This window comes from Mesorhizobium carmichaelinearum (genome assembly GCF_900199455.1).
GTDB classification, from domain to species: Bacteria; Pseudomonadota; Alphaproteobacteria; order Rhizobiales; family Rhizobiaceae; genus Mesorhizobium; species Mesorhizobium carmichaelinearum.
Window position 1 is genome coordinate 1 of the sequence record NZ_FZQR01000018.1, and the last position, 111,358, is coordinate 111,358.

At 61.8% G+C, this 111,358-nt stretch carries 95 protein-coding genes, 1 tRNA gene and 4 pseudogenes; 36 read left to right on the forward strand and 64 right to left on the reverse strand.

The genetic code is table 11. The annotated features are described in order from the left end of the window. Positions 1-378: 378 nt before the first annotated feature. From CKW40_RS30445 to CKW40_RS30475, 7 genes are all read left to right on the forward strand, one after another. On the forward strand, positions 379-2,034 hold the full coding sequence (locus tag CKW40_RS30445) for a N,N-dimethylformamidase beta subunit family domain-containing protein (RefSeq protein WP_244571349.1): 1,656 nt from the start codon (positions 379-381) through the stop codon (positions 2,032-2,034). A 33-nt stretch (positions 2,035-2,067) separates the two neighbouring features. Beyond that, a complete protein-coding gene (locus CKW40_RS30450) occupies positions 2,068-3,402 on the forward strand; it encodes an aspartate aminotransferase family protein (protein ID WP_095203474.1) in 1,335 nt (444 codons plus the stop codon). 314 nt (positions 3,403-3,716) lie between these two features. Next, positions 3,717-6,206: a CoA transferase gene (locus CKW40_RS30455; protein ID WP_198421170.1), complete on the forward strand. Its 2,490-nt coding sequence runs from the start codon at positions 3,717-3,719 to the stop codon at positions 6,204-6,206. A 255-nt stretch (positions 6,207-6,461) separates the two neighbouring features. Continuing rightward, complete coding sequence (locus CKW40_RS43225) at positions 6,462-6,803, forward strand: MDR/zinc-dependent alcohol dehydrogenase-like family protein (RefSeq protein ID WP_143748395.1); 342 nt, start codon at positions 6,462-6,464, stop codon at positions 6,801-6,803. 5 nt (positions 6,804-6,808) lie between these two features. Then, complete coding sequence (locus CKW40_RS30465) at positions 6,809-7,522, forward strand: LuxR family transcriptional regulator (RefSeq protein ID WP_179298173.1); 714 nt, start codon at positions 6,809-6,811, stop codon at positions 7,520-7,522. Between the two features lie 233 nt (positions 7,523-7,755). Further along, positions 7,756-8,394: an acyl-homoserine-lactone synthase gene (locus CKW40_RS30470; protein ID WP_095203478.1), complete on the forward strand. Its 639-nt coding sequence runs from the start codon at positions 7,756-7,758 to the stop codon at positions 8,392-8,394. A gap of 22 nt (positions 8,395-8,416) precedes the next feature. After that, positions 8,417-9,364, forward strand: coding sequence for a LysR family transcriptional regulator (locus tag CKW40_RS30475; RefSeq protein WP_095203479.1), 948 nt, complete (start codon positions 8,417-8,419; stop codon positions 9,362-9,364). Here CKW40_RS30475 and CKW40_RS30480 read toward each other — a convergent pair. The 18 genes from CKW40_RS30480 to CKW40_RS30565 all read right to left on the reverse strand — a co-directional run bounded on the left by CKW40_RS30480 (position 9,318) and on the right by CKW40_RS30565 (position 27,601). Next, positions 9,318-9,542 (reverse strand): DUF2274 domain-containing protein, encoded by a 225-nt coding sequence (locus CKW40_RS30480; RefSeq protein ID WP_095203480.1) that lies wholly within the window; start codon positions 9,540-9,542, stop codon positions 9,318-9,320. The two genes, CKW40_RS30475 and CKW40_RS30480, sit on opposite strands and share 47 nt — an antisense overlap. 3 nt (positions 9,543-9,545) lie before the next feature. Further along, positions 9,546-10,748 carry a TraB/TrbI/VirB10 family type IV secretion system protein gene (locus CKW40_RS30485; protein ID WP_095203481.1) on the reverse strand — a complete coding sequence of 401 codons (1,203 nt, stop codon included), beginning with the start codon at positions 10,746-10,748 and terminating at the stop codon, positions 9,546-9,548. After that, positions 10,745-11,791 carry a P-type conjugative transfer protein TrbG gene (gene trbG, locus CKW40_RS30490; protein WP_095203482.1) on the reverse strand — a complete coding sequence of 349 codons (1,047 nt, stop codon included), beginning with the start codon at positions 11,789-11,791 and terminating at the stop codon, positions 10,745-10,747. The genes CKW40_RS30485 and trbG overlap by 4 nt, the downstream gene beginning before the upstream one ends. Continuing rightward, positions 11,788-12,471 carry a conjugal transfer protein TrbF gene (trbF, locus tag CKW40_RS30495; protein WP_095203483.1) on the reverse strand — a complete coding sequence of 228 codons (684 nt, stop codon included), beginning with the start codon at positions 12,469-12,471 and terminating at the stop codon, positions 11,788-11,790. Before trbF ends, trbG begins: the two co-directional genes overlap by 4 nt. Then, positions 12,471-13,832, reverse strand: a complete 1,362-nt coding sequence (gene trbL, locus CKW40_RS30500) for a P-type conjugative transfer protein TrbL (protein ID WP_095203484.1) — start codon at positions 13,830-13,832, stop codon at positions 12,471-12,473. The genes trbF and trbL overlap by 1 nt, the downstream gene beginning before the upstream one ends. 4 nt (positions 13,833-13,836) lie before the next feature. Further along, on the reverse strand, positions 13,837-14,253 hold the full coding sequence (gene trbK-alt / locus CKW40_RS30505) for a putative entry exclusion protein TrbK-alt (RefSeq protein WP_095203485.1): 417 nt from the start codon (positions 14,251-14,253) through the stop codon (positions 13,837-13,839). Between the two features lie 10 nt (positions 14,254-14,263). Next, positions 14,264-15,025, reverse strand: coding sequence for a P-type conjugative transfer protein TrbJ (trbJ, locus tag CKW40_RS30510; RefSeq protein ID WP_095203486.1), 762 nt, complete (start codon positions 15,023-15,025; stop codon positions 14,264-14,266). Beyond that, positions 15,022-17,478, reverse strand: a complete 2,457-nt coding sequence (gene trbE, locus CKW40_RS30515; protein ID WP_095203487.1) for a conjugal transfer protein TrbE — start codon at positions 17,476-17,478, stop codon at positions 15,022-15,024. The genes trbJ and trbE overlap by 4 nt, the downstream gene beginning before the upstream one ends. A 23-nt stretch (positions 17,479-17,501) precedes the next feature. After that, positions 17,502-17,783: a VirB3 family type IV secretion system protein gene (locus CKW40_RS30520; RefSeq protein ID WP_095203488.1), complete on the reverse strand. Its 282-nt coding sequence runs from the start codon at positions 17,781-17,783 to the stop codon at positions 17,502-17,504. Then, on the reverse strand, positions 17,783-18,115 hold the full coding sequence (locus CKW40_RS30525; protein ID WP_095203489.1) for a TrbC/VirB2 family type IV secretion system protein: 333 nt from the start codon (positions 18,113-18,115) through the stop codon (positions 17,783-17,785). The genes CKW40_RS30520 and CKW40_RS30525 overlap by 1 nt, the downstream gene beginning before the upstream one ends. Then, positions 18,112-19,095, reverse strand: coding sequence for a P-type conjugative transfer ATPase TrbB (trbB, locus tag CKW40_RS30530; protein ID WP_095203490.1), 984 nt, complete (start codon positions 19,093-19,095; stop codon positions 18,112-18,114). Before trbB ends, CKW40_RS30525 begins: the two co-directional genes overlap by 4 nt. Before the next feature lie 167 nt (positions 19,096-19,262). Then, complete coding sequence (locus CKW40_RS30535) at positions 19,263-19,709, reverse strand: CopG family transcriptional regulator (RefSeq protein ID WP_095203491.1); 447 nt, start codon at positions 19,707-19,709, stop codon at positions 19,263-19,265. Positions 19,710-19,718: 9 nt separating this feature from the next. Next, positions 19,719-21,710: a conjugal transfer protein TraG gene (locus CKW40_RS30540; RefSeq protein ID WP_095203492.1), complete on the reverse strand. Its 1,992-nt coding sequence runs from the start codon at positions 21,708-21,710 to the stop codon at positions 19,719-19,721. A gap of 365 nt (positions 21,711-22,075) precedes the next feature. After that, positions 22,076-22,849 (reverse strand): HAD-IIA family hydrolase, encoded by a 774-nt coding sequence (locus tag CKW40_RS30545; RefSeq protein WP_095203493.1) that lies wholly within the window; start codon positions 22,847-22,849, stop codon positions 22,076-22,078. 342 nt (positions 22,850-23,191) lie between these two features. Then, entirely contained in the window at positions 23,192-24,058 is an 867-nt protein-coding gene (gene nadC, locus CKW40_RS30550) for a carboxylating nicotinate-nucleotide diphosphorylase (RefSeq protein ID WP_095203494.1), read from the reverse strand. Beyond that, on the reverse strand, positions 24,058-25,599 hold the full coding sequence (locus CKW40_RS30555) for an L-aspartate oxidase (protein WP_095203495.1): 1,542 nt from the start codon (positions 25,597-25,599) through the stop codon (positions 24,058-24,060). The genes nadC and CKW40_RS30555 overlap by 1 nt, the downstream gene beginning before the upstream one ends. Continuing rightward, positions 25,596-26,570 (reverse strand): quinolinate synthase NadA, encoded by a 975-nt coding sequence (nadA, locus tag CKW40_RS30560; protein ID WP_095203496.1) that lies wholly within the window; start codon positions 26,568-26,570, stop codon positions 25,596-25,598. The genes CKW40_RS30555 and nadA overlap by 4 nt, the downstream gene beginning before the upstream one ends. A gap of 59 nt (positions 26,571-26,629) precedes the next feature. Beyond that, positions 26,630-27,601: an NUDIX hydrolase gene (locus CKW40_RS30565; RefSeq protein WP_095203497.1), complete on the reverse strand. Its 972-nt coding sequence runs from the start codon at positions 27,599-27,601 to the stop codon at positions 26,630-26,632. A 194-nt stretch (positions 27,602-27,795) separates the two neighbouring features. On the opposite strand from CKW40_RS30565, the pseudogene CKW40_RS30570 reads away from it, so the two are divergent. Further along, a pseudogene (locus tag CKW40_RS30570) lies at positions 27,796-27,929 on the forward strand (3-methyl-2-oxobutanoate hydroxymethyltransferase); the annotation flags it as partial. 190 nt (positions 27,930-28,119) lie between these two features. On the opposite strand, the gene CKW40_RS30575 reads toward CKW40_RS30570, so the two are convergent. Further along, positions 28,120-29,892 (reverse strand): relaxase/mobilization nuclease domain-containing protein, encoded by a 1,773-nt coding sequence (locus CKW40_RS30575; RefSeq protein ID WP_095203498.1) that lies wholly within the window; start codon positions 29,890-29,892, stop codon positions 28,120-28,122. 260 nt (positions 29,893-30,152) lie between these two features. Between CKW40_RS30575 and tnpA (CKW40_RS30580) the strand changes: the two genes are divergently transcribed. From tnpA (CKW40_RS30580) to tnpC (CKW40_RS30590), 3 genes are all read left to right on the forward strand, one after another. Next, entirely contained in the window at positions 30,153-31,049 is an 897-nt protein-coding gene (gene tnpA, locus CKW40_RS30580) for an IS66 family insertion sequence element accessory protein TnpA (RefSeq protein ID WP_244571350.1), read from the forward strand. Continuing rightward, positions 31,046-31,399, forward strand: a complete 354-nt coding sequence (tnpB, locus tag CKW40_RS30585; RefSeq protein WP_095203499.1) for an IS66 family insertion sequence element accessory protein TnpB — start codon at positions 31,046-31,048, stop codon at positions 31,397-31,399. The genes tnpA (CKW40_RS30580) and tnpB (CKW40_RS30585) overlap by 4 nt, the downstream gene beginning before the upstream one ends. Before the next feature lie 72 nt (positions 31,400-31,471). After that, the gene (gene tnpC / locus CKW40_RS30590; RefSeq protein ID WP_095203500.1) at positions 31,472-33,001 is read left to right on the forward strand and encodes an IS66 family transposase; all 1,530 of its coding nucleotides are present in this window, start codon (positions 31,472-31,474) and stop codon (positions 32,999-33,001) included. A gap of 127 nt (positions 33,002-33,128) precedes the next feature. Here tnpC (CKW40_RS30590) and CKW40_RS30595 read toward each other — a convergent pair whose 3' ends face one another. The 15 genes and pseudogenes from CKW40_RS30595 to CKW40_RS44020 all read right to left on the reverse strand — a co-directional run bounded on the left by CKW40_RS30595 (position 33,129) and on the right by CKW40_RS44020 (position 41,499). Continuing rightward, the gene (locus CKW40_RS30595; RefSeq protein WP_095203501.1) at positions 33,129-33,896 is read right to left on the reverse strand and encodes a lytic transglycosylase domain-containing protein; all 768 of its coding nucleotides are present in this window, start codon (positions 33,894-33,896) and stop codon (positions 33,129-33,131) included. A 4-nt stretch (positions 33,897-33,900) separates the two neighbouring features. Next, the gene (locus CKW40_RS30600; RefSeq protein ID WP_095203502.1) at positions 33,901-34,239 is read right to left on the reverse strand and encodes a DUF736 domain-containing protein; all 339 of its coding nucleotides are present in this window, start codon (positions 34,237-34,239) and stop codon (positions 33,901-33,903) included. Between the two features lie 45 nt (positions 34,240-34,284). After that, positions 34,285-34,830, reverse strand: coding sequence for a S26 family signal peptidase (locus CKW40_RS30605; protein WP_095203503.1), 546 nt, complete (start codon positions 34,828-34,830; stop codon positions 34,285-34,287). Next, positions 34,827-35,345 carry a DUF2840 domain-containing protein gene (locus CKW40_RS30610; RefSeq protein WP_095203504.1) on the reverse strand — a complete coding sequence of 173 codons (519 nt, stop codon included), beginning with the start codon at positions 35,343-35,345 and terminating at the stop codon, positions 34,827-34,829. The genes CKW40_RS30605 and CKW40_RS30610 overlap by 4 nt, the downstream gene beginning before the upstream one ends. Further along, complete coding sequence (locus CKW40_RS30615; protein WP_095203505.1) at positions 35,342-35,596, reverse strand: hypothetical protein; 255 nt, start codon at positions 35,594-35,596, stop codon at positions 35,342-35,344. The genes CKW40_RS30610 and CKW40_RS30615 overlap by 4 nt, the downstream gene beginning before the upstream one ends. Beyond that, positions 35,593-36,231, reverse strand: a complete 639-nt coding sequence (gene parA / locus CKW40_RS30620) for a ParA family partition ATPase (RefSeq protein ID WP_095203506.1) — start codon at positions 36,229-36,231, stop codon at positions 35,593-35,595. Before parA ends, CKW40_RS30615 begins: the two co-directional genes overlap by 4 nt. A 448-nt stretch (positions 36,232-36,679) precedes the next feature. After that, positions 36,680-37,571 (reverse strand): annotated as a pseudogene (locus CKW40_RS30625) (replication initiator protein A); the annotation flags it as partial. A gap of 116 nt (positions 37,572-37,687) precedes the next feature. Further along, positions 37,688-37,969, reverse strand: a complete 282-nt coding sequence (locus CKW40_RS30630) for a helix-turn-helix transcriptional regulator (protein ID WP_095203507.1) — start codon at positions 37,967-37,969, stop codon at positions 37,688-37,690. 135 nt (positions 37,970-38,104) lie between these two features. Then, entirely contained in the window at positions 38,105-38,608 is a 504-nt protein-coding gene (locus CKW40_RS30635; RefSeq protein WP_095203508.1) for a DUF2285 domain-containing protein, read from the reverse strand. Beyond that, positions 38,556-38,876 (reverse strand): transcriptional regulator domain-containing protein, encoded by a 321-nt coding sequence (locus CKW40_RS44775; RefSeq protein ID WP_244571351.1) that lies wholly within the window; start codon positions 38,874-38,876, stop codon positions 38,556-38,558. Before CKW40_RS44775 ends, CKW40_RS30635 begins: the two co-directional genes overlap by 53 nt. Before the next feature lie 120 nt (positions 38,877-38,996). Further along, positions 38,997-39,260 (reverse strand): DNA -binding domain-containing protein, encoded by a 264-nt coding sequence (locus CKW40_RS30645; RefSeq protein WP_095203509.1) that lies wholly within the window; start codon positions 39,258-39,260, stop codon positions 38,997-38,999. A gap of 131 nt (positions 39,261-39,391) precedes the next feature. Then, positions 39,392-39,646 carry a helix-turn-helix domain-containing protein gene (locus CKW40_RS30650; RefSeq protein ID WP_095203510.1) on the reverse strand — a complete coding sequence of 85 codons (255 nt, stop codon included), beginning with the start codon at positions 39,644-39,646 and terminating at the stop codon, positions 39,392-39,394. A gap of 190 nt (positions 39,647-39,836) precedes the next feature. Next, positions 39,837-40,160, reverse strand: coding sequence for a DUF736 domain-containing protein (locus CKW40_RS30655; RefSeq protein ID WP_023760184.1), 324 nt, complete (start codon positions 40,158-40,160; stop codon positions 39,837-39,839). 589 nt (positions 40,161-40,749) lie between these two features. Further along, positions 40,750-41,190, reverse strand: coding sequence for a hypothetical protein (locus CKW40_RS30665; RefSeq protein ID WP_095203511.1), 441 nt, complete (start codon positions 41,188-41,190; stop codon positions 40,750-40,752). A gap of 141 nt (positions 41,191-41,331) precedes the next feature. After that, positions 41,332-41,499, reverse strand: a complete 168-nt coding sequence (locus tag CKW40_RS44020) for a hypothetical protein (RefSeq protein WP_179298175.1) — start codon at positions 41,497-41,499, stop codon at positions 41,332-41,334. A gap of 300 nt (positions 41,500-41,799) precedes the next feature. Between CKW40_RS44020 and CKW40_RS30670 the strand changes: the two genes are divergently transcribed. Further along, positions 41,800-42,009, forward strand: a complete 210-nt coding sequence (locus tag CKW40_RS30670) for a hypothetical protein (RefSeq protein WP_095203512.1) — start codon at positions 41,800-41,802, stop codon at positions 42,007-42,009. A gap of 148 nt (positions 42,010-42,157) precedes the next feature. Here the strand turns inward: CKW40_RS30670 and CKW40_RS44025 are convergent. The 15 genes and pseudogenes from CKW40_RS44025 to CKW40_RS30740 all read right to left on the reverse strand — a co-directional run bounded on the left by CKW40_RS44025 (position 42,158) and on the right by CKW40_RS30740 (position 58,991). Continuing rightward, positions 42,158-42,237, reverse strand: a tRNA-Val gene (locus CKW40_RS44025). Between the two features lie 12 nt (positions 42,238-42,249). Then, positions 42,250-43,134 (reverse strand): IS1 family transposase, encoded by an 885-nt coding sequence (locus tag CKW40_RS30675; protein WP_095203513.1) that lies wholly within the window; start codon positions 43,132-43,134, stop codon positions 42,250-42,252. 50 nt (positions 43,135-43,184) lie between these two features. Beyond that, entirely contained in the window at positions 43,185-44,282 is a 1,098-nt protein-coding gene (locus tag CKW40_RS30680) for an ImmA/IrrE family metallo-endopeptidase (RefSeq protein ID WP_095203514.1), read from the reverse strand. A gap of 6 nt (positions 44,283-44,288) precedes the next feature. Then, entirely contained in the window at positions 44,289-44,840 is a 552-nt protein-coding gene (locus tag CKW40_RS30685; protein ID WP_143748396.1) for a hypothetical protein, read from the reverse strand. An 88-nt stretch (positions 44,841-44,928) separates the two neighbouring features. Then, on the reverse strand, positions 44,929-45,165 hold the full coding sequence (locus tag CKW40_RS30690; RefSeq protein ID WP_095203556.1) for an RNA-binding protein: 237 nt from the start codon (positions 45,163-45,165) through the stop codon (positions 44,929-44,931). Between the two features lie 248 nt (positions 45,166-45,413). After that, positions 45,414-46,349, reverse strand: a complete 936-nt coding sequence (locus CKW40_RS30695; protein WP_095203557.1) for a DUF2493 domain-containing protein — start codon at positions 46,347-46,349, stop codon at positions 45,414-45,416. Between the two features lie 312 nt (positions 46,350-46,661). Then, positions 46,662-47,720 (reverse strand): DUF7146 domain-containing protein, encoded by a 1,059-nt coding sequence (locus tag CKW40_RS30700; RefSeq protein ID WP_439331014.1) that lies wholly within the window; start codon positions 47,718-47,720, stop codon positions 46,662-46,664. Further along, entirely contained in the window at positions 47,720-52,060 is a 4,341-nt protein-coding gene (locus CKW40_RS30705; protein ID WP_095203517.1) for a bifunctional class I SAM-dependent methyltransferase/DEAD/DEAH box helicase, read from the reverse strand. Before CKW40_RS30705 ends, CKW40_RS30700 begins: the two co-directional genes overlap by 1 nt. A gap of 92 nt (positions 52,061-52,152) precedes the next feature. Then, positions 52,153-52,461, reverse strand: a complete 309-nt coding sequence (locus CKW40_RS30710; protein ID WP_095203518.1) for a DUF4326 domain-containing protein — start codon at positions 52,459-52,461, stop codon at positions 52,153-52,155. A 149-nt stretch (positions 52,462-52,610) separates the two neighbouring features. Beyond that, positions 52,611-52,852 (reverse strand): annotated as a pseudogene (locus tag CKW40_RS30715) (DUF6117 family protein). Next, positions 52,849-53,304 (reverse strand): hypothetical protein, encoded by a 456-nt coding sequence (locus CKW40_RS30720; protein WP_095203519.1) that lies wholly within the window; start codon positions 53,302-53,304, stop codon positions 52,849-52,851. The pseudogene CKW40_RS30715 and the gene CKW40_RS30720 overlap by 4 nt, the downstream one beginning before the upstream one ends. A 120-nt stretch (positions 53,305-53,424) precedes the next feature. Continuing rightward, entirely contained in the window at positions 53,425-55,554 is a 2,130-nt protein-coding gene (locus CKW40_RS30725; protein ID WP_095203520.1) for a ParB/RepB/Spo0J family partition protein, read from the reverse strand. Positions 55,555-55,701: 147 nt separating this feature from the next. Next, positions 55,702-56,664: an ArdC family protein gene (locus tag CKW40_RS30730; RefSeq protein WP_095203521.1), complete on the reverse strand. Its 963-nt coding sequence runs from the start codon at positions 56,662-56,664 to the stop codon at positions 55,702-55,704. A 317-nt stretch (positions 56,665-56,981) separates the two neighbouring features. Then, the gene (locus tag CKW40_RS30735) at positions 56,982-57,824 is read right to left on the reverse strand and encodes a sulfite exporter TauE/SafE family protein (protein ID WP_095203522.1); all 843 of its coding nucleotides are present in this window, start codon (positions 57,822-57,824) and stop codon (positions 56,982-56,984) included. Positions 57,825-58,085: 261 nt separating this feature from the next. Beyond that, complete coding sequence (locus tag CKW40_RS30740; RefSeq protein ID WP_095203523.1) at positions 58,086-58,991, reverse strand: transposase; 906 nt, start codon at positions 58,989-58,991, stop codon at positions 58,086-58,088. Between the two features lie 112 nt (positions 58,992-59,103). Here CKW40_RS30740 and CKW40_RS30745 point away from each other — a divergent pair, with 112 nt between their 5' ends. The 3 genes from CKW40_RS30745 to CKW40_RS30755 all read left to right on the forward strand — a co-directional run bounded on the left by CKW40_RS30745 (position 59,104) and on the right by CKW40_RS30755 (position 61,028). Then, positions 59,104-59,643, forward strand: coding sequence for an SOS response-associated peptidase family protein (locus CKW40_RS30745; RefSeq protein WP_095203524.1), 540 nt, complete (start codon positions 59,104-59,106; stop codon positions 59,641-59,643). Between the two features lie 133 nt (positions 59,644-59,776). Then, positions 59,777-60,238: a hypothetical protein gene (locus tag CKW40_RS30750; protein WP_095203525.1), complete on the forward strand. Its 462-nt coding sequence runs from the start codon at positions 59,777-59,779 to the stop codon at positions 60,236-60,238. Between the two features lie 4 nt (positions 60,239-60,242). Then, complete coding sequence (locus CKW40_RS30755) at positions 60,243-61,028, forward strand: AbiJ-NTD4 domain-containing protein (protein WP_095203526.1); 786 nt, start codon at positions 60,243-60,245, stop codon at positions 61,026-61,028. A 22-nt stretch (positions 61,029-61,050) separates the two neighbouring features. On the opposite strand, the gene CKW40_RS30760 is transcribed toward CKW40_RS30755, so the two are convergent. The 3 genes from CKW40_RS30760 to CKW40_RS30770 are packed head-to-tail and all read right to left on the reverse strand — an operon-like array spanning position 61,051 to position 66,516. Next, positions 61,051-64,320, reverse strand: a complete 3,270-nt coding sequence (locus CKW40_RS30760; protein WP_095203527.1) for an error-prone DNA polymerase — start codon at positions 64,318-64,320, stop codon at positions 61,051-61,053. Then, positions 64,317-65,840 (reverse strand): Y-family DNA polymerase, encoded by a 1,524-nt coding sequence (locus tag CKW40_RS30765; RefSeq protein WP_095203528.1) that lies wholly within the window; start codon positions 65,838-65,840, stop codon positions 64,317-64,319. The genes CKW40_RS30760 and CKW40_RS30765 overlap by 4 nt, the downstream gene beginning before the upstream one ends. Beyond that, positions 65,755-66,516: an ImuA family protein gene (locus CKW40_RS30770; RefSeq protein WP_095203529.1), complete on the reverse strand. Its 762-nt coding sequence runs from the start codon at positions 66,514-66,516 to the stop codon at positions 65,755-65,757. The genes CKW40_RS30765 and CKW40_RS30770 overlap by 86 nt, the downstream gene beginning before the upstream one ends. Positions 66,517-66,655: 139 nt before the next feature. On the opposite strand from CKW40_RS30770, the gene CKW40_RS30775 reads away from it, so the two are divergent. Continuing rightward, the gene (locus CKW40_RS30775; protein ID WP_143748397.1) at positions 66,656-67,270 is read left to right on the forward strand and encodes a hypothetical protein; all 615 of its coding nucleotides are present in this window, start codon (positions 66,656-66,658) and stop codon (positions 67,268-67,270) included. A gap of 106 nt (positions 67,271-67,376) precedes the next feature. Beyond that, positions 67,377-68,495, forward strand: a complete 1,119-nt coding sequence (gene dinB, locus CKW40_RS30780; protein ID WP_095203558.1) for a DNA polymerase IV — start codon at positions 67,377-67,379, stop codon at positions 68,493-68,495. A gap of 13 nt (positions 68,496-68,508) precedes the next feature. On the opposite strand, the gene ligD is transcribed toward dinB, so the two are convergent. From ligD to CKW40_RS30810, 5 genes are all read right to left on the reverse strand, one after another. Next, positions 68,509-70,446 (reverse strand): DNA ligase D, encoded by a 1,938-nt coding sequence (ligD, locus tag CKW40_RS30785; protein ID WP_095203531.1) that lies wholly within the window; start codon positions 70,444-70,446, stop codon positions 68,509-68,511. 669 nt (positions 70,447-71,115) lie between these two features. After that, entirely contained in the window at positions 71,116-72,639 is a 1,524-nt protein-coding gene (locus CKW40_RS30795) for an SAVED domain-containing protein (protein WP_095203532.1), read from the reverse strand. Positions 72,640-72,664: 25 nt separating this feature from the next. Beyond that, positions 72,665-73,603: an AAA family ATPase gene (locus tag CKW40_RS30800; RefSeq protein ID WP_095203533.1), complete on the reverse strand. Its 939-nt coding sequence runs from the start codon at positions 73,601-73,603 to the stop codon at positions 72,665-72,667. Then, positions 73,600-74,115, reverse strand: coding sequence for an HORMA-1 domain-containing protein (locus tag CKW40_RS30805; RefSeq protein WP_095203534.1), 516 nt, complete (start codon positions 74,113-74,115; stop codon positions 73,600-73,602). Before CKW40_RS30805 ends, CKW40_RS30800 begins: the two co-directional genes overlap by 4 nt. 6 nt (positions 74,116-74,121) lie before the next feature. Then, positions 74,122-75,087 carry a CBASS oligonucleotide cyclase gene (locus CKW40_RS30810; protein ID WP_095203535.1) on the reverse strand — a complete coding sequence of 322 codons (966 nt, stop codon included), beginning with the start codon at positions 75,085-75,087 and terminating at the stop codon, positions 74,122-74,124. Positions 75,088-75,188: 101 nt separating this feature from the next. Here CKW40_RS30810 and CKW40_RS30815 point away from each other — a divergent pair, with 101 nt between their 5' ends. The 7 genes from CKW40_RS30815 to CKW40_RS30845 all read left to right on the forward strand — a co-directional run bounded on the left by CKW40_RS30815 (position 75,189) and on the right by CKW40_RS30845 (position 86,577). Further along, positions 75,189-76,109, forward strand: a complete 921-nt coding sequence (locus CKW40_RS30815; RefSeq protein ID WP_095203536.1) for a BrxR family helix-turn-helix transcriptional regulator — start codon at positions 75,189-75,191, stop codon at positions 76,107-76,109. Between the two features lie 333 nt (positions 76,110-76,442). Then, positions 76,443-76,640, forward strand: coding sequence for a type II toxin-antitoxin system Phd/YefM family antitoxin (locus tag CKW40_RS30820; RefSeq protein WP_095203537.1), 198 nt, complete (start codon positions 76,443-76,445; stop codon positions 76,638-76,640). A gap of 9 nt (positions 76,641-76,649) precedes the next feature. Beyond that, positions 76,650-79,730 (forward strand): BPTD_3080 family restriction endonuclease, encoded by a 3,081-nt coding sequence (locus tag CKW40_RS30825; RefSeq protein WP_095203538.1) that lies wholly within the window; start codon positions 76,650-76,652, stop codon positions 79,728-79,730. Beyond that, positions 79,727-82,729, forward strand: coding sequence for a site-specific DNA-methyltransferase (locus tag CKW40_RS30830; protein ID WP_095203539.1), 3,003 nt, complete (start codon positions 79,727-79,729; stop codon positions 82,727-82,729). The genes CKW40_RS30825 and CKW40_RS30830 overlap by 4 nt, the downstream gene beginning before the upstream one ends. A gap of 8 nt (positions 82,730-82,737) precedes the next feature. Beyond that, positions 82,738-83,865 carry a hypothetical protein gene (locus tag CKW40_RS30835; protein ID WP_198421171.1) on the forward strand — a complete coding sequence of 376 codons (1,128 nt, stop codon included), beginning with the start codon at positions 82,738-82,740 and terminating at the stop codon, positions 83,863-83,865. Beyond that, entirely contained in the window at positions 83,862-85,973 is a 2,112-nt protein-coding gene (locus CKW40_RS30840) for a 3'-5' exonuclease (protein WP_095203540.1), read from the forward strand. Before CKW40_RS30835 ends, CKW40_RS30840 begins: the two co-directional genes overlap by 4 nt. Positions 85,974-85,980: 7 nt before the next feature. After that, complete coding sequence (locus CKW40_RS30845) at positions 85,981-86,577, forward strand: hypothetical protein (RefSeq protein WP_095203541.1); 597 nt, start codon at positions 85,981-85,983, stop codon at positions 86,575-86,577. Between the two features lie 105 nt (positions 86,578-86,682). On the opposite strand, the gene CKW40_RS30850 is transcribed toward CKW40_RS30845, so the two are convergent. Next, positions 86,683-86,868, reverse strand: a complete 186-nt coding sequence (locus CKW40_RS30850; RefSeq protein WP_095203542.1) for a hypothetical protein — start codon at positions 86,866-86,868, stop codon at positions 86,683-86,685. A 9-nt stretch (positions 86,869-86,877) separates the two neighbouring features. After that, the gene (locus tag CKW40_RS30855) at positions 86,878-88,152 is read right to left on the reverse strand and encodes an integrase arm-type DNA-binding domain-containing protein (protein WP_095203543.1); all 1,275 of its coding nucleotides are present in this window, start codon (positions 88,150-88,152) and stop codon (positions 86,878-86,880) included. 633 nt (positions 88,153-88,785) lie between these two features. Between CKW40_RS30855 and CKW40_RS30860 the strand changes: the two genes are divergently transcribed. Further along, positions 88,786-89,022, forward strand: a complete 237-nt coding sequence (locus CKW40_RS30860; protein ID WP_244571353.1) for a hypothetical protein — start codon at positions 88,786-88,788, stop codon at positions 89,020-89,022. A gap of 42 nt (positions 89,023-89,064) precedes the next feature. On the opposite strand, the gene CKW40_RS30865 is transcribed toward CKW40_RS30860, so the two are convergent. Next, positions 89,065-89,589, reverse strand: coding sequence for a helix-turn-helix domain-containing protein (locus CKW40_RS30865; RefSeq protein WP_095203544.1), 525 nt, complete (start codon positions 89,587-89,589; stop codon positions 89,065-89,067). Positions 89,590-89,878: 289 nt separating this feature from the next. Between CKW40_RS30865 and CKW40_RS30870 the strand changes: the two genes are divergently transcribed. From CKW40_RS30870 to tnpC (CKW40_RS30925), 11 genes are all read left to right on the forward strand, one after another. Further along, the gene (locus CKW40_RS30870; protein ID WP_095203545.1) at positions 89,879-90,100 is read left to right on the forward strand and encodes a helix-turn-helix domain-containing protein; all 222 of its coding nucleotides are present in this window, start codon (positions 89,879-89,881) and stop codon (positions 90,098-90,100) included. An 817-nt stretch (positions 90,101-90,917) separates the two neighbouring features. Further along, entirely contained in the window at positions 90,918-92,084 is a 1,167-nt protein-coding gene (locus tag CKW40_RS30875; RefSeq protein ID WP_095203546.1) for an acetyl-CoA acetyltransferase, read from the forward strand. Between the two features lie 7 nt (positions 92,085-92,091). Next, positions 92,092-93,663, forward strand: coding sequence for an AMP-binding protein (locus CKW40_RS30880; RefSeq protein WP_095203547.1), 1,572 nt, complete (start codon positions 92,092-92,094; stop codon positions 93,661-93,663). A 20-nt stretch (positions 93,664-93,683) separates the two neighbouring features. After that, the gene (locus CKW40_RS30885) at positions 93,684-94,067 is read left to right on the forward strand and encodes a VOC family protein (RefSeq protein WP_095203560.1); all 384 of its coding nucleotides are present in this window, start codon (positions 93,684-93,686) and stop codon (positions 94,065-94,067) included. Positions 94,068-94,092: 25 nt separating this feature from the next. After that, the gene (locus CKW40_RS30890; protein WP_095203548.1) at positions 94,093-94,833 is read left to right on the forward strand and encodes a GntR family transcriptional regulator; all 741 of its coding nucleotides are present in this window, start codon (positions 94,093-94,095) and stop codon (positions 94,831-94,833) included. Between the two features lie 83 nt (positions 94,834-94,916). Further along, a complete protein-coding gene (locus tag CKW40_RS30895) occupies positions 94,917-95,756 on the forward strand; it encodes a substrate-binding periplasmic protein (protein WP_179298176.1) in 840 nt (279 codons plus the stop codon). 19 nt (positions 95,757-95,775) lie between these two features. Then, positions 95,776-96,426 (forward strand): ectoine/hydroxyectoine ABC transporter permease subunit EhuD, encoded by a 651-nt coding sequence (ehuD, locus tag CKW40_RS30900; RefSeq protein ID WP_095203550.1) that lies wholly within the window; start codon positions 95,776-95,778, stop codon positions 96,424-96,426. 107 nt (positions 96,427-96,533) lie between these two features. Continuing rightward, on the forward strand, positions 96,534-97,442 hold the full coding sequence (locus CKW40_RS30905) for an aminotransferase class IV (RefSeq protein WP_179298177.1): 909 nt from the start codon (positions 96,534-96,536) through the stop codon (positions 97,440-97,442). Positions 97,443-98,892: 1,450 nt separating this feature from the next. After that, complete coding sequence (tnpA, locus tag CKW40_RS30915; RefSeq protein ID WP_244571350.1) at positions 98,893-99,789, forward strand: IS66 family insertion sequence element accessory protein TnpA; 897 nt, start codon at positions 98,893-98,895, stop codon at positions 99,787-99,789. Further along, on the forward strand, positions 99,786-100,139 hold the full coding sequence (gene tnpB / locus CKW40_RS30920) for an IS66 family insertion sequence element accessory protein TnpB (RefSeq protein WP_095203499.1): 354 nt from the start codon (positions 99,786-99,788) through the stop codon (positions 100,137-100,139). Before tnpA (CKW40_RS30915) ends, tnpB (CKW40_RS30920) begins: the two co-directional genes overlap by 4 nt. 72 nt (positions 100,140-100,211) lie before the next feature. Further along, positions 100,212-101,741 carry an IS66 family transposase gene (tnpC, locus tag CKW40_RS30925; protein WP_095203500.1) on the forward strand — a complete coding sequence of 510 codons (1,530 nt, stop codon included), beginning with the start codon at positions 100,212-100,214 and terminating at the stop codon, positions 101,739-101,741. A gap of 559 nt (positions 101,742-102,300) precedes the next feature. Here tnpC (CKW40_RS30925) and CKW40_RS30930 read toward each other — a convergent pair. The 4 genes and pseudogenes from CKW40_RS30930 to CKW40_RS30945 all read right to left on the reverse strand — a co-directional run. Beyond that, positions 102,301-102,798, reverse strand: a pseudogene (locus CKW40_RS30930) (IS110 family transposase); the annotation flags it as partial. A 518-nt stretch (positions 102,799-103,316) separates the two neighbouring features. Next, positions 103,317-104,654 (reverse strand): HlyD family type I secretion periplasmic adaptor subunit, encoded by a 1,338-nt coding sequence (locus tag CKW40_RS30935; RefSeq protein WP_095203552.1) that lies wholly within the window; start codon positions 104,652-104,654, stop codon positions 103,317-103,319. Between the two features lie 19 nt (positions 104,655-104,673). After that, positions 104,674-106,374 (reverse strand): type I secretion system permease/ATPase, encoded by a 1,701-nt coding sequence (locus tag CKW40_RS30940; protein WP_095203553.1) that lies wholly within the window; start codon positions 106,372-106,374, stop codon positions 104,674-104,676. A 182-nt stretch (positions 106,375-106,556) separates the two neighbouring features. Beyond that, entirely contained in the window at positions 106,557-111,293 is a 4,737-nt protein-coding gene (locus CKW40_RS30945; RefSeq protein ID WP_210200202.1) for a beta strand repeat-containing protein, read from the reverse strand. Positions 111,294-111,358: the final 65 nt, after the last annotated feature.

Sequence of the window (111,358 nt, forward strand, 5' to 3'; positions counted from 1 at the left end):
CTTACCTCGCCGAAACCCTCGACGCCATCATCAACGGCCATCCGCAGAGCCAGATCGGGGAACTCATGCCCTGGCGATTCCGGAAAACGTCAAGCCCAAATCCATAGGCGATCGGCGAGGCGCTTACGCCCGTTCGCGTAGCCCGGAATCAGCATCGAGCGATTTCCGGCCTGCGGGCGACGCCGCGCCGAGCGTGGCTGTCATGGACTCAGTGTGGATGTCGATGGGGATGGCGAACCATCCCGGCTTGCCACAGCTCTTCAGCCGGCGTCAGTCTTATTGGATTTCCGGTTCGGGAAAAATCTGCTCCGAAAACGTTAAACGGCCATGTGCAAAACGAGCACAATGGCTCAGATCACAGCGCACCTTCGAGGTATTATGAACCCCCTGCATCCAGGCCGTAATGCACCCAACCGCGGCGTAACCATCCATACACAATGGACGAATGCGGTATTTGAAAATTTCCACGAGCTCCCTTTGCACGACAAATCGCATCTTGGCGCGTGGTGCTATACGGACAAGCTTTCGTATCAGCCGGGAGACACGCTCAGGATTCATACCTGCACCACCGGGGTCCGATATGACATTCGCATATACCGCGATGGGGCTGTAGAGACCGAAGTGTTTGCCAAGCTCGCTATGCCGGGCGTTTTTCACCCGACTCCCAAGGATTGCTCGGTAAATGGATGCGGCTGGCCAGTGGCGCTGGAATTCACTGTACCTCCCTGGCGAAGCGGTGGATACATCATCCACATTTGCGGCTATGATGACAACGGGAACCATATCGATCATCATTTCCCTGTTGCGCTGAGGGCTGTCTCTCCGTCAGCGCCCGACGCCGTCCTGCTAGTCACATGCACCGGCACGTGGATGGCCTACAACGATTGGGGCGGATCAAACCACTACGAAGGTATCGAAGGAGAACACGAAGACGAGGCGGCGCCTGTGGTCAGCACCCTTCGCCCCTTCAGTCGCGGCATTGCGTGGCTTCCAGAAGGCGCTCCCCGGATCACCCTTTCAGAACCTCCCAAGATGGGTGCTGCAATCCGCTACCCCCACATGGAATGGGCTTATGCAAACGGCTTCAGCAAAAAGTATGCATCTGCCGGCTGGGCCACGTACGAGCGGCATTTCGCTCGATGGGCGGAGTCGCAAGGCTTCACGGTAGATGTCGCGACCCAATATGACCTCCAGCTGATGCCCAGGCTCCTGGATCGATACCCTTGCATCGTCCTGGTTGGTCACGACGAGTATTGGAGCGCGGAGATGCGCGATACTGTCGAGAATTTTGTCGAAGGCGGCGGGCACGTGGCACGGTTTGCTGGAAACTTCGGCTGGCAAATCAGGGTCGAAGACGGTGGCACCAAGCAGATCTGCTACAAAACAGACGCCCCTGCCAAAGACCCTGTAAGAGATACCGATCGCAAGCACCTTCTCACCAGCTCCTGGGAAGACGCGGATATAGCTAGGCCAGGTACACTTACCTTTGGTCTCAATGGTTCGAGCGGCATCTATGCTGGCTGGGGCGGTTGCGTGCCAAGAGGATCAGGCGGCTTTACCGTCTATCGGCCCGAACATTGGGCCTTCGAGGGAACTGATCTCTACTACGGCGATCAACTCGGCGCGGCTTCAAAGGTGTTCGGATATGAGGTCGACGGATGTGACTACACGTTCAGAAACGGCCTGCCATATCCCACTGGCGATGACGGCGCGCCAATGGACATGGAGATCATCGCAATGAACGTGGCCACGACGTTTGAAGCCGATCACGGCAATGCGGGGTCAACGTTGTTTATCGGGGACGCGGACAGCAAGGCGGTTGCTTTTCAAAAGCTGCGACGTACCGACGAGGCTGCCATCGAGTCCGTCAAACGAGGCTCGGGCATGATTGTATCGTTTGAGCGCGGCAGAGGCAGCATTTTCAATGCCGCAACCTGCGAGTGGGTTGCTGGGCTCGTCGCTAGAGATCCGTTCGTGGAAAAAGTTACAGCCAACGTGCTGAACCGATTCATTGGGCGCAGCAGTAAGAGCTGACTGCCCTTGTCGAATTTCCGACCGGAGACCGAGATGAGCCGCATAATACAACGCAGCCTGCATGAAGTTCCTGAAACGGCCGTCTCGGGTGAAGGGATCTGGCTCCGTCTGTCGGATGGGAGTTCGGTAATCGACGGTTCAGGCGGAGCAGCAGTTGCCTGCATCGGCCATGGCAATAAACGCGTTGCTGAAGCGATTGGCGCGCAATCGGCCAAAATGGCGTATGCGCATACGGGTTTTTTTTCGTCAGAGCCCGCCGAAGCTCTTGCGGATCTGCTGCTCGCCGATGAACCAGGCGGATTGACCCACGCCTTCTTTGTCAGCTCCGGGTCGGAAGCCATGGAAGCCGCGATTAAGCTGGCGCGACAATACTTTTTGGAGATCGGCCAGCCGAAGCGATTTCGGGTTATCGCGCGACGTCAGAGTTATCATGGGGTGACTTTGGGGGGACTTTCGACCGGCGGCCACACGGCCCGCCGCGCGCCTTACGAACCGATCCTTAGCGAGGCCTTCAGTCGTGTTTCGCCCTGTTTTGCTTATCGTTACCAGTTGCCGGCGGAGACTGATGCGCAATACGTCCAGCGGCTAGCGGACGACCTGGATGCGGAGTTCCAAAGACTTGGCCCCGACACCGTAACAGCTTTCTGCGCCGAAACTGTCGTGGGAGCAGCCACAGGCTGCGTCACCGCCGTACCAGGCTATTTTAAGTCGATGCGCGAGATCTGCGATAGATATGGTGCGCTCCTGATCTTGGACGAGGTGATGTGCGGGATGGGGCGGACGGGGACAACGCATGCTTGGGAGCAAGAAGAGGTTTCTCCCGACATCCAGGCCGTCGCAAAGGGCCTGGGCGGCGGGTACCAGCCAATAGGCGGCATCCTTGTTGCTGGAAAGGTAATATCGGCGCTGCGCCACGGGTCGGGCGGGTTCGTCCATGGTCAAACCTATCAAGCACATGCAGTGGCGTGTGCTGGCGCGCTTGAAGTTCAGCGCATCATTCAGGAAGAAAACCTGCTGGCTAACGTGGTTGAGGCTGGATCCAAACTCGAAACCCTTCTGATTGAAAGGTTCAGGAACCACCGGCATGTTGGAAATGTCAGAGGTCGCGGGCTCTTCCGCGCCATTGAATTCGTCAAAGACCGATCCACCAAAACCCCTTTCACGCCCGAGTTGAAGTTGAACGAGCGTGTCAAGCACGAAGCCTTTCTGAGAGGTCTCTGCATCTATCCATCAACCGGCACGGCAGATGGGGTGAATGGGGATCATATCATCGTTGCTCCTCCGTACATTGTGACGCCTCCACAACTCGACCACATCGTTGACCGGTTGGGGGAAGCCGTCGACGCGGCTGTTGCGAGCGTAGCGTGACGCATTTGGACGCCGCCCGGCGTGGGCGAACTGCGTCTATTGACGGGCTGACCATTTTCGCGACCGCTCAATCAGTAATCCATACAAAACGCGCTTGGGGCGCGCGTTCCACTTGGTGGATCAAAAAATGAGAGCCGGAGAGCAACGGATGATCGAAAACCAGCAGCTGTCATCATAAGCCGGGCGATGCTCGGGACTCACACGCTCACATCGCAATCGGAAACGGGCCGTGTGGTTTTTAACAAGGCGGCAAAACGAGGCAGGCTGTCGGCTGAACTTGAATTTAGACTTGAAATAGTGCTTCGGAGAGTTTGATGCAGAGCGATATTCGCCCCCTCAAGGGATACCGCGTTGTTGATTTTGGCCATTATGTCGCTGGCCCTGCTGCAGGCATGATGCTGGCCGATTTTGGGGCCGACGTCGTCAGCGTGGTTCCCAAGGGCGGTTCCCGCTGGAAGCACCCGGCGAGCAGGATCCTGGCACGAAACAAGACATGCGTCGAAGTGGACCTTAAGGATCCGGAAGGCCTGCATTGTGCCCGGACCCTTGTAGAGAGCGCTGACGTCCTTATCGAAAACTTTCGACCCGGTGTGATGGATCGCCTGGGTCTTTCCTACGAAAGCTTCGGTTCAAATCCAGGGCTAGTCTACCTGTCGCTGCCCGGGTTCGCTTCAACAGACACCGAGCGCGCACATTTACGAGCCTTTGAGGCGATCATTTCCGCGGCCTCTGGGCAGTTTACGGACATGGGACTCAATCGTGTCCTGATGGGCATCAACCCAAGCTTTTCGCCGTTGACGCTCGCGTCGGCGTATGGGGCGGCACTGGGCACGAACGCTATTCTCTACGCGCTCTTTAACCGTGGCCGGACCGGTCGCGGCGATCGTATCGAAGTTCCGCTGGCGTCGGCCTTGATGGAGGGCTTGGCTTACAACTCTCAGCGGGTTGAACGATATCCCGAGCGCTACAAGTCGCCGAGGGAGAAGGAGATCGAACGTAGGCAGGCCAACGGGATCGCGTTGGATATGGCGTACGGGGAACTCCAGGAATTCCTGGATCCCTTTTACCGGAGCTACAAATGCTCTGACGGTCGTCTCATCTATGTCGTTTGTGCCTCACATACAGCGCACGCCAAAAGAGCCCTGGAGGTTTTGGGCATTTGGGAAGACGTAAAGGCGCTTGGCATTCCAGAGCATGACGACTGGTACAGACCGATCAGTGAATGGGCTGATGACTGTGCGCTGGGACACTACCCGCTTTCGGCAAAATGGGCTCGGATCGTCTCCGATCGGATGGCCAAAGCATTTTCGGCGGACACGGCGTTTTCATGGGAGCAAAAGCTTGGTGACGGTCGTGTGCCGGCCCGCGCCCACAGGACGACAGAGGAATGGCTTCACACTGATCACGCAGTCAAAGCGGGCCTTATCGTAGAATCCCAGCATCCAGAGTTTGGTGCTCTGCGGTCGTTCGGCCCGTTCGCCTGGCTGCGTGACCCCGGCCTCGGTCGTCCAGAAATCGTTCCGGGGCTCAAAGCCGACGTTTCGGATGTCGTCGCGAACTGGGCCGGCAAACGTAACAACGATTGCGAGGGACGCGGTGAAAGCCGATATTGGCTAGGCGGGGTCAAGATTCTCGACATGACCAATGTGATCGCGGGACCGACCATTTCATCCTTTCTGTCCCGGTTTGGGCCCGAAATCATCAAGCTTGACCCAGTAAAGTCGACGTTCGACCCGTGGAACACAATCGTGTTCGGTATGCAGGGCGGACGCGGCAAGCAGAGCATCTTAGCTGATGTAACCACTGAAGACGGGCGGAAGGTCCTAACGCGCCTGATTGAATGGGCTGATTTGATCACCTTCAACGGCTCTGACCGCCAGGTTGAGCATTTGGGGCTCGACGAAGCTTCCCTCAAGAAGATCAATCCTAAAGCCATCCTGTGTCAGGTCGACGCCTTTGGAGGGCCTCTCCGTGGCCCTATGAGCGACCATCCAGGATACGACGACACCGTGCAGGCTATGACAGGGGTGATGATTCGGTTCGGTGGCGGGCGGGATACCCCCGAAGAACACGCTCACTTTGGCACGATCGATGTTCTCGGCGGATATCTCGCAGCATGCGCTGCCGGAGCGGCGCTGGTGATGCAAATGGATCAGAACAAAGGGTCCAGAGCCAGAACCTCACTGGCTGCTGCCGGACAGCTCATTCAAGCGCCATTTATGTACGACTACCCCGGACGAGCACCATTCAATGAGCCCAGTGGCAGAAAGGTCCTGGGCGAATGGGCTGGTTATCGCTTCTATCGGGCGCGGGACGCCTGGATTTTCGTCGCATGTGCCCACCGTGATGAGTTCAGTGGCTTGCTTCAGCAGCTAGGGCTCCCTGACCTACTGCCAGAGGCAGAACAAGAGCGATTGTTCGAGAAGGTCATATACACCAAAAACGCAAACGAGTGGGTGGCAATTCTGTCACGCCTTGATCTTGGAGTTGTCGTTCCTGCTTCCATTGCAGAACTGCGGGAGCGCTACCTCGAGGATGAGGGCGACAGCGGGTCTACCCCTACTGGAACTTACCAATTTGTGCGACACCCACTCCCAGGCGCCAACCGATGGGTCGATTTGTTTGCCCCTTGCGCCATCCGAGCGACCACTGGCGCCATAAAGGCGAATCCGGCCGCCGAAAAATATGGGTTCTCGACCAGAAAAATCCTCGGAGACTTGAACTTTGATGCGCTCGAAATCGAGTCAATGGTTCAACGTCGGATAGCAGCCGACGAGTGGTGCGAGTTCTACCTGCCGGAATAGGATTTCGCTTTAGCCGCCCATCCATCGCGTGTGTAAGCCGAAGCGTCCGGAAGTATGACTAGGAGAGTTCTGGAAGGTTCCTGAACAGCTCCAGCGCCTCGGGGTTGGCGAGCGCCTCCTTGTTCTTGATGGCGCGGCCGTGCACCACGTCGCGCGCCTCGCCTTGCTTCCCAAGTGGCGGACGTCGTGCCCGCCCACGTGAGTTAAGAGGACTTCATTTGGTCAAAGCGCGCCTCGGTATGAAGGAGGGTGTCGATGTGGAACTGGAGATGGGCAGCGCGCGACCGCGCTCGACCAGATGGTCAAGGATCTCGTGATGGGCGGCAAGATCGCCACGCTTGGTATTCTCGCAAACCCGCTCCGGTCGACTGGACCAGAGTTGTGCTCAAGATGCGGACCGTGAAAGGCATCTACGAGCATGAGATATTCGAGACGTGGCATAAGATGCTCGCCATCCTCGAAAGCGGCCTCGAGTTTCGCATAGCCATCACGCATCGGTTGCCGGTCGGTGACTTCAAGGCAGGTTTCGAGATCAGGCAAAGCTCAAGCAGCGGGAAGATCGTCTACGATTGGACGCTTGAGGCCCGATATCGATGACTGCCTTGGATCTCGCGCTCCGAGAATTTGTCGACGCGCTTGAGACGGCTCACGACGAGCTTGGCCTCAAGACTGCCGCTGATCGATTTGCCGTGCGACTAGGTTACAAATGGTTCGCTTACCTTGGGTTTTCCGAACCAGCGCTTAAGGTTCTTTCTTCATATCCAGGTTCATGGGCGCGGCAGTACATCGAGCAACGATACGAGGATATTGACCCAATCGTCGGCCTAGCTCGATCGTCGCGGCGATTGTTTCAATGGGATCGGCGGACGTTGCGACTGCCATCAGCATCTCAGCAGCGCTTTTTTGCCGAGGCCGCCAAATTCGGCATTCATAGTGGTGCGACCGTTCCAATCCTTGGAGGTTTTGGCCGCTTCGCCGCATTCACGGTCGCGGGCAATAGGGACGCAAGCCTCGAGGTTCGTTCACCTGAAGTAATGGACACCGTGCAACTTGCCGGGCTCTACTACCATGCGCACGTCTACGCGAAACTCCAACTAGGCCTGACTCGTCTTGCCGACGCGCCGCTCACCCAACGGGAACTTCAGTGCCTTTCCTGGGCCGCACGCGGCAAGAAGATGCCAGAAACCGCGAAGGTTCTCGGCATCACCACGCGAACAGTAGTTTTCCATCTCGAAAATGCCCGATCGAAGCTGGGCGCGTCCACGGTGGCGCAGGCCGTAGTCGAGGCCGCGCACCGCGGCCTCATCTTGTCCTGACAAGCGCTCGACGCTGCGTCCCATCAGGCCGCCGCGGGCGTTGTAGCGCCCCAATCTGCTCGATATCATCGACATCACCTATCGGTGCAGCGCCCACTACAAAAGTAGTAGTGGCTATCGTTCGCCAATTTTACGCTAGAGCCTCGTTCGCGCTACCGACCTGTAAAACTCTACAGCTACGCGGATCGTCTCACCGTGCTCTTTGTTTACGGCAAACAAAGGAGCCGATTTCTATGCGTGTAATTGCTATTACTCACCCGGACTACTCTGAATTTTCTGATCTGATCGCGGGAATGCACCGTCTGCGTTATCGCGTTTTTCGCGACCGTCTGAACTGGGATGTTTCTGTTTCGGGCGATATGGAGATCGACGCTTACGACGCGCTCAAGCCAACTTACATCATTGCTATCGACAACAGCAGTTCGGTGGTCGGCTGCGCGAGGTTGCTGCCAACAACAGGGCCAATGATGCTGGCGAATACCTTCCCCGCGCTGCTTGGATCGAACCCCTGTCCCCGAAGCGACAAAATCTTCGAAAGTTCGCGCTTCTGTGTGGATACCAGCTCTGCTGATAGCGTAGGCGCAAGCGGCCTTCGCGACGTGACATTCGGCCTGCTTGCGGGGATTCTAGAATGGGGGCTCGCGAACGGCCAAGAGATGGTGATCACGGTAACCGATGTTCGCTTTGAGCGCATTCTACGACGCGCTGGATGGCCGTTAGAGCGCTTTGCTCCGCCCATGCAGATTGACGACACAAAGGCGTTGGCCGGTCAGCTATCGATCTCCGAGGCCGCGCTGATGAACGTCCGTGAGATGGGGGAGATCCGAGGGCCTGTGCTCGCGGCTCGCTTTACCCATAAGGTGGCGGCGTGATCATGGATGTTGCAGGTCGATAATGGCCATCGAACTATGCCATCTCCGGTACGCTGTTGCGGCCGCACACTACGGCAGCTTCCGTCGCGCGGCGGAGGCGCTTGGCGTCAAGCAGTCGTCGCTCAGCCGCCGCATTCGTCAGATGGAGGATCGTCTGGGCGTCGCGGTGTTCGAGCGATCGAGCAGCGGCGTGCGTCTGACCGTGGCCGGCACAGAAATCCTGCGCACCTCCCGGCATCTGGTCGACGGATTGGACCACATGATGGCGTCGGCCAAGGCCGCGGGCCGCGGCGAGGCTGGCCGGCTGGCCGTCGGTCTCTATACCTCGTTGTCAGCTGGCAATTTGCGCGCAAGCTTGATGGAACATGCGCGACGATTTCCGCAAGTGGAAATCCGCGCGGTCGAGATCGCGCGGGCAAGTCTCTTTGTGGGTCTGGAGCATGGCACGCTTGACGTTGCCATCGTCACCGGCGAGCCGGCCAGTCGCGAAGGGGAAGCAATGGCCTTGTGGGGCGAACGCATCATGGTCGCTCTCCCAGAGACCCATCCACTGGCAGCGAACGAGATTGTGTATTGGACCGACCTCAGAGGCGAGACCTTCCTGCTGAGCCAGCGCGACCCCGGACCGGAACTCAGGGACATTTTGCTGGCGAAACTCGCTTCGCCCGGCGTCCAGCCCAAAATAGTCAGCCAGGACGTCAGCCGTGAAAGCATAACGAGCCTGGTGGGCGCCGGCCTTGGGGTCGGCCTGATATGCGAGGCTGATATCGGCACCTACTACGCTGGCGTCGTCTATCGCGATGTACAGGACGGCAACGGTCCGAGCCGGATCAGCTACGCCGCCTATTGGCAGAGCGACAACGACAACCCGGCGCTGGCGCATTTCCTCAAGCTGTTGGAAGAGCGCTATCCCTTGCTGCCAACTAGGGTTGCCGAATCCGACGCGCCTTCGCGAACGCCCGATCCGTAGCCATGAAGCGTTCGATCATCGGGGCGATCAGCCTGACCGCTTCGCCAACGGGCTGGCCAGTCTCCCGGCCGAGAGCCTCGGCGTAGGCGAGGAGATCCCGATGAACAGCGGCCGGAAGTTCGATCGACATCTTGACCGGCTTGTCGTCGGCAATGGCCCCAAGTTTCAGCTTCGCCATTGATCACCCCCCATAAGGTTCGAGGACGAGATCGCGGGTGACGATCACACGGACGGGGAAGCCCGGCCGAATGGTAAGCGTCGGGGCGATATCGAGCTGACGGCCAACGATCTGCTGGCCGATTTGGCTAGTGGCGTTGGACGCGCCCTGGCGAAGCGCGCGAACAATATCACTTTCACCGCTCGTCGATCCGCTCTCCGCGCCGATGCTTAGCAGCGTGGAGAGCGCGGCGGCCTTGAAGAGTTCGCGCCAGTGATAATCGACACCGTCCTCAAGCCCGGCATAACCTTCAGAGTCGGCGCCAGGCTGCCGTTCCAGCACGATGGATCTGCCGTTCGGCATGATAATGCGGTTCCAGACCAGCAGCACGCGGCGCTGACCGAAACCGACACCATTGTCATACTGCCCGATCAGCCGTGCGCCCTGCGGGACGATGAGGATGTGCCCGGTCGGGCTGTCATAGACATTCTCGGTCACCTGGGCGGTGATCTGGCCGGGCAGATCGGAGCGAATACCGGTGATGAGGGCGGCCGAGATGATAGAACCTGCCTGCAGGACGCAAGGCGAGGCCGGTGTCGCAACCCGATCCGGGCTCACCGTGCGGCGGTCAGCGGCGGCGTTGAGGAAGGCGGCCTGTCGTTCCTGCGCGGTGGGGGTCGTAGGCTGTGGCGCGAGGCCAAGGCCCGCGAGTGTCGGCAACTGCATGGCCGGCGTTTCGCTCGGCGCGGGTGGCGGAGTGGCCGGTGCGGACCGCGTTTCGGTCGCGGCGAATAGACGGCTGGTTCGTGCGGCTTCGATTTCCTGGAGCCGCCGTTGTTCCTCGGCGCTCACGCCTGCGACGGGCTGACCACGGTTCTGGGCGTTGAGTATCGGACGCCCCAGATCTCCCGGAAGCGGCGGCCCCAATTGTGGAACGTCAGGCTTTGCTACGCCGGAATAGTCGCGCGGGAGTGCGGCGAGCCCGTCCGCCGTGGTGCGGTTGTCGGTTGAGTACAGTTCGTCACTGCTGGGGCCGCCATGATGTGTTTGAAGCGCGTAAATCAGCGCGCCACCAATGCCAAGGCTGGCGACCAGGCCGAGCCCAGCCAGCACGCGCCGAGAAAGACGGGTGACGCGCGGCGTCTCCCCGCGCAGGCGCATGGGCGCAGGGCCAGGCGCTCCGCCTCCGGCCGGCACCTGTTCTTCCTCCTCCCGGTCCTCGCTCATGACGCGGGCCTCCCGTCGGTGCGGACGATCCGGACGCGCTGTTGCTTGCGGCCGCTGCCGAAGCGCAGCTCGGCGGCGGCGAACATCCGGTCGACGATCATGTGATTGCCTCGGACGCGGTAGTTCACGAGTTCGGAAGTATCGCCCTCGGGGCCAACGATGAACAAAGGCGGCATTTCGCCTTGGCCGATGCCACGCGGGAATTCGATGAACACCTGACGGCCATCGTCAAAGGTGCGCAATGGCCGCCACGGCACGCGGTCGCCTTCGATCGAATAGCGGAAGTTGATCGAGGCGAGGTCGATGCCGGTAGCGACGGGCTGAGCGGCCTCGGCCTGGGCGTTTTGCCGTCGAAGGGCGATGAGCTGGTCCCGCGGATATTGCCAGGAAACCGAGGCCATGTAGGTCTTCTCGGTGGACCGCAGTTCCATGTGGTAGGTGCGGCGGTCGGTGTTGATGACAATGTTCGTCGTCAGGTCCGCACGGGTCGGCTTGACGAGGATGTGGATCTGGCGCGTTGCGTCGGAGCCGCTTTCGGTGTCGCCGATGACCCAGCGCACCGTGTCGCCGGCGGCAACGGGGCCGGAGCCAACAAGTTGCTCGCCGGGCTGGAGGGCGACGTCGGTGATTTGTCCAACTGCGGCATAGACCTGATAGAGCGCGCCCTCTGTGAACGGATAGACCTGCATCGCGTTAATGAAGCCGTCACGAACAGGCTGGATGCGCGCGGCGGCGTTGGCCTGGTTGACCCGGGCGGTGGGCGCCGCGGGCTCGGCGGCCTGGCGGGTTTCTTTGAATGGTTTCAACTGGCCCGGCAAAGGCAGAGGTCGGGGAAGTTCAACGACTTGGACCGGCGCCGGCGGCGCGGGCGCGAACACAGCGGGCTGCGGATCGTCGTAGGAAATCTGCGGCGGCTTTTTGGTGGCGCAGCCGCCAAGCGCAGTTGCTGAGAGCAGCACGAGCGGAAACACGGATTTACGGAAGTGAGGAAATCCGGCTTTCCGGGGTTCCGGTGTAACGGCTCTATGGGGATAAAGAATCATTGGCCCAGCTCCTTCGACCAGTTGATGGCGTTGATGAAGACGCCGAGGGGATTCTTGCGCAGCCGCTCAGCGTCCCGTGGCGGTTGGATGACGACGGTGATGATGGCGGTCCAGCGCTCGGTGGATGCCAGCGAACCGTCCTGATAGCGGCGCTCCATCCAGGCGACGCGGAAGCTATCCGGGGAGGCGCGGATGACGCTCGACACTTCCACGGCGATCTGCTGCTTGCCGACCTTGGAAAAAGGATCGTTGGTGCGGGCGTAGTCGTTGAGAGCGAGCGCGCCGCGATCGGTCGTGAAGTCGTAGGCCCTGAGCCAGTTCTCGCGAACGATAATCGCATCGGCGGGAATCGAGCGGACCTGTTCGATGAAGCGGGCCAGGTGCCAGGCAATCTGTGGATCGGTCGGGCGATAGTCGGCGACGGCCGGCTCGACCGCCTGTGCCTGGCCGAGCCGATCAACCTGCACCACCCAGGGAACAATCGTCCCGCGCCCCGATTGCCAGACTAGCGCCGCCGCGAAGCCGCCGGCGAGCAGCAATGAGCCAAAAGCCATCAAGCGCCAGTTCTTCGCCTGGACGCGCGCCGAGCCGATCCGGTCATCCCAGACCTGGGCGGCCTTTTGGTAAGGGGTCTCGGGTTGGGGTGTCTTGCCGTATTGGGTGGACGGTCGTTTGAACATTAGCGGTCCCCTTCGGAGAGATTGATGGATGAGCCGCCGCCATGGGCGTCGCCCGATCGGACAGCGTGGCTGACGGTCGAGACCCCATGGCTGACCGTCTGAGAGCGCTTCATGCGCCTGGCCCAGGCGGGTGGCGTCGAGGGGCCGGCTGAATACGAAGGATCATTTGCGGCGTCGGCCGTGCCGCCGACCGAGCCCATGGTCGATGAGCCGCCAGTGGCTTCAAATGCGGCCTTTGCACCGCTGGAAAAGTTCTGGCTCATGCCGCCGGCGGCGCGGGACGCGGCGCGCCTGAGCGGCGATGTGGCGGCACTGGCGCCGGCACGCGCGACGCCGCCAAGGCCCGAGGCAACGCCGGCCGCGCCAGTCTGGCCGGCAGACGCGAGGCTGTAGGAGGTCGCTGCACCACCGGCGAGCGCAGCGCCACCGCGCGCAGCGGTCGCAGCATTACCGGCCACAGCGCCGATGCCGCCCGCCGCCGCGCCAAGGGCGGCACCGCCCGCCATCACGACGCCTCCGGCAGCCAGCCCAGTGCCGACAGCGGCGCCGGCGCCGAGTTGGGGGCCGCCGGAGACGAGGCCGTTGGCGATGCCGGGTCCAAAAATGCCAAGGCCGAGCAGCGAGAGTGCCGCCAGCACGATCGCCATGGCGTCGTCGAAGGTGGGCGCAGCACCGCCGAAGCCGGCGGTGAATTCGGAAAAGAGCGTCGAGCCGATGCCGATGATGACGGCGAGCACCAGTACCTTGATGCCAGAGGAGATGACGTTGCCGAGCACGCGCTCGGCCATGAAGGCCGATTTGCCAAAGAGGCCGAACGGGATCAGCACGAAGCCCGCCAGAGTTGTGAGCTTGAACTCGATGAGCGTGACGAAGAGCTGGACGGCGAGGATGAAGAAGGCGAACAGCACCAGCGCCCACGCTAGGAACATGCAGGCGATCTGGATGAAGTTCTCGAAGAACGACCAGTAGCCCATCAGGCCGGAAATGGAGTCGAGCAGCGGGCGGCCGGCGTCCAACCCTGTCTGGGCGACCTTGCCGGGACGCAGAAGGTCCGCCGTCGAAAAGCCGGTGCCTGAGGCCTTCAGGCCGAGGCCGGCGAAGCTCTCGAAGACGATGCGGGCGAGATTGGTCCAGTTGCCGATGATGTAGGCGAACACGCCTATGAAGAGCGTCTTCTTGATCAGGCGCGCGATGATGTCGTCGTCGGCGCCCCAGGACCAGAACAGCGCGGCCAGCGTCACGTCGATGACGATCAGCGTGGTGGCAATGAAGGCGACCTCGCCACCGAGCAGGCCGAAGCCGGAATCGATGTAGCGGGTGAAGACTTCGAGAAAGTGATCGATGACGCCGGTGCCGCCCATGACGCTATTGAGCCTCCGGCAGCTCGGTCGACGGCGATGCAGACATCTCGTCGGTCGGCGCGCCTTCCTTGCGCAGGATCTTGTTTGGCGAACGAACCGCCGCCTCGCTCGCTGGGCCTTCCACGATCGGTGGCGGCGGACTGTCGGGCAGGCGCTCCACCGGACGAGCGCCCGGTTTTAGGAAGCGGCGGCGGTTCTCAACCCAGGCGCTCAGGCATTTCGGATCGCGGGTGCCCGCTTCGCCAAGCTCCTGGCATCGTATCAACTCGCCGCGCAACGGATCGGCGCTGGCGGCCTCCGATCGGCCGATCGAGGTGGTCGCGGAGCCATCTTCTTTCCGGCTCAGTTCGATTGCCGTCGCCGCGATGGCGATCCCGACGAATCCGACCGCGCCGAGCCGGGCAAGCTTTCTTCCGTCCATGCTGCCGCCCTCAGTTGCCGTTCTGGAACATACGGGCGTCGCCTGGCTGATAGCCGGCGCCCGGCGTCAGGAACCGGCGGCGCTGCTCGCGGCCCTGTTCGGCGGCCGCGGCCTGCTCAGCCGATTGAAGCGCCTGTGCCCGGCCATTCGCGGCAACCACGGCAGTCAGATCGGCGAGTTGCTGCGCCTGGAGGCCAAGGAGTTGGTTGCCGGCCTGCGTCGCCTGCAGCGCGCCGGTGGCGCCCTGGCTCTGCCCGATGAGGGCCGACATCAGCGTCCGATTGGTGTCGATGTTGCCGACGACACCGGCCTGCACGCGCATGGCGTCCTGGAGGCCCCCGACGGTGTTCCGCCAACGCTCGCGAGCATCGGCGATCAACTGCTGATCCGAGTCCGAGAGCGAGGCGTTGCCGTAGGTCGTCTGGAACGCCTGATCGATCTGCTGGACGTCGAAGGCGATGTTCTGCGCCTGTGTCAGCAGTTGCTGGGTACGCTGGACCGACTGTTGAAGCTGCTGGAGCGAGGAGTAAGGCAGGCTCGCGAGGTTGCGGGCCTGGTTGATTAGCATCTGCGCCTCGTTCTGGAGCGAGGTAATCTGGTTGGTGATCTGCTCGAGTGCGCGGGCGGCCTGAAGGACATTCTGCCCATAGTTCGTCGGATCGAAGACGATAAAGGCATGGGCCGATGTCGTGATCATCGGCGACAGGGCGATGGGCGCGGCGAAGAGAGCCGCCGCAAGGCGGGCGGCAAGCGAACGGGAACGGATAGTCATGGTTGGGCCTCCTGCTGGGCTTGGGGACTGAGGTTGGCGAGATCGGGGATGAGGTCGGCCGCCCACGCCACGCCGCGTGCTCGCAGCCAGGCCGCCGCGAAGCCATCACGACCGGCCTCAACGAGGACCCGTTCAATCGCGGCCTGGTCGGTCTTGGAGGAGACGGCGGTGAAGGCCAGGGCCACCTCGCCGAGCCCCAGCTCGAACAGCCGGTTGCCACGGCGGCTCTGGCAATAGTAATCCCGCTTCGGGGTCGCCCGGGCGAGGATCTCGATCTGACGGTCGTTGAGGCCGAAGCGCCGATAGATAGCAGTGATCTGTGGCTCGATCGCGCGCTCGTTCGGCAGCAGCAGCCGCGTCTGGCAGCTCTCGATGATCGCAGGCGCAATCGCACTGCCGTCGATGTCGGAGAGCGACTGGGTGGCGAAGACGACGCTGGCGTTCTTCTTGCGCAGCATTTTCAGCCATTCGCGGAGCTGGCCGGCAAATCCCTCATCATCGAGGGCGAGCCAACCTTCATCGACGATGAGCAGCGTCGGCCGCCCGTCGAGGCGGTCCTCGATGCGGTGGAACAGATAGGAGAGCACGGCCGCCGCCGCGCCCGTGCCGATCAGCCCTTCGGTCTCGAAGGCCTGTACCGAAGCCGCGCCGAGCCGCTCCGTCTCGGCGTCGAGCAGCCGGCCGTATGGCCCGCCGACACAATAGGGTCGAAGGGCCTGCTTCAGGGACGATGACTGCAACAGGACGGAGAAGCCAGTCAGCGTGCGTTCCGCCACCGGGGCCGAAGCGAGCGAGTTCAACGCAGACCAAAGATGTTCCTTCACCTCCGGGGTGATGACGACGCTCTCGCGCACCAGGATGGCCACGATCCAGTCCGCGGCCCAGGCGCGCTCGCGCGTGTCATGGATGCGCGCGAGCGGCTGGAGCGAGACGGACGCCGTGGCGCGATCGGTCAGGTCGCCGCCAAGGTCGTGCCAGTCGCCGCCCATGGCTAGCGCGGCGGCGCGGATCGAACCGCCGAAGTCGAACGCGAAGACCTGAGCGCGTTCGTATCGCCGGAACTGCAAGGCCATCAGCGCCAGCAGAACCGACTTGCCGGCGCCGGTCGGACCGACGACGAGGGTATGCCCGACGTCGCCGACGTGAAGTGAAAACCGGAACGGGGTCGAGCCTTCGGTTCTTCCGAAGAGCAGGGGAGGTGCTGCAAAATGCTCGTCCCGTTCCGGCCCCGCCCACACCGCCGAGAGCGGGATCATGTGGGCGAGATTGAGTGTGGAGATCGGTGGCTGCCGCACGTTGGCGTAGACTTGGCCGGGCAAGCTGCCGAGCCAGGCGTCGACCGCGTTGATCGTCTCGGCCATCGCGGTGAAGTCTCGGCCCTGGATGACCTTCTCTACAAGGCGCAGCTTCTCCTCGGCGACGCGCGGATCCTCGTCCCAGACAGCGACGGTCGCCGTGACATATGCCTGCCCGATGAGATCGGAGCCAAGCTCCTGGAGCGCGAGATCGGCGTCGGCTGCCTTGTTGGCCGCATCGCTGTCGACAAGGGTCGATGCCTCGTTGGTCATCACCTCCTTGAGGATGGCGGCGATCGACTTGCGCTTGGCGAACCACTGCCGACGAATCCTGGTCAGCAGCCTCGTCGCGTCGGTCTTGTCGAGCATGATTGCGCGTGTCGACCAGCGATACGGAAATGCCAGCCGGTTCAGTTCGTCGAGGATACCGGGTGTTGTTGAGGTCGGGAAACCGATGATGGTGAGAATGCGAAGGTGCGACTTGCCGAGCCGCGGCTCGAGGCCACCGGTCAGCGGCTGGTCCGCCAGCAGCGCGTCAAGATACATCGGGATTTCGGGTACGCGCACGCGGTGGCGCTTTGTCGAGACCGTCGAGTGCAGATAGGTCAGGGTGTCGGCGTCATCGAGCCAGGCGCTTTCGGGCATGAAGCCCTCGACGAGTTGGAGGACCCGGTCGGTTCGATCGATGAAGCCGCGCAGGACCGCGCGGGCATCGACGCCGCCTTGCGCCTTGCCCTCGTACAGCCAGCTCTCGGCGCGCGCGGCGTCCTCGGCCGGCGGCAGATAGAGGAAGGTCAGGTAGTAGCTGGACTCGTAGTGCACGCCTTCTTCCTCGAAGTCGGCTTTGCGCTCGGCCTCAACCAGGGCGGACGCCGTGTCGGGAAACCGGCTCTCGGGATAGCGTTGCGCCGGCAGCCGGGCGGCCTCGACGAAGATTGCCCAACCGGAGCCGAGCCGGCGGAAGGCATTGTTGAGGCGTCCGGCGACCGCGACCAGTTCGGCGGGCACCGATGATTCAAGATCCGGCCCGCGAAAGCGCGCGGTCCTCTGGAAGGAACCGTCCTTGTTGAGGACGACGCCTTCGCCCACCAACGCCGCCCAAGGCACGAAGTCGGCCAGGTGGGAGGACGTGCGGCGATATTCGGCAAGGTTCATCATGGCCGGTCTCCCGATCCTTTTCCTCAGACGTTTAAATGGCCGGGAATGCGCAGATGCCGGCGCACCACGTCGACGAACATCGGATCGCGCTTGGCCGCCCAGACGGCCACGAAATGGCCAATAGCCCAAAGGACCAGGCCGACCAGCCAGAGCCGCAGACCGAGACCGAGAGCTGCGGCAAGCGTCCCGTTCAGGATGGCAACCGAGCGCGGCGCGCCGCCGAGCAGGATGTGGTCGGTCAGCGCGCGGTGGACGGGGGCGGTGAAACCCGGAACGTCGCCGCCATGGTCAAGAATGCCTGCCATCAGACCAGCGCCCCGCCGCCGAAGGAGAAAAACGACAGAAAGAAGGAACTGGCTGCGAAGGCGATACTCAGGCCAAACACGATCTGGATCAGCCTGCGGAAGCCGCCGGAAGTGTCGCCGAACGCGAGCGTCAGTCCGGTGACGATGATGATGATCACCGCCATGATCTTGGCGACCGGCCCTTCGACGGATTCGAGGATCGACTGAAGAGGCGCTTCCCACGGCATGGAGGAACCGGCCGCTTGGGCAGAGGGCGCCAGCAAAAATGTGGCGTAGGTGACGAAGGCCGCAGTCGCGATGTGACGGCGGATATTAAGGGCATGGCGGATCATGAACGGTCTCCTTGGGACTCGAGCGTTGCGGGGGTGGTGACGTAATCGCCGGTGGCGCCCAGGCCCTCGACGCTTGCGAGTTCGGCAAGGTGGCGGTGCGAGCCGCGACCGGAAAGCACGGCCACCAGGTCGATGGTCTCGGCGATCAGCGCGCGCGGCACGGTGACGACGGCTTCCTGGATGAGTTGATCCATCCGCCGCAGCGCGCCGAGGGCCGTTCCGGCATGAATAGTGCCGATGCCGCCAGGATGTCCGGTGCCCCACGCCTTGAGCAGATCCAGCGCCTCGGCGCCTCGGACCTCGCCGATGGGAATGCGGTCGGGACGCAGACGAAGCGATGAGCGCACAAGGTCGGAGAGCGAGGCGACGCCATCCTTGGTGCGCAGCGCGACGAGGTTCGGCGCAGCGCATTGCAGCTCGCGCGTATCCTCGATCAGCACGACGCGGTCAGAGGTCTTGGCGACCTCGGCCAGCAGTGCGTTGGTGAGCGTGGTCTTGCCGGTCGAGGTGCCGCCTGCGACGAGGATGTTCTTGCGGGCCGCGACCGCCGTGCGCAGCACCTCGGCCTGGTCGGCCGTCATGATGCCGGCGGCCACATAGTCACCGAGGGTGAATACGGCGACGGCGGGCTTGCGGATCGCGAAGGCGGGGGCCGCGACGACCGGCGGCAGAAGACCCTCAAAGCGCTCCCCGGTTTCGGGCAATTCGGCCGAGATGCGCGGACGACCAGAATGTACCTCGGCGCCCACGTGGTGGGCAACGAGGCGCACGATGCGTTCGCCATCGGCAAACGACAGCCGCTCGCCGGTGTCGGAGAGCCCGTGCGAAAGGCGGTCGATCCAGAGCCGCCCATCGGGGTTGAGCATCACCTCAACAATTTCGGGATCTTCCAGAAACCCCGCTATCGCTGGTCCCAGGGCCGTGCGCAGCATGCGAGCGCCACGGCTGAACGCCTCAGACTGCTGGTAGGAAATCGCCATGTCGTCCCCTTTTGCCAAAGGACCGCAAAGGCGGCTGTGGCTCGGGGATGATCAGAGAGGGCAGGAATTAGGGCCTGGCAACAACAACAATGCGACGTCGTAGCCTAGCGTACAGAGACAGGGAAACGGCGGGTCGTCGGATACTTGGAATCCGCTTCGCGACGTATTCAGCCTTCATTGGCAGACTCGACGGCTTCTTCAGGCGACGTGACGCCGCCGATGTCGTCGGGAATTTCTCGAAGAAAGCTCTGTCCCTTCTGCAGGCGCCGGCCCAGCGCTTCAATGAACCCCTCGAACCGCTCACGACCCTTGATCTGGGCTGCGGCCTGGGCGTCGTTCGGAAGCGGCGGCGTGATGGTGAGCCAGAAGCGGACAAACAGCGCCAGGGTCTCCGCGGTCACGCCGAGATCGCGCTCCATGCGCTGCACCTGTCGCGAGAGCCGATCGAGGCGGCGGGTGAATGCCGCCTCGCGCCGGTCGGCGCCATCCGGCGACAGGAAGGAGGCGACCGCAGCCTCGACGATCGCCGAGCGCGAAAGCTTTTTGCGATCGGCAAGGTCGGCAATCTGCTTCAGCATCACAGGCGGAAAATAGACGTTCATCCGGTCGCGCATGATCCAGCCTCACATCTCGATGCCATCGTCGGGGTCGAGCGCGACCTGGCGGGCGACCCCGCGCATCTGCTGGCGCAGGATGCGGCCTTGGCGGGCGGTGTCTTCCGGCTCGTCGTCATCGATGATGGCGAACTCTTCCTGTGGCCCCAATCCACTGGTCTCCTTGGCGATAGCCACGTGATCCGGCAGCTCGGGTTCGCGGCGCAGGCCGCCATTGGCCGCGTCCTGTTCAGCCTTGTCCACTTCGGCCAGGAGCATGGGCGAAGGCGTCTGCGGGGCAAGCGCCGACCAGTTGTCCTTGCGTTCTGACCGGACACTCTTTGCCGGATCGGGGGGCGGCAGGACGCGCTCCTTGAATCGCTCGTCCTCATAGTAGCGCGCCTTTTTTGCACGGATCGGCGGGGTACCGGCCACCATGACGATCTCGTCGCTGGGCGGGAGTTGCATTACCTCACCAGGGGTCAGCAGGGGCCGCGCCGTCTCGGAGCGCGAGACCATCAGATGGCCGAGCCAAGGCGACAGGCGGTGCCCGGCATAGTTCTTCATCGCTTTCATCTCGGTGGCGGTACCGAGAGCGTCCGAAACGCGTTTGGCCGTCCTCTCATCATTGGTCGCGAAGCTCACCCGGACATGGCAGTTGTCGAGGATCGAGTTGTTGGCGCCGTAGGCCTTCTCGATCTGATTGAGCGATTGCGCGATGAGGAAGGCTTTCAGGCCGTAGCCCGCCATGAACGCCAAAGCGCTCTCGAAGAAATCCAGCCGGCCTAGCGCCGGGAACTCATCGAGCATCATCAGGACACGGTGACGTCGGTCCTTCGCATGAAGATCTTCGGTTAGGCGCCGGCCGATCTGATTGAGGACCAGGCGGATGAGCGGCTTGGTGCGCGAAATGTCGGAGGGCGGCACGACCAGGTAGAGGGTCGCTGGCCTCGGGTCGGCGACGATGTCGGCGATGCGCCAGTCGCAGCGGCGCGTCACCTCGGCGACGACGGGATCACGATAGAGGCCAAGAAACGACATCGCGGTGGAGAGCACGCCAGACCGCTCGTTGTCGGATTTGTTCAAGAGCTCGCGCGCCGTCGAGGCGACGACGGGATGCGGACCGGCCAATCCGAGATGCGGCGTCGTCATCATTGCCGCCAGCGTGGTCTCGATCGGCCGCTTCGGGTCCGACAGGAATCCGGCGACACCGGCCAGCGTCTTGTCGGGCTCGGCGTAGAGAACATGCAGGATCGCGCCGACGAGCAGAGAGTGGCTGGTCTTCTCCCAATGATTTCGCTTTTCGAGCGAGCCTTCCGGGTCAACGAGCACATCGGCCACGTTCTGAACGTCGCGCACCTCCCACTCGCCTCGGCGCACTTCTAGCAGCGGATTATAGGCGGAGGACTTTGCGTTCGTGGGATCGAACAGCAGCACCCGTCCGTGCTTGGCGCGAAAGCCTGCTGTGAGCTGCCAGTTTTCGCCTTTGATATCGTGGACGATGGCCGAGCCTGGCCAGGTGAGAAGCGATGGCACGACAAGGCCGACGCCTTTGCCGCTTCTCGTCGGCGCGAAGCACAGCACATGCTCCGGCCCGTCGTGACGGAGATAATCGTGATCGAGCATGCCGAGTACCACACCGTCAGGGCCGAGCAATCCGGCGGACTTGATTTCGCTCGGTTTTGCCCAGCGTGCCGAGCCGTAGGTCTCGACGTTCTTCGCCTCGCGCGCTCGCCAGATCGACATGCCGATCGCCACGGCGATAGAGATGAAGCCGCCGGAGGCTGCGATGAATGCGCCCTCGACGAAGATCGGTGGCGCATAGGCGTCGTAGAAGTACCACCACGCAAAGAATGACGGCGGATGGTAGAATGGGACGCCCGCCAGCTCGAACCATGGCGCGCCGAGTTGCGGCTGGAAGCCGAGCCTCCACGCCGTCCACTGCGTTGCGGCCCATGTCGTGGCGAGCACGATCAGGAAGACGATCGTGATCTGGCCCCAGAGGATTTTCGTGGCGGTCAATAGCAGGTTCCTCGACAGCAAGTGCCATCAAGGTCGGTGGTCGGTGCTGAGGATTGCAAGGCGTCATCTTCGCAGGTCGCAGTCCCGGCGACACTAGAGAACATATACAGGAGAAAGAGCAGGCGGGCGACGGCGGCGGGCGGCCCTAGTTCCGTCATTCGCCGGCAAAGGCAGTGGAACGGCTCGCACCCATCAAGTGTCCTATTTGATAGTCGATCAGACGTCTCGTTTCGGCACGAAAATCGGCAGGGCAACCTTCCCCGTCGACGAGAAGTCTTGATCGCTTCTATCTCCTATTGTCGAACGTTGGGTGGTTGTATTCGTTCGCGACGTTGGTGGCAGCCATCCTGCGTCCCGTGGGAGTGTCATTCCATCATAATGACCTCACCTAGATCGGCGAGGCGCTCGATCACGTGATCCGGTCTGAATGGAAACCGCTCCATGTCAGCTCGCGTGCTCACACCAGTAAGTACAAGCGCTGTCTTCAGGCCCGATTCCAATCCGGCGACCACGTCCGTATCCATTCTATCACCGACCAGAATCGTATCGGCCGCACTAACTCCTAGCCGGTCGAGCGCGCTTCGCATCATGAATGGGTTCGGCTTCCCAACGAAATAGGGCTGGCGGCCGGTAGCCTTCTCGATCAGGGCTGCGACCGCGCCGCAGGCCGGATGGAAGCCGCGCTCTGTCGGGCCGGTCGCATCCGGATTGGTGGCAAGAAACCACGCTCCCTTTGCTACGAGTTCGGCGCCAGTGGCAATCTGTTCGTAGTGGTACGAAGTGGTGTCCCCGAGGACCACGAAATCCGGCCCACACTCCGTGATCCGGCAACCTGCTTGCCGCAGGGCCTCAACCAGCCCATGGTCGCCGATGACATAAGCGGATGATCCCGACTTTTGCAGTTCCACGAACCGCGCGGTGGCCAGCGCCGAGGTGTAGATGTGCTCAGGCGCCACGGGAAAGCCAGCCGCCCTGAGACGCTCGGCATGATCTTCCGGTGTAAATCGAGAGTTGTTAGTGAAGATTTGAAACGGCCTGCGAGTGGCAACCAGCGCCGCGACATAGTCGATGGAGCCTTCAATCGGTTGGCCGCCGCGGACCAGAACCCCGTCCATGTCAAGAAGGTGCGCTGTGATCATCGTATCTCAACCTCAATGCCTTTGGGTGGATGCGCGCCTTGAGCAGGTGCTGGGTCACGCGCGTGGTAATTAGCGAGAGTGCCGGCAAAATACTCATTCAGAACGATGGGGGAAGGGTACCCAATCGTTCGTGCGGCAAAAGGACGTCGCGGCGTAAAGACGGGTCGGCCACTTAATTCAGTCGCCGGATGCACTGGCCCAGCCGTTGCGTGGATGATGCTTGCGCACATGCGCGGCGTGTCGGCGATCGACTGGCCAACTCCTGCCATCCAGCACTCTTGAAGGGTCCGCTCCACTGTCGACAGTGAATGGCGGGGTTAGAAGCCAGTCGACTGCCGATACTCAGGCCCGACGATCAGGTACACGGTAGTCGAGACCGATATCCAGGATCGGCGCGCTGTGAGTTAACCAGCCGATAGAGATCAGATCGACACCGGTCGCGGCGACCGCTGGCGCAGTCGACGGCGTGATCCTGCCCGACGCCTCGGTGATAGCCCGGCCGGCAACCATTACCACCGCCTGGCGAAGCTCGTCGACTGACATGTTGTCGAGCAAGACAGCGTCGGGGGCGAGCGAGAGTGCCTCCTCCAACTGGGCCTGCGTATCGACCTCGACTTCGATCTTGACGAGATGGCCGGTGCTTGTGCGGGCACGCTCGATGGCAGGGCGAATTCCGCCGGCGATGGCGATGTGGTTGTCTTTGATCAGGATCGCGTCGTCGAGGCCGAAACGGTGATTGGAGCCGCCACCGGCGCGCACCGCGTATTTTTCGACTGCCCGCAATCCGGGCGTCGTCTTGCGCGTGCAGACGATCTTCGCGCTGTGGGCGCGGACCGCCGCGACGACGGATGCCGTCGCCGTGGCGATGCCGCTCAAGTGACAGAGAAAATTCAGCGCCGTCCGTTCCGCTGTGAGTATGGCCCGGGCCGGACCGCTCACCGATGCGATGAACTCTCCTTGCGCGATCTTGCTGCCGTCCGCATGATGCAGCTTCACGTCCACGTTCTGGTCAATGAGGTGGAAGGCGAGCATCGCCAGATCGAGCCCGGCGACAGTTCCGGCCTGGCGGGCTGTCAGCACGGTTGTCGCATGATGGTCCCTCGGTACGACCGCATCCGAGGTCAGGTCGCCGGCCCTGCCGAGGTCTTCGAGCAGAGCTGCCCGTACCAGAGGCTCGAGCATGATTGCGGGAAGTGGTGGCAGGTTCATCACAGGACGCTTTCCAGCGTTGGGGAGGATGCAAGTTCCCGCGCTGCGGCCATGGCCGTGTCGAGCGTGATTTGGGAACGGCGGGCGACGGCGGCATGGAGGGGAAAGTCCGTCCGGAAATGAGCGCCGCGGCTCTCCCGGCGCAGCAAGGCGGCAACCGCGATCATCATCCCGACGGCGGCGGGATCGGACGCCGTGTCGTGTCGCTGCAACAGCAGCAACAAGACCCGCGCAGCCTCCTTCAACCCTTCACCATCCCGCGTTACGCCGAGGGCATGCGACAGGAGAGGGCGCACAGGCCTTGGATCCGGCGCAGGCAGGTCAGAGACCATCGCTGGTTTTCCGCCGTCGTCGGGTGAACCGGCAACACTCTCGGCAACCCAGCGCGCGCAGACGACGGCCTCGGTCAGTGAGTTGCTGGCGAGCCGATTGGCGCCATGCAGCCCGGTCGACGCGACCTCGCCGCAAGCCCAAAGTCCGGGAACCGATGTTCGGCCGGCCAGATCCACGGCGACGCCACCCATGTGGTAATGCTGGGCCGGCCGGATGGGAATGAGGTCTCGCGCCGGATCGATGCCGACGCCGCGGCAGGCTGATGCGATTGTCGGAAACTGCCGCGCGAATGTCGCGCCTGGCCTTTCGCGTACGTCGAGGAAGACGCGATGGCCGTCGGCAAGATGTCGCCAGACGGCGCGCGCGACCATGTCGCGCGGTGCGAGTTCCGCACCCCGCACGCCATCGAGGAAACGTCGACCCGTCTCGTCGACGATCGTTGCGCCTTCGCCGCGAACGGCCTCACTGATGAGCGGCATCGGACGGCCCGGCCCGTCAAGCGCGGTTGGATGGAACTGGATGAACTCCAGGTCGGCAAGTACAGCACCCGCGCGCGCTGCGAGCGCTAGACCCTGTCCGTAGCTTCCCAGTGGGTTTGTCGTGTCGTGGAACAAGCCGCCGATCCCGCCTGTGGCGAGGATGACCCGTCCGTTCGCGAAGAATGCCGGACCTGTCGAACAGTTCGCCAGCACACCGGTGACCCTGCCGTCCTCTACCGCCAGCCGACGCGCTTCGATGTTCTCGATGACAGCTATTGTCGGCGTGGCGCGCACGGCGGCGACAAGTGCGCGCATGATCTCGCGGCCGCTGCCGTCGCCGTCGGCATGAACGATGCGCCGGCGGCAATGCGCGGCTTCCAGCCCGAGACGCAGCGCTCCTTCGGGTGTCCGATCGAAGCGAACTCCAAGGCGCGCCAGATCCTCGATAGCCGCGGGCCCCGCGTACAGGATGCGTCTTGCCGCTTCCGCATCACAAAGACCATCACCTGCGGCGAGCGTGTCGGCAAGATGGAGCGCCGGTTCATCATCTTCGCCCAGGCTGGCGGCAAGTCCGCCCTGCGCCCACGCGCTTGACGCATCCGCGCCAAGCCGCGATCTCGACAGGAGAAGCACCGGCTCAGGCGCCAGATGCAATGCAGTCATCAGTCCGGCTATGCCGCCGCCGATGATGACCGGCCGCCCGGCGAGGTCAAGGACGTCCATACTCATACCGCCAACATCCGCTCGACGGCCAGACGCGCGCGCCCGGCAATCTCCGGCTCGATGGTGACGGCATGGCGGTTCTGCTCAAGCGCCGCACGGATGTTGGCGAGCGTGATCCGCTTCATGTGCGGGCACAAATTGCAGGGCCGGATGAACTCGACCTCGGGATGCTCGACTGTGACATTGTCGCTCATCGAACACTCCGTCATCAGCACGACGCGGGGTGGTTTTTGTCTTCCGACATAATCCGACATGGCGGCAGTCGAACCGGAGAAGTCAGCTTCCGCAACTACTTCCGGCGGGCACTCGGGATGCGCCAGCACCGTCACACCCGGATGGTCCTCGCGCAACTGGCGGATGTCGGCCGGCGTGAAGCGCTCATGCACCTCGCAATGCCCTTTCCAGGCGATGATCTGCACGTCGGTCTGGGCGGCGATGTTCTGGGCCAGATATTCGTCCGGCAGCATGATCACCCGGGGAACGCCTAGTGACTCCACCACGGCTTTCGCGTTGCCGGAGGTACAGCAGATATCGGACTCAGCCTTCACGGTGGCCGAGGTGTTGACGTAGGTGACGACCGGCACACCCGGATAGCGCTGCCGCAGCAGCCGGATGTCCTCGGCGGTAATCGAGTCGGCCAGCGAACAGCCTGCGCGCAAATCCGGAATGAGCACCGTCTTTTGCGGATTGAGCAGCTTCGCGGTCTCGGCCATGAAATGCACGCCAGCCAGCACGATGACATCCGCTTCGACCGACATCGCCTTGCGGGCAAGCGCCAGGCTGTCGCCAACGATGTCGGCTACACAGTGGAAGATCTCCGGCGTCTGATAGTTATGCGCCAGGATGACGGCGTTTCGCTGCCGCTTCAGATCGAGAATGGCGTCGATATCATCGGCGAACGCTGGCCACTCGATCGGTGGAATGACCCGCCGTACCCGATCGTAGAGCGTGGCCGTACGTGCGGAGGCGATCGCCATAGCCTATTATTCTCCAAATGAGTATAATAGGCATATTCTTATCTTGAGTATAAGAAATGTCAACCGCGTGAGAGTGGCAATTTGGTCCCTGCGACAGTTCGCTCCGCCAGAACCGTCTGGCGAAAGCGGAAGCGCTTGGCTGGACGCCCCCCGGTATCGGACATTGTCTCACCTGTCTCCTCGACCAGATTCTGCTCTTCGATGAGACGCCGAAAGTTTGGCTTGTGAACGAGCCGACCTGCGAGCGCTTCAACGGTGCGCTGCAGCTGCAGGAGTGTAAATGTTGGCGGCATCAGTTCGAAGACAACGGGCCGGTATTTGATCTTGGTCCGCAACCTGGCGATTCCCGTCGCCAAAATACGGCGATGGTCGGCAATCATCAGCCGGCCAGGAACGGGCGGCACGCCGCCTGTATGCCAATTGCGTTTGGCTTCCGCGACCAAAGCGGCCTCATAGAGCAGTTCGTATCGCTGCAGGACAAGTTCCTCGTTCCAGTCGCGGTCATCGAAGCCAAAAGCGATTGCGACGCGCTGCCTGCGATCGTGACGCATGTCTGGCTCGTCAGCTTCATCAGCCCAGGCCTGCAGTCGGGGCGTGAGGATATCGAGCAGGATCGACGGCACTCCCGCACGATGATCTTCCCACGGAAAATAGTCGTACCATCCGCGCCATCCGTGCGTCGGCGACCTCTCTGTCTGCTCCTCGCGCGTCAGGCCGAGATAACTGATCGAGATTACTCGCTGCACGTGCTCGTCATCAATCCGGTCGCGATCGGCGAACGTGTAGAGCTGCTCGACATAGCCTAGCGGATGACTAGTATGCCGCTCTACCCAAGCTCTTAGCCCCGATTGCAAGGAGCGATGGTCGAGTTCAAAGGGGCCGGATGGCAAAGCATTCGTCTGCCCGATGGTCAGGACGCGTGGCTCACCATTCGTCACGGCAATTATAACGGCGATCAGGTCCGCGCTGACGGCCTGACTGCGGTCACTTCTTCCGCTCTGTTTCTTCGCCAGTGTTGTCTTGTCTTGCATAGGGGTTTGAAGGAATTCCTATTATCAAGTCGCCCCGAGGGGACCAACGTGAGCGAAGGGTGGACCGCCGCCTGCGGCCCGTCAACGTTCCGCGCGGAACGGCGCGCGTCGTCACTGCAGGTCTTTGCCCGTCGCATCTGCACAAATCTATGCCAAATGCGACCGCCGGGTGGCTAACGGTAGGGAAGGATGCCGTGAGCGCGACGCACCATGTGAGGGCGGTGACGCCACCGGAAGTCGCGGCGCGCAAGGGAGGCACCCGGCCGGTCTGCCTCACCGCCTACACGACACCGGTTGCCGGCACTGCGACATCGTGTTGGTCGGCGACTGCGCACGACCTCGACCGGCCTGCGCGACTGCTTGTTGCGGCGTGGCTCGGCGAGACGCGGCTGATCGACAATGTTAGGATCTTGCCCCGGCAGAGCATCGATGGTTTTTCGCGAAACCCTGGCATCGCCACTGCACGTCAGCACGTCCCCTGATCGGGAGATGAACTACAGCGCGCGCCGGCACAACGACTAGAGTCCCAAAACACGTTTTCGGCCGAAGCTCCATTCAATGTCGCCTCCAGCCCTGGCGACGCCGGCGATGGTCTGACCAAGTTTTCTTTCGAGTGGAGGTGACCACGGCACGAGCTGGAACCCAAGCCCGCTATCGATCATCGCGAAGCGGCCGGAGGTAAGCGTGAGCCGCTGGCGATAGACTCCGGCGACATGCTCACCTGTGGCCGCCTTTATGTGCGGCAAGCCCTTTTCGGCCGAGAACCGCGCCGCGGCAGCGTCCAACTCGCGGCGGCTCAGAGTGTTGAGAAGATCGCGCTGCAGGATGACGCGCTGGCCCTGTCGGCGAGCAAACCCCTCCTCGGCGAGATGATCTCGACGGGCCGACATGGCATCGCGGACCTCGCGGCCGAACCCGCCCATCGCGAGCGGCGTCGGTACGCGTTCGACCAACCGATGATCGAGCCAGGTCGCGCCCGGAGCGGTAATAAGGCGGTTCAAATCGAAGTCCGAGCGATTGGCAAGCACGAGCGTCGTCTGCTCGTCTCCCGGTCCGCCGAAGCGGCGGACCTCGACGATGCCGCCGATTGGCGGCGCATGCTCGAACGCCTCGATGCCGCGGAAGCGGACGTGGTGCGCGCGGCCGTCGGTGCCGTCGATTACCGCGTAGGCTTCGCCGGTCAATTCATTCTGAAGCCCCTTGTCAACCAGCCGACCGATTATGGGAGTGCCGGTCGCACCTGCGTCGATGAGAAAGTCGGCAACACCGCGATCCTGGCCACGCTCGATGAATGCGCGATGCATCGTCTTGATGATGTCGCCGCGCATGCCGAGGTCCCGGAGCGAGCGTTCGGCTTCTAGACCGACCATCCATTCGCCGTGGCCGGCCGGGGTCGCGAGGCCCATCTTCTCCAGATGCTGGACCCGGCCGATCATCAGGCGGCGGATTTCGGGATCGGCGGGGCCGGTCGCCTCTGGGCGCAGGTCGATGTACCCCGTCTCGTCAGCGGCGATGCCGATCTCCACATCGAGTCGCGTCCAGCGCTCGGCGGTAATCTCCTTCTCCAGGGCTTTGCGGGTTTCGTACTCGGGCCGCGGCCCGAGTTCGATCGAGACCAACTCCTCGGCGCGGGAGCGCAGGCCACGGCTGATATAGTCGCGCGAGATCACGAGGTCCGCGCCGGTGTCGTCGACCCCACGCACCAGCAGATGGACGTGGGGGTTGTCGGTGTTCCAGTGATCGACGGCGAGCCAGTCGAGCCGGGATCCGAGGTCGGCTTCCATCTGCTTCGCAAGGTCGCGCGTGAAGGCGCGCAGGTCCGTCATCTCGCCGGCGTCCTCGGGCGAGACGATGAAGCGGAAATGGTGGCGGTCGTCCTTGGATCGCTCGGCGAAGGCTACGTCATTGGCGCGGTCGCTGCCGGCGTCGAACATCACTTCCTTGTCGCCGTCGCGGGTCACGCCGTCGCGCTTCAGATAGGACAGATGTGTGGACAAGGGGGCGGAGCGAAACGCCTTGCCCGAATGCCGGGCAATCCGTGCCGCGACGACGACACGTCGGTTAGAGGAGAAGAGCCGGTTCCGGCTGAAGTTGATCCGGCCGCGCCCGAAGCTGGAGCGGCCCAGAACGGGCGAACGGCCGGCCCTCGGCACCGAGCTGGACGCGCCATCGGTGTGGCCGGCGCGTTTGGCGGCCCGTAGCACCTGGTTGACGAAGCTCTTCGCCTTCGGTGCGCGGGTGCCGCGGATGCGCCCTGGCCGGACGCGAAAGTCACTGTCGCCCTCGCTCATGGCCGGCCCGCCAGTGAGGGTGCGAGACGAACAGTGCCGGAAATCGCGTTGAAATCATTGGCAAAACCCTCAAGCGCGGCACGCGCTCCGACCGACAGGCACGCCGGAAAACAAGCCATATCAATGGTTTGGAAGACGACCGGAGAGCCTCTTTTATCTTGCCGTCCTAAGTTCGTGGGTAAGCGTCCGGTCCCTGCACCCAGATTGAGTAGTGCATTCGCGTGCCATGTGGGGCTCCTTCGTAGCATGGAGGATCTCCGGTGAATTTGAGACATTTCGAGAACAAGGCGCGGCAATCCTGGTGGGTGGTTCACGTCGAGGCGTGGCAGCGCAGCGGTATGACGCGGACCGAATATTGCCGCGTTCATCGCCTGACGAAGGACACGCTCGATCGCTGGCTGAAGTACTTCGCCGGCAACGAGGCGGCTCGTAAGCATGCGGAATATCAGGCGGAATTGCGCCGTCAGAAGCGCCTGGAAGAGCGAGCGAAGCGGCAGAAAAAGCGGGCTCGGCTGCGCTTTTCGGTGACCACGGATGTGCGCAACCGTGCTGTCCAGGCGTACTGGGCGATGCATGTTGAGGCGATGAACTGGAGCGGCATGGGCGTTCGCGAATATGCTGCGGCGCTGCATCTTTCGCCGACGAGCTTGCGCATATGGCGAGACCGACTGGACGAGGGTGAGGTCGAAATCGACTGGCGTGCCCATCTTCATCCCTCCGCCCGCCCGGCCGTTAGCACTAGTGCTAACGGAGCGCCGTCTGAATTGAGCTTGACGGTCGCGTCGAAGGATGATCCTGGCACGCCCCGCCAGCCTGCCCGGCGCTTCTTCAGCGACGCGGAAAAGCACGCCATTGCGCTGGAGAGCGACCGGCCAGGTATCAGCGTCTCGCAGGTCGCGCGAAAGCACGGGATCGTCACGGGGCTGCTGTTCCGTTGGCGCGCGCAGTTCGGCGTGGCGCAGAAGAAGCGCGCGAAGCTTGCGGCTGTGGCGATGGGCGATGACACCGCGGCGGTGCGCCTTCTGCAGAGCCTGGTGCAGCCGCCTGATGGAATGAAGGCGATCGATCTGCCTGATGGCCGGCGTGTCTTCGCACCTGCCGGCAGTGATCCGGATGCCGTTCGACAACGCGTCGCGAGCGAAGGAACGACACCATGATGATCGTTCCGGCGGGCGTGAAGGTGCATCTGGCGCTGGGCTACACCGATATGCGCAAAGGTCTCGACGGGCTCGCCATGCTGGTGCAGCAAACGCTGAAGCATGACCCGTTCTCGGGCCATCTGTTCGCCTTCCGGGGCAAGAAGGCGTCGATGCTGAAGATCCTGTTCTGGGATGGAAACGGACTGTGCCTGTTCACAAAACGGCTCGATCAGGGCAGCTTCGCGTGGCCGGTGATGGCGGGCTTCGATGGCTCGATCATGCTGACGCCGGCGCAGCTTGCGATGCTGATCGAAGGCATCGACTGGCGCGCTCCCGAGCGTGTTTGGAGGCCAGCCCTGGCCGGCTGAAATCGGCTTGCCGAGTGCCTCGAAAAGGCCCAGAATCCTTGGGGTTTTAGGCTGTTTGTGATAGATTCGGTCATGTTGATCGATCTCGCGAATCTGCCTTCCGACCCGCAGCTTTTGCAGCGTCTCGTGTGCGACATGGCGGCAGCGGTCGAGAGCCGCGACGGGGAGATCGAGCGGCTTCAGTCGATCATCAAAAAGCTCCAGCGGGCGCAGTTCGGCCGCAGCTCCGAGCGCCTCGATCCCGATCAGCTTGCGCTCGCCCTGGAAGAGCTCGACGCCGATATCGCGCGCATCCAGGAGAGCCGTCCGTTCGTCGGCGAGCCGTCGGCCGAGCGGCCGTCGCGTCGCAAACCGCTGCCCGATCACCTGCCACGCGAGGACGTTCTGGTCGACGTCGACAGCACTATCTGCACGGGCTGCCGCGGTGCGCTGCATGCTATCGGCGAAAGCGTGAGCGAGATGCTGGACTGGGTGCCAGCACAGCTTCGTGTGATCAGGACGACGCGACCAAAATATGCGTGCCGGACCTGCGAGACGGTGGTGCAAGCGCCGGCTCCGGAGCGGCTGATCGCCGGCGGCTTGGCAACGCCGGCGCTGCTGGCGCAGGTACTGACAGCCAAATATTGCGACCATGCCCCGCTCTACCGGCAGTCGCAGATCTTCGCCCGCAGTGGTGTCGATCTTCCGCGTTCGACACTCGCCGGATGGGTCGGCGGCGCCTGCTGGTGGCTGGAAGCTCTGCACGAACGGTTGGCGAAGAACGTCTTCGCCTCGGATCATCTCTTTGCCGACGACACGCCGGTTCCGGTGCTTGATCCCGGTCGCGGCCGCACCAAGACTGGCAGGCTGTGGGTCTATGCCCGTGAACAGAGACCATGGGGCGGACCGGAGCCGCCGGCCGCGGTCTATCTGTTCGCGCCGGACCGCAAGGCCGAGCGTCCGGTGTCCCATCTCGAGCACTTCAAGGGCGTGCTGCATGTCGATGGCTACGCCGGCTTCGAGCAGCTCACCGTCAAGGGAGACATCGTTCTTGCCGCTTGTTGGGCCCACACCCGGCGCAAGTTCTTTGATGTGGCGCAGGCCACCAACGCGCCGATCGCCATGGAAGCCTTGCGCCGGATCGGTGAACTCTATGCCGTCGAAGCCGACGTTCGCGGTCAATCGCCGGCGCATCGGCTGGCGTCTCGGCGCGGCCGCTCGAAACCCATTGTCGACGCCATGCGGGTCTGGCTCGAAGCGCAGCTTCCCCTGTTGTCGGGACGCAGCACGCTCGCCGTAGCGATCCGCTACGCGCTTTCGCGCTGGGACGGACTGAACCGCTTCCTGCACGACGGTCGCATCGAGCTCGACACCAATCCGGTCGAGCGCGCGATCCGCCCCGTGGCTCTCGGTCGCAAAAACCACCTCTTCGCGGGCAGCGACGGCGGCGGCCATCGATGGGCAGTGCTGTGTTCGCTGATCGAAACCTGCAAACTCAACGACGTCGAACCCTACGCCTATCTTCATGACGTGCTCTCGCGCATGGTGGACGGACACTCCATCAACCGCCTCGACGAATTGCTGCCGTGGGCGTGGAAACTAGGAAATCCTGTCAAGAGCTGAGCAACGTGCAAGCACCGGACGCTTACGTTCGTGGTTCGTGGTTCGTGGTTCGTGGTTTCCTGCCACTCCCGCAAAGCCGTCCTTCCTTCTCCACACCACGCCGGGCAGCGCCATCCCGCGAACTTTGTCATCGTGGGCCTCCAGAGCCGGGACGGGCGATGAACAGCCCATCGGAAACGGGCGAGATGGCGGAGAGATCGTGCACGGGGGTTGCCGCCGGGGCGTCATCGGGCCGACCATCTCGCGATGCAGGATCGACAGCCGGCGTGTGCTCGGACTGGGCGGCGAAGAGCGGTGCGCGCGTCCAGTCATTGCGCTCGACGGCCCCGGCTACGACGAAAGGGAGATCGATTTTTCCGCCTCCGACAAGAGGCGCGAGTGCAGCGACGTAGGCGCGGGTTTCGACTGGTAGCGCACGGCGGCCAGCGAGGTATTCCTCGTAGCGGCCGGGGCCTGCATTGTAGGCGGCGAGGAAGCCCGGAGAACCATACCGGTCATGCATCTCGCGCAGGTAGGCTGCGCCCGCCAGGATGTTGTCACGTGGGCTGAAGGGATCGCCGCCGAGATGATGGCGAAGACGAAGATCGACCCACGTCTCGGGCATTATCTGCATCAGCCCCATGGCGCCCACAGGTGAGATCGCCAGATCGTCGCCTGTGCTTTCGGCGCGCATGACGGCGCGTATCCAGCTCTTCGGAATGCCGAATCGCTGCGACGCCTCGGCAACAATTGCGGCGTAGGGATCGCCGGGAGCCTTTCGTTCGATCGGTGCATTCTGCGCGACCGTGGCCGGCGACAAAGCGACAATCGAGATAAGGCCGGAAAGGACAATGAATGTGCCGCGGACTAGGATCTTCGGACGCCCGGTGGAAAAGCGGTGGCGGGAGATCGGCATGGCCTCACTCCCGTTCACTGCGTTTGGGCGAGCGGTTCCAGTGCAGCGACCATGACACATTGTCGGCATCGGACCGGAAGAGGTTTGCCCGGATCGGCTGCGCGAAGACGGGATCGTCGATCAGCAGCGAAACGTATTCGCCGGCCTTGTCTCCGGTTCGCTTCAAGCCTGCACCGGCCTCTGGTCCGTCACCATCCTCGCCCATCTGGATGCGATAATCCGGCGCCTTTTCGGCGCCCGAGGGCTCGGCTGGAACGAGGGCCAGTTGCACGTCGAGGGTGAGCATGCGGACGCGGCCCGAATATCCGGACTTCGTGCGGGTGAACTCTCCGATCTGTGACATTTCTTTGGTCCTTTCTGCGATGGGCGTTTGAAGGTTCGGGCGCGATCAGTGGCTTGGAGCGCGCCATTCGTAGCCGCCGGTCCCGCCCTGCTCGGTCCACAGCGGGGCGGCACGGCCGATGATCAAGCTGGTCGCAATCGGCCCGAAGTAGCGACCATCGAGACTGTCGTGGACTTGCCCATTCATGAGGAAGACTTCGCCGCTGACGATGCGCCGGCAGCCCTGCCAGACTGGCAGTGGGCGGCCGAGGTGATCGTGTTCGAGCGCCTTGCCAATCTCGATTCCATCGATGGTGATGGCGAGGCCATTGCGACAGACTTCCTGTCCGGGAAGGCCGGCGACGCGCTTCATCAACCACACACCGCGCGGCAGGTAGCCGTTGTCATCAAGGAAGATCGCCAGTGGTTCCGGAGCATCGACAACGACAAGATCGCCTCCGGCAAGCCGCCCTGCCGGGCGGATGCGGTAGAGACCGATCGGCGTGCTAGCTGACGCGTTCCAGATCAACCTGGGCGCGACATGGACGAGGGACAGTCCGCCGATCGCCATCACGGCGAAGTATGTCGTCATGACGTAGCCGAAGCGGGTCATGGCTCGACCCTCCGCCGAAGCAGCCAGGCTCGGTGCTGCTCGCGGGTGTATGCGCGCGGCTCGTGGCCGGCCTTCAGACGGTTGTGGACGTGTCGCCAATGGTCGGGCGCGACATCGACGGGATCGATGCCGAGCGCCTCAATGGCGTCGATGGCCTGCAGCACGCGCTCGACCTTCGGCCACCGGTCGACTTTAAGCAGGATGTCGCCGCCTGGTCTGACGAAGGGCAGCGTCTGGAACGGTTCGCCGTCACGAACCGCGCGCAGGATGTCGATGCGCGAGATGATGGTGCCGAAGTCGTTCGCGGCCCAGCGGACTAAGGCGAAGGTGGTGTTGGGCGCAAACCCGACGACACGGTGGCGCTGGTCGAGAACCTGCTCGTGAACCTTGCGGCCGAACCTGATCCAGTGCTCGATCCGCTTCTCGATCCAGGTCAGTTCAACGAGGGTTGTGGATGGGGTGGCAACGTCGGACTGTCGGCCGCCGTGCATACGAGGCGCATGGTTTCGGGTCACGGAGTGTCTCCTTGGCTCTCGGGAAATTCGCGGGCGAGCAGGTCGCGCAGCATGTCGGCGACGGTCTGGCCGCGCTGGAAGGCGACGATCTTGATGCGACCGCGCTGCTCGGGTGTGACGTCGATCGTCAGCCGGGCGGTGAAAGCGGAGCCGTCGCTGCTTCGACCCGGCGCTATCCCGGATTCCTTGATCCAGTCCTCGGCGGTGCCGGGACGGGCGATGAAGCCGCGCTTCGGGGATCGCCCATTCATGGCGCGATCCTTCCAACTTCGGCAGCGAAGGCCGTAATCTCGCGTGAAGCCGGGCTATCCTCGTCTGTCTCAAAGACGAGGCGACCCGATTGTGCGGCATCGGCAAAGGCGACGCGCTGGCCGATTGTCGCGGCGAGCACCGGCGGATCGTGATCGGCCAGGGTCTCGGCCGTTTCGCGGGCGATGACGGTACCCGTGGCGCAACGATTGAGTACGAACCGAGCGACAAGTTGGGGGCGGTAGATCCGCGCCTCTCGGATTAGTGCCAGCATCTCGGCCGACGCCCAGCCATCGAAGGGAGACGGCTGAACTGGCACAAGCGCAAAATCGGCCGCGAGCAGCGCCGAGCGCATCAGCGCGGCGACACGGGGCGGCCCATCGATGACGATATGATCGGCACCACGGGCCAGTTCGGGCGCCTCGCGATGCAGTGTATCGCGCGCCAGGCCGACAACCCCGAACAGCCGTGGCAGACCTTCCCGGGCGCGCTGCTGCGACCAATCGAGAGCCGAGCCCTGCGGATCGGCATCGATCAGCGTGATGCGCTTTCCCGTCCTGGCCCATTGCCCGGCGAGATGCAGCGCCAGCGTCGTCTTGCCGACACCGCCTTTCTGGTTGAGGAGCGCTACGATCATTTTGCCCCTCGCGGCTTAGGTTCGAGGGGAAGTTCAGGTGCCGGAACACTGGATTTGCTGAATGACGTATGTGGGAAGATCGGGGGCTGAAGCGTCTGTGTTTCGTCGCGATTGCCGCCGTCGGCAGAGCTGTCGGTGTGCGAGGTTTCGTGAACCGAGTCGGACGCAAAGCTGAGTCTTCGCAATAGGTTGCCTGGACAGTGATGGTTCCGAGTTCGTGTACTGGGTCCGGAATGCGCTGAGTTTACGTACTGGGACTGTTCGCAGGTTGCGGCAGGCGTGCAGACAGCGGATTGACTGGACAGTGAATCGAGCCAGCCACTTCTGGGATGTTGAGGCTCCAAGTTTGCGAACTCGGTTCGCGAAACTTCGCCCCGGTTCGCGAAACTCTGCGCCGGTTCGCGAAACTCGTCGCACCGACAAGAGCTTTCGACGATGCCGAGCGCGCTATAAGAGTTAGATTCTACGTTAGAGTCTAAGTTAGGAGCGCGATTTTCGCTTGCCGTGCAGTCGGTTAACCCCGGTTTGGGTTCCCGATAGCACGAGCCTCGGGTTCCCGATGGCACGATAGTGCGGGTTCCCGATAGCACGAGGCCGTCCACAGGTCTTCCTTGAGGAGACGGCTCAAAGGAGAGCAGCACCCGGCCGTTGATTTCGACCTCGATGAACAGGGTGTAGCCGGGCAGCGGCTGGCGTCTGACGATGTCGCGCAGCTCGAAGGCAAACCGCTTGAAGGGTGAGAGGCTACCGGACTTCAGGTAGAGATGGCGGAAGTCGAAGCGCCAGCCGGCGCGCTGTCGGCCGCCATGCTTGCGCACGAGCCGATAAAGCCATCGGTCGAGCCCGCCCGTTAGCGAAAAGTAGTCAGGGTCGATGGTAAGCACGAGGGCGTCGTCGAGAACCGCCTGGTAGAACCAGTCGGGGACGATCAACTCGATGCCGGCAGGACGGCCGTCCGGGTTCGCGCGTTCGACCCATTCGTTAATCCAGGAGAAGCGGTGGCGGCGGCCCTGCGCGGGCTGGCGGATCGTTGTCGCCACCGTTGTTGACTGCAGGCGGTCAAGCGCCGCCTTGAGGCGCTGGTAGTCGCGCGCTCCGACGCCGCGCCCCACGAAGGTGAGAATTTCGTAGGGCGTCGCCGCCATGAGTCGCGACGTGCGCAGCCCGGCGTCGCGCGCCTCGACGATCTGGCTTGCGGCCCAGATAAGGATATCGGCGTCCCAGATGGTCGCCATGCCGTGTTCGGGGACGGCTTCGACGCGGATGGAGACACTGCCTGCGGTAAAGTCGATCGGCCGGGAACGGTGCGATTTGGAGAGGGAGAAGAACGGATAGGCCATGAGATCCTGCGCGTCTCGGGGTGGGAGATCGCCGCCACGCGCACGGAACAGCTCAAGTTGTCCGCGTTCCGAAAGGGGGCGACGTCGCACCGGCGTTGAGAGAGCTGCCACGACGGTCAGCGGGCGTGGCGGCCGGCAACGACGGGCGTCACGGCCTCATGGCGCTTTGCGGGGAGAACAGTGCCGCGGGGATCAGAGGTCGAAGTAACGGCCCCCCGGTCCGCCCAAGCCTGCAGGTCGTCGATCGCGTAAACGACGCGCCCGCCGAGCTTTCGATAGGATGGGCCGGTCCCGTAGGTCCGGTGTTTCTCCAGGGTGCGGCCGGACAGACCCAGGAATCGAGCTGCTTCGGGAGTACGAAGAAAGCGCGGCGGCATGCCGGTGAGGTTGGCGGACATGATCGGGCCTCCGTGGGTTCATTGAGGCCGCTGGCGATCAGCGGCGGACGAAGGGCACGGTGGCGGAGAGGCGCCGCGAGGGGGGATGGCGAAGAAGGGTGAGCTAAATTCGCACCCCGTCGGGCGCGAAGCATGTCAGGACTTGCGGCGATGGCGCAGAAGCTTGCGATAGCCCCCGGCGATCATGGCGCGGCCGTCCTTGACGAGGTCTATGGTGCTGTCTCGAAGCGCCGAGGTCTTCCAGAAATCTGCAGCGACGCGTGGCGCGCCGTAGATGACGTTTGCGATCTCGCGGTAGCTCGCGCCGTTCATGCTGCCGTCGACGGCCTGCAGCATGTGGCGCAGCCTTCGGCGTTGCTGTGCAGTCAGGCGGGTATCAGGGAAAACGGGGCGGCCATGCAGCGCGCGCCAGAGCCGCGTGACGGCGTCGATGCGATCGAGGCCGTCGGCGTCAAGCGGAACCAGGGCCGCCAGCGGCTGATCGGGCCGCGCATCGCCAAGCACCAGAAGGCGGATGGCGGCAACACCCTCGCCATGCGCAATGCTCAGCCCCTCCGGGCCGAACTGCGCGTTGCGCTGATCGAGTTCAGGTGGCGCGACGCGGTCCAAGCCCGGCAATGCCGGGATCGCTGTGAGCATGACCGTGCCCGGATCGGTTTCCGGCGCCCAGAACACCACCGTCTCGATGGCACTGAAAGTTGGGTGGACAGGGAAATCGCAGCCCCCAGCGCATTCGCACCATGTTCGTCAGGCGCTCACGATCCGCGTCGGGGTGCTCGACTTCAGCATAGTCGCGCTGATAGTCGGCGTTGCGGCGAAGCCATTCCCAGGCGAGATCCGCGACGCCAAGGTCGTCGAGATAGTCGTACGTCGACGAGGATCGCCACTGTGATGTGTCAGGCCGCATCGATGTCCTCCACGCTTACATGCCGCGTGCATGCTGGGAGCAACACGATTGCCGGATGGAAAAACCTCGGGAAGTCCTCACGTGGACAACACGCGATGCAGGCTCGGCATCGCCATTGAATTAGTGACGCCCCTCGCGAGCCAGCTTGCGGTAGCCGTGCTCTGTCATCCAGCGAGCGCGGGCAAGATGGGTGTCGTAGACGTGACGGGCTCGTTCGGGTTCGAGGTCAGCATCTAAACCAAAGAGGATCTTGACCGCCTCGTGCCAGTCGGCACCGTCCGCCGCCGCGTCAAGCAGGCGGATATACAGCTTCATGTGCTCGCGATCGTACCTGGTGAGCTCTTGGTTCTCTGGTGGCTGGTCCAGAAACGCTTCTTGTGTCACGCCGATCTCCCGCAGCCAGTCATCGCAGCGTCTGCATTATTGTCAGCAATATAGGCTGGCAGGTGAATGCGCGAGTGCACGAAGGCATCAGGTGATGCGCGCGGCGCATCGCCGCGCCGGTCCGTGAGCGGCTAGGACGAACCAGGGGAATCGATCTTCGCACGAACAAGCATCACTCCTTCCCCTTGGTCGGAGGACAGAAAGACGATACCGCTGCCCTCAAGGGTCCGGCGCACCTGATCGCGTGTCGTCTCGTACACCTTGAAGTCGTTCTCGGACTCAAGGCGCTTCAAAGCGGTCAGCGATACCAGGGCCTTCTCAGCGAGCGTCTCCTGCGTCCAACCAAGCAACGCGCGCGCGGCCCGCGTCTGTCGGGCGGTGATCATGCATGACCACCTCCTACAGACCCAAATGCGCACGCCAGAACTACGACTAAAATAGTCGTTCTTTGGTGATATGGCGAGAGAAAAGTGCCACGCGGAGCTGGCTTTGGGGAATCAAGCCCGAACTGATTCGGTCGCCCGAAAAGGGCTTGGCCCCGCCCGGTGTGTCCGGGCGGGGCGTTGTTCAGGCCGCCTACTCGCCGTTACGGCGGCTGGGGCGGGACCAGATGAGGCTGAAGCCTTCGCCTTCCTCGTCGTCGAAGAGGTTGGCGTAGATCGGAGCGTTGAAGCTCGGGTCATCGAGCTTGAGGCCGAGATAGTCGCGGCCCTCGTTGGAGGTTTTGGACCAGGCGGCGCCGATCTCGGCGCGGCCGACGAAGACGCGGTGGCTTGGGGCGTTCTCGCCGACCTGGCGGCTCTCGGGGACGATGCGGACGTTCTTGGTCTGAAGGCTCAGGGTGACGATCTCGCCGGTGAATTCGTTGCCGGACTTTTTGAAGGTGCCGATGGTCGCCATGGTAGTTCTCCTTGATCTCTGCTTCGAGCCCGCACCATTGCGGCCTCGATGGCGATCGACGGGCCGGAGGCGATCGACGCGGCATCGCTTGCGACCGCAGCGACAGCGGAGGATGGCAGTCAGGCGACTTTGTTGTCTCGCGAGGAATGACGGCACAGCCGGCAGGGGAAGAAAGTCGATCGGCGCCATTGCCGCATAGGCGATCGAGGCATAGCCGACCTTCGGTCAGATCAGGCCATTGATGAGGCCGTTTTGGAGCGGTCGACCTGCAAGAGGACCTCCAGCGAGAACATGGCGACCAACGTTCACTTCGAATAGCCGGCGTTGCCCTACTGCGCTCAGCCCGCCTTTCGACCATATCCGCGATGTCACCGGAATGAGCCTCCCAGGGAGAAGGCCGTCGTTGCATCTGCGATCGACAACCGCTCGAGGTCGTCATCGCGGTCAATGCCAGACGGGGTACTGCTCGGATCTGTGCAGTGCGGGTGCGAACCCCTTGGGCTTGAACGCTCTGTCCGTGACCCTGACGCAGCGAGGAGCGGCTTGGTAGTGATCCTCGCTGTCCTGGCCCTCAAGCTCCGGATGGCGCCTAGCCGCGAGCGACGCCTCGTATGGCTGGCTCGGGCGGTGCCATCGCCAGCAACCGAACCCAAGCGGCAATGCCGACGGCGATCGCGCCGACGATCGAGAAAGCGATTTGCCAGCCCACGGACGGTACAGCGAGCGTCGCAAGACCATGTGTCGCGTGATAGCCGGCAACCGATGCTGGTGCGGCAAAGAGGAGCGCGACCGCAAGACGAGCCCAGACCGGGCGAACGAATGTGAAGGTGAATTGGCCGACCGCGAGCGTCGCGCCGGCGGCGGCGATGGCGACGATGAACGCGCCGATCGGACCGGCTCCGGTGCCGTAGGCCCACACGCCCGTAGTCGCGCCTACGAAGAACGGAAGCGCGTAGACAGCGAGCGTGAACAGGAGCCAGCAAAGGAATCCGATGCCGGCGATGCAAATGAGGATGCCGAGGAAGATCATGGGTGGTGGTCTCCGTGAGAAAAGGACTGACGGTCGCGCCTCCACCACCACCACGGCGCAGTTTGAAGTATAGCCGACGATGAGCGGCGGCGGGAGCGGAAATCCGGCAGGGCTTCCGCTCCCGCGGCGAGGCTGCCCCCGTCAGGGGGCGAAAGGATCGATCTCGTGGACGATGGCGGCCGTATCGCCGTCGTATTCACTGGCGGGCATGACGCCGAGGCTGCCGTCGCCGGCCTGAAAGATGACGATAACGACCATGAGGGTTACAGCGAGGCTGAAGGCGAAGGCGTGAGCGTCGTTGAGTGACATTGTTCCGGCTCCTGTCCTTGGAGGCGGGAGACCATCCCCCGCGCGACTGGCGCCCGATGTGTCCAGCCCATGGCCGCAATCACCGCGGGGGCGAAGCCTCAAGGCCGCACGCTCGCGTAGCGGACCCTTTACGGGTTGATGGCATCAGGCCATGGGCCGGACCAAGGATCAGCGCTATTTGGAAGCGGGGGTGGTGTTCGCTGGCTCAGGAGCCGTTGTCACGAGCCCCAAAAGGCCCACTGCCCCTTCTGCAATCGGCGCGGGTGTGGCCGGTCCGATCGTTCTGGAGGATTTGTGTTCATGGCAGAATTCAAGGATCGCGATCTGCATTTAGTGAAGAAGGCGTTGGCCATCGCAGTGCTGGCGATCGAGCGACAGCCGGGGCCGTTTCAGTCAACATCGGATCAAAGCGATATGAAAGCGCTGCTGGATCAGATGATCGATGGCGATGTGGAACTGGAGTACTATGCACGCGCTGCCCGAATCGCGGTGACGGGAAAACCCGACTGAAAGCCGGTTTTCAGTGGAAATGGCGATACGGCTTTACGGAAATGCGGCGGCGCTCACGCGCCGCCCGTCTTGCGGAAGTCGTAGGGTTTGATGGTAGTGCATCAGTTTGAAATTTTAAAATGAAAAAGGCCGCTTTTGGAAGGCGGCCTGCTGGTGGCGGGAGTCGAACCCGCAGTCTACTGAAAGACATGGGGTTACCATGGCCTTACCATTTAGCCGAACGCCAGCTTTCCCAATCTATCAGGCAGCGCGCTTTTTGTAAGGGCCGCGCTTGCCCGGCTTCGGAGCTTCGGCGCGCGCATCGATCAAACCGACGATCCATTCCACATCGCGAAGGGTTTCCGAGACACCGGCCGCCATTGCCGGCGACATGCGAAGCGTCTTGTGAACTCGGCAAAAATTGTAGTGGCAGAAATAGAGCGACAGCATGTGCAGATGGTTGTCGATCTTTTTCGAGAACGCATTGGTAAGGCGCGTGAAGCGGCGATTGCCCATGCGGATATTGAGGTTCATGCGCTCAACGTATGACGTGCTGACATGCGCTATGTCCGGGTTGCCTTCGATGCGGTTTTTCTTGATGCCGGTGCAATCGGCTGGGCTGTAGCGGCCCTTGGCGCTGTCCGGTGATGCGCCGTAAATCTTGATCAACTGCGCATAGTCGACATCAGCACCAAAAGCGCCTTCGACAGCCTCTAGATATGCGCGGTGGCCGTCCGTGGTCATCTGGACGCGGTTGGCAAGGCGGGCCGCTACATCGTCCATGAAAGCCAGCGCATAGTCGCTGTCACGGCCACCGACGAGGTAGGAAATGATCATCTTGCTGTCGGCATCGAGCGCAGTCCATGTCCAAACATCGCCAGCGCCATCTACCTGCGTTTTCATGTTCGGAACGTTCTTCTGCTTTGCCGCGACAAATGCCCATATTTCGTCGCACTGGACCCTTTTGGCCTTCACGCCGCGCACGGTTTCATCGTGATACGCGGCGCAAGCCTCGCCAGCCTCAATCATCAGCTTTGCAATGGTGTTGAACGAGACATCCGTGACGCGTGCGGTTGATCGCATGGACGCGCCTTCCACCAACATGGAAAGGATTTGGATGCGCTTTGCGAGGGGCAGCTTGTTCATGCCCCTATTATCTGAACTTTTATGCTTAGTGTCAAGCATTAAAGTTCACATCACTTCACTACACGGAGGGGCGGCCTTCCGCTCGACACTTCTCCCAAAATGTCCGAACGGTACATCACGTTGAACTCGGGCTCTGTTAAGTGGAGGAGTGTAGAAAGTTGCTTCGTAGTGTATCCAAGCTTTTTCAGATGGAATGATACCATTTGACGTAGCAAGTTTGGCGATTCCTTGGGAGGTTCGTTTGGTTCCCGCTTTCGATAACCAAGTTTTCCCATTTCAATCCAAAACATTTTGCTTTGGTACGGAGTAATTAGCTTCAGGCGCGCCGCTCGCACTGCGAGGGACCCCATCGAAACTTTCCAGTAAAGTTTCAGATTTGCCAACTGCCTCAAATCGAACCTGCGGAGTTGCGGGCGAATTTCGCTGGCCGGCACCAAAAATGCGCCAGCGAACTCGTCGGCCTCGTCTTCCATTTCTTCGTCGCTTTTCACTTGTGCAGTGTGCAAAACCATATGCCCAAGTTCGTGCGCGAGCGTATGCCGTATGCGATCAGAAGGCGCGTTCACATTGACAAAAAACAGCACAGGCAAGCCGTCGATGCGCTGGCTCATTGCATCAATCAAATCGGTCCCGAAATCGCATGGAACTACCACGCCACCATTGTCTTCGAGCAATTCCATCATGTTTGGAATCGGGCCGGTGGGAAGCATCCACATTTCTCTAATGACGCGCGCCGCTTCTTCCGGCGTGACCGCAGTCCGCCCCTTGCCCTGATATTCATCCGGATTGATTTCAGGAATGAAGGCGTTCGTTCGCATCGAGAACGAGACAAGCATTTTCGAGATGTGGAGGCGTCGAATGTTCATTTCCGCAACGATGCGCGCCAAGGCTTTCGATGACAGTTTTTTCCGGCGCCGATAGTGGAAGGGCGGCATCCCATACGGTCGCCCCGGCTCAAAAAAGAACGACGGCAGAAACTTCAGCGAAGTCGCCAAATCTTCCACAAATTCGCGTGGCGGATCGGAAAACCCAGTCTCATATTTTGAAAGCGTCCCTTGGCCGACGCCCATGCGGTCGGCCAATTCCGCCTGCGTAAGCCCGCGCGCATCGCGCGCGAGGGTCATCATGTTGTGATTAAACTTTTCCATCTTACTTCAGAAAGCGCGGGCTTGCCGGGTCGCATCTATCCAAATTCGCTCACCGGAAACACGTTCCTCGCGCGGCACAATTGCCACACACCAGAGCGCGTCCCTACCTGCTGGCATCGCGATCTGCGACCGGACAAGGCCGGTGCCGGTCGCGTCCAATACATATCCAGCAGTGAGCCGGATCGGCGGCGATGGCAAACCTGGCAATTCCAATTGCCTATCGAAATCCTTGGCCTGTTTGGTCGGGTAATTTCGAGTTCGTCCATCCTCGTCCATCTTCTTAAGGCGAACGACGACGTCGGCATCCTCGAAGTGCCACAGTTTCAAGCCGCGTAGATCCATGGTTCTTACGCGAGGGCGGCCAATGAACCGCCGATCTCCCTCCGCCACCATATGCGCATACGTGCAGGCGGCTTGTGCACGGACATCATGTTCAATCAGGTCTTCTGGACGGTAGGAGCGATAACGCGAGTGCGCCGCGCGGGTAATCTCATCAAACTCGGATATGAACTCATCCCCGATGGCGTCGAGGATTTCCGTCATGCTGCGTTCAGGCATCGAAAGGCTCTCCTATGAGAGAGCTACAATGCGCGTGCGACGGACAGAAATCAAGAAAAATATTCCGAAAAATATTCCAGTGCGCCGACTATCCGCTGGTTTTCCAACGTTTTTGCGCCGCCTTCTTAGCGATCTCAGCGCGCCGCTCCGGTGTCATATTCTCGGCGCGCTTCTTCCCGCCCTTGGCTCCTAGCGCCTTTGCAGCGGGGTCTTTGCCGTCATCAATAACCGTGTCGTCTTGCTCGCCCGTCGCGATTTTGCCGATCATGACGGCCAAGCCGATGGCGTCAGCTGGGCGTTTCTGGCCTTTAGGTCCGGTGGGCATTGGATCCTCCATCGCGTTCGTAACGCATCGATACACGATTCACATCGACGTCCGGATGGGCGCGGAGAAATTCTTGGCGTACCTCAGAAGCACGAGGCCCAAAATTGCCGTCTTTGAACGGCTCAACGAGCCGTATAAGTTCTTCGCCGTCGACCGCAATGATCATTATGATTGAATTCATCGCGCTCCCTTCCCATGCTTTGCGCTAAGCATATAGGAGTTCGCGACGGACGGCGACAAGCGCGGGCTCAAATTTCAAACTGATGCACTACCGGTTTGATCCCGAGCTTGCGCGCCTTGTCGGCGAGGTTGTCCTGGATGCCGGTCCCTGGAAAGACAATCACACCGATTGGCAGGACGTCGAGCATGGCGTCGTTACGCTTGAACGGTGCGGCTTTCGCGTGCTTCGTCCAGTCGGGCTTGAAGGCGACCTGCGGCACGTTGCGATTGTCGGCCCACTTGGCTGCGATCAGTTCGGCGCCTTTGGGCGATCCACCATGCAACAGCACCATGTCGGGGTGCTTGGCGTGGACCTTGTCGAGCGTATCCCAGATCAGGCGATGATCGTTGAAGTCCAGCCCGCCGGTGAAAGCGATCTTGGGTCCGGCCGGGAGCATCACCTCGGTTTCTGCCCGTCGTTTGGCGGCGAGGAAGTCGCGGCTGTCGATCATCGCCGAAGTCAGTGTGCGATGATTGACCATTGATCCACTGCGCGGCCGCCACGATGATCCGGTGTGACGCTCGAAGTGTTCGGCGGCTTGGTCGCGCATCAACTCGAAGGCGTTTCGGCGCTCGATCATGGTCTGCCCCTCGGCGGTCAGGCGTTCCAGGTCGACCGACTTCACCTCGCTGCCATCCTGTTCGCGCTGGCTACGGCGCTGCGCCTGCTCGTTGTCGTCCAACTCGCGATCGATCCGGCCGGTGGCGCGGTGGAAGAGATTGACGGTCGACCACAGCAGATCGTCGAGGTCGGGCTCGAGGCGCGTGTCGCTCATGCTCACGATCAGGGCGTCGAAGATGTCGGCGATGGCGCCGGCGACGATGTTGCCTTCGGGGAGTGGTCGCGGGTCGGCTTCGTCCTGGAAGGGCCGGTAGCCATAGAGCTGGAGTTCAGAGAGGAAATGGTCGGTGGGCGATGAGGCGTGATGGGGCTCGAAGCCGGTGTCGTCCTGGTCGATGGTCATGGGATGCTCCTTCGTCGGATCAGCCGCGACCGTCGCGGCCTTCATGGCGACGAAGGAAGGCGGGCGGGCCGGGCCTGCACCCCGAGCGAAGCGAGAGGGCCAAGCCTTGGCGCTGGATGGCGAAGGCCGGCTATTTTGCCTCGCGATGCAAAGGCGGGCTTGCCCGTCGGCGGAAAATAGCCGGGCGCAGCCATTGCCGGTCCGGTCCGCTTGCCGTCCCGATCGCCCTCTCGGAAGGCCGTGGTCGTGGCTCTCTCCGATGGTGAGGTGCAACCCCGTGTTCGACGCAGGACCCTGGTCACGGGGCGCCGCTCACGTCGCCATGCCGACCAATGCCGGCTTCTCCATGAAGCGGGCGACATCTTCTGGTGCGATCTGAACCCGTGTGGCCGCTCGAAGCGCATCGATGCCGAGCGCACGGAGATCCTCATTGAAATCCCCGAGCCGTGGCGACAGGGTGATCGCCTCGATCCCGACCGCCTGCGCCCGTTCGACCAGGGCTGCCATCGCACGATCGCCGGCAGGATCGTCGTCGCGGGCGATGTAGAGCCGCCGCATCGTCGCCGGGAACAAGATGGCGGCGAGATGTGCAGCAGAGAGCGCCGCCACCATCGGCATGTGGGGTAGTGCCATTCGCAGCGACAGTATGGTCTCGATGCCTTCCCCGGCCGCCATGACTTGTGTAGCGCAGCCGAACCGGACGGCGTTTCCCAGAAGGTCTCCGATCGCTCGCCTCGGCGTGTCGATCGGCGCCTTGCCCCTTCCGTCAGGCGATAGCCATGTGCGGTGCGCCCCTGTGATCCGGTTGTCGAGATCGGTGACGGACGCGATCATCGCCGGCCAGGTCTCGGTCGGGCTGTGGGGGTCCGGACGATAGTAGCAGCGTGGATGGAAGTGCAGGGCTCCGGTTCCGTGCAAAGCCGTAATGCCGCGTTTTCGCAGATGCGTCTCCACGATGGAGCCCGTAATCGGCTGCGACATGGAAATCAGCCGCCGTGCTGATTCCGGCGATCCCGCCGGTGCGGACGACGGTCGGGGCCGCGGCTGAGGGTCGAGCTCGGGTCGGGGCAGGCTGAGGAAACGTCGGGCCTCGTCAACGACATCCTTGAAGTCGAGCAGGCCGCAGCTCTCGCGGATGACATCGAGCAGATCGCCATGCTCGCCGGTGGCGGCGTCGGTCCATTTGCCCGCCGCGCCCTTGCCGGACTCGGTGCCCTTCAGCCGGACGAACATCGAGCGGCCTGGATTGTTCTGGACGTCGCCGACCAGCCAGTAGCGGCCTTCGCGCCGACCGTTGGAGAGATATTCGCGGCAGACGGACTCGGCGTTACGACCGAGACGTTGCGCCAGATTGGAAGCGTCGCCAGCCATCATGCCGCCTCCCGTTCGGCGATCCGCGCGAGTGGATAGCGTTCGAGCACTTTCGCCAGAATGGCTGGGCCAGCTGCGTCAGTCGGCATGAACATGCGCAGCTTCCAGGAGATGATCTCGTGGAACAGGCCATAGGTGCGCAGGCGATCGCGCATCGTGTCGGTGAAGCCGGACAGTTCGATCCGGTTCACGCCCATGACACGGACCCGGCGAAGCTGGAGCCCCTCGGAGAGATCGAGGATAGTCTTGCCATCCATCAGCGCCGTGAAAGCGTCTTCGGGCCTCAAGGTGCTGCTGCCCGTTGCCGTCGCACCCGCGACCCAGGCGGATGAGACGCGCCGGCCGACGATGCGTTCGCCGTTGTCGGTCTGGAGCCGATAGACGCGTGTCGATTCATTCGGCAGACGTTTCCAGATTGGCAGCAGCAGCCCGGAGACGACATGGATGATGCTGTCGGTAAACGTCGGCACCTCGGTCAGTTCCAGCTCCCAGGCGTGAGCAAACGCCTGGCGGTCGGCTTCGACCCAATGGGTCTGCGGCATCATCGCCAGCGGCATGGCGGGGTGCTCCATCGGTCGGATGAGCCGGATGCGGCGTTCGACCTCGCCGTCGTCGAGCATTAGGCTGCTGGTCGGGACCTGCACGGCGGCGCGGCCCGACTGCCCATTGATGAGCAGCATCGCTCGGGGGTCGGTGAGGTGGTTCAGCGCTTGGTCGAGCGTGACCGGCCGGTTGCGCTCACGCCGGGTTATCGTGAGAAGCCGGGTATCGGCGGAGGTGCCCGGATGGGTGTAGATCGCCTGACGGTCGGTGACGACGAAGCTCTCGGCGGTCAGGGTCTCCAGCCCGACATCATAGACGCCCGACGCGATAGCCCCCTCGATGCGAGAGGACAGCAATTGCTCGAACGCCGTGAACAGGATGTTCTGCAATCGAATAGTGAGTGCCAGCAACCGGTTGAGGAAGGTCGTGATCGGCGGCAGCTCATCCTTGATGCCGCCCGAATCCATCAGTGACAGGCCGATCGCATCCTCGAACATCTGTAGCGGGCAGCCCTCGACCTTGCCCCGGACCAGCAACAGGTAGAGTTGGCGCAGTGCGTCGCGGGCATAGTGGCTCTCCAGATTGTCCTCGGGCCGGAACAGGCCCTGGCCGCCGGTCTGGCGCTGGCCCTTGGTGATGGCGCCGAGGGTGTCGAGCCGACGGGCGATGGTCGAGAGGAAGCGCTTCTCGGCCTTGACGTCAGTCGCGATCGGCCGGAACAGCGGCGGTTGCTGCTGGTTCGTGCGATTGGTGCGACCGAGCCCCTGGATGGCGGCGTCCGCCTTCCACCCCGCCTCGAGCAGATAGTGGACTCGGAGCCGCCGGTTCCGCACCGACAGTTCGGCATGATAGCTGCGCCCGGTGCCGCCAGCCTCCGAGAACACGAGGATGCGCTTGTCGTCGTCCATGAACGCCTGCGTCTCGGCAAGGTTCGCCGATCCGGCGCGGTTCTCGACGACCAGCCGGTCGACGCCGCCGACCCCGGTCTTGCGCACGATGCGCCGCGAGCGGCCGGTGACTTCGGCCACCAGGTCGGTGCCGAAGCGCTGGACGATTTGGTCGAGCGCCCCATGCACTGGCGGCAGGGATGCGAGCTTTTCGATCAGCCGGTCCCTGCGGTCGACGGCTTCGCGACTTTCGACGGGCTGGCCATCGCGATAGACCGGACGCGACGACAGGTTCCCCTCGCTGTCGGTGAAGGGCTCGTAGAGCTGCACCGGGAAGGAATGGGCGAGATAGTCGAGCACATATTCGCGAGGTGTGATGTCGACCTGGACGTCCCCCCAGTCCTCGGTCGGGATCTCGGCCAACCTGCGCTCCATTAGTGCCTCGCCGGTCGAGACGATCTGGATGACGGCGGCGTGGCCCTCTTCAAGATCGCGGTCGATGGACCGGATCAGCGAGGGCGTCTTCATGCTGGTGATCAGGTGGGAGAAAAAGCGCTGCTTGGCGCTTTCGAAGGCCGAACGCGCGGCGGATTTGGCCTGCGCATTGAGCGTGCCCGTCGAGCCGGTGATGTTGGCCGCCTGCATCGCCGCATCGAGGTTGTTGTGGATGATACCGAACGCCCCGGCATAGGCGTCATAGATGCGGACCTGTTCGTCGGTCAACGTGTGCTCGAGCAACTCGTATTCGACGCCCTCGTAGGAGAGTGACCGAGCCGCATAGAGACCGAGTGCCCGAAGATCGCGCGCGAGCACCTCCATCGCCGCGACGCCGCCGGCCTCGATCGCCTCGACGAACTCGGCCCGGGCAGCGAAGGGAAAGTCCTCGCCGCCCCACAGGCCGAGGCGCTGGGCATAGGCGAGATTGTGGACCGTTGTGGCACCGGTTGCCGAGACGTAGACGATGCGCGCGTTGGGCAGGGCGTGCTGGATCCGAAGGCCAGCGCGTCCCTGTTGCGAGGCGGCCTGGTCGCCGCGTTCTCCCTTGCCGCCGGCGGCGTTCTGCATGGCGTGGCTCTCGTCGAAGATGATCACTCCATCGAAGTCGGAGCCCAACCAGTCGACGATCTGTCGGACGCGCGAAACCTTCTCGTCGCGCGCGTCGGAGCGCAGCGTGGCGTAGGTGGTGAATAGGACGCCTTCCGCCAACCGGATCGCCGTGCCTTGGCGGAAGCGCGACAGCGGCGTGACCAGCAGGCGCTCCATGCCTAGCGCCGACCAATCGCGTTGAGCATCCTCGATCAGCTTGTCGGATTTCGACACCCAGACCGCGCGCCGGCGGCCTTTCAGCCAGTTGTCGAGCAGGATGCCGGCGACCTGGCGGCCCTTGCCGGCGCCGGTGCCATCGCCCAGGAACCAGCCCCGCCGAAACCGGACGGCGTTCTCGGCGTCGTCGCGCGCGGCCGAGACGAGGTCGAACGTCTCATCCACAGTCCATGATCCGGCGAGATGACCGGCATGGGCCTCGCCTGCGTAGATGACGCTTTCGAGCTGGGCATCGGACAACAGGCCATCGGTCACGACGTTGCCAGGCAGATGCGGCCGGTAGGTCGGCGTCGGCGGCGCGACCGAGGCCATGGCCGCCGACTGCACCAGCTTTGTGGGGTGAACCTGAGAGCCGGGAATACGGATCGCCTGCAATCCGTATTCCTCATAAAGCGCCTCGGTGATCCGGCCATTCTCGACCGGCTTCCAGTCGACGGTCTCATAGGCGAGTTCGACGCCTTCTGGCTCCGCCGTTCCCGCTGTACCAGAGGACGGGCGCATCGCGTAGGCGCGCACGGTTCGAGGGATAGCCAAGCCGATAACCGGCGCCACGGTGGCGGCGAAAGGCAGCCTCGGCGGGACAAGATCTGCGACCCAGCCGAGAAGCGTGGCGACGTCGGGCACGACGCCCGGTGAAGTCGGGAACACACTCGGATTGTCGGCCGGAGCCTTGTCGATCACGGTCAGGCGGGTGTCGATGGTGGTGCCGTGTTTGGCGTAGACCGCGCCATCGATCGCGGCCGAGAACACCACGCGCCCGCGCTCCTCCAGCCGAATGAAGGCGTCACGCCAGGATGGGTTGTCGGGCGAAAAACTCGCCCCGGTGATGGCGACGAGGCGGCCGCCATCGACAAGGCGCGACAGGCTCGACGCGATATGGCGGAGCGCCGCGTCCGCCATGCGACCGTCGACATTGGCCATCGCCGAGAACGGCGGGTTCATCAGCACGACACTCGGAACGAGACGCGGGTCGAGGTGATCGTCGATCTGAGCCGCGTCGAAGCGGGTGACGGTGATGTTCGGAAACAGTCGGCCGAGCAGCCCTGTGCGGGTCTCGGCCAGTTCATTGAGGATGAGCGATCCGCCGGCAAGTTCCGCCAGAATGGCGAGCAGGCCTGTCCCGGCCGAAGGCTCCAGCACGCGGTCGGCGGATGTGATCGCGGCTGCTGCGCTGGCGGCAAGTCCAAGTGGGATTGGCGTTGAGAACTGCTGGAACGCCTGGCTCTCTTCGGAGCGGCGCGTATGCGTGGGGAGAAGGCCCACGATCTTGGCCAGCATCGGCAGCGCGGCGGACGGAGACCCGGCTTTACGCAACAGCGTCTTTCCGTACTTGCGCAGAAAGAGCACCGTCGCCGCTTCGCAGGCGTCATATGCGGTCTTCCAGTCCCAGGCACCGGAGGCATCGGACGCTTCAAAGGCCGTCGCCATTGCGGTGCGCAGCACGGTCGCGTCGACACGCTGGCCGCGTTCGAGATGGGGAAGGAGAAGCCGCGCGGCTTCGGCGATGGCTGTGGCCGGATCGGCAACGGAGGCAAGCGGGAAGGACGCAGGCGCAAGGGCGGCCGCGAAAGCGTTGGCATTCGTCATGGAGGAGACCTCGGGAGAGCGGAAGGGATCGAGCCGGGCGGCGCTCTCTCTCGACCGCATCGGCTCAACCCGTCCCGGCCTTCCTCGTCCTCTCAGGCCGCGGCCCTGACGCCGCGCCACCACTCGATCCGCTCGTCGCGGCTGGCATTGGCGAGCCGGCGTAGAAAATCGCCGTGGCAGCCGAGCGGCGCGCAGAAGCAGACGAGATCGCGGCCGCGCAACTCGTCGAGCGCCCGCAGCAGATGATGCTGGTCTGCCAGCCAGCGCTCGTGCTTCGCAATGACGGCGGCACGGTCACCGTCGGGGCTGATCCGGAACGGATTGCCCCATTTGCTGCCGCGGCCAATGTAGACGGCGCCCACCGGCATGCCCGCTTTATGCTTGTTCAGCACGCTGCACATTGCATTCACCTCCCTAATCCCGTTGCGGCGATCTGTCGGCCGGGCGCGGTCAGGCGGCGCGGGTCACGCGAGGCCGAAGGACGATGCGGCAACGGCTCGCCCGTTGACCGGCGCGGCGCCGCGCTCAGACAGGACGAGCCGCCGCGGGATCAGGTCTGTGATGAGGATGGAAGAGTGTCGGACGGCGGCAAATAGGCGTCGTAGGGGTTGCCGTCAGCGAGATGGCCGAAGGGGTGAACATGAGATCCGCGCCGTCGCGGCCGACCGCACAGATGACGTAGCGAAGCTCGGCCGTCGCCGCGTCCTTGCATTCCAGCAGCGCGAGATTGCCGTCTGCTGCCGCGCGCAGGAGGGTCTGGAAATTCGCCCGGGCGTCGTCTGGAATGCTCATCGCCCAAGTCCTTTCCGGTGCGCGGCCGCCAGCCCGCCTCGTTGCGTGGGTTCGCCGTGGAGATCGGGGGCGGCCGCGAGGATGGCCTCGGCCTTGGCGATCGCTGAGCGCGCTCGCGGCACCCAGTACGGCAACTTCGGTGCTGACAAATCCGGCACATGCGCGAGTACCTTCAGGATGCCGAGGAGTGTCTGGAAGTGATCCGCCTTGCGGCGGAGCGTTTCGCCGAACTGTGAGGGTATCAGCAGTGCGGGTGCTTCGTAGGCTGCTTCCGCATCTTTCCAGATGCCGGATACGTAGGTCTCGCCGGCGGTTTCATAGTCGAGCTTTTCGCCCGACCAGTCGTCGTCTCCGACCGCGAGGCGACACGCCTGATCGATCGTGTCAGCCTCATAGGTGCTGTGCCGGTATGCAGGCAGGGAATAAGCCGTTTCGATGGTGAAGAGGGGCATGATGATCTCCTGAAACGAGAAAAGCCCGGCTGGTCCTTGTTCGCAGGGGGCCGGGCTTCGGATGGGATTGATTGGCGAGCGAGATGCGGGGCGACCGGGCGCCGCCCCGCGGTCGGAGGACTATTCAGCCGCGATCATACGCTGACGTTCCTCATCGGTGTCGGCTGCAACCTCGTCGTCATCGCCAGCGAGAAAACTGGGCAGCGCCTCGGCGTCGCCTTCAGTCGTCGGTTCGGTAACCGGCTCGATCTCGGCCAGCCGCAGCGGCTCCGGCAGCCAGCCGGTGCCGTCGAGCAGCCGTTCGGCCTCCTTCGCCATGTCACCCTTCTTCAGATGGTCGATCAGCTGCGCCGACTGCTCGCCCTTCGCTTCGCGCACAGCCTCAAGAATGCGGGGCTTGGTCACGCGGGAGAGGTAATTGTCGACGGTTGGCGTCCAGCCCGCCGCGACCATATCGAGGCCTACGGCTCGAGCCAGCACCTCGGCCTGGTCAAGCCGGCGCTGAATACCACTCGCCGACGGGCCGGCGCCGTAGCGGTCGGCCTTCTCGTAGAGTGCGTTCACGCCGGACGACGCGCAGTGAGCGAACAACGCCGCCTGTTCAGTGCCTTCGAGCGCGGCTAGCGTGTCCCAAAGGTCAGCCTGATCGCTGGGCAGGCGTTCCTCCCAGGCCCTATGGCGGGCATCGACGGCCTGGGCCGAGGCACTTTCCTTCAACCCGGGCCCCTGTTGCGCGAAGCCGACATTCCTGACGGAGATCTCCATGCAGACCGCGTGCGAGGAGTACCGCGAAAAAACGTCGAGGCAGAACTTGTGCAGCACGGCAAGGAAGGCCACGGAGGGTTCGTTGGCGAGCGCATCGCGCAATGCCAGCGTCCGATGCGCGGTCAGCTCGCTGATCAGGCGATCCGGAAGCGGCTTGATGACGTCGTCCTCGTCATCCTCCGGCTCGGCCTGGCCGCCGATGGTGATGACGGCGCGCTGGATGACCGGGGCAGTCGGATCGGATGCTTCGGGCGTCGCGCCGTCGGCATCCACTCCATCCCCGTCCACCGTCACAGGGGCCTCGTCCTCAGGGCGAACGTAGCCACGATTGACCGAGAGGTTGCCGTTGCTGTCAATGCTGATGAAGACGCCGGCGCGGGCGATCCCGGCTGGATCGTAGATAACGGGACGGTCATCGAAGGCGGCAAGCGCCGTCTCGATCTCGCCGAGCCGTTCGTCCACATCGTCCGGCAGTTCGTCGGCTTCCTCGTATTCCGCTTCGAGCTTGGCGTGTTCGGCGTTCAGCGCGTCGATCGTTGCCTGCTCCTCGGCTGTCAGGTGGGGAGACGTTCCCGCCAACTCGCGCAGTCCGTGGGTGTGTCCGTAAGGCGTCTCGACCGTGACGGAGATCCACTTCCAGCCTTCGGCGGCAATGGCCTCGGCCTCGGCTTTCAGCTTTTCGCCAACCAGACGGTCGAGCAGGGCGGCGTCCTCCAGCCAACCGCCATCGTCGCTTTGGAACAGATCGCGCATGACGACGCCGCCGGCTTCGGCATAGGCGTCAAGACCGACGAACTGCGCGCGCTTGTCGGACGTCCGCACCGTCGTCTCCGTCAGCATGCGGCGGATCTGATACGGTTCCTTGCTGTAGGAGCGCTGGAGGGCCTCCCAAACCTGCTCCTGACGGGCATGATCGCCAGTCACGGTGAACGCCATGAGTTGCTCAAGCGTGATGCCGTCCTTCGCGTAGAGGTCGAGCAAAGCGTTCGACACGGCCGCGAGGCGAAGGCGCTGCTTCACCACGTTGACCGAGACGAAGAAGGCGGCTGCGATGTCCTCCTCGGACTGCCCCTTCTCGCGCAGTGCCTGAAAGGCGCGGAACTGGTCGAGAGGATGGAGCCCGACATGCTGGACATTTTCCGCCAGGGAATCCTCCTCGGCCGAGGTAGCGGCGTTGGCGGGCTTCGGGATGCACGGCACCGGCGCGGCCTTGGCGAGGCGCTTCTGCTTGACCAGGAGTTCGAGCGCCCGATAGCGGCGGCCGCCGGCCGGAACCTCAAACATGCCGGTCTCGGCGCCATCGGCATCGAGCATCGGCCGAACGCTGAGGCTCTGAAGCAGACCGCGCCGGGCGATGTCCTCGGACAAGTCTTCGATCGAGATACCGGCCTTGACACGCCGGACGTTGGACTGGCTGAGCACCAGCTTGTTGAAGGGAATATCGCGCGAGGCACTGAGGATGATTTTCTGAACGGCGTTAGGCATGTCGGTAGTCTCCGCGACGGGCGCCGAGAGCCTCTCTCTCGACCCAAAACCCGTCATGAAAGACCGGCACTCCTCTCACTCTTCCTGCCACCGAACCGGGAAGCCGGAGAAGCGTATTCCCGGCTCCACGGTTCGGCGTAGCCAGCATCACGCAGCCTCCTGCTCGTCCTCTCCGGATGCTGCGGTAGCCGGCCGGTTGATGTTCGGCTTGAAGCCGAGGATGAATTCGGCGGCTTTCGACGCGGCGCTGGCGGCACGGACAATGGCGCGGTTGTCCTCACGCAGAACCTCCAGCCATGCACCGACGTAGTCGGCATGGCGCACCGTCGGCGCGATGGCGAGAGAAGCACAGACAAAGGCCCCGGCCATCTCCGCCACCAGTTCCTCGCGCGCATAGGATTTGGAGCCGAAGGAACCGGCCATGTCACGGCCGAGACGGGAAGGATGACCCGACCAGTGCCCCAGTTCATGGAATGCCGTGCGGTGCCAGTTGATCGGTTCGAAATAGGCGGCTGGAGGCGGGACCTGCACGAAGTCGTGCGGCGGGCTGTAGAAGGCGCGGCTGCCTCCGATCCGAAAATCCGCGCCGGTGGCCCGGATCAGCGCCTCTGCTTGCGGTTCGATCATGCCCGGCGGAGGTGGTGATGCTACGGCGGCGATGTCCTCCGGCAGGTTCTCGCATTGATCGGCGTTGAAGACCGTGAAGCGTTTGAGGAATGGAATCGCCTGTGCCTCGCCCCCGCTCTCACGGGCTCGTTTGCGCTCATCCTCGGGCACGAAGCGGTCGGCGAAGACGACGGTCGTACCGTGCTCTCCCTTCCTGACGTTACCGCCGAGGGCGAGCGCCTGGCGGAATGTGAGCCAGCTCTGGCCGCCGAATCCGTACTCAATGACCGCGCCCCACAGGATCAAGATGTTGATCCCAGAGTAGCGCCGGTGGGTCGACGCGTTTTCCGGCATGGCGAGCGGCGCCTTTGCCGCCGCGGTGCCCCAGGGCTGCACCCAGGGGATGCGTCCGGCTTCCAGCTCGGCGATGATCTTGTCGGTGATTTCCTGATAGAGGCCCGTCCGGTCATTGCCGGAACGGGCGCTAGCGGTGTTTCTGGGCATCGCGGTTCTCCGCGACGGGCGCCAGGAGCCTCTCTCCCGACCTTCAACCCGTCACGGCAAACCCGGTCCACACTCTCACTCTCATCGACCCGTCTCGATACCCACCGGCGGAAGGAAGGAACGTCGGCGTGACCGATCTCACGTCAGGGATGGAAGCCCGCATGGGGGAAGACCCGTCTCAGGCGGGGCTTCAGCTTTGCCGACAGCCCGGCCCCATCAGGGGGACGCTCAATCGAGCCCTCGAAAAACGACGAAAAGTCGCTAAGTTGAGGGTCATGTGCAACGACTTGTCTGATTGCGATACGTCCTTCAACCCTTCATTTTGAGCTTCTCAGCGTAGCGCTGCTGGCCGGCGAAGCGTGCCGCCAGACCTTTACCGCGGAGATCAGCAAAATCACCGCGAGCGCCGGCAACAGAAGGGCGTTTGGCACTATGCCCAGCAACAATCCACCGATGAAAGTTCCGACGATCGATCCCGCCGCCATAACAAGCAGAAGCGACTTGTTGCGGCCGAGAACGGAGAAGCTTTGATCGCGGCTATATCGCGTGAAGCCAACGAGCATTGTTGGCAGGCTGACCGCGAGGGACAGGCTTCCGGCGAGTTTGATATCCGCACCGAACAACAGCACCAGAGTTGGGATGAGCAGTTCACCGCCCGCCACGCCAAGAAGCGAGGCGACCACGCCGATGATGAAGCCGGCGATCACGCCCGTGACGAGTTGCGCCGACCCTGTCAAAAGAGGCTGGCCTGCAACGGCGTCATGACCGAGGACCAGCACGACGGCGATAGCGGCCAGCAGGGCGGCAATGACTTTGTAAAGCGTCTCGGATTTCAGCCGTGTGGCCCATCCCGCCCCGAACCAGGCTCCTACCAGGCTTCCGGCAAGCAGGTTGACCACAATGGGCCAGTTTTCAGCGATAGCACTGAAAGGCACGGTTCCCGCGCGGAACGGTAGAGCGGTCGCAACCACGACGAGGCTCATGGCCTTGTTGAGGATGACAGCTTCCAAGGCGGCAAAATTGAAAAGGCCGATAAGGAGCGGCAGACGAAATTCCGCGCCTCCGAGGCCGATCAGGCCGCCGAGCGCGCCAATGAGGGCACCCCCGCCGAAAGCAGCCGGGGCGCTGCGGGGAATGGCTGTGTTGGCCGAGCTGTCCATGCTCGATATGTATGCACGAACAGAACGGTTTGGATAGGAAGCCGACCCGTCGTCGACCAATCGGCAACCTGACGCCCCGCGAGGCTCTCTCTTGTCTACGAGGTCGATGCATTGATCGCCTCAAGATGGTGGTCCGATAGTCGGGGCTGCTATCTACGAAAGCGTGCTGGAGCACAATCGTTGCAGCGCAGTCACCTCGACTAGGTCCTTGCGGGACATCACTCTGCCTCAGGCAGATACTGGAATTCTGTTCACGCCAAATCAGTTGGCCGTCGCGGCTTTGCTCTCCCAGCGATATTCGGTTCCGTCCGCCCAGACACGATGCATGACGATGGCGAGCTTCCGCGCGACGGCCACCACTGCCCGTCGAAGGCCCCGCCTCTTCGCAACCGCGAGGCCCCACGCCCTGATGGCCGAGTTCTTGGTTGAGCGCGTCAGCAACGCGAGACTGGCCTGGTAGAGGGTGGACCGCATTGCGACGTCACCGCATTTGGAGATGCCGCTGTTTCGGTCGACCTCTCCGGAGGCGTATTTCTTTGGCGTCAGGCCAAGATGTGCGCCGACGTCTTGAGAGCGTTCAAAGCGGGCTGGGTCATCAATGGTCGTGAGATAGGTCACGGCAGTGATCGCTCCGACGCCAGGAATGGTCATCAGCCGGCGGCACGTTTCGTCCTTTCGAACCATGTCCATCATCATCTTATGCAAAACCGCGCATTGCTGCCGAAGAGCCGCCCGGGCGATCAGCATCGGCTTCACCATGGCCGCCAGGCGCGGCACGTTCTCGATCAGCTCCAGGACGCGGCCTTCGAAAGGGCCAGAGGTTATGCGACCGGCGAGCTTGATACCGACGCGCATGCATCCGGCGATCGCGCGAGCATCGTTACGGTCGTTCTTGATGGGCATCGTTTTGGTCAAGGCCCGCAGCCGCCTCGGATCGATGCAGATCGCGGCCAGACCGCGCTTCCTCAGGCCGTTGTATAACCAAGCTGCGGTTGCGCCAGCTTCAAGGCCAACTCTTGCCAGGTTCAGGTCGAGCCGCTCGAGCCAGTCGGCGATATCGTTTGGATCCGATGCCGCCACTCCTTCGCGGAAAATGATACCGTCCTCGTCGACTACGCAGATTGCGGTTTCAGCCAACGACACATCCAGACCGACATAGTGCTTCATGCTCTGCTCCCTTTTCGAACATCACGTTGCGCGAAGCAGACCAAGACTTGGGAGCGACCGCAATCACCCCATCTACGAGCAACACATCCGCTGGGCCGAATACTGCAAAGTGATGCAGGACCTGGAACTCGGCATCCCGACGCAACAGACAGAACTCGACCTGCCGCAGTCAGACGACGTCAAAATCAACGACATGGGGCCGGTCATGCGCGCGACCGGCAATCTGATCGAGCTGGTTCAAATGAATTTCAGCTTTCCGCCCTCGAGCAAAGGCGGGCCGATATTCAACTTCCGGTCAGACGGGCGGAGCTTCGCCAACAGCAATCGCTGCCTGATTCCGGCAAGCGCTTTCTTCGAATTCACCGGCAAGAAATATCCAAAAGCCAAGCACCGGTTCACACTTAAGAGTGCGCCGTTTATGGCGATCGCGGGCCTTTGGCGTGAGGGCCAGGGCAATCACCCGCCCGCCTTCACGATGCTGACGACCGAACCCGGCCCAGACGTCGCGCCCATTCACGATCGCCAAATCGTCGTGCTACAGCCGCCCGATTGGGGAGCGTGGATTTATCTGACGAAGCCCGAGGCGGAACTGCTGCGGGCGCTTCCCAAGGGGTCGCTCGACGTCGAGACAGTGCGCGCGGGTTCGGACTGATCCTCAGCGACACCATCCCCGTTGTCGTCCTGAAAGCGCCGTCGTCGGACCCGATGCACCCGGTTGCCTTGAGGGCGCGACCGGCATATCGAGATCCCGTGCAAACCGGCATACTTCATGGCATGATTTATTGATGAATGACGATGAAATTTGCGTGCATTTCGAGGCAGGCCTTCGAGATTTCTTGGCTGCTGACATGCGGCTTGTTGAGTTTGACGCTGATGAGCGCGCCGTCGGCGCCCGCCTCGCGCGATTTGTGGCGCCATATTTCGAGGGTTTCGATACCGATTCCGACTACAACCGACGCGGCCCCGACCTCGATCCTAAGTACCTCAATCTACCCGCCGAATGCCGCGGCGGTGGCCGCCGGCGTGTGAAGCCGGACCTCATTGTCCATCACCGTGGCGATGACACGACGAATATCTTAGTCGGCGAGATCAAGATGGAAACCAACAATGAGCCGCGCGACTGCGACCTCATCAGAGTTTCAGCTTTCCGTGCCCAGCTTTACTACCGCGTCGGCTTTTTCCTGGAATTGCCGGCGGGCCGCGGAGCGGCGGACCGGGCGCACGCCATCACTTGGTTCAGGGACTAGAACGATGAACGAGCCGTTCTCGGAGCGTCATGGATATAGCGGCCCCGATGCCGAGATTACCATCCGAGAAGATGCCCCGGAAAACCTTCGCTTCGCGGTCGTCCAGATTGGCTATGGCGCAGGAAAAGGTTGGAAATGGATTCGTGAAGTTGTCTGTGGTGTCTTGTTTGAAATGCCGAACAGTAACAATTGGTCGGAATCGAACGTTCGCAACGAGGTGCTCGGCCTAGTCGCCGACTGCCCTTGGTTCAAAGTGTACGACATCGCGGAGGCAATTTGGCGCGAACTAGATCCTGATTTTGAGAGTCAGGATCGCTACCGAGAGGAGCTCAACCGCTTCTTCCGGGAAAAGGGCATTGGCTGGAAGCTTGAGGAGCACAAAGGCCTCGTTTTCCGTGGCCATGAAGGATTTGCCAGCGTGACGGCGAAGGCGGTCGAGGTGCTGGCGCTAAGCGACCGGTCGACCGCCGCAAATGAAATCCGGGAAGCTCTAGCCGATCTTTCGCGCCGCCCAGATCCTGACCGCACCGGAGCAATCCAACATGCGATTGCCGCCCTCGAAGCCACTGCCCGCCATATCACGGGACAGCCCAAGCTGAACCTTGGCCAGCTCGTCAACGAGCTGAACATCCCTAAGCCGCTCGATCAAGCAGTCGAGAAGCTCTGGGGCTTTGGCTCGCAGTATGGCCGACATCTGCGCGAGGGAGAAATGCCACGCGACGACGAGGCCGAGCTCGTTGTCAGTGTCGCGTGCGCGGTTTGCATTTTTCTGGTCGGCCGTACGTCCTAGTGTGCGGGTCGGCGTTTCGTCATTACCGGAAATCCCTTGTTCTCACCCTGATCTGATCGATGTGTCCATTGGGGTCGACGATGTTGCGAGGCTTCGGCCCCTTCGGCAGGCCACGTGGATCTGGTGTCGGGCTGCCATGATGGAATTCGTCGCCACGCCCATGCGGCAGCGGGAACGCAGCATCGCGATTACCGACACTGGCGAGATCGGCAGACAGGTCGCTCAACCTATGGGCAACGAGATGCACCACGTCACCCTCGCGCTGGATACGACCATAGACGCCGATCATGCCGGCCGAGAGAACGACACGGCGATACTTCTCGAACACCTTTACCCATACCACGAGGTTGGCGATGCCGGTTTCGTCTTCCAGCGTGATGAACATGACGCCTTTGGCTGAACCAGGCCGCTGGCGGACGAGAATGAGGCCGGCGGCCTCCAGCCATTGACCGTCGCGCGCCTCCATCGCCTCGCGGCAGGTGACGATGCGCCTGCGCCGCAGATCCGCGCGCAGGAAGGTGACGGGATGATCCCGCAGGGTCAGGCCGACGTGACCATAGTCTTCCACGACCTCCCCGCCGGCTGTCATCGGACGCAGCGCTACGACAGGCTCCTGGATCTCCGGCACCGTTTCCTGCTCACGCGCGGAGGCTGCAGCAAACAGCGGCAGTGGTTCGTCGCGCAGCGCCTTGATGGCCCAGAGTGCCTCGCGCCTGGCCAGCGACAGAGAGGGCTGGAATGCATCCGCCTCGGCGAGCTCAACGAGCGAGGCAGTCGGTACACTGGCGCGGCGCCAGAGATCATCGACCGAAACGAAAGGCTGATCAGCGCGCGCGGCGACGATGGTTGCAGTGCGGGCATTGGCGAGCCCACGCACCATGCGCAGGCCGAGCCGAACGGCGAAGCGATCGTCCATCTCGGTTGGCTCGAGCGTGCAATCCCAGCGCGAGGCGTTGACGCAGACCGGGCGCACTTCGACGCCGTGGTCGCGCGCGTCTCGAACGATCTGGGCCGGTGCATAGAAGCCCATTGGCTGGGCATTGAGGAGCGCGGCGCAGAAGACATCGGGATGGTGGCATTTCATCCAGGATGAGGCGTAGGCGATTAGTGCAAAGCTTGCTGCATGACTTTCCGGAAAGCCGTAACTTCCGAAGCCTTCGAGCTGTTTAAAGGTCTTCTCGGCGAACTCGCGTTCGTAGCCGTTCTTCACCATGCCTGCGATCAGCTTGGTGCCGAATTTCGAGACGCCGCCGGTGTGCTTGAATGTCGCCATGGCACGGCGAAGTTGATCGGCTTCGCCAGGCGTAAAGCCGGCGCATTCAATTGCCACTCGCATCGCCTGTTCCTGGAACAGAGGCACGCCGAGGGTTTTGCCGAGAACCTTTTCGAGTTCTGGTTTTGGATAGACGACTTTTTCCTTGCCTTCACGCCGGCGCAGATACGGATGCACCATGTCGCCTTGGATCGGGCCCGGCCGAACGATCGCCACCTCGATCACCAGATCATAGAAGGTACGCGGCTTGATGCGCGGCAGCATCGACATCTGCGCACGGGATTCGATCTGGAACGTGCCGAGCGTGTCGGCCTTGCGGATCATTGCATAAGTTCGCTGGTCTTCGGCTGGGATCGAGGCGAGATCCAGATTGATGCCCTTGTGCTCGGACAGCAGATCGAAGCCGCGCTTCATGCAGGACAACATGCCGAGTGCAAGCACATCGACCTTCATGAATTTCAGCGCATCAATGTCGTCCTTGTCCCATTCGATGACCTGCCTGTCTTTCATCGCAGCCGGCTCGATCGGGACCAGATCATCAAGTCGATCGCGCGTCAGCACGAAGCCGCCGGGATGCTGGGAGAGATGGCGCGGTGCGCCGATCAATTCGCGAGCGAGTTCGAGCGCCAGCCGCAGACGCCGATCGCTGAGGTTGAGATTCAACTCCTCGGCATGTTTCGGCTCGACGCCCTCTGTCGACCAGCCCCAGACCTGACCGGACAGCATCTTGATCAGGTCTTCGGTAAGGCCAAGCGCCTTGCCAACATCGCGCAAAGCGCCTTTCGACCTGTAGCGGATCACAGTCGAGCAAAGTGCCGCGTGATCGCGGCCATAGGTTTCGAACACCCACTGCATGACGATCTCGCGCCGTTCGTGCTCGAAATCGACATCGATGTCGGGCGGCTCGCGACGTTCCTCGGATACGAAGCGCTCAAACAGCAGATCATTGCGCTCCGGATCGATGGAGGTGATGCCGAGCACATAACAGACCGCACTGTTGGCGGCCGAACCGCGGCCCTGGCATAATATGTCTCGGCTGCGGGCGAAGCGGACGATCGAATTCACGGTCAGGAAGTATGGGGCGTACTCCAGCTTTTCGATCAGTTGAAGCTCGTGTTTCAGGATTGATGTTACCTTGTCAGGCACACCTTCGGGAAAGCGCTCTATCGCACCCTCCCATGTGAGCTTCTCCAAAGCCTGTTGCGGCGTCAGGTCGGGCCGCATCCGCTCTTCCGGATACTGGTAAGCGAGTTCATCGAGCGAAAAGCGGCAGCGATCTGCGATTTCGACGGTGCGGGCGAGTGCTTCGGGATAACGGCCGAACAGGCGCTCCATTTCCTCAGGTGGCTTGAGATAACGATCGGCATGCCGTTCGCGTCTGAAGCCGGCTTCATCGATGGTGACGTTATGGCGGATGCAAGTGACGACATCCTGCAGGATTCGGCGTGCCGCGCTGTGAAACAAAACGTCGTTGGTCACGACGGTCGGCACACGCATTTGCGCGGCCAGGTTCGTCAATTCGTACAGCCTGAGTTGATCGTTCGGTCGCCGGCGCAACGTTACCGCCATGTAGGCTCGGTCGTCGAATGCGTCGCGCAGCCAGCGCAAATGCTGGGCGCAGGTTTCGTCCGGTTCGTCCGGCACCAGAACCGCAATCAGACCCTCACCATAGGCGACGAGATCGGACCAGTCCAAGACGCACTTGGCCTTGCCACCGCGGCCTTTCCCAAGAGACAGCAGCCGGCAGAGCCTGGAATAACCGGGCCGATCGGTCGGATAGACGAGGACGGACATGCCATCGCTGAGGTCAAGACGACAGCCAACAATCAGCCTGACGCCGGTGATCTTCGCCGCCTCGTGGGCGCGCACGATGCCGGCCAGGCTGTTGCGGTCGACGATGGCGAGCGCCTCAATACCGAGCGTAGCCGCCTGCGCAAAAAGCTCTTCGCACGAACTTGCACCGCGCAAAAACGAGAAGTGCGAGGTCACCTGCAACTCGGCGTAGCGCGTGGCCGTCATCCGAAGATTCCGTGCAGAAACCAGCGATGCGAGCCAGTCGTGAGATCCTCGCCATCGCCGGCGCGATAAATCCAGTAACGCTCGCCGGCTTCGTCCTCGACCTGGAAATAATCCCTCACGGCGATCAACTCGGCGTCTCGTTTCCACCATTCGCCGAAGATACGCTCAGGGCCATCGGCGTGTTTGACGCGCCGGCGTATGCCACGCCAAGTGAAGGTGACCGGTGGATGATCCGGCAACAGCGCCACTGTCTCGATAAGCTCCGGGACTGGCAGCAGACGAGCCGGACGCGGCCAGTGTCTAGGCCATCCTTCTCCGCTCTCTGGCGCGATCGGCGCTACCCGTCGTACGGATCGCTCAGGCACGTCACTCGCCATCGGCGCCATGCGATAGAGACGCTCCTCGCCGACGCGGTTGGAAAGCGTGTCGATGAGATCGGAGACATCAGCCTCGGGAGTTTCGATGAGCGAGGAGATCGTCTGTCTGGCTACCAGCGGTTCGGCGATGGTGGCGGCGAGCTGCATCAACTCGATGCCGAAGCCTGGATCGATGGTTTCAATCTTGTCGGTAAGCAAGCGGGTTAGCCGCTTCGCGTCCCGCACCGGCAACGCCGTGCCGACGCGGATTGCTTCGACGCGGTTGTCGACCCGGTGGAGCAAAAGATCGAGGCGGCGGGCACCGAGGCTTCGGGTTTCGAGAACGTCACAAAGTTCGCCGACGAGTTTTCCGGTGTAGCGGGCGATCGTCTCGGCAGCACCGATCGGCTCGCCGAACACTCGGCGCACTTCGGTGATGTCCGGCGGGCGGATGGGATCGATCGGTTCGGAGAGCCGGCCCATCGCGTGGTCGAGACGACGACCGAGTTCGGGTCCGAACCTCAAAGCGAGCGGTGCGCGCGGCTTGGCGACGAGGTCCAAGATGCGGTCCAGGCCCAGCTTGCGGAGGCTATCTACCATGTCGGCCGGCAGCCGGAGCGCTGCGATCGGCAGCCTCACGATCGCGTTGGCGTTTCCGGCAGGGGGAACGACAATCATCGGCCCGGCGACAAAACGTGCCAATGCATGGGCGGCGCCCCAACTGTCGGCGATTGCCGCACGCGCGGCAAAGCCGGCCGCAGCGAGGCGCTCGATCATATCGGCAAGCATGGCGCTTTCACCGCCATGCAGATGATCGGCGCCGGTCGTATCGATGACCAGACCATCGGGCGGATCGGCGGCCACGATCGGCGCATAGCGCCGGAGCGCCCATAGCGCGAGACGGTCGAGTGCCTCGGCGTCGCCTTGCGGATCCGCGTCGTTGACGACGAGATCCTTCACCAGGGCCTGCGCCTTGGTCGCCGGCATGCCGATGCGCAGGCCCGCTGCAATTGCTGCGGCATCGGCGGCACGCACGACACGGCGCCTACCGTCTCGGCCAGTCAGGACGAGCGGGATCTCAGGCGGAGGTGCGGCGTCGCCCAATTTCCTTCTGAGACGATCGGTAGACCACATTGGAAGGAAGAGCGAGACGACCCTCGTCATCGCAACCCTCCACTTCGAAATCGGCGCTTTCGGCCCCGCGGCACCTGATCAGTTCCAGCTGCCACCGGGCGCGTCCAATGCCCGGAACTGGCAGGGGAGTTGAGGGAAGTACCGACACGCGCCATCGGGTGACCGATGCCGTCGGCTGTCCGAAATCGGCGGCTTCTGTCTGCCTCCGCCAGCGCCGGATGGCGATCCCGATCGACCCGGATGTTTCTGCGGCAAGCTGGAGACGCCGCGAAGCCGTCATGGAGAGCCGGGCGACCTCGGCGACCACGGCACCCAGCCCTGGATGTCGAAGTCCCTCCTCGAAACAGGCAAGGATCGATTTCTCGTCGCCGGCCTCGACATAAATCACCCGGTCGGGTGGCAGGCCGGCCTGCGCAATCGCTGGCGCAAAGAGATCCGGCTTGGTCACACACCAGAGTACCTTTCCGCGTGTTCGAGCAGCGATTCCAGCCGCGAACAGCGCTGCGGCGGCACCGTCGATCGCTCCATTGCCGCCTCCGGCCACCTCATGCAGGCTTCCAACAGCCAGTCCTCCTCCAGGCAAAATCCGGTCGATTTCTCGGATTCCGAACGGCAAAACCGTGCGCCGACGCGCGGTTGAGCCTTCCAGACGCTGAATGCGCTCTCGAAGATCGGAAATGACAGCAGGTGGCGCCGATGCACTCATCTGTCCCTTGAAACACGGAAAGCCTGTGATATGTTCTACATTTGTTCTCATGGCGACAAAGAGTCAATCGGGATGATGTGAGTGCCGTATCGGAAAGGACCTGATGGGCTCGGAGGGCACTACGAGTAAGGAGACGAAGATGACTATTACGATCCGAGTGGAGGGAGCGCAGCCGGAAGGCATAATCCGTGGTTTGCTGGCCGCGCAGGATGTGTTCGACAAAGCTGGCGTGACGCCTGACGAAGCAGCGACGGCGCGGTTCGTTGTCGAAGGCTGGGATATCCGCGGTTTCGTAGGCAAGGTGCCGGAGGCGGAGCTTGCCATTTGCACGGTTTGGGATGAAGCCGACCAAGCGGCGGTCCGAGCCTGTTGTACCGGCTGGGCCGCCGACAAAGTGCCAAACTCGGCCGAACTCGAACTTGTTCAGAAACCACAGCGTTTCAAGTTCTCATCGGAAGAAGAGCGCAGCGAATGGCTTTTCCAAACCGCCAATGCCGGCATTCTCGAAGAGATGTGCGAGGAAGGCTACTTCTATGAGGGCCGGCCCGAAGATAAGGTGGCCTTCCTACTCGACGATTGGGACTTTGATCGGCTAACCGAAGAACAGCGACGGCTCTATGACGAGCGCATTTATCCCTTGATGCGCGTGTGGCTTTTCAAGCGCGAACGCTTCGAGGAAGAATACGTTCGACTCCGCGCCGAATGGCGGTGCGACAAACCAGACGACCGCCAGCTCAATCTTTTCCCGGCGTAGACGCCATCTGCAATGTGATTCATTCGCTCTTTCGTTTCTTCTTCCAACCGATTCGCAGCCGATGTCAGTCGCCAATCTCTTGAATACCGTCGACATTGGCGCGCGCATGGGGGCATGTGGCGTTAGCGCGGCCGTGGAGAACGCAGGGCAATCCACCGGCCGGCGCAAGATCATTCATATCGACATGGATGCGTTCTACGCTTCAGTCGAGCAGCGCGATAATCCCGAATTGCGTGGCAAGCCTGTCGCCGTTGGCAGCGCGCGCGAGCGCGGCGTTGTGGCCGCCGCGAGCTATGAAGCTCGCAAATTCGGCGTGCGATCGGCCATGCCCTCGATCACCGCGAAACGCAAATGCCCTGAACTGATCTTCGTGCCGCCGCGCTTTGACGCCTATCGTGCCGTCTCACAGGAAATCCACGCGATCTTCGCCGAGCACACGCCTTTGATCGAGCCGTTGTCGCTCGACGAAGCCTATCTCGACGTCACCGACAATCTGCAGGGCATCCCGGTGGCCACGACAATCGCGGAAATGATCCGGGCAAAGATTAGAGCCGAGACCGACCTGACGGCTTCGGCCGGGGTCAGCTACAACAAATTTCTTGCTAAGATCGCGTCTGGGCAGAACAAGCCCGACGGGCTGTTCGTCATTACTCCGAAGATGGGGCCGGGCTTTGTAGAGGCATTGCCCGTCCGGAAGTTTCATGGGGTCGGTCCCGCGACGGCCGACAAAATGGGCCGGCTCGGCATCGAGACCGGTGGCGACCTGCGCGCACAGAGCCTGGCCTTCCTGCAGGAGAAGTTCGGCAAGTCGGGCCCGTACTATTACTGGATTGCCCGCGGTATCGACGAACGTCCAGTGCGGGCCGACCGCGAACGCAAGTCGGTCGGCGCCGAGGACACCTTCGCCACCGATCTGTTCGACGTCGAAAGCGTTCGCGGCGAACTGCGGCCACTGATTGAAAAGGTCTGGCGCTATTGCGACGAACGCTCGATCCGGGGCCGCACCGTGACTCTCAAGGTGAAATTCGCCGACTTCCAGCAGATCACGCGCAGCCGCACGATCGCCGGCCCCATCGAAGCCGAGGAGGACCTAGCGACCGTCAGCGGCGTGCTCCTCGATCAGGTATTCCCCGTCACCAAGGGAATACGCCTACTTGGAGTGACGATCTCGAATTTTGGCGAAATGCGATCCGAGCCAGATCGGCAAATGTCGCTGACCATCTAGGACGGCAGCGTCTCTACTGGACTGCTTTGCGGATAGGTTCAGTGAGCGTTTGTTCGACGTCGAAATAGCCCTCCCAAGCGTCGGGCCGCTGAGCCCGGGCGGCGGCCGCAAAAACATCGAAACCTTTGGCGCTTTCGAGCGTAGGCAACTCGTCCCAGGTGACGGGCACGGCGCACGACGCACCCGCGCGCGCTCGAGTCGACCAGGGACAGATTGCAGTAGAGCCCTGGCCGTTGCGCAGATAGTCGAGGAACATCCTGCCCTTGCGCTTCGCCTTGCTCATGTTGGCGACGAAGCGCGACGGATCAGTGCGGGCCAATAGTTCGGCGAAGTCCTGGCTGAAGCTCTTGACCTCTTCCCAGTCTGCCTCGGGGACGAGCGGCACGACCACATGAACGCCCTTGCCGCCGGATAGCAAAGGCCAGGACTGCAGCCCGAGGGCTTCCAAAATATCCCGGATATCGAGCGCTGCCTGCTTCACGTCACCGAAGTCCAGACCCTCGTCGGGATCGATGTCGAAGATCATGCGGTGCGGCAGGGTCGGTTGCTGGCGCAAACTGCCCCAGACGTGGAACTCGAGCACGTTCATCTGGACGCCGCTGATCAGTCCCGCGAGGTTGTCGACCCACAAGATGCGACTTTCCTTGCCGGACAGCTTCTCCAACTGGCCGTCATGAATGGCCTTGGGCATGCCTGGTAGCTTGTGCTTCTGAAAGAAGGTCTGCTTCAGGTCGCCATCGGTGCCTCGCACTAGAGAAAGAGGCCGATCCTGGATGTGGGGCAGCATCTTCTCGGCGACCGCCGCGTAGTAAGCGGCTAGCGTGGCCTTTGTCACCTTGGTGCCGGGGTACATGATCTTGTCCGGATGCGTCAGCTTGACGCCGACAGCAGCGGCGATCTCCTTGCCGATCCCCGGAACGAGATCGGCGGAGCCAAGCGTGGCGGGTGTCTTCGGCATTTCCATCACGACCTGGTCGGCTCGCTTGTCTTCGCGCATGCCCTGAAAGCTTGGATGCCGCAGGCTGCCGTCGGGTGTCACTTCAGCATAGGTGACCTCGGCAACCAGCTCGGGCTTCACCCACCGAGCACTGCGCGCGATGTCTCGCGGAACGGATGCGAAGGCCGGCTTATCGACGCGCCGCTCCTCAAGCTGCAAGAGAATGTTCTTGCGCATCGCCTCGGTGAAGCCGGTGCCGACCCGGCCGCGGTAAACCAGCGTGCCGTTTTCGTAGGTGCCAAGGATCAGCGATGCCATGCCCCGGCCGCTGTCGCTTGGGCGGTAGCCGCCGACTACGAATTCCTGTCGTTTCGTGCACTTGATCTTGAGCCAGTTGGCGGTGCGGTCGCCGACATACCGACTGTCCGCGCGCTTGGCGATAACACCCTCGTGGCCCCCCTCGCACATGGCATCGAACACCTTCTTGCCCCGGTCAACGATGTGGCTGGAGAACTGCAGACTGTCGCCCGGGTCCCGCTCGCCCAGAAGGGCCTCAAGCCGTTCCTTACGCGCAACGAGTGGTTCGTTCGACAAATCGTCGCCATTCAATTCGAGCAGGTCGAACGCATAGAACTTGAGAGGCATGCCTACGGCAATGCCAGTTTTCAGTATGGAGAAGTTGGTGCGGCCTTGACTATCGATGGCGACGATTTCGCCGTCGATCAGGGCCGAGGCTTTGGTCAGCGCCTGAAGCGGCTGGAGGATGACCTTGAACTGCCGGGTCCAGTCGTGGCCGTTGCGGGTATAGACCACGACCTCGGAGCCCGAGATGGCGATCTGTGCGCGATAGCCGTCGAACTTCATCTCGAAGAGCCAATCGCTGCCCGCCGGTATGTCGTCTGTCAGCGTGCAGAGCTGGAAGGGACGAAACACCGGCAGCGGATATGTAGGGATAGATTCTGAGTCTCTGCGCCGTGTGCGCTTTTTGCTGCGGGTGGCCTCTACGGCCGACATTCGGAACTCGAATACATAGTGCGATTCAATACTTCGCTCTGGGGTTCAGTTCCACACCGCGCGTCGATTGATTGAATCGGAAGGGTCCAGCGGCGTTGTTGTGGGCTGGAACGCAATCCTTGGAGGAAGAAATGGCTACTACTCAAAGAACACGTGGACGCAGCCAAGACCACGCGAAGGTCGCTGTGGACAAGATCACGAGGTGAAGTACGAGGCGGGCAAAACTCGGGCCAGCTAGGCCGAGGTCAAGTCGGCCGTGAAGGCAACAGTAGGTCGAGGACAAGCTCGGCAAAAGTGAGCCGCGGCCGCAGGGCAGATGGTTCGTATCGCCACATTCAATGTGAACGGCGTCAATGGTTGGCTGCCCGTGCTCCTCAAGTGGCTCACGGCCACCAACTACGACATCATCTGCGGGTCGGATTGATATTCACGACTGGATCATACCAATGGAATACATGGTGGCAGGCCTGCCGAGGCTCCTCCTAGTATAGCCTCGTTGTCTCGATCGCCGCGACGACAATGTCGCGCGGCACGAGGCATAACATCATCAAATCCGCCACGATCAGATAACCGCCGCGCATCTCGCGGGCGGAGCGCAGGAGCGAGCGTCGGCCCAGGCGCGGGCGGGATGATGATTTTCGAGAGGGAGCGATACGGCTCGTTCGTCTCCTACGTCCCCGTGACTGACAAGGACAGCGACGCTTCGTAGCTACCCCCGTTCGCACCATCAAAATCAAACTCATAAAGCGTGACCGGCCCGATGGCGGTTGCGCGCTGGCCGAGGAAGAATGAAAAGGCCCCCGGAACAGCCATGAACAAATGAATCCTTTGTCCTGGCGCGGCGTCGCGCAGAGACTTGATTTTGGCGACCAGAGACTCCGCAAGCTCAAAAGCATGACGGCCGCAACTGACGGCGCGGGCGCCCGGCGCGGTCGCAATCCGCGCGTCAAGGGTCGCGGGCGAATCGGGCAGCGACGCGACAGCGTATCGTGACACCGCCCCCGCCACGTCATGGGTGAGACTCACCGTGACGATTATCCCGTCCCCCTCCAGCTTGCCGTAGTGTTCACTGAACGTCCATCCCGGCCAGGCGGGATCGTGAGGCTGGTCATCGGGCGCCCAGACCGCGCGGCCCGTCGTTCGTTGCTCCAGCTCGATAAGACGCCCAGATTTAATATTAAGGACCGAACCTGCCGCGAATGAAAGCGTGAGGTGGGCGTCGAGAACAAGCCTGATCCGTTCGCTTTCGCGCGCGGCTTCAAGAAGAAACGTCTTCAGCATCGGATACAGCGTCCCCTGCCAGTCCGAGTCCGGCCGTATCTGGCGGTCGGCAAAACCGGGTACGAGGTTGAGCACTTTGGAGCAGCGGTCTTCGAGGCGGTCAGTGGCATGCTCGAAGGATTTAACGCCATAAACGCGGGGACGACCTTCGCCGGGCTCGCCGATCAGGCTTTCTTTCTCGCAGTGGCCACGGAAATTCGCGCGCGTGAATTCCAGGCGGCCCTGCGCCGCCCATTGATAGACCACCTCATCATAGATGAAGGCGCTCTCGTTCGGGGGGCTGCGTTTCAGTCCTACTGCCCGGAAATGCAGGTCGAGAAGCTCGCGCAGCCCGTCCAGCGATTCCGACGTTTCCGAAAAAGCGAGGGTCCGCGCGAGGATACGCAATTCGTCGTCCGTAACACCGAGGTGCTCTCGCCAAAGCTTGCGCACTCGGCCCATGGCGCTGTTGTCGGTGGCGGTTCCGAAAAGCATGCCGACGCGAAGCGTGTGCGAACGCTCATTGACGAGCGCGCGGAGGGGGTCTGCGCGATCTATGCGCCAGTTGCTGGCGAGCCGAAAGCGAGTGCCCATGCCGTCGGGCGCGTGGTCGCGCTGCGCCTTGATGGCGCGCTGCAAGTGAGACCGCGCCGTCGCGCCGAGGAATGCCGGATCAGTCAGGCTAGCATGGCCGTAGCTGTCGGGGCTGACATGCCATTTGCACTGGACATGTTCCCGGCGCAGCGGGTGCCCCTCCTGATCGAGAAGAGCCGGATCATACTCGACCCACATGTCATCGAACCCGTTCGCGCCGCTTTCGAAGCCGACCTTTACGACGGGGCCGTGGGGATCGAGAAGCAGCGCCGCCTTCTGCCAGAAAAGGCGGGCTTGATAGGCCGCTCCATCGCGGGCGACGATAACGGCTTGGGTCAAGGGCAGTCCTCCGTAAAAGCTGCGGTCACGTCGTTTTGCCGTCGCGGAAGCGCGGCGTGGCCTTCATGGTCTGAATGATCTCAATGGCGCGTTCGAACCTGACAGGCAGATCGGGATAAGCGTCGAGGATGAGGGTCGGCAGCAGGCGCTGCGTCAGGTCGGAGAAAGTGTAACCGACCGCATCCTTCTCGCCGCCGGTCAGCTTCACGACCTGATCAATCTGCGCCTTGTTGAAACCCAGCTCGGTCAACGGGTCTTCGATCACGGCGCGGCGCTGCTTGTCGCCGGGCCTGTCGAAATCGAAAATCTCGGCGGCGCGCCGCTGCACGGCCGGGTCGATGGCCGACAAACGGTTGGTGCAAAGAACGACGGCCACGGGCAACTGCTTCTCGGCAAGCCGGTCCACGCCGCGGATAAACGCGTTGACGCCCGCCCGGTCCTCGTGATGCATCTGGGCGCTTTCACGGTTCTGCGTAACGGCATCGGCCTCATCGACCAGAAAGATAATCCCGCCCGACGCCTTTCCGGACGAACGCTTGAGCTTTTCCGCTGCAAGGAGCGTGGCATCGAATGCCGCCGAGAGCAGCTTCGTCATTTCGCCCACTTTGCCGCTTCCCCTCGTTGCAAGGGACAAGGGGTAGAGTGTGACGCCGATCTTCTCCTGCCGGGCGACGGCATCGCCGACGGTTTCAGAGAGCGCGGTTTTTCCCGTGCCGACGTCGCCCGCCAGAATGACAAGCGGCGGGCGCCGCTCCAGATAGTCGATCGCGACGGACGCACCCTTGTGGTGCTTCTCAGCCCACTCGCGCGGGCCAGCGGGATTGACGAGAACGCCGAGAACCTTGGCGAGGCGCGTCTTCGCTTCGTCTATGCCGACAAGCCGTGCCAGCCGCCGCGCGGCGCCCATATCGGGGAAATCGAGACGGCGGTCGAAAAGGTCGTCAATTGAAATGGCATCGCTCATATCTTCCTCACTGTGCTGCGGCCGAGGCCACGGCCGCCGGCGATGTAGTTGAGATCGTCGGTCCAGTACCCGGATTCGAGGGGGGGCTCGGTGCCCGACGACCGCTGAAAGGGGCAGGCGCTCTCAATCGCCTGACGTTCGGCGGGCGTCTTGCTCCACCACTTAGCGCTGTAAGAGAGAAACGAGGTGAAGCCTGCGCCGGCGACATCCAGGCGCGGCCTGATCTTACCAGGGTCGTCATCCGAAACGAGGATGCCGCCGGCAAGTGCGCGGTAGCGAACAGCGACCTCAGTCCACTTGCCGTCGCGTTTAAAGCCGTACGTCACGGTGTCTACGCAATCATGCCGCAGGAACTCGACGATCTCCTTCTCGTAGTCGTTGATCATGGCGTCGGAAGGAACGCCGCCATAGAGCGACTGGAACCGCAGAAGGTCGGTGGCAACCTTCGACGCGATGCGCCGGGCATGGGCGATCGTGAAGGCTTCGGTATCGGTGGTCGAATAGGAGCTCATACTGCCTCACACATTGAACGTCGGGCCAAAAATCTTCTGCCAGTAGCGCACGGTCTCGCCCTTGCTAATCGCGCGCAGCGCTGAGTCGATCGCATCACCCGCATCAAGGGCGGCTTCGACGATCTTCTCCTTGTTCTGCTGGGTGTAGAGGGCGCTGACGTTGTTCTTGTTGTTGACGGGATCCCAGATTCGGACGGGCGCGCCCGTCGCCGCACAGGTCGCCGGGTTGTAGTAGTCGGCAAAGGCGATGGCCGTTTCGAAGTCATCGTTCGCTATGAAAGCGAAGATTTCGCCCAGCGCCGACAGATAGTCGTTCAGCGCAAGGCCGCGATCGGCGAGATAGGCGACGATCAGCTCGATCATGAAGGACTTGAACCGGAAATTTTCGTCCTGCTGCTTGATAAGCTGGCTCCAGAACTTTACGAACCGCACGATTTGCGCGAAATGCTTGTCGTTGGCGGTTTTCCGTTTGCGGATGAATTCGAGGTGCATCGGCACGCTCGTCATCAGCTTTTCACCCGTGTCCTGCGAGACAAGGTCGCCGCGCCACTGCGGATCGCCAGCGTAGAGAATCGGAACGATGTCGACCTCGTTGCCGGTCGAGATGAAGTTGACGCCGACAGAATAGGTTTTGCGCTTGATCTGCTCGGGTTTGAAATTCGGGAACGCCGTCTCGAGCTTCTTTGCCAGCCAGTCGATCAGGTCGGAAATCCTGTCCGGGGCCGAGTCCGAGGACACATAGCAGCCCACATCGATATCGCTGATCGATTTCAGCGCCGTGCCCTTGGCGAGGCTTCCGGACAGCATCATCTTGCGCAGCGCGAAGTCGGGGTGATCTGCCAGATACGTCTCCAGGCGGTCGCGCAATCGGTTGGCCTGCGCGCGCAAATCCGCAGCGTCGTCGCGCTTCAAATTCACCCGTTCGTCGGCAAAACGAACCAGCTCGGCGTGACTTACGTGGTCGCGGCTCATGTTACGCACCTGTCTCGATTGACGATTCCGATGGGGTAAGTTACTATACGGATCGCGTTTAGCTGTCAATATAGTTTCTATCCCCATCTATGAGGTTTGCAATGAATGATGAAGTGATCGGCATCCGGTGGGGCGTCGAACAGCGGCTGGAGTTCATAGAATTCCGCCTGTTCTGGGAGGGCGGGGTCCGCCGCAAGGACATCATCGATATGTTCGGGGTATCGGTGCCGCAGGCATCCAAGGACTTGACGCTCTATCAGGAGCGGGCACCGGGAAACGTGGATTACGACAAGAGCGCCAAGCGCTATGTCGCGTCGCCCAATTTCAAACCGAAATTTTTGCAGCCCGATTCGGATGGCTATCTGTCGCGGTTGCGCTCGCTTGCGGAGGGGTTGGCGAAGCCGGCGGAATCATGGATCGGCTATCGCGCCGATACGGACATAGCCCTCACCCCGCATCGGGATGTCGAACCCGCGGGGTTGCGGGCTGTTCTCGACGCCATGCGCGATGGAAAATCGATAGAGGTGCTCTACCAATCCATGAGCGACATTCGGACCGATCCAGTATGGCGGCGGATGTCGCCCCATGCCTTCGGGTATGATGGCTTTCGTTGGCACGCGCGGGCCTACTGCCATGTCGACGAAAAGTTCAAAGACTTCCTGCTGCCGCGCATTCTTGACGTGCGTTCCCTCGGGCCGGGCGGAGCCAGTGGCCAGGACGACGCGCTCTGGCAAGAGCACGTTGCGGTGGAGATCACGCCGCATCCGCAGCTGACCGAAAGTCAGAAGACCGTCGTCGCGAAAGACTACGGCATGCAGGATGGCAAAGCCGTCCTTTCGGTTCGCATGGCGATGTTGTTTTACGTCTTAAAAAGACTCGGCTTGCTTCGTGATCCTGAGAAAGAGAAGCCGCGCGCCCAGCATATCGTTTTGCTGAACAAGGAGTATGTGATGGCGGCGCAGAAACGTGCAGAGTTTTACGATGTTGCCGCGGCGAGGAGCGATCAACCTAAGCAGCCGTAGGCGGGCGCGTCCCGCATCGCCAAGGCAACGGCGGGTCAGGCTCTAGGCTGGCGCCCCGAGTGCCTGCATCGCCAGGGCTTCGCCGGCTCTCGGCCCCTGCCGGATGACGATTCTTCCGCAAGAAGGCTCGGGACACACCATCAAAGCAGGCCGGTGGCCTGTTCGCCGTCGCGCCGTCGCCCGCCTCTTGTGAGGCGACGGACGGCTCCAGACGAAGCAGGCCATTTGAGCGGTGGATGAACCCCAGATTAGGGAAAACAAACGTCGCTTCCGGATTGCGGGTTGTAGCCCAAATAGCCATTATGGACCCAACCTCCGCCGGGGCCAGTATTGATGAAAACCATGTCGGCCAAGGATGCCAAGAATGCCTTCGGCATGCTGATCGATACGGCCCGCGCCGAGCCTGTCGCCGTCGAGAAACACGGCCGCAAGGTCGTGGTCGTCATAGCCGTCGAAGAATATGAACGGCTGAAGGCTGTGGAGCAGACCCAAACAGGTGGCGCACCGGGGCGGCCGCGAACTGAACGCTGAAAAGATAAAATGACGACAGCCGCGCCATCATTTTTTGAGAAGCCCATTCTCAACTCGCCCTATGAGGAACCGCAGCGCCATCACGCGCTCGATCCTGATGGCCAGCCGTTGAGCGAGCCGCCGCGCCTTGGTCGGCGCCGGTCCGAACTCATCACGCCTGTCCCGAAACCGCGAAAGCGAAAGCAGCGTTCAGACAAGGCGCAGGGCAAGCTGATCCTTGAGTCCGGCGACGACATTTCGACGGACGAGCAGGAATACAACCCGACCCCCATCATCAATGAAATCAGGGGCCATCTCGCGGCGTGGCGGACGTTGCCGCAATCGAGCTGGGGTGTAACGCCTGCGACCGCGCGCCTACTGAATCACTGGCGCAATTATAAGTTTCAGGGCACGAAGCCGTTCTTCTGCCAGATCGAAGCCGTCGAAACGATCATCTGGCTCACCGAAGTCGCCAAGTCCCGGAAGCAATACGCCACGATCTGGGAACACATTCTCGGCGCGAACGAGCAGGCCAATCCCGAGCTGGTGCGCATCGCGATGAAGATGGCGACCGGTGCCGGGAAGACCACGGTCATGGCCATGCTGATCGCATGGCAGACCGTCAATGCGGTCCGCTCTCCGACCAGCAATACCTTTTCGCGCGGATTCCTGCTGATCGCGCCGGGCATCACCATCAAGGATCGCTTGCGCGTCCTGTTGCCGAGCGATCTGGAAAACTACTACCGGACGCGCGAGCTGGTACAGGGCGATATGCTCGACGATATCGGCAAGGCCAAGATCGTCATTACAAACTACCATAGCCTTCAGTTGCGTGAGGTGCTTGAGGTCAACAAGGTCGGACGCTCGCTGCTCCAAGGGCGGCACGAGCCGATTGCCACCAAGGAGACCGAGGGTCAGATGGTCCGGCGCGTGGCCGAAGAGCTGATGGGGTTGAAGAACATCGTCGTCATCAACGATGAAGCGCACCACTGCTACCGCGAAAAGCCGGGCAACGACGACCTCGAAGACCTCAAGGGTGACGACAAAAAAGAGGCGCAGAACGAGAATGACGCCGCGCGGCTATGGATCAGCGGCATCGAAACCTTCAAGCGCAAGCTGGGCGTGCGCGCCGTCTATGACCTGTCAGCAACGCCGTTCTTTCTGCGCGGCTCCGGCTATGCGGAAGGGACATTGTTCCCTTGGACCGTAAGCGATTTCTCGCTGATGGACGCGATCGAGTGCGGGATCGTGAAGCTGCCGCGCGTTCCTGTTGCGGACAATATCCCCGAAGCTGAAGTGCCGATCTTCCGCGAGTTGTGGGAACATATCCGCGACGACATGCCGAAAAAGGGGCGCGGCAAAGGTCAGGGCGACCTCGATCCGCAGTCGCTGCCGGCCAAGCTCCAGACGGCACTCGTCGCGCTCTACAATCATTACGAGGAGACGTTCGAGCGCTGGCGGCAGGCTGGCATTGAATCGCCGCCGGTCTTCATCGTCGTCTGCAACAACACATCCGCGTCAAAACTGGTCTACGAATGGCTTTCGGGCTGGCAGCGGCCGGTGGCGGAAGACTCATCCGAATTGCGCACGGTTCATCATGGGAACCTCCAGCTCTTCAGCAATTTCGATGAACATGGCAATCGCCTGGCGCGGCCCAATACCCTGCTGATCGACAGCAAGCAGCTCGAATCAGGCGGTGCTCTGGATGATGATTTCCGCCGGGCCGCCGCTCTGGAAATCGAGCAGTACAAGCGCGAGATCGCACAGCGCTCCGGCTCCGGCGACGTCGGCGAGATATCCGATTCCGAATTGCTGCGCGAAGTGATGAACACTGTCGGCAAAAAAGGCCGCCTCGGCGAGCAGGTGCGCTGCGTCGTGTCGGTTTCCATGCTGACGGAAGGTTGGGACACCAACACCGTGACCCATATTCTGGGCGTTCGCGCGTTCGGCACCCAGCTTCTCTGCGAACAGGTCGTCGGCCGCGGCCTTCGCCGCTATTCCTATGACCTCAATGATGAAGGCCTGTTCAATGTCGAATACGCCGACATCATGGGCATCCCGTTCGATTTCACGGCCAAGCCGCAGGTCGCCGCCGTCAAGCCGCCGAAGAAGCTGACGCGCGTTGCGGCCGTCAAAGAGCGGGCGGCGCTTGAGATCATATATCCGCGCGTCGTCGGCTACCGCATCGACCTGCCCGAAGAAAAACTTCAGGCGAATTTCAACCCGAACTCAAAGCTGGTCCTGACGCCCGATATGGTCGGACCGGGTCAGACCTTGCTGGAAGGCATAGTCGGCGAAGGCGTCACGCTCACCGTCGCCGAAATGAAGGACAAGCGGCCCAGCACCGTGTCCTACGAACTCGCCAAGTATCTGCTTTACTCGTACTTCAAAGACGCCGACGGCGAGCCAAAGCTGCATCTCTTCTATCAGATCCAGCGCATCGTCCGGCGCTGGATCGACGAAGGCTATCTTGAATGCAAGGGCGGCACCGGCACTTGGATGCTCCAGATTTTGAGCATCGCCAGTCAGGCTGCGGAGCGCATCTACAATGGCATCGCCGCAGCGATTGGCGACGAGGAGCGCATCCGCGCGGTCCTTGATCCTTATAATCCGAAAGGCTCGACGCGCCATGTGGGCTTCATGACCAGCAAGGACTTGTACGCGACCTCTCCAGCGAAGTGCCACATAAACTATGTCGTCAGCGACAGCGAGTGGGAAGCCGAATTTGCCCGTGCGGCCGAGGCTGATCCGCGCGTGGTCAGCTACGTCAAGAACCAGGGTCTCGGGCTCGAAGTCCCGTATAGGGACGGCTCCATAGCGCGCTTCTATATCCCCGACTTCGTCGTGTTGATCGACGATGGCAAGGGACCGGAGGACCTGTTGCGCCTCGTCGTCGAGGTCAAGGGCTACCGCCGCGAGAACGTAAAGCTGAAGTCCGAAACGATGCTTCAGAAATGGGTGCGCGGTGTGAACAATCTCGGCACCTTCGGTAGATGGGCTTTTGAGGAATTCAATGACGTTTTCGAAATGCAAAAAGAATTTGGGGCGCTGATCGACCGGTCGGTTGAGAAACACGGCGCTGCACTGTTGAAAGAAGTGAGTGGGGCATGAGTAACGGGAAAAAAGCGGCAGGGACACCGAAGCAGGTCGAGGCGCTGCGCCATGCGCAGGCCAAGCGGAAGAACATCCCGACTGCCGAACTGCAGTCAGCCGCGCAGCGGGCCGAGGAGATCGCTCCGTTCGCGCCCGTAACCTATTTGCGCAGTCATCCGCTGGCGCAGGGCGAAACGCGCCCGCGCGACAAGGACCTCGATCCTCAAATGGTCTGGAAGGGAACGCGCGTCCGTCTGACACATGAGCAGATCAAGAAGGCCGCCAAAACCGGCTACATTGACATATCCGATGCACAGCTCGTCTGGCGCGGGAAGGACCAGCAGGACTGGTCCGATCTCGTCGTGCACGCGCCACCGCTTTACATCCAGGAGAAGATTCACCCCAAGGCGATTATCGACAATCTGACCCGGCAGACCAAGGCCAAGCGAGAGGCGGACAGTGACACGCCCGACCTGTTCCACGACTTCAATGGCATCGACCCCGAAGCCAAGACCGAGTTTTACGCACACGACCAGAACTGGTCGAACCGCTTTGTTCTGGGCGATAGCCTTCAGGTGATGGCAAGCCTCGCCGAGCGCGAGAGCCTGCGCGGTCAGGTGCAGTGCATTTATTTTGATCCGCCGTACGGCATCAAGTTCAATTCGAACTGGCAGGTTTCAACGCGCTCAAGGGATGTGAAGGACGGAAAGATTGAAGAGATTTCACGCGAACCGGAGCAGGTGCGTGCATTCCGCGACACGTGGAAAGACGGCATCCATTCCTACCTGACTTATCTGCGCGATCGTCTAACTGCCATGCGGGACTTGCTGAGGGAGAGTGGCAGCATTTTTGTGCAGATCGGTGATGACAACGTGCACCGCGTCCGGGCGCTTATGGATGAAATTTTCGGAGACGAAAATTGCATCGCCGAGTTGCTGGTGAAGAAGAAGGGGGCGCAGAAAGGATCATTCCTTGATCCTGTCAACGACTATATCCTCTGGTACGGCCGATCCGAAAGAAATTCAGGGAAGCTGAAGTTTCGATCTCTGTTTGAGCGCCGATCGTTGGATGCTGAAACGATCGATGAATTTTCGCGCCTTGAAACGCCAAGTGGCGATAGGATAAACTTAAAGGAGTTTACCGACGAAACCGGAAAGAAGATCGACTTCCGTGCTTCGCCGCGCCTAATTTCAATGATGTTCCCTGGCGGCAGGCTGTTTAGGCCGTGGCCAATCACAAATGGTGGTTCGAGGGCACGCCAAGACGCGCCCGTTCGGTGGCGCGGCGACAGCATTTCTCCGCCACGAGGCAACTGCTGGCGTCATACTTCGTTGAAAGAATCCAGCGAGCTAACAGGTATGGAACGGATAGCTGCGGCGGATCGATTGATCCGGTCAAAAACAGCTCTCGACTACAAACGTTATCTCGAAGACTTTCCCTTCAAGCAAATATCCAACTGGTGGGATGGTTTTGGAGGTGCATCTAGCCCGATCTACATCGTTCAGACGAATGAAAGAATCGTAGAACGCTGCATCCTCATGACCACCGACCCCGGCGATCTCGTGCTCGATCCGACGTGCGGCTCTGGCACAACAGCAACAGTCGCCGAGCAATGGGGCCGCCGTTGGATCACCATCGATACATCACGTGTCGCGCTGGCACTGGCCCGTGCCCGCGTAATGGGTGCACGATATCCGTACTACCTGCTCTCCGAGAGCAAAGAAGGTCGCTTGAAGGAAGCACAACTAACGGGCAAGCCGCCTCTTGACGGACCAACAGATGGCGACATTCGCCAAGGTTTCGTCTATGACCGTGCAACTTACATTACATCGGGCGTCATTGCTAACAATGCAGAGATCGACGTCATCTTGGATGAATTTCATACGAAGCTTGAATCGCTACGCCAGGAATTGAACGCGGCACTCGGCAAGAAATGGGAAGAATGGGAAATCCCACGCGAGGCTGCTGATGGCTGGTTAAGCAACGTCAAGGGCGTTCATGCGGCGTGGTGGGAACAGCGCCTCGCGCGGCAGAAGAAGGTCGACGAGTCGATCGCGAAGAAGGCGGATGTTGAGCTTCTCTACGACCGTCCCTTTGAGGACAAAACGCGGGTTCGCGTTGCAGGTCCATTCACTGTAGAGAGCCTTTCGCCACATCGTGTCGTACCGTCGAGCGAGATCGAACAGGCTGAGGGGCCTGAGGCGGCGTCAGGAAGGCGTAGGCGCCCGCTGCCAAAAGGAACCGATCAACTCAATGACTTCACAACCATGATCCTCGAACACCTGCGCACGTCGGGCGTGCAGCAAGCCAAAAAGGATGACCGGATTGAGTTTACCGCCATCACCGGTTGGCCCGGCAACTGGGTTGCTGCGGACGGTCGATTTATGGAGGGTGAGGCCGAGCGGCGCGCCGCGATCTTCATCGGACCGGAGTTTGGCACCGTCAGCCGAGCGGACCTGACGGCAGCCGCGCGGGAGGCGCTCGATGCGCGCTTCGATGCCCTCATTGCCTGCGGATTCAACTTCGAGGCGCACACGTCGGAACTAAACAAGCTGGGGCCTTTGCCGATCCTGAAGGCAAAGATGAACCCAGAGCTGCATATGTCGGACGAGCTGAAAAACACCGGGGCCGGCAATCTTTTCATCATCTTCGGCGAGCCTGACATCAAGTGGGAGTTCGATTCCGACGGCGAGATCGTTGTCGAGGTGTTGGGTGTCGACGTGTTCGATCCGAAGACTGGCGACGTGCGCGCCAGTGGCAAGGACGATATAGCGGCTTGGTTCATCGACACGGACTACGACGAAACGAGCTTCTTCGTTCGCCATGCTTATTTCATGGGCGCGAACGACCCATACAAATCATTGAAGACCGCGCTGAAGGCCGAGATCGACGCGGACGCATGGGCGACGCTGTACCGAGATACATCGCGTCCCTTCGCGAGGCCGGAGACCGGCCGCTTCGCGGTCAAGGTCATCAACCACTTCGGTGACGAAGTTATGAAGGTTTTTGCAGTATAGAGGCATCGATGGGGCGTCGCAAAATCAGGATCATGATCTCCAGCCGTTGCGACGATCGCTTCCCGGCGACCGGTGAAGGACAGACGACTCTCACTGCTATCCGGCGGCAACTGAAAGCGGACATCGAGTCGGCGGCGATTTTTGGGAAGGAAATTTTCGAGGTCTGGATAAACGAGGACGAGCCTTCCGAACCAGGTTCACAGGACAGTTGGGACCTTTGCATTGAGCAGGCCCGGGAGGCCGACCTCCTATTGGTGCTCTACAACGGCAACGCTGGTTGGTGCCTAAACAAGGGGGATATAGGAATCTGCCATGCGGAGATGATGACCGCCCTTTCGGAATCTCCCGGCAAAGTCTCGGTTCTTTCGCTGCTGGCCGAGGATAAGCAATCACGCCCGTCGGCGCCCCAGGACAGGCGGTTTCAGGTCTATGTGGATCAGGCCAACCTGTTTCGGGGTTCGGCCGCCGCCACAGTTGACGGCGTCTTGCAAGAGGCGCGGAAGGCCGTTCGGGAGTCGCTTCTGAATATCGCCCATCAAGGGGCGAGAGAGGTCAAGCGCAGCCGCTACAATACTGGTGCCGCGCTCGACTGGTCGCGCTTGGACTTTGTGACCCGTCAGGCGGCTATGCGCAATGTCCTATCGGAGGCTTTGTCCGCAAGAGGAACGTCCGCATCGGAGGGAGACGGGCTGATCGTTCAGTTAAGCGGCAAGAAAGTGTTGTTCCGGCCTGCGGCAATTCCTGCCGCAATGACTGTCGCCGCCGCCAGAGAGATGGTTGGTCAGCCATTCCTCAAGGACTATCTTGCTGCCCCGCAACTTAAGGGATCAGTTGCCGGCCCGGTGCATGTCATCGCCTGCCATAAGTCGGTGACAGAGAGCCAGGCCATGCAACTGCTTGGTTTCCCTGATGCCACCATCGTGCCGGGGTCGTTCGGAATCTACGTGGCCGACAACATCCAAAAGATTCAGTTGTGCCTTATCGCGAATTGCCGCGACGATTCTTCGACGCGCCACGGCTTGCAGAAGCTCTTTGACTGGCTCAGCCAGACCGGCGAAGAGGCTCACCTGATCGAACGCGCTGTCTCCCGATCTAAAATCGTCGGTGCGATTGCCAAAGAGGCAGTGCGCGCATGATATTCTGCATCGCGGACAGCTTTCCCAAAGCACTCGCAAAGCTCCCGGCGCAGGAGCAGAAGGCGGTCAAGACGACTGTTTTCGATCTGCAAATGGACCCGGCCCATCCCGGCCTTCAGTTTCATCGCATCGACAACTCCAAGGACGAGAATTTCTGGTCGGTACGAGTGAGCCGGGACGTTCGGCTGATCGTCCACAAGACCGAAGACAGCTTTCTGATCTGTTACGTCGATCATCATAATGCCGCCTACGCCTGGGCGGAGCGGCGGCGCATAGAGACCCATCCCAAGACAGGCGCCGCGCAGATCGTCGAGGTACGGGAGCGCGTTCAGGAAATCTTCGTTCAAAGGGCCGTGGAAGCGGTGCCGGTTCCCGCGCCAGCACGGCCCGCCCTGCCGCCGTTATTTGCCAGATACTCCGATGACGAATTGCTGGTGTATGGCGTGCCACAGGATTGGCTTGCTGATGTCAGAACGGCGACCGAAGATTCGATTTTCGATCTTGTCGCCCATCTTCCCGGCGAGGCAGCTGAAGCGTTGCTGGATCTCGCCGTGGGCGAGAAGCCGGAAATGCCGGCAATCATTTCGCCGGATGTGGCGAACCCCTTCGAACACCCGGACGCGCAGCGCCGCTTCCGCCTCATGGAAGACGTGGACGAGCTGAAAAGCGCACTCGATTTTCCGTGGGACCAATGGGCGGTTTTCCTGCATCCCTCCCAGCGTCAGGTTGTCGGCCAAAAATTTTCCGGCCCCGCCCGTGTTTCGGGGTCGGCCGGTACGGGTAAGACCGTTGTGGCCATCCACCGGGCAGCCAACATCCTCAAAAACGACCCGCAGGCGCGTCTGCTTTTGACGACTTTTTCGTTGCCCCTCGCCAATGCGCTTGAAGGCAAGCTGCGGCTACTGACCGGCGTCGAAAAGGGGGTTATCCCGCGCGTCACGGTTCTGCCGTTCCGCGGTGTTTCCAGCGAGTTATTCACGCTGGCCTTCGGCCACCACCCGCGCGCAGCCTCGGATGATCAAGTACGCGGCGCACTGAAAACCGCTGCGGCGGAACTCGGCGTTACGACCTTCACGCCGCGATTCCTTGCGTCGGAGTGGCTAAACGTGGTCGATGCGTGGCAGGTCGCCGACGCTACCGCCTATCAGGACGTACCACGGCTTGGCCGGAAGAACCGTCTTGGCGTTAAACAGCGCGAGACCCTATGGCCTGTTTTCGAGCGGGCACGGGCATTGCTCGCCGCTCAGGGTCTTCTGACCTGGCCGATGATCTTCGGGCAGGTCACCAGGCATTTTTCGGCGCGAGCCGAGAAGCCGTTCTCGCACACCATCGTCGATGAAGCGCAGGACTTAGGCGTCCCCGAATTGCGCATGCTGGCCGCGATCACGCCGGCAGGTTCTGACACGCTCTTTTTTGCGGGCGATCTCGGTCAGCGCATCTTTCAGGAGCCGTTTTCTTGGAAAGCTCTCGGCGTGGATATCCGTGGCCGTTCGAAAACACTGAAGGTCAACTACCGCACGTCTCACCAGATAAGGCAGGCGGCAGATCGCCTGTTGCCCAAGGTAGTGCAGGACGTTGATGGCGTGGAGCAGGACCGCCGCGGTACCGTATCCATCTTCAACGGCCCCGAGCCAGAAGTCAGAACATTTCCGAGCGCCGCTGCCGAGGAGCAAGGGATAGCCGATTGGATCAAGACGCTTGTCGCGGACGGTGTGGCCCCGGCGGAGATCGGTCTGTTCGTTCGGTCGAATGGCGAATTATCGCGCGCGCGAGCAGCAGTGAAGGCCGCGGGCCATGTCCAGCTCGAACTCTCGGAGAGACTGGAGGAACCGCAGGGCCGTATCGCTATCGGCACGATGCACCTTGCCAAGGGGCTTGAATACAAAGCCATCGCCGTCATGGCGTGCGACGATGACATCCTTCCGCTACAGGAACGTGTCGAGACGGTCGCCGACGAATCCGAACTTGACGAGGTATATGAGACGGAAAGGCATCTATTCTACGTGGCCTGTACGCGCGCCCGCGACCACCTGCTTGTTTCGGGCGTCGATCCGGCATCCGAATTTTTCTCTGACCTATCCCAACGCCGTCCGCCGAAGGCAGCCTGATCCCTCCATGGCAACGAAGGAAGACATTCTTGAGCAGATCGTGGAGGAGTATCTTGTTCACAAGGGATATTTCGTGCAGCACAACATCAAGTTCCTGCCACGCAAGGATCATCCCGATTTCGTTCTGAACCAGGACTCCAACCACAGCGACATTGACGTCCTTGGTTATCACCCGCTTATGGATGGCGACCTCAAGGTCGTTGCCGTCAGTTGCAAGAGCTGGCAGAGCGGCTTCAATCCTGCCGCTGAAATCCGGGCGATAGAAGGCGACAAGATCAGGCGTGGCCGCAAGGCCTGGCAAGCGTTCCGCGAACTGACCTCCCCGAAATGGTCAGAGGGCTTCGTAAAGGCAGTCAAAGATGCAACCGGCGCGGAGCGTTTTACGCATGTCACGGCCGTTGCAAAGCTTGTCGGCAGCCGGGATGTCTGGGAAGGTTACCAGCCCTTTCGCACGGCACTCGAGGGCAATCCGCCCACGATCATCACTTTCCGCCAAATGGTCACCGAGATTCAGGGCAAGCTCACAACGACGCTCGCCTCGACCGAAGTCGGCAGAATGCTGCAAATGTTCCTCGCAGCGGACATGAAGGTCAAGCCCGACTGAAACCTCCTGACGAAACAGAGGCCAGTGAATTGTTATGATGGCGGGCCCGGATTTCATCGCAGGGTGGACTATGTGGTGACTCCGGCCAGAGCCGCGATCAGCTGTTCAGTTTCTTTGCGACTTCCTCGCGACGTCCGCTGCCAGAACTTTCTCGGCCTCCGTAAGGAGGAAGCGATAGCCATCAACCACACGGCCGAGCAGGCCTTTCAGATAGGGCTTCTGGTCCTTGCGCAGAAGGCTGGTCAGTTCGCCGATGTCGTAGGCGCCGGCACCGTATGACCGTGACGCCATCCACCTTGCTCAAGCAGCAGCTTTCAGCGCCTCAGGAGGTATCGCATCCTCCGGCCTCGATCGGCGCAGCCAGGTGGTGTCTGCCGCATTCCCCGCGGCATCGAGAATTACCTGCGAAATACGCGCCTGCTGCTTGCGAAGGTGACCGCCAAGAAGTCCATCGCGCGTGATGTACCCGGCGTTCACGCCTGGCAGCGAATGGTTCATGAGGAGATGTATGTCGAGCTGCGAGATACCGGCAGCCTGGGCGAGCGTCCGATACGTCTGGCGGAGTTCGTTGCCCCATTTCGATAAGTCGCGGCGGTCCTCCTTGTGCTCGGCCAGATGTCCGGAGTTGCTGTCGGCCGGGAAAAGCCAGAAGGCCGATTGGTCCGGGTAGGCAACGCGACCGACGCGGATCGCACGAATGACGCAGCGGATCATCGGGCGCGACAATGGGATGTCAAATGCTCTCTCCTCGCCACCCTTGGGCTTGGGGACACGGATGAGCCGGCGCCGCAAGTCGATATGCTCGATCCTGACGCTCTTCAATGCGGTCGGACGGGAGCCGCTCAACAAGGTCAGCAGATGAAACTCGCGGCGGACGGCATTGTCGAGCTTGGCCAGTTCGATAAACCAGCCCGCCAATGGACCAGCGCCCATACCCGTGTCGCGGCGACGTTCGGCGTTCCAGTCGACCGCCGTCACCGGATTCACCTTCGGCAGATCGAGGTTGGTCTTGCAAGCGTGATTGTAGACGGCCCGCATGCTTCGCATCGCACCGTTCGCGATGTAGCCGCCATGCTCCCTGGTGATCTTCTCGTGCCGCTCTGCGACAAGGTTCGGCTGGCGTCCGAGCCGCGCCAAGGGCTTGTCGAGCCAATCAATGAACAATCGCTCCATGTGATCGCGATAGTTCTCGATCGTCCCGGCACTGCGACTCTTGCGGGTCATATGGCCGTCGCGATAGCGCTCCCACGCGGTTCGCAGCGATATTGCGCCGCGCTTCACCGAACGGTCGTCATCGGGGCGTTCGCCGCGCGCAATCTTCGCAAGGATGTCCTTCGCCTTGCTCCGGGCGTCGCGGGAGGTCATCTCTCCCGCTTCCCCGATCTTCTTTCGGGCGGCGAACTCCCTCAGCCCATCGCGCCAAAAAGCTCCCTGGGCCGCGAACGTCTTTGTGCGTTTTCCAACGACAACGACGAAGCCCTTTAGCTCCGTATCGTTGACCTTGTACTGGCCCGAAGATGCGTAGGGAAGCTTGGCCAAAACCTTGTCCGTAATGAGCATCGAACGCTCTGCCATGGCCGTACCCCAAAAATTAGTCTGCGATTAGTCTGCGGAACTTCCGCCTGAATGTCTGCGGTTTTGACTGCGAAGAATCCCGACATGGTACGAATATAATAGTAAAATCATACATTTACGTCAACAGAAGAATCGAGTATCGAACGATGGCGACGCTTCGAAAAGCTGGGGAAGCTTACTACGAATCTGGGGGTCAGGAGTTCGAATCTCTTCGGGCGCGCCATTCGATCTAATTGAAATCGCTTGTCTTTTTGGCCTCGCCCACGCGGCCGCACCGGCTTGAATTCCATAATTCAGCCGGTTTTTCAGCCGGTTTTGGAAGAACGGACATTCCTTCGAACCATATCGCAGCTTGGCGAATGGTTGCCCGTAGGCTTGAGGCCCGCGGGTGTTGATGTTGCCGACTTCCTGACGCAAAACCTAGGGAATGACAGTCCGAAAAAGGCAACCCGTCTCCAGCTGCCGCCGCTTGTTGCAGGCGAATGGCGCGGTGAGATCGTCGGATCAGCCAACATTAATTTTGGCTAGGTCGTGCAGCCAGGCCCGCCGCGCCAATCAGTCGAGTTCACCTAGGTCATACTGCCCGCCTCGCTCATTATGCCGAACGCAGCATTCAGATGGCCCGGGATCGTCATGATCATGGCTCCCACGCCCATGAAGACTGAGCATCCCAACGCGGGCGTTCTTTTTGAAGCCGATCAGCTGCCGTCGCTGAGCCTCTCCCTCGACGTCACCAGGGCGCAATTTTCCGACATGCTGCCCCGCTTCGAGGCGAAACAATTCAGGGATTTTCACTTTACGGTAGAGGAAAAGGAGGCAGACGGCAGATGGCTGGTGCGGAGTTGGGGCATGGGAACCGCCCGGCTTTGATTTACCTACTGACGGTACTCCAGGTTGCTACGAAACCGCCTATCAAACGGCCTTGCAGTCGGCAGGCACGGCTTCCTCGGTCGCCTTGGTGTCCCTATACGCGTCGGGTCCCGCCAATTCCTCACCCAATGCGGCGATTACAGCTGCCATGCGACCACGAACTCGTGGAGGAAGATGCATCAGCCCCTCGATCAGGCGCCGGCCTTCCGCGCTTGCAATGAAGTCGATGCGCTCGTCGACGGGCAGAGGCGAAGTTTCACGGCTGGTCTCATTCCCAGGCAGGCCTTCGAAGAAGCGACTGACGGGAACGTCCAGGGACCGTCCGATCTCGTAGAGCATGGAAGCGCTCACGCGATTCCTCGCGTTTTCATATTTCTGAAGCTGTTGGAAGCTGATCCCGATGGATCGGGCAAGTTGTGCCTGCGAGACGTCCGACTGGACGCGAACGACCGCAATCTGCCTGCCGACGTGCTGATCGGCGGGATGAGGCGCGCTATCCGCTCCGGCCCTTTCCCACACCTTGAATCTTGTGCGCTTCGATTCCGGAAAAGGCTTCTGATGCTGCATTATCACTCCAGACTGGAGAGTTTGTCGCGGTACGCTTTTGCGAAACTCACCAAACTTTCAAATGATGGGGAGTGCAAAACCTTGCTAGTCGGCTCTGTGGCCTTTGGTTTCGGGTAATCCGGATTACCCGAATGGTCAGAGAGTTTGATGCCGGCTTGGCGGCACCATCGCCAGTAGGATCTTGCAGCCCAGAGGTTCTCCTCGTCCGTGTGACGATCGCCACCGTCACAAAGCCGATACATATTATAGTTGATAAACTCAAAGTGTGTAAGTTGCCAAGTCTGCGCATATGGACATGCGCAAACTCGTGGGCCGAAACTTCGGTCGCTTGCGTCGGGAGAAGGGCCTGACCCAGGAACAGGTGGAAGCGCGTTCAGGGTTCAGCCAGCAATATCTAAGCGGTCTGGAACGCGGCCGTCGCAACCCGACGGTCATCACGCTCTATGAGTTGGCTCAGGCAATAGATGTGAGCCATGTTCAACTTGTCCAACCCGACGTTGACGAAACGTAGATAACTGCAATGGCAACGCGATGCCTCTTGTGAGACGCGTTTTCCGAAAAGCGTTCGTAGTCACATCCCTCGGCCATAGGATGGCTTGTTTCCAGATCCTTCGATCTCGCGACGCATGATTAGCAATCTCAGCCAATTGGCTCCCAATGAGCCTGCCGCGCCAAGATTGTCATGACTGGTTTCTGGTTGACGATCTCAGTAGCGCCCGCGGCCAGGAGATCGAGGCCTACTCGCGACCGATTTTCCAGGCCAGTGGGCAGGACCGACACGCGAGACCCCGATGAGGCTGTTGCTTGAGGGATTGAGGACGGGTCCGGTTAGCAACATCTCATTTGACATCGACTCTAGAGAGCCGGCCATGAGTGAGTCGCGACTCTCGAATGATTTGAATGCTCGAGTTGACGAATGTCGTCGCAATCCAGAAGTCTTCCCATCAGATTAGAATCTTCCTGCGGGTTGGTAGAGAGTGGCCATGACTCCGAGGTCTGAAATGGGGCCGGAGCAGACGGTCTGATTCTGGAACGAACTAGCAGAAAGGCGCCATTCCGCTGATGATGCCATCTTGGCCGCAGCGGTTGCCCTTTCAACCTTTTGTCCAGGCGCCGACGACCCGGGAAAGCAGCACTGGCCGCCTTCTCGGTCATCTGAGCTTCAGCTTTGGATCGCGATGCGTTTCGCCTGCGACTGCGTTGCCGCCGATGGCAGAAGCGGTCGTGGCGATGCATTTCCAGCGTTCGGCTTATTAGATAACAAACAATTGTTGACAATTAATTCATAACGCGCGACGCTCTCTGAATTCGCAGAGGACGCGCTTGAAATGCTCACATGCATGGTCGGTTGGTCGCATTCCCGGTTCGGCAGGCTGGAGGCCAGCTTGGAGCAATTGATCGTGGGCGTTGCCGCGAATGCGATAACAGATGCCGGTCTACAGGCGTGTGAGATCGACGAGATCTTCATTGGCACCTTCAATCCGGGCCTTGTCGAGCAGGATTTCGCGTCCTCCCTCGTGCTGAACGGCAGCCCGGACTTGCGCTTCAAGCCAGCGACCAGAATTGAAAATGCGTGCGCTACTGGTTCGGCCGCCGTCTATCAGGCTGCTCGCGCCGTGGAATCGAAGCGGGCACGTTTTGCCCTGGTGATCGGCGTGGAAAAGATGACGGCGCTGGACAGCGCATCGGTCGGCCGGGCGCTTTTGAAGGCGAGCTACGTCGAGGAGACAAGGGCGATCAAGGGGGGCTTTGCCGGCGTTTTTGGACAGATAGCCTCTTCCTACTTCCAAAAGTATGGTGGCCAATCCGACGCGCTTGCAAGGATCGCGGCTAAGAACCATCGCAATGCAATCGCCAATCCGCTGGCGCATATGCGACAAGATCTCGGCTTCGAATTCTGCCGGAACGAGTCGGATCGCAACCCGATCGTCGCCGGCCCGCTGAAGCGCACCGACTGCGCGCTGATTTCCGACGGTGCCGCAGCACTTGTGCTGACTGATGCCGCGACCGCGCTCCGCATGAAGAAGGCGGTCGCGCTGCGCGCGATGTGCCAGACCAGCGACTATCTGCAATTGTCGAGACGGTCGGACGTCACCTCGTTCGAAGGGGCAGCGCGCGCCTGGTCCGGTGCGATGGCGCAAGCGGGCTTGACCAACCGCGATCTCGATTTCATCGAACTGCACGACTGCTTCACCATCTCGGAACTCATCCAGTACGAGGCGCTGGGCATTGCGCCGCGAGGCGAGGGTGCCCGAGCGATAAATGGCGGCATGACCGAAATGGGCGGCGAACTCCCCGTCAACCCATCCGGCGGATTGAAGGCCAGAGGCCATCCCGTCGGCGCCACCGGCGTCTCCATGCTGGTGAACGCCGCCATGCAGCTAACCGGCGGTGCAGGCGAAATGCAGGTCAAGGGCGCAGCGCTGGGCGGCGTCTTCAATATGGGCGGCGTCTCCGTCGCCAACTACGCCACTGTCCTCGAACCGCTCAGGTGAAGCGTCCGTGTCGACTTTCAACATAGGCCATTTCCTGACCCAGAACGCGCGGCGCTTCGGCGACCATCCCGGCGTCGTCGTGTCCGAGCGGACATTCACCTGGCTGGAGGTCGACCGGCGGGTCAATTGCCTGGCCAATGCCCTGGCCGACGCCGGCATTCGTCCGGGCGACCGGATCCTGGTCCAGGCGCGTAACAGCCACCGTGCATTCGAGGTGAAATGGGCCTGCTTCAAGCTGGGCGCGGTCTGGGTCCCTGTCAATTTCCGGCTGACGCCGGCCGAGGTCACCTATATGGCCGGGCACGCCTCGGCGCGGGCGATCATCTTCGACAGCGAATTCGCCGCTCATTGTGAGGCCGTGCGCGCCGCGCTGGACCCGGCACCGTTGTCCGTCTGCCTTGACGCCGCGCTCGAAGGCAGCCTGGTCTACGAAAAATTTCTCGCGGACGGCGGCGACAGCTTTGTCGAGGCGGATGTGGATCGGGACCAGCCGGCCTGGTTTTTCTATACATCGGGCACCACCGGACGTCCCAAGGCCGCCGTGCTTACCCATGGCCAGTTGGCGTTTGTCGTTGCCAGCCATCTGGCGGACATGTTTCCCGGCATAAGCGAAAGCGACGCCTCCCTCGTCATCACGCCGCTGTCGCACGGCGCCGGTGTTCATGCACTGGCCCATGTGGCGCGCGGAGCTGCGCAGATCATCCTGACGGCCACGTCGCTCGATCCGGAAACGGTCTGGATGAAGGTCACGCGCCACAAGGTGACAAACTTCTTCGCCGTGCCTACGCTCCTCAAGACCCTGGTCGAGCACCCGTCCGTCGATCACTACGACCACAGTTCGCTGCGTCATGTGAACTACGGCGGCGCGCCAATGGCCCGCTCCGACCAGGCACTCGCCCTGGCCAAGCTGGGCAACGTCCTTGTTCAGCATTACGGCCTTGGCGAGTTTACCGCCAACATCACGGCGCTGTCACCCGGCCAGCACGAACCGGCTGCGTCCGGCTCGCCGGAGCATGCCGTGGGCAGCTGCGGGGTGCCTCGCACCGGCGTCGAGGTCGCGATCCTTGACACCGATGGCCAGCGCCTTGCTGCCGGCGAAACGGGAGAGATCTGCGCCCGTGGCCAGGCTGCGTTTGCCGGCTATCACAACGATCCGGAGGCGACGGCAAAAGCCTTCCGGCACGGCTGGTTCCACACCGGCGATCTCGGCTTCCTTGACGAGCGTGGTTTCCTCTACATCACCGGCCGGGCCTCCGACATGTATATTTCTGGCGGACTGAACGTCTATCCGCGCGAGATCGAAGAGGCGATCCTCGACGACGAGCGGATCGATGAAGCGGCGGTGGTCGGCATGCCGCATCCAAAATGGGGTGAATGCGGGGTGGCGGTGGTGGTGGCCAAAGCCGGGTGCGAGATTGCCGCGAAGGATGTCATCGACGGCCTCAACGGCCGCATCGCAAGATACAAGTTTCCCAACCAGGTGGTGTTCTGGCCGGAGTTGCCTAAGTCCGCATATGGCAAGGTGCTGAAGCGGGAGATCATCAAAAGGCTCGCGGAAGAGCACGAGCGCGCGGCTTGACCGAGCAGAAGGTGGCGACAATGAAGATTAAAGGTCTGGATCATGTGGTGCTTACCGTCAGGGACATGGCGCAGACCGTCGATTTCTACCGGCATGTGCTCGGCATGCGCCATGTCGTGTTCGACGGTACCTACAATGCGCTGCATTTCGGCAACCAGAAGATCAATCTTCATCCCTATCGCGGCGAATATACGCCGCATGCCGACATTCCCGCGCCGGGGACGGGCGATCTGTGCCTCATAGCCGAAGGCGGTATCGACGACATTGTGCAGGAACTGGGCGCGCTCAAGATTCCCATCGAGGTGGGGCCTGTCGATCAGACCGGCGCAGGCGGCGCGATGCGCTCGGTCTATTTTCGGGATCCAGACAGGAATCTCGTTGAAGTTGCATGCTACATATCCTGACCCGCTTCCATTCAAGGCTCATTCCATGGCTCGTCCCAAACTGAATCGCAAACCCGCTCCGCAAATGGAGGTGACCCGCCGCAGTCTCGATGCGCAGGCCGCCGACAAATTGCGCGACGCGATCCTTACGGGTGTGTTTGCGCCCGGTGAGAAGTTGACGGAAGAGGTGATTGCTGAATCATTTGGTCTCAGCCGTGGAACGATCCGCGCATCGCTGCGGCTTCTGGTTCACGAGGGGCTGATCGTCCAGGAACCCTACCGCGGCTACAGCGTGAGGTCGCTGACCTCTCGCGACGCGTGGGAGCTGTTCACGCTACGCAATACGCTGGAGGCCTTCGCTGCACGGCTGCTCGCCGAGACCATCACCAAAGAGAAACGCGACCGACTGGACGAAGCCTACGACAGGGTCGTCAAGGCGGTCACGTCCGGGGTGCGGACGCGCGCGGTGGAAGCGGACTTCCAGCTTCACCTAACGATCGCCGAGCTCACTGAGCATTCCGCCCTGCAGGCACACTACGCACTGATCGCCGGCCAGGTCCGCCTCTACCAGTCCCTGGTCAGCAAGTTTCTTTCGCTGCAGGACTACATCGTCACCCATGAGTCCCTTATCGCGGCGATGCGGGAAGGCCGGGCTGGCGAGGCCGAACGGCTTGCCGCGGAACACAACACCGCAGATGGCGAGCGGTTGGTTGAATGGCTCCGCGAGGCAGAAGGCCGATCCGAAGACCGTATCCGCGGCAGCTCTGTCGGCCTCTCGGCGCCTTGAGAACGAACGAAAGGAGATACATCTTACGCCGAAATATTGTTAACAATGAACAATCAATCATAAAGCCAAAAAGGGGAAAGATCATGTCAGTTAAGCGCAGTTTTCTGGTCGGCGCGTCGCTTTGCGCCGCCGCAACCTTTGCCTCGTCGGCAGCAAGTGCTGCCGATGAATCGCTCAGCCGCATCCAGGCGGCCAAGAAGGTCGTTGTCTGCTCATCCAACGACGTTCCATACGCCTACAAGAACCCCACCAGCGGTAAGGTGGAAGGCACGGACATCGACATGGTCCGTGCCATCTTTGAACCGCTGGGCGTGCCGGAAATCGAACTTTATGAAGTGCCGATCTCTGGGATTATCTCGGCACTGAACACCAGCCGCTGCGACCTGATCTCGGACAACATCGCGATCACCGTCAAGCGCTCCGAGCAGATCGCGTTCTCGGCGCCGATGTACCGAGCCGGGCAGGCGCTTGTGGTGCCCAAGGGCAATCCCGCCAAGATCAAGAGCGAGGCCGATTTCCCGGGCCACACGGTCGGATCCTATCTGGGAACCATCCAGCTCGACTGGCTGAACAAGATGGCGGCAGCCGACTCTTCCGTCACGGTCAAGGCTTACAAGAATATTCCGCAGATCCTCGCCGAGTTGCGGGCCGGGCGCCTGGATGCGGCCGCTTTCGACGACATGGTTGCGGCCGACGCGCTAAAGAACGATCCGACGCTGCCGGTCGAGATACTGAACTACAAGATGCCCATCGGCGATTATGCTGTCGGTGCCGGCTTCCGCAAGGACGACATTGCGCTCAGGCAGGCGTTCGACGAGCAGAACCGACAGCTCCAGCTTTCCGGTGGGCTGCGCAAGGTTCTCGAAAAGTGGGGCCTGCTTCCGGTCGAACGGTATTTTCCGTTTCCGAACTGTTGCGGCTGAACACTGACAGGAGATCGCAATGAACGACGTGCTCGAGTTCCTGCCGGCACTGCTCAGGGGTGCTGCCCTGACGGTCGGGATAACGATCGCGTCGATGGCGATTGCCCTTGTACTGGGCCTTCTCATTGCGCTCGCACGCATGTCGCCCATCGGACCCGTCCGATGGGCGGTGGCGATCTATGTCGACTTCATCAGGGGGACGCCGCTGCTGCTGCAGCTTTTCTATATCTACTATGTGCTTCCCTATGTCGGCATCTACATACCGGCCCTGGTTGCCGGGATACTCGGCCTGTCGCTCAACTATGCGGCCTATCTCTCTGAGGTCTACCGCAGTGCCATATCGGCAATTGGCAAAGGTCAGGTCGAGGCTGCACGTTCGCTCGGCATGCGGCCGACACCTATCTTCCTGCTGGTCGTGCTGCCGCAAGCCCTTCGGATCGCCATTCCGCCAATCGGAAACTACTTCATCGCCATGTTCAAGGACACCGCGCTGGTGGCAGTGATTTCGGTGAACGAGCTGATGTTTACCGCCGACCAGATAGCATCGACGACCTACAAATACCTGGAGGTCTATACGGCCGCCTTCGTCATTTATTTCATCGTCAGCTATCCGGCTTCGATGCTGATCCTGAAGATTGAAGATCGTATGAAACGCGCTCCCGCCGGCTGAGATCACTGTCGAAACGAAGCGCACTGCAACCTCCATCTTCACATCGTCGCCTGTCGATAGCTGGCGTCCTCTCAAGCCTGCGTGCGACTGCCATGAAAGAGATAGAAATGAACAGGACACTCACCATGCACCCTGAAGGCATCGCCTTCATCGATGGCAGTTATGTTCCGGTCGCGGAAGCATCGATCCCATTGATGGACTGGGGCTTCACGCGCGGCGACGCGTGTCAGGATACGGTTTCCGTCCGCAATGGAGCGTTCTTCAGGCTGGCGGATCATCTGGACCGCTTCGAACAATCCTGTGCCCGGTTGCGCTATACGATGCCCGTCGAACGCAAAGGAATCGAGACGGTCTTGAAGTCCTGTGTTGAGATGACGGGCCTGGCCAACGCGACAGTTCAAATGATCATGACACGCGGACTTGGCCCCTCCGGATCGCGCGATCCGCGTCTTTGCAAGAACAGGTTCATGGCGTTTTGCGTTCCGTTCGTGGTCGTCGCCAACGAAGAACAGCGCAAGCGCGGGCTCTCAGTCTGGATTTCCAGCCGGTGGCGCCTGCCGCCGGACTCTATTCCCTCGCAGATCAAGAACTACAACTGGATCGACTTCGTGCTCAGCCTCTACGACGCCTATGATGCCGGCTGCGAAACCTCGCTGATGAAGAACCATCTGGGCACAATAAGCGAAGGTCCTGGGTTCAATGTTTTCGCGCTGACGGGCAAGGTCCTCTCTACACCAGGATACAATGTACTTGAGGGAATAACACGTCGGTGCGTCATTGAGATCTGCCGTGAGATCGGCCAGCCGGTGGACGTCAAATCGATTTCAGAGAGCGATCTGATCAGCGCGGACGAAGTGTTTGCGTGCAGCACGGCGGGCGGCATCATGCCGATAACCAGCGTCAACGGCAAACCGATCGGCAGCGGAAAGCCCGGGGCTTTGACGACGAGGCTGGGGGAAATCTACTGGACCAAGCGGGACCAGGGCTGGCATGCGACGCCTGTTGATGAACTTTGATCGTATAGAGCATAGCCGGTTCGCACTTCGAGAGAGTGCTCGTCGAAGATCAGCGGTTATAGAAAGAGTACGCAAGCGGTCCGCTAGAAGCCCGGCGGAAGAGCGCGGCGCGTCCGGTCTGATGTCAGCATCGGGTTGTATTCCAGACCTTAGGTTCACCGACGAGAAACGTCTGGAGTTGGCGCAACCGAGACGTCCGCGAGTTGCTGGTTAAGTCCGCTTTTAGGCAGCGGCAAAGCTGACCTAAGCGGCCGACTTCAGGCGCATACCAGACATTCACACCTGACCATCCGCGAGCCGGTCACATCAACCCTTCAACATCATCGATCGGAGAATGGCCTGCATATGCTCTGCGAGGTCGAGTTCGCCACGCGCCTCGATCTCAAAAAGATATCGTGCCTTGGCCAGGCGATCTCCTTCCCCAACAGCCGGATAGGCGCAGATGGCGAGGAGCGCCCTCTCCTCTTGCCGGCTGGCTCTGACGGGGTTGCCGCTGCCACCTGGCTAACTCGTGCAGGGCTTTGCCGAATTCAGCATAGGCTGTCTTGTGCGCCTCAATCAGCGCTCGAAGACTATTGGACAGTTCTCGGTTTCGGCTCGGCGGCTCGGCACCGAGCGCCGTTGCCGTCATCGACGAGGCGACGACTGCGCTGCCGGAGTGGAGGAGCAAGGCGCGGCGGTTGATCCTAGACATGGCAACCTCTCCCATTTGCTTTGATGGCCATCACGCCAGTGGCGTAAAACCATCAAAGCGTAACACGACGGTTTGCGCATTCGTGTCAGGATCAACAGACCCAAGCAGTCGAGAACCAGTGCGGCTTGGCGATGCGTAGCGCCTGCATCTCGGATAGGATGCCGTGCCCGACGAACACTCCGACGGAGGCTTGGATTTGAGGGCGGACGTGTCGCGACTGGCTCGCTTCCACTGAGCGTGAAGCCTATGCATCCGCAATGCGGAGGATGGCGCCAGCCACAAGCCTGCGCTCGGCCGCCATCCTACGGCGACGTCGGCTCCACGGGCCGAAGTACGCCCCTCTGCTGCAGCGAGCAGTTCGCCGATCGCGGGCCACCTCAGGCTAGGTCGGCGAGTTGCTAACGTAGTCTACGCGACAGCTCGTTATCTAACGACGAGCGGCCACCTCAAGAACAATCTCTGACGCCGCCCTCGTTTCCCGGCCCAAGCCCCCGCAAAGGCCTGCCGGGCGGCCACACATCGCACTAAGCTACGGACGTAGAACGAAAATCAACGATCTTGGGAGGTGCAAAGAAAACCCGCACCTCGCGAAAATCGGGAATAACCTATTGGAATAACACGACCGCCACAGCCCGCACCTCGCGGCCTTTTATCTAGCAATCTTAATCGGTTGTGTAAGCGTCCGGTCCCTGCACCCAGATTGAGTAGTGCATTCGCGTGCCATGTGGGGCTCCTTCGTAGCATGGAGGATCTCCGGTGAATTTGAGACATTTCGAGAACAAGGCGCGGCAATCCTGGTGGGTGGTTCACGTCGAGGCGTGGCAGCGCAGCGGTATGACGCGGACCGAATATTGCCGCGTTCATCGCCTGACGAAGGACACGCTCGATCGCTGGCTGAAGTACTTCGCCGGCAACGAGGCGGCTCGTAAGCATGCGGAATATCAGGCGGAATTGCGCCGTCAGAAGCGCCTGGAAGAGCGAGCGAAGCGGCAGAAAAAGCGGGCTCGGCTGCGCTTTTCGGTGACCACGGATGTGCGCAACCGTGCTGTCCAGGCGTACTGGGCGATGCATGTTGAGGCGATGAACTGGAGCGGCATGGGCGTTCGCGAATATGCTGCGGCGCTGCATCTTTCGCCGACGAGCTTGCGCATATGGCGAGACCGACTGGACGAGGGTGAGGTCGAAATCGACTGGCGTGCCCATCTTCATCCCTCCGCCCGCCCGGCCGTTAGCACTAGTGCTAACGGAGCGCCGTCTGAATTGAGCTTGACGGTCGCGTCGAAGGATGATCCTGGCACGCCCCGCCAGCCTGCCCGGCGCTTCTTCAGCGACGCGGAAAAGCACGCCATTGCGCTGGAGAGCGACCGGCCAGGTATCAGCGTCTCGCAGGTCGCGCGAAAGCACGGGATCGTCACGGGGCTGCTGTTCCGTTGGCGCGCGCAGTTCGGCGTGGCGCAGAAGAAGCGCGCGAAGCTTGCGGCTGTGGCGATGGGCGATGACACCGCGGCGGTGCGCCTTCTGCAGAGCCTGGTGCAGCCGCCTGATGGAATGAAGGCGATCGATCTGCCTGATGGCCGGCGTGTCTTCGCACCTGCCGGCAGTGATCCGGATGCCGTTCGACAACGCGTCGCGAGCGAAGGAACGACACCATGATGATCGTGCCGGCGGGCGTGAAGGTGCATCTGGCGCTGGGCTACACCGATATGCGCAAAGGTCTCGACGGGCTCGCCATGCTGGTGCAGCAAACGCTGAAGCATGACCCGTTCTCGGGCCATCTGTTCGCCTTCCGGGGCAAGAAGGCGTCGATGCTGAAGATCCTGTTCTGGGATGGAAACGGACTGTGCCTGTTCACAAAACGGCTCGATCAGGGCAGCTTCGCGTGGCCGGTGATGGCGGGCTTCGATGGCTCGATCATGCTGACGCCGGCGCAGCTTGCGATGCTGATCGAAGGCATCGACTGGCGCGCTCCCGAGCGTGTTTGGAGGCCAGCCCTGGCCGGCTGAAATCGGCTTGCCGAGTGCCTCGAAAAGGCCCAGAATCCTTGGGGTTTTAGGCTGTTTGTGATAGATTCGGTCATGTTGATCGATCTCGCGAATCTGCCTTCCGACCCGCAGCTTTTGCAGCGTCTCGTGTGCGACATGGCGGCAGCGGTCGAGAGCCGCGACGGGGAGATCGAGCGGCTTCAGTCGATCATCAAAAAGCTCCAGCGGGCGCAGTTCGGCCGCAGCTCCGAGCGCCTCGATCCCGATCAGCTTGCGCTCGCCCTGGAAGAGCTCGACGCCGATATCGCGCGCATCCAGGAGAGCCGTCCGTTCGTCGGCGAGCCGTCGGCCGAGCGGCCGTCGCGTCGCAAACCGCTGCCCGATCACCTGCCACGCGAGGACGTTCTGGTCGACGTCGACAGCACTATCTGCACGGGCTGCCGCGGTGCGCTGCATGCTATCGGCGAAAGCGTGAGCGAGATGCTGGACTGGGTGCCAGCACAGCTTCGTGTGATCAGGACGACGCGACCAAAATATGCGTGCCGGACCTGCGAGACGGTGGTGCAAGCGCCGGCTCCGGAGCGGCTGATCGCCGGCGGCTTGGCAACGCCGGCGCTGCTGGCGCAGGTACTGACAGCCAAATATTGCGACCATGCCCCGCTCTACCGGCAGTCGCAGATCTTCGCCCGCAGTGGTGTCGATCTTCCGCGTTCGACACTCGCCGGATGGGTCGGCGGCGCCTGCTGGTGGCTGGAAGCTCTGCACGAACGGTTGGCGAAGAACGTCTTCGCCTCGGATCATCTCTTTGCCGACGACACGCCGGTTCCGGTGCTTGATCCCGGTCGCGGCCGCACCAAGACTGGCAGGCTGTGGGTCTATGCCCGTGAACAGAGACCATGGGGCGGACCGGAGCCGCCGGCCGCGGTCTATCTGTTCGCGCCGGACCGCAAGGCCGAGCGTCCGGTGTCCCATCTCGAGCACTTCAAGGGCGTGCTGCATGTCGATGGCTACGCCGGCTTCGAGCAGCTCACCGTCAAGGGAGACATCGTTCTTGCCGCTTGTTGGGCCCACACCCGGCGCAAGTTCTTTGATGTGGCGCAGGCCACCAACGCGCCGATCGCCATGGAAGCCTTGCGCCGGATCGGTGAACTCTATGCCGTCGAAGCCGACGTTCGCGGTCAATCGCCGGCGCATCGGCTGGCGTCTCGGCGCGGCCGCTCGAAACCCATTGTCGACGCCATGCGGGTCTGGCTCGAAGCGCAGCTTCCCCTGTTGTCGGGACGCAGCACGCTCGCCGTAGCGATCCGCTACGCGCTTTCGCGCTGGGACGGACTGAACCGCTTCCTGCACGACGGTCGCATCGAGCTCGACACCAATCCGGTCGAGCGCGCGATCCGCCCCGTGGCTCTCGGTCGCAAAAACCACCTCTTCGCGGGCAGCGACGGCGGCGGCCATCGATGGGCAGTGCTGTGTTCGCTGATCGAAACCTGCAAACTCAACGACGTCGAACCCTACGCCTATCTTCATGACGTGCTCTCGCGCATGGTGGACGGACACTCCATCAACCGCCTCGACGAATTGCTGCCGTGGGCGTGGAAACTAGGAAATCCTGTCAAGAGCTGAGCAACGTGCAAGCACCGGACGCTTACTCGGTTGTGTGTTGTGTGGTTGTGTGGTTGTGTTTGGCGATACTTTGTGCCCCTCGTCGATCCTCCTTCCATCTACGATAATACACGACTCTATTCTCTGCGCTACGATTCCGCTTTTGGGTGTCGAGTTCCGATGCGCCGTGCAATCTTCCGCGCTCTGCGACGGGGTGGTTTGGCTGCACGAATGCAGCGCTCGAACCGTCGTGGCGCACTTTTCCATCGGACTGAGGGAGCATCGTCACAGGCAATCGAGCGCGTCCGGCCGTCTCGCGATCGGCGCGGCCGCAGGCGGGATAATTTGCGTTCCGTCGTTCCTGGTCTGCATCGGTCCTCATCCGCCGGAGCGGATCTCTTGTGTCAGATGGCGCCCGTCAGCGTGCCGGCGCGATGCGTTTCAACTGCCGCTGCCTCGCTCATGGATGTGCGCCCAGCAGCTTGCGGTCCTTGATTTGGGCGCACGGCGTCGGTCTGGCTCGCCGCCGGATCGCCGACGTAGAACGTGCCGTCGCTTTAGTTCGCGTGCGCCATCGGCGAATGAAGGAGAGCGCCGTCACCGGGCCGAGGATCGCCATAAAGCGCCGGCACGGCTCGCTGCGTCCGACAATCTTCACGACGAGATCGCGCAGTCGGCAATACTATCTCCACAGTGCCGCGCGCCATGAGCTCGGCCAACGTCGATCGTCCGCCACAGCCGTGCGCACAGCCTGCTGGGACGCCCCGGGTCCCACCTTGTCCAGACGGTCCCGAACAACTTCAGCGAGTGCCTGATGGAATTCTCCAAGTCGAGGAACTTGGCCATCAGATTGCGCCGGTGCGTCAGCAAAAGCCGCGTTCGGTAGCAGTTCTCCGACTTGATGTAGGGCTGGCGGAACCAGCCGGTGTTGCATGATGTGGGCGATCCCAGGGCATCAGCCTTTGTTGGTCTCGTTGTGCGGCGCCGACATCGCGGCGCGCACACGCTGCGTCTCCGGGCAGAAGGCCGGCAGGCCGAGTTTTTTGAGCCAGGGCGACAGCGATCCCGCCTCGTCGCCGGAATCCTGTCGCCGGCTGTGGATGCGCCATCTCGTGAGTAGCGAAGACCTGCGCAAACGTTTGGAAAAGCTGCAGAATTCGCGCAGGAAGAAGGCCGCAGGCCTGCATAAGAAGGCGCCGCCGAAGCGGCCCAAAGGCCTCCGCGCTATCGCTACAGCAGGGCACCGACGGCAGCCCGGTCGCTATGCGGGCATTCTGGACCATGCACGTCGAGGCGGTGAACTGGAGCGGCATGGGGCATGCTGAGTATGCCGCAGCGCTCGGTCTGTCGCCTAATGCGTTGCGGATCTGGCGCCTGGAGGAATCCGGCGACGGCGATCCCGGCTTCATCCGAGTGCGCAAGCCCAAGACGGTAGGTTCGGTCCGCGTATCAGATCGGCTGCGGTCACGATTTGGGTTCGCGTCGATCGTCGCCATAGAGAGTAATGCGCCCAAACCCGTGAGCTTCGGACTTCATGTCTCTCTTCGCGCCGTCCTGGCGCAAGACGGGGGGATCGCTGACCGTGCGCACCACCGGTCACTTCTGGCGGAAGGAGGAATGAACCGAGGCAAGAAGGGGGCTCAGAATATAGTCCAGAGCGGTGCGCTCCTCGGTGACGATCATCACTGAGGCAGGCATCCCCGGATAGAGCGCGATCTGCGGGGCTGCGGCCAGCTCGGCCGGGTCGACTACGACATCGGCGACGTAGTAGGGGAATCCGGTTTTGCTGTCGGTTACGCGATCCGCCGAAATACGGGTGACGCGTCCATGGATGATCGGAATGGAACGCTGCTTATAAGATGTAAAGCGCACTTCCGCCATCATGTCGGATCGCAGGCTTGATATATCCTCGACGCGCACCTGCGCCTGGACGACCAGCGAGTTCCGCGTCGGCACGATATCGAGGATCGTCTGCCCGGGGGCGACGATCGCACCTGTCGAGAAGACGCTGAGGTTCATCACCTGGCCGTCATAGGGCGAGCGGACCACGGCGCGATCTACGGCGGCCTGGCTCGCGAACATGGTGGGCACGAGGTCCGCCAGCTTGGACTGCGTATCGATCAGCATTGCCGAGAGCTTGGCGCGGCGGTCGTTTGTCAGTTGTGCGATCTGGCTCTCAAGCTCGGCCTTGTTCTGACGGTACCCCGCGATCTCGCCCAGAGTCTCGTCTATCAGGCCTTGCAGGTCGGACGCGGAGCGGTCGAGCTCAAGGATACGCGTGCGCGTCGTCAACCCGGCCTTCAGGAGCTTGTCGAGGCCTGCCTTCTCGTCGATGGTGGACTTCAGCTGCGCGCGAAAGGATTCGACGCGCGCCTGCTTGCCGTCGATTTGCTCATCGAGTTCGGCGATTCGCTTCTGCAGAATCTGCCTGGCGCCTGCCATCGAGGCCCGCTGGCTTTCAAGGTCGGCGATCTGGCTGGCCATCGCGTCCTGCAGATAAGTCTGGTGTGCGGCGTTCATGTCTTTCGGGAAAGCAACCGCCTCCTTGCCGTCGAGCTCTGCGCGGATGCGGGCATCCGTCGCGCGGAACAAAGCATATTGCTGGGAATAGAGGTTTAATTCGGATCGGATCTTGCTGTCGTCTAGCACAAGCAATATGTCGCCCGTCTTGACGATGTCGCCGTCCTTGACGTGTATCTCCTTCACCGTGCCGCCATCGAAGTGCTGGACGCTCTTGCGGTTCCCTTCCACCTTGACGACTGCGTCCGCGAGCACCGCGCCGTTCAGCGGCGCCACGGCGGCCCAGCCGCCGAAAATGCCGAAGAAGGCAACGATGATCAGAAGGCCGACAAGGGCTGGCACCCTGATCGAATCCGAGGCGGCGGCGCCGGTTTCACCTGGCAGGCTGCGATAGACAAAGGCGCCGTCGCTCATCGATCTCTCCTGACCCTGCTCATTGCGTTGTCACCCCGATCGGAGTCGCACGCTGGTTGAGCAGCGCCACGATCTCGTTTCGCATGCCGAAGGCTTCGACGGCGCCGTCACGCAGCAAAAGGATCTTGTCGACATTGGCGATCGTTGAGGGGCGGTGCGACACGATGATCACTGTGCTGCCGCGGCGCTTGAGTTCGATCGCGCACTCGCTCAGTGCGCGATCTCCGTCGGCGTCGAGATTGGAACTAGGCTCGTCGAGAATGATCAGCTTCGGCAGCCCGAACACTGCCCGGGCAAGCGCGATCCGCTGCCGGTAACCGCCAGAGAGCACAGCGCCGCCTTCGCCGATCTGGGTCTCATAGCCTTGCGGCAGGCGGATGATCATGTCGTGCACGCCGGCCAAGCGGGCGGCCTCGATCACCTCCTGGTCGACATTGGTCTTGAAGCGCCCGATGTTTGCGGCGACGGTGTCGGAGAAGAGCTCGATGTCCTGCGGCAGGTAACCGATATGGTCGCCGAGCGCGTCGCGACCCCACTGCGTCATGTCGGCGCCGTCCAGTCTAACCGTTCCACGGCTGGGCTGCATGACGCCAGCCAAGTGTCGAGCGAGGGTGGATTTGCCGGCGCCCGAGGGCCCGATAATGCCGAGCGCCTCGCCGGCCTCGAGCCGGAACGAGATGTCCCGCAGAAGGATCTTCTGCAGGCCGGGCAGCGCGTAGCTCACCTGCTCAACCGAGATCTTGCCTGTTGGCTTCGGCAGATTGAACGAACGGTCGTCGCGCGCATCGCCTTCGACCAGCTTGCGAACCCTCGCCAGCGCGCCGCGCGCCAGGACAAGGCTGCGCCACACGCCTACGATCTGCTCGACGGGCTGGAGGCCCCGGCCCAGAAGAAGGCTTGCCGCGAAAATGGAGCCGGCGCTCGTTTGCCGTTCGATGACCAGATATGCGCCAAGGCCGAGGATGAGCGACTGCATGGTCAGCCGAAGAAATCTGATCAGCCCGGACATCAAAGCGGCGCGGTCGCTGGCGTCCGCCTGGCGCAGAAGCGCCAGATTTCGATCGCGTTCCCAGCGGCGGATCAGGCCGTCGATCATCCCCATGGCGCGGACGACTTCCGCGTTCCTGAGGCTCATCTCGGTGAAGGCATAGTTGGCCGTTGCCACGTCGTTGGCCTGCTTCAGCGGCCCGCGCACCAGAAATTCATTGCTCACCGCCATTGCAATTAGCAGCAGCGATGAGCCGAGCGCGAAGAACCCCAGCCAAGGGTGCAGCAGGAAGATGATGGCGATGTAGATGGGCGACCAGGGCAGATCGAGCACCGCATGTATGCCGCTGCCGGTAATGACCTGCCGGAAAGTGTCGAAGTCGCGGATCGGCTGACTCAGCGAGGAACCCGGCGAGGAGGCCTCGAGCGAGGCTGCGACGACCTTGGCGGAAAGCAGTCGGTCGAGGCGCGCGCTGGCGCGGGTCAGGATCCTGGCGCGCACCAGATCGAGGCCGGCAAGGGCAAGGAAGGCCGCCAGCAGCACAATCGTAAGCATTATCAGCGTCGTTTCGCTGCCGCTGGTGACTACCCGGTCATAGATCTGCAGCATATAGAGCGGCGAGGCCAGGTAGAGCAGGTTGATCGCTAAGCTGAACCCTGCCGCGACCAGGAAATAGTGGCGGCACGCCAGCAGCGCGTCCTTGACGATCTTGCTTTTGCTGTTGAGACTCAATGACCCAGCGGAGAACCGCCCCCTGTCCAATCGCACGCCCAGAACCGATGTTACTCCAGATCGTTCAAACGGCCACGCAGTCGGTTCTTTTTCCTGCCGTAAACCTTAATTCGTAAGCTGAATCGGCGACCAGCCGACCTGGGGTGAGCCGCGTGTGTATGCGGCTCACCTTCAGGTTCACGCTACGAGACGCTAGCCGTTAGACCATACTCAACCACCGTCCTGCCGGCCCCGTCGTCTACAAGCGTGAAGTTATGCGCATCGAAGATACCAAGGAGGTGGAGCGTGGCATTGTGAGCGCCGTCAGTCACGGTCAATGTCCCTCCACTACCGTTCGAGTCGGCCTGATAGGCCGCGGACGTTCCAGCGCCGAACAGGATGTCGCCGAGGTCGATCTTATCGTCGTTGGTCATGCCGCCAATCCTGCCACTGAAGTCGAAGGAATCATCGAGCTGCAACGTGCCAGCCGCATTCTGCGCGAACATCACATCCGTCGATGAGGCTGCGCCGAATTCCAGCTTCGACAGGTTGCCAATCGTGGCTTCGCCTGTGCCAGTGACCTGGCCGTCGATCGTGATGTTGCCGCCATTGGCCCAAAGCAGCCCGGAATTGGCGAGCGTGCCGGTGATCATTAGGCCGCCGGAACCCGTCGCCTCCAGCGTTCCCGAGTTGACGGTGGTATTTGCGCCCTTGTCAATGACCAGCGCGTGCGTGCCGGTGGCGATGATCGTCCCCTGGTTGTTCAGGGACAATAGGCCGCCGCCCAGTTGGCCGGCGCCGGAGATGGTATTGTCGACATTGGTCAGAATGACGTCGGCGCCCGTGCCGGAGATGACGTTCCAATCGCTGTCGGACAGCACGACCTGCCCGCCGCCCTGCAGGGTAATGCCGTGCTGGATAAGCTGCAGCAGCGTGTCGCTGCCTGAAGAGTCGAGCGAGATGATGCCGCTGTTGTTGATCGTGCCGCTCAGCGGCAGCATGGCGCCGTCGCCAATCTTCATGGTGACAGGGTTATTGACCATCGGCGTCTGGTCGAAGACGAAATTGCCGTCCGTGAGCGCGCTCGAGTGGACGCCGTCGAGCGTGATCGACTGCCCGTCGGCAAGCGTGATCACCGCGTTGCCGCTGCCGTCGTCGGCCATGTGGGCCTGGACGTCGGCAAAGCTCTGGAAGCCGGAATAACCGATCAGGTCGATCTTGTCCGCGGCCGTGTCGAAGCTGTGCACGGTGTCGTTGCCGATAGGCTGCGAGAAGACGAAGAGGTCGTTGCCTTGCGAGCCGGTCAGCACGTCGTCACCGGACCAGGCGAAGATCGGCATTCCTGGCGCATAGGCCTCGACGTTATCCGCCACGATCGCCGCGCCTGTTGTACCGCCCGCGTTGGTCCACGTCTCGGTCACATTGAGCACCATAGCTCCGACATAGTTCGCGGGTGATGTGATTGACAGCGATGCAACGTCGTTCGTCACCACCGTCCAGGAGCCATCGCCGTTGTTTGTGCCCTCGTTCAAGTTCCAATTGGACGGAATCCCGCCGACAACAAGTGAGGTGGCTCCGACGTGATCGATCGAAAGATCGACTAGTCCCAAGTTGATAGACTCACCAGCGACGCCGGCCGGGGCTGTAGTGTTAAGAGTTGTCTGATTGCCGGCAGCATCTGTCGCAACGATCGTTAGAGCGTCATTGGTGTGAAGGTTTGCGTTTATGTATGTCCAGGTCCCCGCACTGAGTGTCGCGTTACCGCTGTTGAGATGCCCTGACGTCGTGTCTGAGACGTTCACGGTCACAACACCTGAATCGCTGTCAGAGTAAGTGCCGGTCAATTTACTTTGCCCATTGTTATAGCCTGTTTTTGCGACCGTCGGCGCCGTGGTGTCGACCTTGAAGTTGGCATTGTCCGTGACAGCCGCAGCCGTCAAGGTTGCTGCGTTGCCGGCGGCATCCGTGATCGTCCCGCCGTTCAGGCTTAGCGCATTGGCGTTGATGCTGATGCCGTTGGTATCGGTCTGGGCTGACTGGATCGTATAGGTGAATACCAGCGAGCTGCTGCCGCTGCCCGACGAGTAGTTTGCCTGCACTATGGTGCCACCGACATTGAGCGCGAGCTGGGGCGTACCGGTGACCGTCACGCTCTCGCTGACCGCCACCGTCACGCTCACCACGTCGCCGGCGTTCAGATAGCTGTTCTGGATCCCCGTCGCGCTGGTGATCGCTTCGCTGCTGACAGTCGGAGCCAAGGTGTCGACCTGCAAGACACCGGCCGGGTTTGTCACCACTCCTGCAAGATTGGCAGCATTGCCAGCTGTATCGTTGATTGAAGCACCGTTTAGGTTAATCCCCGTGATGCTCAGATCAGACGTGTTCTGACCTGTGGCCACGGTGTACTTGAAGGTCAATGTGTTGGTACCAGAGCCACTTGCGTAAGTCGCAGTTCCTCCGTCGTTGAGCGTCAGTACTGGAGTTCCTCCCGAAACCGTAACTGCCTCGCTCATGTTGAGATTTAGAGTCACCACGGTGAACTGAATGTCACCCCCATGATCAAGCGAAGTACCAGCACCGATGTTTCCGACTACTGAGCTCGTTCCAGTAGTCAGATTTATTTTTTCGTAGCTCGATGGATTTGTGTACGAGGTCGCAATCAAGTTACCAGCGTTATCGGCGGCGATGCCCATCAGGTTGCTCAGCGCAGTCGTGAAGGCAAGAGTGGAAATTCCGGTGGAAAGGTCTATCGAATAGACTTTGTTGTCACTCGGCCCCACTGCATAGAGATGCCCCGACTGATCGAAAGTTATGTCCATGACGGAGTTAGCAGGGCCCGTAATCGTGCTTACGAACGTGAATGCACCGGTCGTCGTATTGACCGTATAGATTGCGTTTGTACCAACGTTTACGGCGTACAGCGTCCCGTCCTTCGCAAAATCTAACGCATATCCAAAGGATCCTCCGGGGCCGCCAATTGCTGTTAATGATCCATTGGCGAGATTCACTTTGGCTAGCGTCGCATTTGAACCAAGCAGGGTGTAAACGGATCCGTCGGGGGCGAATGCAAGTCCGAACGTTCCTGAAGTCGAAAAACTACCGACGACTGTGGTCGCTCCGCTATTGATGTCGAATTTGATGAGCTGGGCTCCGTTGTTGCCGGTCGACCAGTATGTTGTAGAAGCATTCAAATTACCGTTGCCCCCGCCGTCAATTCCCAGGCCGGAGGCTGTCACCGAGGAAATGCTCGGGGCTATAGTATCCGTGGTCGCCGTCACGGCGGCCGTAGTAGCGCTGTTGCCCGCGTTATCGGTAGACTTGGCAGTGAAGCTGTGGCTGCCATCGGCCAGCGCTGCGCTGGTGAAGCTCCAGTTGCCATTGCTCACCGTCGCAGCGCCCAGATCGGTCGCGCCATCGAAGATGTGAACTGACGCAATCCCATTGGCATCGCTCACCGTACCGGAAAGCGCCAGCGTGTTGTCCTTAGTCAGGCCGCCGCTGGTGATGGTCGAGCTCGATCCCGTGTCGGTCCCAATTGTCGAACTCATTGTCGCGGCCGGGTTAGTGTTGTCGACCTTGACCTCGATGGCGCTCGTGGTCGAGGCGTTGCCGGCGCTGTCCGTCACCACGGCGTGGAACAGATAGTCGCCATCCGCCAGGCCGCTCTGGTTCGCCGCGGTCGACGTCCAGGTCGAACCGCCATTGGTCGACTTCTCGTACACGACGCTGGCGATGCCATTGGTGTCGCTCTGGCCCGACAGCGTCAGGTCAAAGGTGTTGTCGGTCGTCACCGGCGGGGTGTTGGCCGTGCCGCTATCCGTCAGGTTGCTGAACGACAGCGTGCCCGCCGTCGGCGCGGTGTTGTCGACCTTGACCTCGATGGCGCTCGTGGTCGAGGCGTTGCCGGCGCTGTCCGTCACCACGGCGTGGAACAGATAGTCGCCATCCGCCAGGCCGCTCTGGTTCGCCGCGGTCGACGTCCAGGTCGAACCGCCATTGGTCGACTTCTCGTACACGACGCTGGCGATGCCATTGGTGTCGCTCTGGCCCGACAGCGTCAGGTCAAAGGTGTTGTCGGTCGTCACCGGCGGGGTGTTGGCCGTGCCGCTATCCGTCAGGTTGCTGAACGACAGCGTGCCCGCCGTCGGCGCGGTGTTGTCGACGACGACCGAGATGGCAGCCGTGTTCGAGCTGTTGCCGGCATTGTCGGTGACGACGGCGCGGAACTGGTAGCTGCCGTCGGCGAGACCGCTCAGGCTGCTGCTCGGCAGATCGCTCCAGGTGCCGCCATTGAGGCTCTGCTGGTAGACGACGGTGTCGATGCCGTTGGCGTCGGTGTCGTTGGCCAGGCTGAGGTCGAAGGTGCCGTCCTGGGTGATCGGCGTCGCATCGGCGTGGCCGGTGTCGGTCAGGTTGTTGAAGGACAGAGTCCCGGCGACCGGCGCGGTGTTGTCGACGACGACCGAGATGGCAGCCGTGTTCGAGCTGTTGCCGGCATTGTCGGTGACGACGGCGCGGAACTGGTAGCTGCCGTCGGCGAGACCGCTCAGGCTGCTGCTCGGCAGATCGCTCCAGGTGCCGCCATTGAGGCTCTGCTGGTAGACGACGGTGTCGATGCCGTTGGCGTCGGTGTCGTTGGCCAGGCTGAGGTCGAAGGTGCCGTCCTGGGTGATCGGCGTCGCATCGGCGTGGCCGGTGTCGGTCAGGTTGTTGAAGGACAGAGTCCCGGCGACCGGCGCGGTGTTGTCGACGACGACCGAGATGGCAGCCGTGTTCGAGCTGTTGCCGGCGTTGTCCACCGCCTTGGCCGTCAAGCTGTGCGCTCCGTCCGACAGCGCGGCGGTCGTGAGCGTCCAGGTGTTGCCCGTGATCGTGGCGGCACCCAGGTCCGTGCTGCCGTCAAACACGTGCACCGAGGCCACGCCATTGCTGTCGCTCACCGTACCGGAAAGCGCCAGCGTGTTGTCCTTGGTCAGGCCGCCGCTGCTGATCGTCGAGGTCAGCC

Excerpts from the sequence above, each read along its gene's own strand:
- tnpC (WP_095203500.1), top strand. The coding sequence starts at position 100,212 with ATGTTGATCGATCTCGCGAATCTGCCTTCCGACCCGCAGCTTTTGCAG.
- CKW40_RS30850 (WP_095203542.1), bottom strand. The coding sequence starts at position 86,868 with ATGGCGTCACGGTCATACGGTGCCGGCGCCTACGACATCGGCGAACTG.
- CKW40_RS30740 (WP_095203523.1), bottom strand. The coding sequence starts at position 58,991 with ATGAAGCACTATGTCGGTCTGGATGTGTCGTTGGCTGAAACCGCAATC.
- trbF (WP_095203483.1), bottom strand. The coding sequence starts at position 12,471 with ATGTTCAAACGACCGTCCACCCAATACGGCAAGACACCCCAACCCGAG.
- CKW40_RS30750 (WP_095203525.1), top strand. The coding sequence starts at position 59,777 with ATGAATGACGATGAAATTTGCGTGCATTTCGAGGCAGGCCTTCGAGAT.
- CKW40_RS30650 (WP_095203510.1), bottom strand. The coding sequence starts at position 39,646 with ATGATCACCGCCCGACAGACGCGGGCCGCGCGCGCGTTGCTTGGTTGG.
- CKW40_RS30520 (WP_095203488.1), bottom strand. The coding sequence starts at position 17,783 with ATGGCAGGCATTCTTGACCATGGCGGCGACGTTCCGGGTTTCACCGCC.
- CKW40_RS30805 (WP_095203534.1), bottom strand. The coding sequence starts at position 74,115 with ATGAGCTCCTATTCGACCACCGATACCGAAGCCTTCACGATCGCCCAT.
- CKW40_RS30860 (WP_244571353.1), top strand. The coding sequence starts at position 88,786 with ATGATCATGGCTCCCACGCCCATGAAGACTGAGCATCCCAACGCGGGC.
- CKW40_RS30825 (WP_095203538.1), top strand. The coding sequence starts at position 76,650 with ATGACGACAGCCGCGCCATCATTTTTTGAGAAGCCCATTCTCAACTCG.
- CKW40_RS30885 (WP_095203560.1), top strand. The coding sequence starts at position 93,684 with ATGAAGATTAAAGGTCTGGATCATGTGGTGCTTACCGTCAGGGACATG.
- tnpC (WP_095203500.1), top strand. The coding sequence starts at position 31,472 with ATGTTGATCGATCTCGCGAATCTGCCTTCCGACCCGCAGCTTTTGCAG.
- CKW40_RS30815 (WP_095203536.1), top strand. The coding sequence starts at position 75,189 with ATGAATGATGAAGTGATCGGCATCCGGTGGGGCGTCGAACAGCGGCTG.
- CKW40_RS30935 (WP_095203552.1), bottom strand. The coding sequence starts at position 104,654 with ATGAGCGACGGCGCCTTTGTCTATCGCAGCCTGCCAGGTGAAACCGGC.
- CKW40_RS30895 (WP_179298176.1), top strand. The coding sequence starts at position 94,917 with ATGTCAGTTAAGCGCAGTTTTCTGGTCGGCGCGTCGCTTTGCGCCGCC.
- trbL (WP_095203484.1), bottom strand. The coding sequence starts at position 13,832 with ATGGGCGGCACCGGCGTCATCGATCACTTTCTCGAAGTCTTCACCCGC.
- CKW40_RS30470 (WP_095203478.1), top strand. The coding sequence starts at position 7,756 with ATGCGTGTAATTGCTATTACTCACCCGGACTACTCTGAATTTTCTGAT.
- CKW40_RS30855 (WP_095203543.1), bottom strand. The coding sequence starts at position 88,152 with ATGGCAGAGCGTTCGATGCTCATTACGGACAAGGTTTTGGCCAAGCTT.
- CKW40_RS30760 (WP_095203527.1), bottom strand. The coding sequence starts at position 64,320 with ATGACGGCCACGCGCTACGCCGAGTTGCAGGTGACCTCGCACTTCTCG.
- CKW40_RS30450 (WP_095203474.1), top strand. The coding sequence starts at position 2,068 with ATGAGCCGCATAATACAACGCAGCCTGCATGAAGTTCCTGAAACGGCC.
- CKW40_RS30810 (WP_095203535.1), bottom strand. The coding sequence starts at position 75,087 with ATGAGCCGCGACCACGTAAGTCACGCCGAGCTGGTTCGTTTTGCCGAC.
- CKW40_RS30655 (WP_023760184.1), bottom strand. The coding sequence starts at position 40,160 with ATGGCGACCATCGGCACCTTCAAAAAGTCCGGCAACGAATTCACCGGC.
- CKW40_RS30845 (WP_095203541.1), top strand. The coding sequence starts at position 85,981 with ATGGCAACGAAGGAAGACATTCTTGAGCAGATCGTGGAGGAGTATCTT.
- CKW40_RS30630 (WP_095203507.1), bottom strand. The coding sequence starts at position 37,969 with ATGTCCGCCAACCTCACCGGCATGCCGCCGCGCTTTCTTCGTACTCCC.
- CKW40_RS30480 (WP_095203480.1), bottom strand. The coding sequence starts at position 9,542 with ATGGCGAAGCTGAAACTTGGGGCCATTGCCGACGACAAGCCGGTCAAG.
- CKW40_RS30695 (WP_095203557.1), bottom strand. The coding sequence starts at position 46,349 with ATGACCATCGACCAGGACGACACCGGCTTCGAGCCCCATCACGCCTCA.
- CKW40_RS30800 (WP_095203533.1), bottom strand. The coding sequence starts at position 73,603 with ATGAGCGATGCCATTTCAATTGACGACCTTTTCGACCGCCGTCTCGAT.
- CKW40_RS30865 (WP_095203544.1), bottom strand. The coding sequence starts at position 89,589 with ATGCAGCATCAGAAGCCTTTTCCGGAATCGAAGCGCACAAGATTCAAG.
- CKW40_RS44020 (WP_179298175.1), bottom strand. The coding sequence starts at position 41,499 with ATGTCACTCAACGACGCTCACGCCTTCGCCTTCAGCCTCGCTGTAACC.
- CKW40_RS30545 (WP_095203493.1), bottom strand. The coding sequence starts at position 22,849 with ATGATCACAGCGCACCTTCTTGACATGGACGGGGTTCTGGTCCGCGGC.
- CKW40_RS30565 (WP_095203497.1), bottom strand. The coding sequence starts at position 27,601 with ATGCAAGACAAGACAACACTGGCGAAGAAACAGAGCGGAAGAAGTGAC.
- trbG (WP_095203482.1), bottom strand. The coding sequence starts at position 11,791 with ATGATTCTTTATCCCCATAGAGCCGTTACACCGGAACCCCGGAAAGCC.
- CKW40_RS30685 (WP_143748396.1), bottom strand. The coding sequence starts at position 44,840 with ATGCCTGAACGCAGCATGACGGAAATCCTCGACGCCATCGGGGATGAG.
- CKW40_RS30675 (WP_095203513.1), bottom strand. The coding sequence starts at position 43,134 with ATGAACAAGCTGCCCCTCGCAAAGCGCATCCAAATCCTTTCCATGTTG.
- CKW40_RS30445 (WP_244571349.1), top strand. The coding sequence starts at position 379 with ATGAACCCCCTGCATCCAGGCCGTAATGCACCCAACCGCGGCGTAACC.
- trbB (WP_095203490.1), bottom strand. The coding sequence starts at position 19,095 with ATGGCGATTTCCTACCAGCAGTCTGAGGCGTTCAGCCGTGGCGCTCGC.
- CKW40_RS30725 (WP_095203520.1), bottom strand. The coding sequence starts at position 55,554 with ATGCCTAACGCCGTTCAGAAAATCATCCTCAGTGCCTCGCGCGATATT.
- trbJ (WP_095203486.1), bottom strand. The coding sequence starts at position 15,025 with ATGACTATCCGTTCCCGTTCGCTTGCCGCCCGCCTTGCGGCGGCTCTC.
- CKW40_RS30870 (WP_095203545.1), top strand. The coding sequence starts at position 89,879 with ATGGACATGCGCAAACTCGTGGGCCGAAACTTCGGTCGCTTGCGTCGG.
- nadA (WP_095203496.1), bottom strand. The coding sequence starts at position 26,570 with ATGGCGATCGCCTCCGCACGTACGGCCACGCTCTACGATCGGGTACGG.
- CKW40_RS30830 (WP_095203539.1), top strand. The coding sequence starts at position 79,727 with ATGAGTAACGGGAAAAAAGCGGCAGGGACACCGAAGCAGGTCGAGGCG.
- CKW40_RS30905 (WP_179298177.1), top strand. The coding sequence starts at position 96,534 with ATGAACAGGACACTCACCATGCACCCTGAAGGCATCGCCTTCATCGAT.
- CKW40_RS43225 (WP_143748395.1), top strand. The coding sequence starts at position 6,462 with ATGTGGAACTGGAGATGGGCAGCGCGCGACCGCGCTCGACCAGATGGT.
- ligD (WP_095203531.1), bottom strand. The coding sequence starts at position 70,446 with ATGTCGGCCGTAGAGGCCACCCGCAGCAAAAAGCGCACACGGCGCAGA.
- CKW40_RS30890 (WP_095203548.1), top strand. The coding sequence starts at position 94,093 with ATGGCTCGTCCCAAACTGAATCGCAAACCCGCTCCGCAAATGGAGGTG.
- CKW40_RS30840 (WP_095203540.1), top strand. The coding sequence starts at position 83,862 with ATGATATTCTGCATCGCGGACAGCTTTCCCAAAGCACTCGCAAAGCTC.
- CKW40_RS30670 (WP_095203512.1), top strand. The coding sequence starts at position 41,800 with ATGGCAGAATTCAAGGATCGCGATCTGCATTTAGTGAAGAAGGCGTTG.
- CKW40_RS30665 (WP_095203511.1), bottom strand. The coding sequence starts at position 41,190 with ATGATCTTCCTCGGCATCCTCATTTGCATCGCCGGCATCGGATTCCTT.
- nadC (WP_095203494.1), bottom strand. The coding sequence starts at position 24,058 with ATGAACCTGCCACCACTTCCCGCAATCATGCTCGAGCCTCTGGTACGG.
- CKW40_RS30615 (WP_095203505.1), bottom strand. The coding sequence starts at position 35,596 with ATGAATGGGCGATCCCCGAAGCGCGGCTTCATCGCCCGTCCCGGCACC.
- CKW40_RS30690 (WP_095203556.1), bottom strand. The coding sequence starts at position 45,165 with ATGCCCACCGGACCTAAAGGCCAGAAACGCCCAGCTGACGCCATCGGC.
- CKW40_RS30455 (WP_198421170.1), top strand. The coding sequence starts at position 3,717 with ATGCAGAGCGATATTCGCCCCCTCAAGGGATACCGCGTTGTTGATTTT.
- CKW40_RS30575 (WP_095203498.1), bottom strand. The coding sequence starts at position 29,892 with ATGAGCGAGGGCGACAGTGACTTTCGCGTCCGGCCAGGGCGCATCCGC.
- CKW40_RS30875 (WP_095203546.1), top strand. The coding sequence starts at position 90,918 with ATGCTCACATGCATGGTCGGTTGGTCGCATTCCCGGTTCGGCAGGCTG.
- CKW40_RS30600 (WP_095203502.1), bottom strand. The coding sequence starts at position 34,239 with ATGTCACAGATCGGAGAGTTCACCCGCACGAAGTCCGGATATTCGGGC.
- CKW40_RS30765 (WP_095203528.1), bottom strand. The coding sequence starts at position 65,840 with ATGACGAGGGTCGTCTCGCTCTTCCTTCCAATGTGGTCTACCGATCGT.
- tnpB (WP_095203499.1), top strand. The coding sequence starts at position 31,046 with ATGATGATCGTTCCGGCGGGCGTGAAGGTGCATCTGGCGCTGGGCTAC.
- CKW40_RS30735 (WP_095203522.1), bottom strand. The coding sequence starts at position 57,824 with ATGGACAGCTCGGCCAACACAGCCATTCCCCGCAGCGCCCCGGCTGCT.
- CKW40_RS44775 (WP_244571351.1), bottom strand. The coding sequence starts at position 38,876 with ATGCGGCCTGACACATCACAGTGGCGATCCTCGTCGACGTACGACTAT.
- CKW40_RS30680 (WP_095203514.1), bottom strand. The coding sequence starts at position 44,282 with ATGGAAAAGTTTAATCACAACATGATGACCCTCGCGCGCGATGCGCGC.
- CKW40_RS30635 (WP_095203508.1), bottom strand. The coding sequence starts at position 38,608 with ATGCTCACAGCGATCCCGGCATTGCCGGGCTTGGACCGCGTCGCGCCA.
- CKW40_RS30720 (WP_095203519.1), bottom strand. The coding sequence starts at position 53,304 with ATGCCCCTCTTCACCATCGAAACGGCTTATTCCCTGCCTGCATACCGG.
- CKW40_RS30525 (WP_095203489.1), bottom strand. The coding sequence starts at position 18,115 with ATGATCCGCCATGCCCTTAATATCCGCCGTCACATCGCGACTGCGGCC.
- CKW40_RS30820 (WP_095203537.1), top strand. The coding sequence starts at position 76,443 with ATGAAAACCATGTCGGCCAAGGATGCCAAGAATGCCTTCGGCATGCTG.
- CKW40_RS30535 (WP_095203491.1), bottom strand. The coding sequence starts at position 19,709 with ATGCGCGACCGGATGAACGTCTATTTTCCGCCTGTGATGCTGAAGCAG.
- CKW40_RS30605 (WP_095203503.1), bottom strand. The coding sequence starts at position 34,830 with ATGACCCGCTTCGGCTACGTCATGACGACATACTTCGCCGTGATGGCG.
- CKW40_RS30770 (WP_095203529.1), bottom strand. The coding sequence starts at position 66,516 with ATGAGTGCATCGGCGCCACCTGCTGTCATTTCCGATCTTCGAGAGCGC.
- CKW40_RS30705 (WP_095203517.1), bottom strand. The coding sequence starts at position 52,060 with ATGACGAATGCCAACGCTTTCGCGGCCGCCCTTGCGCCTGCGTCCTTC.
- tnpB (WP_095203499.1), top strand. The coding sequence starts at position 99,786 with ATGATGATCGTGCCGGCGGGCGTGAAGGTGCATCTGGCGCTGGGCTAC.
- CKW40_RS30555 (WP_095203495.1), bottom strand. The coding sequence starts at position 25,599 with ATGAGTATGGACGTCCTTGACCTCGCCGGGCGGCCGGTCATCATCGGC.
- trbE (WP_095203487.1), bottom strand. The coding sequence starts at position 17,478 with ATGATGAACCTTGCCGAATATCGCCGCACGTCCTCCCACCTGGCCGAC.
- CKW40_RS30730 (WP_095203521.1), bottom strand. The coding sequence starts at position 56,664 with ATGCCCAGAAACACCGCTAGCGCCCGTTCCGGCAATGACCGGACGGGC.
- trbK-alt (WP_095203485.1), bottom strand. The coding sequence starts at position 14,253 with ATGGACGGAAGAAAGCTTGCCCGGCTCGGCGCGGTCGGATTCGTCGGG.
- CKW40_RS30595 (WP_095203501.1), bottom strand. The coding sequence starts at position 33,896 with ATGCCGATCTCCCGCCACCGCTTTTCCACCGGGCGTCCGAAGATCCTA.
- CKW40_RS30775 (WP_143748397.1), top strand. The coding sequence starts at position 66,656 with ATGACTATTACGATCCGAGTGGAGGGAGCGCAGCCGGAAGGCATAATC.
- CKW40_RS30710 (WP_095203518.1), bottom strand. The coding sequence starts at position 52,461 with ATGTGCAGCGTGCTGAACAAGCATAAAGCGGGCATGCCGGTGGGCGCC.
- CKW40_RS30755 (WP_095203526.1), top strand. The coding sequence starts at position 60,243 with ATGAACGAGCCGTTCTCGGAGCGTCATGGATATAGCGGCCCCGATGCC.
- ehuD (WP_095203550.1), top strand. The coding sequence starts at position 95,776 with ATGAACGACGTGCTCGAGTTCCTGCCGGCACTGCTCAGGGGTGCTGCC.
- parA (WP_095203506.1), bottom strand. The coding sequence starts at position 36,231 with ATGATCGTAGCGCTCCTCAACCAGAAAGGCGGTGTCGGCAAGACGACG.
- CKW40_RS30475 (WP_095203479.1), top strand. The coding sequence starts at position 8,417 with ATGGCCATCGAACTATGCCATCTCCGGTACGCTGTTGCGGCCGCACAC.
- CKW40_RS30700 (WP_439331014.1), bottom strand. The coding sequence starts at position 47,720 with ATGGCTGGCGACGCTTCCAATCTGGCGCAACGTCTCGGTCGTAACGCC.
- dinB (WP_095203558.1), top strand. The coding sequence starts at position 67,377 with ATGGGGGCATGTGGCGTTAGCGCGGCCGTGGAGAACGCAGGGCAATCC.
- CKW40_RS30485 (WP_095203481.1), bottom strand. The coding sequence starts at position 10,748 with ATGAGCGAGGACCGGGAGGAGGAAGAACAGGTGCCGGCCGGAGGCGGA.
- CKW40_RS30835 (WP_198421171.1), top strand. The coding sequence starts at position 82,738 with ATGGGGCGTCGCAAAATCAGGATCATGATCTCCAGCCGTTGCGACGAT.
- CKW40_RS30745 (WP_095203524.1), top strand. The coding sequence starts at position 59,104 with ATGCAGGACCTGGAACTCGGCATCCCGACGCAACAGACAGAACTCGAC.